The organism is Nitratidesulfovibrio termitidis HI1 (assembly GCF_000504305.1).
Classification (GTDB): Bacteria; Desulfobacterota; Desulfovibrionia; order Desulfovibrionales; family Desulfovibrionaceae; genus Cupidesulfovibrio; species Cupidesulfovibrio termitidis.
In genome coordinates, this window is sequence record NZ_KI632512.1 from 2542562 (window position 1) to 2657904 (window position 115343).

The window sequence follows — 115343 nt, forward strand, 5'->3', positions numbered from 1 at the left end:
GCTCCGCTCCAGTTCCCGCCCCATCCACCCCGTCAGGAGGACGATTGATGCGACGCCTGCTCAATACGCTCTACGTGACCACCCAGGGCGCCTACCTTGCCAAGGACGGCGAGGCCGTGGCCGTGCGGGTGGAACAGGAAACCCGCCTGCGGGTGCCGTTGCACGGGCTTGGCGGGGTGGTGTGCTTCGGACTGGTATCGGCAAGTCCGCCCCTGCTTGCGGCCTGCGCCGAACAGGACATCGGCGTCAGCTTTCTTTCCGAGCATGGGCGGTTTCTGGCCTCGGTGCGCGGGCCGGTTTCGGGCAACGTGCTGTTGCGGCGCGAGCAATACCGCCGTGCCGACCAGCCCGAGGCCCGCGTCCTGCTTTGCGGATACTTCGTACAGGGCAAGATCATCAACGCCCGGACGGTGCTGCGCCGTTTCCTGCGCGACCATGGCGACAGCGCGGACGCTCCGGCCATCGCATCGGCGGCATCGTCCATGGCCGACATGCTCGACAGGGTGGCGCGTGCCACCACGGAAGAGCAGATCAGGGGCATCGAGGGCGAGGCGGCATCGCTGTACTTCGGTGTATTCGACGGGCTCATCCTGACGCGGACCAGGGATTTCACCTTCACTACGCGCAGCCGTCGCCCCCCGCTGGACCCGGTCAACTGCCTGCTGTCCTTCGTGTATACCCTGCTTGCCCACGACGTGCGTTCGGCACTGGAAACCGTAGGGCTGGACCCGCAAGTGGGCTTTCTGCACCGCGACAGGCCGGGCAGGCCAAGCCTTGCCCTGGATGTCATGGAAGAATTCCGCCACTGGCTTGCGGACAGGCTGGTCCTTTCGCTCGTCAACAGGGGGCAACTGGGCCCCAAGGACTTCAAGCGCAGCGGCTCCGGCGGCGTGGTGCTGGCCGACGATGCACGCAAGGATGTGCTTGTGGCGTGGCAGAAACGCAAACAGGAAGAGGTGCTGCACCCCTTTCTGGATGAACGGATGCCCATAGGATTGCTGGCGCATACGCAAGCCATGCTGCTGGCGCGCCATCTGCGCGGCGAACTGGACGCCTATCCCCCGTTCTTGTGGAAATAGCCATGCTCATGCTCATTACCTACGACGTGAACACCGAAGACCGCGAAGGCAAAACCCGTCTGCGCCGGGTAGCCAAGCTCTGCCTGGACTACGGCCAGCGCGTGCAGCTTTCGGTATTCGAGTGCGAGGTGGACCCCGGCCAATGGGAAACCCTGCGCCACAAGCTTGTGTCCACCATCGCCCCGGAAAAGGACAGCCTGCGCTTCTACCGCCTTGGCCGCGACGGCAAGCGCCGGGTTGAACACGTGGGGTTCAAGGAACCCGTGGACCTTGAAGGCCCCCTTGTGGTGTAGCAGATAGTACCGCGCGAACCTCTGGCGTACGGGTATTTCCCGGCAGGTTCGCGCGGGATAAAACCTTAATGGGGAAGCATGTTACAGCGCCACACCATCTGAAAGGCATGGGCATTGACCAAATGGCGCGAGGTTCGCGGATGTCATCCCCGTGATCCCCGCCCCGCATACGTTTTCAGGATGGCAGTCGCCCCTCACGCGGGGGCGTGGATAGAAACTTGGCGATATGCACACGCGCCAGGAGCGAACGCTGGTCGCCCCTCACGCGGGGGCGTGGATAGAAACAGGTGCGGCGGTGGGCCATCAAGGTGGCCCTTCGTCGCCCCTCACGCGGGGGCGTGGATAGAAACTGGTTGTAGTTGCGTCTCATCGCGAGCCTCTCCCGTCGCCCCTCACGCGGGGGCGTGGATAGAAACGTCGGAAAGATTGGCGTTCTGCGGGGTGACGCATGTCGCCCCTCACGCGGGGGCGTGGATAGAAACAGGTTGCGCCACGGCGTGGGTATCGGCGGCAGGATGTCGCCCCTCACGCGGGGGCGTGGATAGAAACCCGTCGAGCAACGGAAGCTGCACCTGTACCTGCTCGTCGCCCCTCACGCGGGGGCGTGGATAGAAACAAGCGCCTGTGTGGCGCTCATGCGGTTGACGATGGTCGCCCCTCACGCGGGGGCGTGGATAGAAACCAGTCTCCCCTGCAGGTGACCGTGCTGGATTCCACGTCGCCCCTCACGCGGGGGCGTGGATAGAAACCGTAATGCCGGGCGCTCCCACTCCTCCCGGCCCTGTCGCCCCTCACGCGGGGGCGTGGATAGAAACACCAGGTCGGGCGTGCACAGCACGTCCACGCGGTTGTCGCCCCTCACGCGGGGGCGTGGATAGAAACCGGCACGGCAGAGGTGCACAACAAGGTGCGCCTGGTCGCCCCTCACGCGGGGGCGTGGATAGAAACTGGGACCGTTTGCTGTCCCGGCCCGACGTGCGCAAGTCGCCCCTCACGCGGGGGCGTGGATAGAAACAACTCCGCCGCCTCGTCCACCCTGGCCGACGTGGTCGCCCCTCACGCGGGGGCGTGGATAGAAACGCAGGGTGTCGGTCAGGTCCGTCAGGGCCAGCAGGTCGCCCCTCACGCGGGGGCGTGGATAGAAACTCGCTGAATACCGGCGCCGACATCCTGACGTTCCGTCGCCCCTCACGCGGGGGCGTGGATAGAAACCACGCGCCGCCGCGTGAGCGCCCACCCCTTTGACGTCGCCCCTCACGCGGGGGCGTGGATAGAAACGTACGACAGGTAGTGCAGGGCGGCAGGGGTACCCGTCGCCCCTCACGCGGGGGCGTGGATAGAAACACCGAACCGCACCACCCCAACGATCCCGCCCGTAGTCGCCCCTCACGCGGGGGCGTGGATAGAAACCTTGCCTCGCGGGATGGGGTGCGACGTGCCTTGGTCGCCCCTCACGCGGGGGCGTGGATAGAAACCGGTTCGATACCCGGCAGGCGGAAGACCTGGCGACGTCGCCCCTCACGCGGGGGCGTGGATAGAAACCGAGCCCCCGCCTGTTCCTCTCTCACGCCCGGTCGTCGCCCCTCACGCGGGGGCGTGGATAGAAACCGCCGGAGGGTCCAGCCCTTGCCGCTGGTATTCCAGTCGCCCCTCACGCGGGGGCGTGGATAGAAACGGCGCATCCGTATTGCGGGACATGGCCGTCAGGGGGTCGCCCCTCACGCGGGGGCGTGGATAGAAACCCGTTGTTGTTGTTGTTGCCATCCGGGCGGACGTGTCGCCCCTCACGCGGGGGCGTGGATAGAAACGGCGCATCCGTATTGCGGGACATGGCCGTCAGGGGGTCGCCCCTCACGCGGGGGCGTGGATAGAAACCCGTTGTTGTTGTTGTTGCCATCCGGGCGGACGTGTCGCCCCTCACGCGGGGGCGTGGATAGAAACACGGTTCACGGCGGAAGAAGAACAGGCGAGCAGGGTCGCCCCTCACGCGGGGGCGTGGATAGAAACCCGGACCAAGGGGGTCGTCGGATAGCTCCATACCTGTCGCCCCTCACGCGGGGGCGTGGATAGAAACCCGAACGACATCCGCCGCAGCCAGCCCGGCGCCGGTCGCCCCTCACGCGGGGGCGTGGATAGAAACGGGAACAGGATGCGCGCGGGAACGTTGGCTGCGCTGTCGCCCCTCACGCGGGGGCGTGGATAGAAACATGAAGAACATGGCGGCAGCGGCCATGCTGCCGGGTCGCCCCTCACGCGGGGGCGTGGATAGAAACTGGCGAAAGGCGCAGCGGACCCGGTTTTCCACGGTCGCCCCTCACGCGGGGGCGTGGATAGAAACCCTTGGTGCCGGGGGCGAGGAGAAAGGAGAACCTGTCGCCCCTCACGCGGGGGCGTGGATAGAAACTCTGCGCTGATGCACAAGCACGGGCTGTCGCAGGTCGCCCCTCACGCGGGGGCGTGGATAGAAACGTGGGTGACGTGCTGGAACTGGACGACGCAGAAGGTCGCCCCTCACGCGGGGGCGTGGATAGAAACCCGGTCACGCCCAGGCCCTGCTGGAAGTGCTGGAGTCGCCCCTCACGCGGGGGCGTGGATAGAAACCAAGGTGAGCCCGGCCTGCGACCACTGCTATGCAGGTCGCCCCTCACGCGGGGGCGTGGATAGAAACAGGCCCATGAGGTATTCAAGGCGCGGCGCGTCCATGTCGCCCCTCACGCGGGGGCGTGGATAGAAACAAGCCTCGTACCGGGGCTTGACGGCACCTACAGTCGCCCCTCACGCGGGGGCGTGGATAGAAACCGCTATGACGACCCGTTCTGGTCCACCCACTACCGTCGCCCCTCACGCGGGGGCGTGGATAGAAACTCCAAAAGGCTGGCGGACTATGCGCGTGTTGCTGCGTCGCCCCTCACGCGGGGGCGTGGATAGAAACTGGGGACCGTACCGGTGGTATCCCCTGCCCGCAGTCGCCCCTCACGCGGGGGCGTGGATAGAAACCGTTCACGGTCCCGTCATCCTGCACCGGGATGCGGTCGCCCCTCACGCGGGGGCGTGGATAGAAACTCCAGCAACTGCACGCCCGCCACGCCCGGCAGGGTCGCCCCTCACGCGGGGGCGTGGATAGAAACGCGCCCCCGGCGTGCTCGCACACGGGGTGGAGGGTCGCCCCTCACGCGGGGGCGTGGATAGAAACCTGCTGGCGCGGCGCGACGGCGGAAAGATCGTCTGTCGCCCCTCACGCGGGGGCGTGGATAGAAACGACCGCATCTCGCAGGACTTCTCCGGCCGCCTGGTCGCCCCTCACGCGGGGGCGTGGATAGAAACACTTTAAAGTTTGCAGAACTTGCGCCATTTCGTAGTCGCCCCTCACGCGGGGGCGTGGATAGAAACCAGGTCTTGCGCCCCCACGGTCGTGCACGTTGCGTCGCCCCTCACGCGGGGGCGTGGATAGAAACCGCTCCGGGGACGGTGAAGTCACGGACGTGGCTGGTCGCCCCTCACGCGGGGGCGTGGATAGAAACTTTTAAAGAAACAATGCCCGCCGAAGCGGGCATTGTCGCCCCTCACGCGGGGGCGTGGATAGAAACGGAAACCTGCACGTCGCAGACGGTGCAGGCATTGGTCGCCCCTCACGCGGGGGCGTGGATAGAAACCGCTTACCCGGCCACGACACTCGCGGGCGGGGTGGTCGCCCCTCACGCGGGGGCGTGGATAGAAACCTCATGAGGCGTGAGGTTTTGGCGGTTCGCATTTGTCGCCCCTCACGCGGGGGCGTGGATAGAAACAAGTCCTGGGGTGAGTGGGGCACGACACGCATTGGTCGCCCCTCACGCGGGGGCGTGGATAGAAACCGGCGAAACGGACGGCGTAAAAGGCGGCGCCACGTCGCCCCTCACGCGGGGGCGTGGATAGAAACAGCCTGCGCCTGTCCGACCGCTGGACGCAAGGGGGTCGCCCCTCACGCGGGGGCGTGGATAGAAACTCGCGGGTGGGGCACCGTGACCTTGCCGGGCCGGTCGCCCCTCACGCGGGGGCGTGGATAGAAACCGACACTACTGCGAACACGGAACAGGTCCGCAAGTCGCCCCTCACGCGGGGGCGTGGATAGAAACCCCACCGAGGCGCAACTGCTCAACGCCTCGTACACGTCGCCCCTCACGCGGGGGCGTGGATAGAAACGCATTCCTGCGGGTGCGGCACGTGCACGTTCCCGGGTCGCCCCTCACGCGGGGGCGTGGATAGAAACCTGTTTGTCGGGCGCGGCGCGGGCACCAACGAGGTCGCCCCTCACGCGGGGGCGTGGATAGAAACTGCAGCCCCTCAAGCCTCATGGCCTCGTCCAGCCTGTCGCCCCTCACGCGGGGGCGTGGATAGAAACATCGACGCCGTACACCGCCGGTATCCTGGCCCTGGTCGCCCCTCACGCGGGGGCGTGGATAGAAACAACAAAATGGAACGCGCCCTTATCGAAGGCCAGGGTCGCCCCTCACGCGGGGGCGTGGATAGAAACCCGAACGACATCCGCCGCAGCCAGCCCGGCGCCGGTCGCCCCTCACGCGGGGGCGTGGATAGAAACTAAACACCGACGCAACATCGTCCTCACCGCCCAGTCGCCCCTCACGCGGGGGCGTGGATAGAAACGGCTGCGGCGGGGTCAACGCCGCCCCGGCGTTGGTCGCCCCTCACGCGGGGGCGTGGATAGAAACAGTTTGTAGCCGCTTCGCGGCTGCACCACGTCCCGTCGCCCCTCACGCGGGGGCGTGGATAGAAACTTGTTGCCCTGCTGATGCCCCCTGCCGTTGCATGTCGCCCCTCACGCGGGGGCGTGGATAGAAACCTCGATGGTGGGCAGGGTGTAGCCGCCCTGCTCGTCGCCCCTCACGCGGGGGCGTGGATAGAAACTCCACGTCCAGCCGCAGCACGTCGGGCGGCGGCGTCGCCCCTCACGCGGGGGCGTGGATAGAAACGCCTTCGCCGGACACGATGCGGATGTCGTTGGTCGCGTCGCCCCTCACGCGGGGGCGTGGATAGAAACCGGATATGGGGGCTCGCGGGCACCCACCTGGGGGCGTCGCCCCTCACGCGGGGGCGTGGATAGAAACCATGCTGGACAGGGCGGCTGCGAGGGTAGATGTGTATACTGCCCCCCATTAACAAGGTGGCCCTGTTAAGGTAGTTTTCTTCCATCCTTGGAGGAAGCATGAAACGCCGAGTCTGGGACAGCAAAAGCAAGGCCCGCATTGTGCTTGAGGGATTGCAGGGTCGCTCTGTGGCAAGCATTTGCAGTGAGTATCAAATCACTCAGGGTATGTATTACCGCTGGCGCGACACGTTGTTGGCCAATGCCGCCCTGGCTTTTGAGGTGGGCGCCACTAACCGACGAGAAGAACGCCTTGCGACAGAGAACCAAAAACTCAAGCAAGCCGTTGGCGAACTGACGCTGGAGTTAAAAAAACGACTGGTAAGCGGCAAGCGCCGATCCGGCCAGGCCCAGCTTCAGCGCGATGCCGAACTCTTGCCGTTGATCGAGTCCCTGAAAATGGAACATCCCTTTTGGGGCTATCGCCGCGTATGGGCCACCCTTCGGTATAAAAACGGCCTGATCATCAACGTCAAACGAGTGGCGCGCCTGATGCGTCTGCATGGCCTTGGGGTGAAGCGCGCAGCCTTGCGGGCAAAGCGCACCCCTTCCGGAAGCAAGCCGCGCCCCGTCCGCCCGTGTCAGTGGTGGGGCATCGACATGACCAAGGTCATGACGGAAGGCGGCTGGGTGTATATCGTGCTGGTGGTGGACTGGTTTTCCAAGAAGATCGTGGGCCACCATGCCGACTACCGGAGCCGGAGCCATGAGTGGCTGCAAGCTCTGGATACGGCTATCCAGACGCACTTTCCCGGAGGCGTCCGGGGGCACGGCCTGAGCCTGATGAGCGACAACGGCTGCCAACCGACAGGAACGGCTTTTATGCGCGCCTGCGCGACTCTCGGCATCACGCAGGCGTTTACCAGCTACAACAATCCCAAAGGGAACGCGGATACCGAGCGGACAATGCGTACGATCAAGGAAGAGCTCTTCTGGCTGCACGAATGGCGTAGCCTGGAACACCTCAACCGCGCCCTCTCTGACTGGATAGAAAACTTCAACACCACATACCTGCATTCGGCGCTTGGCTGGAAGACTCCGCAAGGCGTCCATCAGCAGGCAAACAAAACCTGGCGGAATTCTCCCTTAAAGGCCGCTTGATTTAAGGGGGGCATTACATGTGTCGCCCCTCACGCGGGGGCGTGGATAGAAACTCGGCAAATTCCATCAGGTCGCGCTGGTACGCGTCGCCCCTCACGCGGGGGCGTGGATAGAAACCGACACCTCTCGGATATCGGCGGTATCCCCGTATCGTCGCCCCTCACGCGGGGGCGTGGATAGAAACAGGGTGGCCATCAGCGCCTCCGTGCCGGGGCATGTCGCCCCTCACGCGGGGGCGTGGATAGAAACCACGTGACCCCACCAGCGCCGGGGATCGAACCCGGTCGCCCCTCACGCGGGGGCGTGGATAGAAACGCGCGGGCGCGGGGATACGACAACGCGTTGTCCTGTCGCCCCTCACGCGGGGGCGTGGATAGAAACCGCTGGCCGTGGACCAGAAGCTGGTGCGCCGCGGTCGCCCCTCACGCGGGGGCGTGGATAGAAACGCAGCTGTTGCAGCGCACGCTGCGCCGGTTTGAGTCGCCCCTCACGCGGGGGCGTGGATAGAAACAAGCTGGTGCGCGGCGTGGGCAGGCTGCCCGACGCGTCGCCCCTCACGCGGGGGCGTGGATAGAAACGAGCACTACGGGTTCACCTCGTGCCCGCTGCCGGGTCGCCCCTCACGCGGGGGCGTGGATAGAAACCAGGCATTCCCATGCGGTTTCGCCCGGCTCCACGGTCGCCCCTCACGCGGGGGCGTGGATAGAAACACCAGACCCTGCCGCTGCCCGGCATCCTGGCCCCGGTCGCCCCTCACGCGGGGGCGTGGATAGAAACAGGATCTGGGCCCGCGCAAAGTAGAACTTTCGCGTCGCCCCTCACGCGGGGGCGTGGATAGAAACTGCCTGTGGTACGAGGGCGAGGCGAAGAGCGCCGTCGCCCCTCACGCGGGGGCGTGGATAGAAACGCCGCAGAACTGGCCGAAGCGTGGAACGCAGCCTGTCGCCCCTCACGCGGGGGCGTGGATAGAAACCGTTTCCCGATGGCCGGAGCCTGACGGATGAGATCGTCGCCCCTCACGCGGGGGCGTGGATAGAAACCCGCACGCGCAGGTCTGCATACAGACCCCACATGGTCGCCCCTCACGCGGGGGCGTGGATAGAAACTGTGCATGGATCAGGCCCTGCGCCTGGCCAGGGCGTCGCCCCTCACGCGGGGGCGTGGATAGAAACCCCTGCGTCACGCCGTCGTCTCTGACGGTCATGGCAGGTCGCCCCTCACGCGGGGGCGTGGATAGAAACCTCCGAGAAGTCCATGCAGGCGTGGGCGTGGGCCGTCGCCCCTCACGCGGGGGCGTGGATAGAAACCTCTCCCGCGCCGCGCAGCTTGGATATTTTGACGTGGTCGCCCCTCACGCGGGGGCGTGGATAGAAACTTTAATAGTCCTTGCTGGGACCAGCCGTGCCGCAGGTCGCCCCTCACGCGGGGGCGTGGATAGAAACGCCCTCGGCCCCGGCGCGGTCGATGCCGTCATCAGTCGCCCCTCACGCGGGGGCGTGGATAGAAACACGCCGTCACGGGCCGCGCGCCCACGGTGGCCTCGTCGCCCCTCACGCGGGGGCGTGGATAGAAACCCCTTCCGTAGGCGGCGGGGCATCTTCGACCTGCGTCGCCCCTCACGCGGGGGCGTGGATAGAAACTCCGCGATGATGAGGTCCACGTATTTGACGCGCGTCGCCCCTCACGCGGGGGCGTGGATAGAAACCTCCGGCGCGCGGAGGATGCGCTCGATGCCCACGTCGCCCCTCACGCGGGGGCGTGGATAGAAACTGCAGCATCATTGTCGTTTCGGACGAAAGGCCCGCGTCGCCCCTCACGCGGGGGCGTGGATAGAAACACCGTCTCGGGCGCGTTGGGCGCCCAGGGGCCAGGTCGCCCCTCACGCGGGGGCGTGGATAGAAACGCCGGGCACGGCGCGCGGGTGGCTGCGGAGTACTGGTCGCCCCTCACGCGGGGGCGTGGATAGAAACCCGCACAACGAGGGCATGACACGTCGTCCAGTGGGTCGCCCCTCACGCGGGGGCGTGGATAGAAACACGCCGTACAGGGTCTTTCAGTTCCAGCGGTGCGGGTCGCCCCGCGCAGGCGTCGCTCGGAACATGTACGATTGGTCCGCGGAAAGTAAGGCAAGGGTTGCGTCCTATGTAGGCAAATGCCCCAGAATGGAGTTGAGGCCCTCCGCCCCGTTGCCTGCCGTGCGCTTTCCGGTATGGTGAAGAAAACCCCCATTCAGGAGGCCGCCATGCCGCATGCCCGCCGCGCACACCACGAAGCGCTCCATGAAGTTCCCCTCCCCGAGCACCACGCCACGCATCAAGACTCTGATGCGCGCCGCAACCCGGCCCCACCCCGCATTGCCGGAAACACCATCGGCCACAGGTCGGCCTCCACTCACGGGTGCCGCGCCGCATCCCGCACCGTGCCCGGCGGCCTCATGTCCCACACCGGGCCAACCCAGGGGATCAGCGCCCTGCTCGGTCCGCTGGTTCTCACCGCCGGGCTGGTCATGACGTTGGCCACCCTGCTGGCTGGCTGCGGTGACAAGACTCCCCCCGGTGAGGTGGTGGTCATGCGGGCCTGCCGCATCTGCCACGGCGCGGACCGCATCTGCGCGGACATCGGCAAGCCGGACCGGGCGGGCTGGGAAAAGACCGTGGACCGGATGATTGCGGGCGGCGCCAACGTCACTCCCGAGGAGCGTACCGTCGTCATCGACTGGCTGTCCACGCGGAAGCCGGGCGACAAGCCCTTGTGCCCGTAAGGAGAATTCTGTCACTTTCCGGAAAGCACCCGATCAACCTCCGGACACTACGCACGTGTGCACCCATACCGCGCGCTTGCCGCACCCCTTGCCGGGCTGGCAATCGACTCTGCCATGGCAGGCCGCGCCCCGCCCACCTGTCGGGCGGCCCCCTCTTCCGCCCTCGACAGCGGGGACAAGCCCCCCGCGCGCCGAGCCGGTCAGTCGGCACGGTTGCTTCCGCTGAGCCTCCATCCGACACGGCCATGCCCTTTGCCGCATCATCCCGTTGCGTCCTGCGCACCCGCGTGTATACTCGCGGCAATTCCCCTCAACCAAGGAGTCGCTCATGCGCCGTACGCCCCCCCGCCGTGGCCGGATGCCGTCCTGTCTGACCGCCCTGGCCGTATCCGCCACCCTGGCAGCAGTTGCCGCCTTTTCCTCCGCCGTGCCCGCCACCGCGCAAGACCCGGCGGGCACCGTCATGTCCGCCTGCACCAGGTGCCACAACACCCAGCGCATCTGTGCCAACCTGGGCGCCAAGGACAAGGCCGCCTGGAACACCACCGTCACCCGCATGATGGGCAAGGGTGCGCAGGTCAGCGAAGCCGAAAAGCCCGCCGTGGTGGACTGGCTGGCCACGCAGCAGCCGGGCGCCAAGCCCGTCTGCCAGTAGCGGCCGCGCGGATCCCGCTCTCTACCCTCCTCTACCCCCCTGACGGAAGCGGCGCACCCCTTGCGGAGTGTGCCGTTTCTGCATTCGGGTTTTGCCCGGCAGACGGAAGAAACTGGCAATGACGTCATGGGCGCCGGCGCGGGCCGACCATCCGCGCCCGATTGTTCCGCGCGTGCCGCACGCTCCCCCGATACCGCCCCCTTGCCCACCGGCACGGCCCATAGTAGCAGGGGCCATGCCCCGCTCCGCCCCACCAGCCGTACCCGCCATTGCCGTCGCATCCGCCGTCGCTGCAACCCCACATTCCGGGCTGCCCCCGCGCACCCTGGCCGAAGGCGCCCTGTGCGCCCTGGGTGCCGGGCTGGCCTGGGGGCTGGTGTTCATCGTGCCGCTGCTGCTGGGCGACTACCCGCCCGCCGTGCTCTCGTTCGGGCGGTACACGGCCTTCGGGACCATCGCCGTGGTGCTGGGCCTGCGCGACACGACCCGGCTGCGCCTGCTGGACCGGGCCGACTGGCTGCGTGCCCTGGAACTGGCCCTGTCCGGCAACATCCTGTACTATTTGTGCCTTTCCGCGGCCATCCAGCTTGCGGACGCCCCCCTGCCCACGGTGATCATCGGCACCCTGCCCATCATCATCGCCATCATCTCCAACCTGCGCGACCGGCGGCTGCCGTGGGCGCGGCTGGTGCCGCCGCTTGCAGCCATCGCCACCGGGGTGCTGCTGGTGAACCGCCACGAAATCGCCCGACTCGGCTTCGACAGGCCCCTGTCGGACTACCTGACCGGCGTGGCTCTGGCCTGGGGGGCCGTGGCCTGCTGGACGTGGTATCCGTTGCGCAACTCCCAATGGCTGGCGCGGCGCCCGCATCTGGGCTCCGGCCTGTGGGCCACGGCGCAGGGGCTGGCCACCTTGCCGCTGGCCCTGCTGGGCATGGCTGGGGCCTGCGCGTGGTACGCTCTGGCGGGTGGCGGCAGTGGCGGCTTTGTCGCGCCGCTGGGCCCCCGCCCGTGGACCTTCGTGGGACTGATGTTCACCCTGGGGCTGCTGGCCTCGTGGCTGGGCACCACCCTGTGGAACCGCGCCAGCCGCCTGCTGCCCGCCGGGCTTGCGGGACAGCTGATGGTCTGCGAGACCCTGGCCGCCCTGACCTACGCCTATTGCTGGCGGGGTCAGGCCCCGGATGCCGGAAGCCTGGGCGGCGTGGCCCTGCTGATGGCCGGGCTGCTGCTGGGGCTGCGCGCGTTCCGGCGCGGGCGATAGCCCCGCCCGCACGCGCGCGCCCGGTCCCGCCCTTTCTCCCGCCGCTCCAACGGAAACGGCGGCACGTTACCGTGCCGCCGTATGCTGCAAACTCCGGAGTGTGCCGCCCCCCACTCGGGCAAGAGACAGCACGCCCGTTCCGTGGTGCCGCTGCGCCGGGGCTACCCCGCCGCGGCAGCGCCCTTGCTGATCAGGAAGCCCTTGGTGGAGGGGCCGGTGGAGGCCGAGGTGCCCGCGATCTTCGACAGGTAGGTGTCGCCCAGATTCTTCAGGTGCTCGCCCACGTTGTCGAAATGGTTGAAGTGCACCTGTTCCTCATCAATGATGGTCTCGAACAGTTTCATGCTGATGCTGTCGCCACAGTCGCGGCACACCTGCAGGAACTGGTTGTAGGCGTCGATGGTGTCGTCTTCGAGCCCGGCGTCGTAGGGGAAGATGGTCTGCACGTCCTGCCCCTTGACCAGATCGCCCTCGCGCTCGGTGGTGGGTTCTCCGCCCAGTTCCTTGATGCGCTCGGCGAACATTTCGGCGTGGCGCATTTCGTCGATGGCGATCAGCTTCATGTCCGCCGCCAGCGTCCCGTAGTCCATGTTGTCCAGCCCGTAGTGCTGGTTCATGTACTGGGTGATGGCATTCAGCTCCATGGCGCGCGCCTTGTTCAGCACCTCGATGACCTTGGCCTTGCGGGATTCACGCGGGGAGGGGGCCGCCGCTGCGGGCTTGGCCTTTGCCGGTTTCATCGCTTTGTTCATGCGTCCGCTCCTTTTGCAGGGAATTGGGGTGGGTGTTGGCCACCTGACCTTCCCCTTACCACAGGCACGGCGAAGGTGCATCAATTTCGTGCACGTGCGGGTCTGCCGGTGCCCCAATGGCGCGCTTTCGCAAAACCCGCTCCGCCCTGCCAGCCTCCCCATCCTGCAAACTCCCACGCATTTCCTGTGCTGCGCACTTCGCAATGCAATATTTTCATGTCGCACGGCGTACCCTTTCGCGTATAGTGTGCCCACTCATTCCCAATGCACACATTCCGCGCACCAGCCGATCACGGGGAACCGCCATGTCCAGCATGCACCATCCCGGTACCGCACCCGTTGCAGTCCGGCTTGCCACCCTTGTCCTGACGGCCATGCTGTGCGGTGCCACGGCATCAGGCATCCCACGGGCAACCGCGGCATCGGACGCCGCCCCGCTGTCCATCGTTCTCCCGCCCCAGGCGGGACAGGCACATGCCACCCCCTCCGTGGCTTCCGCCCTTCCTGCCATTGTATCCGCCATGTCGCCGTTCACGGCAAACATCGCCCTCGCCCAGGACGCCCCCAGCGGCGTACGGGCACCCTCGACGTGGCAGACGCGCCTCATCGACGATGCCCTGCTCATCCTCCCCGTCGCCGCCCTGCTGCTGTGGCTGGTCCTGCGCCTGCGGCGCACCCGCCGTGCGTTGGGACAGGCAGAGAACACCCTGCGCAGCATCGTGCAGGTCACTTCCCCACTGGTGGAGCAGGAATTCTTCCAGACGCTCGTGCAGCAGCTGGCCAGCGGCTTTGGCGCACATTACGCCATGCTGGGCGAACTGCGCGACGACGGCGGTTGTCTACGCGTGCTGGCCGCCTGGCTGGGCGACGAACCCGGTGACCCTTTCGACTATGTGCTGCACGGCACGCCCTGCGCGCGGGTGCTGAGCTCGCCAGACCTGTGCGTCTACCCCGACGGCGTGCAGGACATCTTTCCCGAGGCGGAACTGCATGCCTCGCTAGGTATCCGGTCGTACATGGGCCTGGCCCTGCGCGACGCGCAAGGCACCCCCCTGGGCGTGCTGACCGTATTCCACGATCTGCCCATGGCGCCACCCACCGATGAAAGCGTGGCGCTGATGCGCATCCTGGCCGGACGCGCCACGGCGGAACTGCTGCGTTTGCGCGCCGGACGGGCCCTGCGCGAAAGCGAGGCCCACTACCGGGGCCTGTTCGAAAACAACCATGTGGTGGCCCTGCTCATCGACCCGACCACCAAGGTCATCCGCGACGCCAGCCCCGCCGCCGCCGAATTCTACGGCTGGCCACGCGACGTGCTGCGCACCATGCACATCACGGACATCAACACCTTGCCCCCCACCAGACTCGGGGGCGAGCTTTCCTCTGCCGCGCGGGGCGACAAGCGGCGCTTCCGGTTCCGCCATCGCCTAGCCGACGGCACCATCCGCGACGTGGAATCCAACACCGGCACCCTCGTATTGTACGGCGAGCCGCTGCTGTACTCCATCATCACCGACGTCACCGAGCAGTGCCGGGCGGAAGAAGCCCTGCGGCACAGCGAACTGCGGCTGCGCATGCTGGTGGAAAGCGCGGGCGACGCCATCTACCTCGTGGACGGAAGCGGGCACATCCTGGATGCCAACCCCGAGGCGGAACACCAGACCGGCCACACCCGCGAACAACTGCTGCGCATGACCCTGTTCGACATCGACGAACGGCTCGATCGGCGCGGCTTTGCCCGGCTGCGCGCGGAGCTGGAATCCGCCCGCAAGGCCACCTTCGAAACCACCCACCGCACGCGCGGCGGCATCCCGCTGCCGGTGGAGGTTCGCATGGCCCTGGTGGAAGAAGCCGACGGCGACCCGCTGCTGCTGGCCATCGTGCGCGACAGTTCGGCCCGCAAGCAGGCGGAATGCGAACTGCGCTGCGCCAAGGAGGTTGCCGAGGCAGCCAGCCGCACCAAAAGCGAATTCCTGGCCAACATGAGTCACGAAATCCGCACCCCCCTCAACGGCATCATGGGCATGCTGCAACTGTTGCAGGCGGATCCGGCCAAGGCCATGCGCACGGTGTACGTAAGCGCGGCCACCCAGTCATGCCGCCGCCTGGGGCTGCTGCTGGGCGACATCCTGGACCTTTCGCGCATCGAGGCGGGCAAGCTGGAACTGCACGACGAACCCTTCGAGGTCCGGGCCGTGCTGGACGAGGTGCGTGGCCTGTTCGAAGGCCCCGCCGCCGAGCGCGGGCTGTCCCTGCGGGTAAGTGTAGACGAACGCATTCCCCGCCACATGCGCGGCGACGCCATGCGCCTGCGCCAGGTGCTGTTCAACCTGGTGGGCAACGCGGTGAAGTTCACCGACCAGGGCGAGGTGGTGGTGGAGGCGTGGCGGGTGCAGGCATCGCGCTCGCGCGGGTGCAGGGTGCTGTTCACCGTGCGCGACACCGGCATAGGCATTGCCGAGGACCGGCTGAAGGACATCTTCGAACCGTTCGTGCAGGCGGAAACGGCCAGCACCCGGCGCTACCAGGGCGCGGGGCTGGGGCTGCCCATCGTGCGGCGGCTGGTGCGGCTGATGCGCGGCACCGTCACCGTGGAAAGCACGCCGGGCGCGGGCACCGCCTTCAGCGTCAGCCTGCCCTTCCGTTTCGTGAACAAGGTGGAAGAGGCCGTGGCCGACCCGTCCGACGACGACGCCCTTACCCTGAGCGGCAGGGCCATCCTGCTGGCCGAGGACGACGCGGTGAACCGCCTGGCCGTGACGCGCCTGCTGGAGAACATGGGGGCGCGGGTGACCACCGCCGACAACGGCGAACGCGCCGTGCAGGCCCTGCTGGCCGCCGACTTCGACTGCGTGCTCATGGACATCCAGATGCCGGTCATGGACGGGATGGAGGCCACCCGTCGCCTGCGGGCCCTTGCATATGAAGGGACATCCGGGGGGATGGAAGACGCCCCGGCACCGGACGCGGCTGGCGGCGATCCGGCAGGGACCGGCCCCTTGCGGGCGGAGGGCGTCGAACCCGGCGCGGAGCCCGATACAATACACGACGCGTTACATGACGCGCTACATGACGCAATGCACGCCGGGGAAGATGACGTGGAGCCGGAGGGCATGCCTGATCGGCACATTGACCGGCACATTGACCGGCACATTGACCGGCACATCCTGCGCGCGCGTTCGGCAACGCCCATCATTGCCCTGACCGCCCACGCCATGCGCGGTGACCGCGAACAGTTCCTGGCCGCGGGCATGGATGGCTACCTGACCAAGCCCGTGGAGGCCGCAACGCTGGCCAGCGCCATCGTGCGGGCCATCCGCGAGCAGGGCCTGCGCGAACGCGAGCCGGGGGGCCTGCACTAGGCCCGTACGGGACCGGACACGCGGGACCGGTCAGGCGGGATCGGACTGGCGGAATCGGACAGGCAGAATCGGGAATCGAACGCAGCCGCACGGCGCACAAGGTGGCGCGCCACGTCCGGCTACAGGTGGTCCAGCAACTCCAACGGATGCGCCAGCAGGACGGACGCCCCGCTCTCGCGCAGTTCCGCCTCGCCCCGGAAGCCCCACAGGCAGCCCACGGCCAGCATGCCCGCGCCGTGCGCGGTGCGCATGTCCACGTTGCTGTCGCCCACGAAAGCCGCGTGTGCCGGGTCCACCCCCAGCGCACGGGCCGTGGCGATGGCCGCCGCCGGGTCCGGCTTGCGCGGCACGCCGGGTCGGGCCCCGGCCACCACGGCGAACGGCCCCAGCGGTCCGTCCCCGGCAGGCAAGTCACTGGTTACAGGCAAGTCACTGGTGACAGGCGAACCGGCAGAGACCGCCGAACCGGCCGGGGTTGCCCCCGCGCCGCCGCCCGCACCGTCGAAGAAGCTGCCCACCATCAACCGGGTGAAGGCGTGCGGCTTGTTGGACAGCACCCCCAGCGGCAGCCCGACGGGGACCAGTGCGGCCAGCAGTTCCCGGATGCCGGGATACGGAGCGCTCTTGGCCGACCAGCGCGCGCCGTATTCATCGCGCATGCGGGCCACCAGGGCGGCCACGGCCCGTTCGGTGGCATCGCCGGGCGGGGTGCCGGGCGGCAGCGCCCGGCGGAACAGGGTTTCCACCCCGTCGCCCACAAACTGGCGATAGGCGTCTACGGGGTGTGCGGAAAAGCCCTGGGCCAGCAGGCAGGCATTGGCCGCGTCGGCCAGGTCCTCCAGCGTGTCCAGCAGGGTACCGTCCAGATCAAAGATGATGGCGCGTATGGGCATGGTGTTCACCTAGCGCGCCCGGCCCGGACTGTACAGGCCGAAGGGCCTGACCTGGTGGGACTTGGGCGAGACTGGCCGGACGCGGCGGAAAGGGAAACGCGAACGGGGTGCCGCCCCTCGTGTGGCCGCCCCTCGTGTGGCAACCTGACGCCGGATTCCTTGCTGCCCTGTAAAAAAAGCTGACACCCCGCTTCGCCCCTGGGCGGCGGGAACGAACCGCAACCCGTGCGGAGCCTGCATGATGTCTGTATTCCCATGTAATCATGTCCTATCTTGTACGACACCCTGCACATGCACGCAAAAATCCTGCTCCGCATTGCGGTGTCCGCCCATGCGGGCGACGGCTGCCCGCACGGTACGGAGCAAAGCCCGTGGCCGTTTTGCGGGGCCGTGCAAAGATTCCGGACAGCACCAGGCGCGGAAAAGGCCAGCTTCCGCAACCCGGGCAGCCGCGCGCGGCACCGTCACGAATCATTCCTTTCATTTCCGGCATGATACACGACACGCGCCGCCATAGTTCCTTTTGGCACAACCGTTGCTAACCCCGGGGTGTCCCACTGTGCCGCAAGGGGTGCACGGGGCGGAGGCTGGGTAGAGGGTATGCATCACGCATCGCGTTTCACGGAGGAACCATGAGCTTTCCAAGACAAGTCTTCGAATTCCTGAAGGCGAGTTCCATCGCCCACGCACAGTGGGATATCGAGGTCTCCACGTCCATCATCAAGAACCGGAAGAAGCTGCTCTTCCTCGGCATCCTGCTGCTGCCGATCCTGATGTTCAGCTTTGCCGAAGCGGGTTCCATGCTGGGCAGCAAGACCGCCTACGCACCCGCGTTCTACTCCACCAAGATATTCCTGGTGTCCATCGCGGTGGGCCTGGCTGCCGGCCTGATCACCGGCTGCATCGGCGCGGGCGGCGGCTTCATCATCACCCCGGCGCTCATGGCTGCGGGGGTCAAGGGCATCCTGGCCGTGGGCACCGACCTGTTCCACATCTTCGCCAAGGCCATCATGGGCACCACGGTGCACAAGAAGCTGGGCAACGTGTCGGTCAAGCTGGCCATCGCCTTTCTGGTGGGGTCCGGCGCGGGCACGTTTGTCGGCGGGGCCATCAACAAGGGCCTGTACAACACCGACCCCCTGCTGTCCGAAATGTTCATCAGCTCCATCTACGCGGTGCTGCTGGGCTTTCTGGGCTTCTACGCCCTGTTCGACTACCTGAAGGCCAGCAAGTCCGGCGGCGGCGGTGACGCCCACGGCGGCAGCAGCGGCGCCACGGGCCTGTCCGTCAAGTTGCAGGCCATGAACGTGCCCCCCATGATCACCTTCGACGAAGACCTCGTGCCCGGCGGCCGTCGCATCTCCGGCTGGATCGTTGCCGCAGGCGGCATGGTGGTGGGCATCCTGGCGGCCATCATGGGCGTGGGCGGCGGCTTCGTCACCTTCCCCATGTTCGTGTACATCTTCGGCGTGTCGTCCATGACCACCGTGGGTACCGACATCCTGCAGATCATCTTCACCGCCGGTCTCGGCGCCATCGCCCAGTACGCCATCTACGGCTACGTGTTCTACACCCTGGCCATGGGCATGCTGATCGGTTCGCTCCTGGGCATCCAGGTGGGCGCGCTGACCACCAAGGTGGTCAAGGGCATCCACATCCGCGGCTTCTACGCCATGTCGATCATCGCGGGCTTCATCAACCGCGTGGCCACCCTGCCCAAGAAGATGGTGGAACTGGAAATGATCTCCATGCCCAAGGAACTGGTGAACAACATCGAATTCGTGGGCAACATCGTGTTCTGGGTGGTGGTTGCCATCTTTGGCGCCTGGGTGTTCGGCAAGTTCTTCGCCAACATCGGCAAGCTGAGAGCGGAGGCGTAACATGCTTATCCACAGCAAGAGCAGTTTCACGAAGGGCCTGCTGCTCATGGGTTCCTTCTGCGCGGTCTTCTTCTTGATCTTCATGCCGCTCTTTCCCGGTGACGGCGGCAAGGCCCTGACCGGCCTGGAATACTCGGATGACCTGTTCAACAAGCTGTCCAAGGGCTCGTCCTACTTCATTCCCGAGGCCGCAGCGCGCGTCGAGCCCCTGAAGGGCAAGGTTGTCGAGGTAGCCTACACCTCCAAGAAGGCCGCCGACGCCGCCAAGGTGTTTGCCGCCGTGGGCGTGACCGCCACCGCCGAAGGCAACACCCTGAAGGTGCAGGGCGACCTGGGTGCGCTGCTGGCCGCCGCCGTGGTCGATTCCGACGCCATGTACAAGAACGACGGCGCGTCCGTCTCCGCACGCTACGCGGGCATGGATCACATGACGGTCATGGAAGCCTGGTGGGAAGGCCTGAACCCCATGATCAAGGCGTTGCAGAAGAACAAGATGGTGGGCGAAGCCAGCGCCGTCGACACCGTGCTGAAGCGCGCCGTGGAAACCGGCTACAACTACTACGGCATCCCGGCCGCCAAGGTCATGGACAAGATGGGCGTGATGATCGGCCTGCTGGTCTTCTACGTGGTGTATACCATGTGGTACGGCTTCGCCATCTTCGAACTGTTCGACGGCATCGGCCTGACCATGAAGAAGTCCAAGATCAAGCAGGAAGCCTAGCGCTCGCCGCATCGGCGTCGCGGGCAACTGCCCGCTCTGCCTGACGATCATGCCGCATGACAACCATGGCCCCTCGCACCCTGTGCGGGGGGCCTTCCCTTTTCCGGGTGGCCCGCACAACCTTCGCCCGCACTCCCTGTCGTACGACACGTCCACCTGTTGCGCCATTGGCGCGTTGTGCTATGGTGACGGTAATCGCCCGCATCCCCGGCGCTGGCCGGGCTCTCCGCTCTCCCTACGGCACCTTGCGGGCTTCGGCATCCGGTATCCACGGGGCCCTCACGCGCCCCGTCCCGCCGCACCGCCCCGCGTCACATTCCGGGATACCCGGCGCGGCCCACCTACATCCGCAAGGAGAACGCCATGCCGTCCAGCTTCACCCGCCGCTGTTTCATGTCCCTGTGCGCCTCGGCCACCCTGGTTGCCGCCGGTTCCCGCCTGCTGGGCCCCACCGTGGCCCACGCCGCCGATGCCCCCGACGCCTTCCCCATGCCGCCGCTGCCCTACCCCGAAAACGGGCTGGAACCCGCCATCAGCGCCCGCACCATCTCGTTCCATTACGGCAAGCACACGGCCGCCTACTACGGCAACCTGAACAAGGCCGTGGCAGGCACCCCCATGGCCAGCATGAAACTGGAAGAGGTGTTCAAATCCGTGGCGGGCGATCCGGCCAAGGCCGGGCTGTTCAACAACGCCGCCCAGTCCTGGAACCACACCTTCTACTGGGCAGGCATGAAGCCCGGCGGCGGCGGCAAGCCCCCGGCCAAGGTTGCCGACGCCCTGTCCGCCGCCTTCGGCTCCGTGGACGCCTGCGTCACCCAGCTTTCCGACGCCGCCAAAACCCAGTTCGCCAGCGGCTGGGCCTGGCTGGTCAAGGGCCGCGAAGGCGGCAAGGATGTGCTGAAGGTGCTGAAGACCGGCAACGCCGAAAACCCCATCACCCAAGGCTATACCCCCATCCTCACCATCGACGTGTGGGAGCATGCCTACTACCTGGACTACCAGAACAAGCGCCCTGATTACGTCCAGGCCTTCTTCGACAAGCTGGTGAACTGGGACGAAGTGGCCAAGCGGTTGTAAGTGATCGGCTGTTCCAAGATTTTTTAAGAATGAATCGGGGAGGGGACCTTTTAAAAAAGGCTCCCTCCCCGAACCCCGCTCTGCTGTCGTCATCCGTAACACTCACGCGTTGCACTCGCTTAACGGCTGACGCTCCCCCCCAAACTTTTTATCGGGGGGATTGTTATAAGCGCGCCGCCGCAACGAAGCCTATGCCCTGTCGTCATCCTCCGACTTCGTCTGCAATACCCACCCAATTGAAAAGTTTTGGAAGATAGGGGTCCGGGGAAAGAAACCTTTTTCAAAAGGTTTCTTTCCCCGGTTATTCCCAGTTCAATCTCTTTAAAAAATCAGATGACTACCCGGCGACAGGGGCGATCCTGGCGAGGTCGGCGGCAATGCGGTCACGGATGGGGCCGAACACGCGTTCGTTGTGGGCCACCATATCGATCTGGCGGGTATGGATGAGCAGGTAGCCCACGCCGCGCACCAGGGTGAGGATGCGGTCCTTGGGCAGTCCTTCGAGGGAGGCGAACAGGGCGTCGTCCTTGACGTCGGCGCGGAAGCCGCGTGCTTCCAGCACTTCGCCCACGAACCGGGCACGCAGGGTGCGGCGGTCGGCGCTGGCGGCGCCGCCCTTGAACTGGAAGGTCACGTAGTTCTCGTGCGGGTTGTCGGTGGCCATGGCTTCCACGGTGCAGAAGTGGTAGCCGAAGCGCGCCTGAAGGTTGCAGTAGTCGCGCGAGATCATGAGAAAGTTGCGATTGGCCAGGGTGGTGGCGGCAGTGGGTTCCAGGTCCGGATTCACGGTGGATTCCAGCATGACGGACAGGAACCCGCGCGCGTCGGTAGCAGGCGGCCCGGCCCAGGGCACGGCGGTCATGCCATCCCACAGGGCCAGCATGGGCGCGGAAGCGATGTCGGCCAGGTCTACCACGGGGCCGGGCACGGGCTTGCGGAAGCCGCCGTCGATGTCCAGCAGCCAGTATTGCAGCTTGGTGCCATTGACCCGCAGCTGCTTGCCCAACCGCTGGGTGCCGGAGCCGGAGGAACCGGCGGGATCGGGCGCGCCGAACAGCACCTCCACGGACTTCTCGTGGCAGAAGCGGGTGATGTCGTGCAGGGTGCGGCAGTGAGCGGGGGCAAACTGCGGCGATTCCGGGTCCAGCAGATGCAGCGGCAGCACCAGCCGCGCGGCTTCGGCCAGCGCGGTGTGCACCGGGCTGCCCTCCATCAGGTTGCGACGCGGGGCGTGACCCAGAAGGTCTTCGATGCGACCGGGATGCACGCGGCGGTTATCCGCATCCACGGTGACGATGCCCGCCTGCTCCAAAAGCTCTGCGGCGCGGGGCAAACCAAACAGGGCGGGCACGCCGTACTCGCGGGCCACGCTGGCCAGATGCCCGGCGGCCCCGCCCGCCTCTGCCACCACGGCGGACGCGCGGGACAGCAACGGCGCCCAGCGCGGCAGGGCGCGCTCGATGACCAGCACGCCACCATCAGGGAAGGACAGCAGGTCCATGTCCTTGCGCACCACGTGGGCAAGGCCCGCGCCCGCGCCAGGGCTGACCGGGGTGCCGCCCAGCAGCAACACGGGCGGACCGGATTCGCCGCAGTTGTAGCCGCCCGGCAGAGGGCCGGATTCTGCGGCGGCATCATCGCCGGATCGGGTTGCTTCGATAACATCCGTTGCCGCCGCGCCCGCACCGTCCGCGCCATCATCCCCGGCCACTGGCGAACATTCGCCCTCGGGCAATTCGTCGTGACGCGCCTCGCGCAGGGGGCGGCTTTGCAGGATGGTCAGCACGCCTTCGGGGCACACGGCCCATTCGATGTCCTGCGGTTCGCCGTAGAACACCTCGAACCCTGCGGCCAGCGCGGCGATTTCCAGGGCGCGGGCATCGTCGATGCACGGGGCGTCCACCATGTCCGACGGCATGTCCTCCAGCCGCACCCCCTCGATGGGGTCGCGCACGAAGCGCTGGGGCTTGGCCGCTATCTGGCGCTGCGCCACTGCCATGGGCACCTCGCGCGAAACCACGAACACGTCGGGGCTGAAGCTGCCGTCCACCACTGCCTTGGGCAGGCCGGGCACGGCGTTGATGACCACGGTGTTGTCGCGCAGGTCGAGCGGGTTGCGGCTGTAGGCCACACCGCCCGCCACCGCATCCACCATGACCAGACAGCCCACGCACATGGGCACGTCCTCGTCGGGGATGCCGCGCGCCAGGCGGTAGGTCATGGCGGTGACGCCGTACTTGCTGGCCACGATGTCCTTGAAGGTGTCCAGCACGTCTTCGGGCGGCACGTTGAGTTCAGAGCGGTACTGCCCGGCGAAGGAGGCGTCCAGCGAATCCTCGCCCACGGCGCTGGAGCGCACGGCAAAACGCACCTCCGCCCCGATGCAGGCGACCGCGGAAGAATGGCCCGGATGCGGCTCCGTCCGTGCATCATGCGGGGGCCCCGCCAGGCGCTCCACCTGCGCGGTGATGGCCTCGGCCAGGTCGTCGGGCACGGGCGCTGCCAGAATGAGTTGCTGGATGGACGCAGACAGCGCGAACACCTCGTCCAGCCGGGTGGCGTCCGCCGCCTGCACCCGCCGGTCGATCTCTTCCTGCAACCCGCCTGCCTCCATGAAACGCTGGTAGCCCGTGGCCGTGACCACGAAGCCGTCGGGCACGGTGATGCCGAGGCTGCGGCGGATTTCGCCAAGGTTGGCCATCTTGCCGCCGGTCTGGTCGGCCAGGTCCACGCCGGTTTCGGCAATGGGCAGCACCAGCGGCCCGCCGCCCGCACGCACATGGGGGGCCACCACGGCCTCGATGCCCGCGCGGATTTCGTCGAACTTCGTTTCCAGCTCGGGCCAGCGGTCATCGGACAACGTGTTGAGGTGGCGCACGATCTGGAACACGCTGGCGCACGCACGGGTGCAGGCCCCGCGCACGTAGGTCATGCCGAAGGGACGCACCCCGCGCAGGGCCTCTTCCATGTCGGCCATGATTTCAAGGGCGCTTTTGTTGGCGGACAGCAGCAGCCGGAACCGCGAGCAGCGTTCGCGGTACAGCGCGCGCAGCCGTTCGGTTTCGGCGTCGGGCACGCCGCCGTCCTGCGCAGAGGGGTCCTGCCGCCGGAACAGCGCGCCGAGTGTATGGAAAAAGCCGCCCATGTCGCTTCCGCCGAGGTCTGCTTCGTGAAATCCGCCGTCAGCCGATAGGGCCGCCGGTCTTGCTGCCTGCCGCTTGCCCGTTGCCTGTTCTCCGCCCTGCCGCGCGCCGCTGCTCAGGCGTGACGCACGGCCTCGCCCAACTTGAAGATCAGCTCGTTGATGGCCACGGGTTTCAGCATGTAGTCGAACGCGCCCAGCTCCATGCCGGTCAGGGCCGCGCCCAGGCTGGCATGCCCGGTCAGCAGCACCACCGGCACCTCAGGCCGCAGGGCCTTGATGCGCCGCAAGGTCTCCAGACCGTCCATGCCCGGCATCTTCACGTCCAGCACCACGGCGTCGTAAACGCCCTGCTCCACGCGCGCCACCGCGTCCGTGCCGTTGTCCACCGTGTCCACCTCCATGCCGCGCCGTTCCAGCCGCTTGTGCATGAGGTCCAGGAATTCCGTCTCGTCATCCACGATGAGAATCTTCATGTCGTGGCCCTTTTTCGAAGATGTTCGGGGGAAGGGACCCTTTAAAAAGGGTCCCCTTCCCCCGGCCCCCATCCCCCCAAACTTTTCATTCGGGGTGTGGGAGGGGCCGAGGGCGCCGTGCCCCCTCCATACGGGGGTGCAGGGGGCAAGGCCCACTGCCCGCCGGAGGCGTACAAAAAGCAGCAGCCGCTACCGCAAGTTGAGCAGGGTATCCTGCGTGAAGGCGGGTGCTGCGGTGGGCAGGTACACGGTAAAGGTGGCCCCGTTGCCGGGGCTGCTTTCCGCCACGATGCGGCCGCCGAGTTTTTCCATGATCGAGTAGCAGATGGCGAGGCCAAGGCCGGTGCCTTCGCCTGCCTTCTTGGTGGTGTAGAACGGGTCGAAGATGTGTTCGAGCACGTCGGGGGTGATGCCGCCGCCGGTATCGGTAACGGCCACGAACACTTCCTGCCCGCCTTCGGTGGCCCCGGTGCGCACGGTAATGGCCCCGCCCTGGCCCACGGCATCGATGGCGTTGTCCAGCACGTTCAGGATCACCTGCTGCACCTGCGCGGTGTCGGTGGTGATGGCGGGCAGGTTGGCGTCGAAATCCTTGTGGATGGTGATGGAACGGTGCAGGGCCTCGCTTTCCAGAAACTTCACGGTCTGCTCGGTCAGCACGTTGAGGGGCACGTCTTCCTGCATGGGTTCCATGCGGCGGCCAAAGCCCAGCATGCGGTGGGTGATGCCCTTGGCCCGGTCCACGTGCTGCTCGATCTTGGCGGCGGCTTCCTCGATTTCGGCGTGGTGGCCCATGCGGGCGGCGTCCTCTTCGGACAGCAGGTCGCGGATCCACCCGGCGTTCTCGCGGATGAGCATGAGCGGGTTGTTCACCTCGTGCGCCACCCCGGCGGCCAGTTTGCCGAGGGCGGCCATCTTGCTGGACTGCATGAGCGAGGCGTCAAGCATGGCCTGCCTGCGGTCGGCCTCGATGACCTTGTCCACGATCACCCGGGTGGTGAAGAAGGTGCCCAGGCAGATGACCACGGCCCCGCCCAGCAGGAACAGCACCACGATGAGCTGGGTGTGCGCCAGGGGCGAAAGGGGCTCGCGCGGGTCGTCCATGACCACCAGCAGCCAGGGCATGTTCTCGAGCCAGGTCATGCCGGTGACCATGGGGCGGCCATCGGTATTGGCGATGGTGTCCACCACCACCCCGCGCTTGGCCTTGTCGGGCATGGTCATGCGCAGGGCGGGCCGGGTCATGATGGCGCCGTTGTTGCGCGAATCGGATTGCAGGGTGCCGTCTGCGGCCAGCAGGAAGGCGTCGCTGTTGGTGCCGGAATAGGCACGGTGCAGCATGGTGCTGACGGCGGCGGAATCGATGGTGGCCCGCAGTATCCAGGCCCGACCGTTCTCGCGGCGCATGACCGCGATGATGAAGTGCGGAAAACGGCGGAACCCGGTGAACACGTCGCTGACGTACTGACCCTTCAGCATCACCTCGTGGAACCACGGCTCGTCGCGGTAGTTGGCCGCCTCCAGCGAGTACGGCCCCACGTAGGCCACGTGTTCGCCCTGGTCGTTGATGACCCCGATGTCCACGTAGGAACGGGCGTTGGACTGGATGACCCCGAAGATGGCGCCCAACTGGGTGGAATCGGACAACTCGCGAAACGAGTGGGTCCAGGCCAGGCTTTTTATCTGCGAGACCCGCTCGGCCAGAAAGGTGTCCAGCGCGCGGCGCTTGCTTTCGGTCACCGCCTCGATGCCCGAAACCATGCGCTCGTGGTAGGTCTTGGAAAACTGGAGATGGATGAAGAAGCCCAGTGCAAACAGCGGCACGAGCGAAAAGGCGAGCATGGCGAGGGTGAGCCTGCGCCGCAGCCTGGTGTATCCGCCAATGTCCATCGTGCCTCCAAAAAACGGGGCAAGCCTTCGTGGAACGGGCCGCCGGGGCGAGGGGGGCTTGGGAGCGAAGAAAGGGTGCCGCATGCCGCTCGCGGCCACGACCATGGCACACAACCGTCGCAGATGCGGCACATTCGTTTCATCAGGGATACGCCGGAGCATTTGCCCGGCAATCCTTCTCCCCCTGCGGCGCAGTTGTGAAACACGGACCGCGCGAGGGACACCCCATGTGCTAGAATTACCCGATCATCCAGCATTTTACAATCGCCGGAAGCCCCCGGGACGGCGAAACAGGGAAACATCCGCTGCGCTGCCCGGCGGTTTTCGCACCGCCGCCAACGCCGTGCCCGCGACGGGGATCAGATGGGGGCTGCGGGGTCCACGGCCCGGCGCGGGCGGTCGTCACCCCCGGCCTGATCAGCCTCCGCCGACGCTGCCTGATCGGCCTCCTCCAGCAGGCGGCGGCAGTCGGCCAGCATGGCGGCGCGCCGCTCGGCCAGTTGCGGCCCGTCGTTCATGATCATGTCCAACTGGCGGGTGTGGATGGTCATGTACCCGGCCACCAGCAGCATGCGCAGTGCGTCCGCCTCGGGCAGGTTTTCGATGCGGGCCGACAGCGCGTCGCGCCGCACCGTGCAGGCAAAGCCGAATTCGCCCAGCAGCCCGGCCACGAACTCCACCCGGCGCACCCGGCGTTCGATGTTGGCGGCCCCGCCGCGCAACTGAAAAACCACGTAGTTCTCGGGGGTGCGTTCGCCCACCAACGATTCCACGGCCACGAAGTGGAACCCGAAGCGCGAGTGCAGGCTACAGTAATTGCGCGAGACCATGAAGTAATTGCGCTCGGTGAAGAACGCGCTCTGCGACGCCGGGTCCAGATGCGGGTTGGCCGTGGCCTCGAACATCACCGACAGAAAGCCCTTGGCGTCCACCGGCGGCGGCCCCTGCCACGGCACGGCGTTCATGCCGCGCCACAGGGTGCGCATGGGCACGGAGGCTATCCGCGCGATGGGCACCAGCGGGCCGTTGACCTCGCCGTCGAAGCCGTCGTCCAGGTTGACCACCCAGAACTGCTTGGGCACGTCGCACTGCAACTGCTTGACCCGCTGCGGCGCGTGGCGCTGCTGCGAGCCGAAGCGGAACATCTCCGCCACGGCCTTTTCATGGCAGAACCGCCCAAGATCATGAAAGGTCTTGCAGTTGGCGGACTTGAAATCGGGCGAATCCGGGTCCAGGGTCAGGGGCAGCATGTGGTGGGCGGCGGCGTCCAGCGCCTGCAACACCGGGCTGCCGGGCATGAAGTTGCATTCGCGCGGGCCCGATTCGATGAAGGCCTCGATGCGGCCCGGATAGACCACGCCCACGTCGCCGTGCACGGTGACCACGGCCCCCTGCTCCAGCAGGTCCAGCGGGTTGCCCTGCCGGAACGGGCCGAACACGGCGGGCTTGCCGAATTCGCGCGCCACGGCGGCCAACTGGCTGGAAACGCGCCCCCGCTCGGCCACCACGGCGGCGGCACGGTCCAGCAGCATGCCCCAGTCGGCCAGGTCGCGCGCCACCACCAGCACGGCTCCGTCAGGGAAAGAGCGCACGTCGTCCCGTTCGCGCACGATGTGCACCGGCCCGGCCACCACGCCCGGCCCGGCGGTAACCCCGCCGTCCAGCAGGGCCGGGGGCGGGCATTCAAGCTGGGCGGCGTCTTCGGCCTCGGATTCGGCGTAGCTTTCCGGCAGGTGGGCGCGCGGCGCGGGCAATGGCCGGGCATGCAGCAGCGAGACGGAACCGTCCGGCTCCAGCAGCCAGTCGATCTCCTGGGGCAGGCCGCAGTGCTCCTCCACGGCCAGGGCCAGTTCGGCAACGGCACGGGCCGCCGCGTCATCAAGGACCGGCGCCGCCGGGCCGGATGCCGCATCGACGCCGGGGGCGATGCTGCGCAGCCGCACCGAACCGCCCACGCGGCACACGTGGTAGGCGTCCACGTCGTGCGCGCCGTCCTCCACGGCCTCGGACAGGCCACGCGCGGCGTAGACGTGCACCGAGGTGTCGCGGGCGTGCAGGGGGTTGCCGGTGTAGGCGATGCCCCCGGCCACGGGGGCCTCCACGGCAAAACAGCCCACGCACACGCAGGTGCCCGCATCGCGCAGGCCCCGGTTGCGGCGGTAGGCGATGGCCTGGGGCGAATACTTCAGGGCCAGGGTGGCGCGCAGGGCGTCCAGCACCCGCTGCCGGTCGGATTGCCTGCCGTGCTGGGAGTCGGGGCCGATGCCATCTTCGAACAGGGGAATGGACGGACCCCACAGGGTCATGCCGCCCGCATCGTCGTCCGTGTTCTCGCCAACGCCCGTCGAACCCTGCGGCCAGACCCGCCCGCGCAGCAACAGGCGCATGTCGCGCCCCTGCGCGCCGGGCCGCGCGGCCACCCGCGTGCGCAGGGCGGACAGGGCGTCCATGAGCGCGCCGGCAACCTCGTCCGGCGCCTCCGCCGTCTGGATCAGCCCGACGATGGAGGGCGAAAGGTCCATCAGATTGTCCGGCCTGATGCCGCCCGAAGCCTGCACTCGCCGCCCGATTTCCTCTTGCAGCCCCTGATGGCGGAACAGCCGCTGGCAGGCGGCGGCGGTGACGATGAACCCGTCGGGTACCCCGCCACCCGGCACTCCGGATGTCTCAGATTGCGCGGATGTCGCGGAAGTCGCGGAAGTCGCGGGCGCGGCATCATCCGCCCCGCGCGGGGCCAACGCCGCACGCAGCCCCCCCAGCCGGGTCAGGGCAGGGTCGGCAAGGTCTGGCTGGGCAAGGTCCGGATGGCCGAACGGCAGGGCAAGCGGGCCGTCCATGGTGGCCGGGCGGCCATAGACAATGGCCGCCACCTCGGCCTGGATGGCGTCGAAGCGGGCGGAAAGTTCCGGGTAGCGGCCGGGGGCCAGTTCGTCCAACTGGCGGATGCACTGGAAGACCTGGGTGGTGATGCGGGTGCACAGCGAGCGCACCGTCTGCATGCCGAAGGGATGGACACAGCACAGGGCCAGTTCCATCTCGGTCATCACTTCCTGCAGCTTGGCCCAGGCGTTGAGCACCAGCTTGAAGCGGTGATACCGCGCCGCGAAGGCCTCTTCGGCGGCGGCGCGTTCCTCGTCCCGCCGCTTGCGGCGGAAGGGCAGCCAGCAGAACAGACCCATGGCGGTTTTCCGGATGGAAGCAGGTTTCGGACGCCTTTAGGAACCCTTGCGCGCCGCCGCCCTACGATCAAGCTGGCACTGGGTGTAGGCGTCCTCGATCTTGAACAGCAACTCGTCGAAATCGGTTGGCTTCATCAGGTAGCCGAAGGCGCCAAGGCGCATGCCCTCCACCGCCACCTCCATGTCGGCGTGGCCGGAAAGCATGATCACCTCCACCCCCGGGAATTCGGTGCGGATGCGCTCCAACGCGCGCATGCCGCCCATGCCCGGCATCTTCACGTCCATGACCACCACGTCGGCTCCCTGGCGGGCCAGGTGTTCCAACGCTTCTTCTCCGCTGGCCGCGCGCGCCGCCGGGAAACCGCGTTTGCCAAGGCGCAGGGCCAGCATCTCGGTGCTTTCCGGCTCGTCGTCCACCAGCAGGACGCGCGGCAATGGCTTGCCGGAGTCGGGCCCTGCACCGCCGGAGTGGGCGCCGCCGGAATGGGCATCTGATGTCGGCGTGTCGGTCATGGGGCCTCCCGGCGTCTGGATGGCGCGCCCGTGCCCCACCCCGGGAGAGGGAGATGTGGAGACAGGTCCGCCCTGCCTTCCTACCGCTCTTTGGGATGGGCCACAAGGTGGCTGGATGCACGACAGTGCCGCTCTCGCCACGATGCTGCGCAGGGGGCTGACGGGATACGCCGGGCGATGTCCCGCGCGTCCGCGTCATTCGGACCTGCTGGGCAGGCCGATTCAGCCGATTCAGCCGGTTCAGCCGGTTCAGCCGGAGCAGCCGGGCAGGCCGGGCCACCCGCTCCTCTCGTTGTTCCCGCGCGTGAATTGGGCTAGAACCACCCTGACCCACTGACATGCTGGCACCGCAACCTCACATTCGGCCCACGGATTCGCCATGGTGAACTGGAGACTGCCCCGGGTGGTGCGCTTTCGCCCCAGCCTGCGCGTACGCATCGGCCTGCTGCTGGCCGCGCTGGCGGCCACGTCCATGGCCGCCGCCGCGCTGCCGCTGCTCATGGCCAGCGGACGGCTGTCCCTGCCCACGCCCTTCGGCACCTGGACGGCGGACCCGGCCACCGACGCCCTGGGGCTGATGCTGGTGGTTCTGTTTCTGGCAGGGCTGCTGGCCGTGGTCGTGTTCCGCCAGGTGCTGGGCCCCATCCGCCGCCTGGCGCTGGAAGGGTTGGAGGATGCCGACGCCTACGGCAACGAGGTGGAGGTGCTGGACCGCCGCCTGCGCCACCTGCTGGACACCATGCACCGCACCCAGGTGCAGTTGGAAGAAAGCCACGAAACCCTGCGCCAGACCGAAAAACTGGCCCTGGTGGGCAAGCTGGCCGCCGGGGTGGCCCATTCCATCCGCAATCCGCTGACGTCGGTGAAGCTGCGCCTGTTCGCGCTGGAACGCAGCCTGAAGCTGGGGCCGGACCAGAAGGAACAGCAGGAAGACTTCGAGGTCATCGCCGCAGAAATCCGCCACCTGGACGCCATCGTCACCAATTTTCTGGAATTCTCGCGCCGCCCGCGCCTGCGCATGCAGCCGGTCAGCCCGTCCGACGTGGTGGACATGACCCTGCAACTGCTCAAACACCGCCTGGAATCGTTCAACGTGGCGGTTGCGGTACACCGGACAGAACGCCTGCCCCTGGTGGACGGCGATGCCGAACAGCTGAAGGAAGCGCTGGTCAACCTCATCCTGAACGCCTGCGAAGCCATGGGCTACAACGGCACGCTGGACATCACGGAAGAAAAGGGCATCATCAATCCGTTGGGCCGGGCCGTGGTCATCCGCATTGCGGACAGCGGCCCCGGCGTGCCCCAGCATATCCGCGACGAAGTGTTCCAGCCGTTCTTCAGCACCAAGGAAGAAGGCACCGGCCTTGGCCTGCCCATCGCCCGGCGTATCTTCGAGGAGCATGGCGGCTGGCTGCACCTGCATTCGGCGCACGGCAAGGGAGCCACCTTCGTCATCGTGCTGCCCGCCCGCAAGGACGACTCATGGCTAAGATCCTGATAGTCGACGACGAACTGCAACTGCGCCAAAGCTTCCAGCGTCTGCTGGCCGGGGAAGGCCACGACGTGCGCGCCGCCTCCACCGGCGAGCAGGGCATCAAGCTGGTGCGCGAAGAGTTGCCCGAACTGGTGATCATGGACGTGCGCATGCCCGGCATGGACGGCCTGACCGCCCTGCGTGCCATCCGTGAGATAGACGCCCGCCTGCCGGTGGTCATCATGACCGCCTATTCCACCACCGAGACCGCCATCGAGGCCACCAAGCTGGGGGCCTTCGACTACATCCTGAAGCCCTTCGAAATCCCGGACATTCTCGCGCTCATCGAGCAGGCCGTGGAGGCGGGCCGCCGCATGCGCGCCCGCGTGGACATGGTGGCCGACGGCGAGGACGGCGACGGCGCCGGGCAGGAACCGCTGGGCGAAGCCCTGGTGGGCACCAGCCGGGCCATGCACCAGGTGTACAAGGCCATCGGCCGGGCCGCGCCCACCGACGCCCTGGTGCTGGTGCGGGGCGAATCGGGCACCGGCAAGGAACTGGTGGCCCGCGCCGTGTACCAGCACAGCCTGCGCGGCGAAAAGCCGTTTCTGGTCATCAACTGCGTGGCCATTCCGGATACGCTGCTGGAAAGCGAGCTGTTCGGCTACGAGAAGGGGGCCTTCACCGGGGCCACCAACCGCCGGGTGGGCAAGATAGAACAGGCGGGCGGCGGCACCGTGTTCCTGGACGAAATAGGCGACATGCCCCTGGGCATTCAGGCCAAGCTGCTGCGCCTGTTGCAGGAAAAGCAGATCGAACGGCTGGGCGGCAGGCAGCCCATCCCCGTGGACGTGCGCATCATCGCCGCCACCAACACCGACCTGGAAGCCGCCGTGGCCGACGGGCGCTTCCGCGAGGACCTGTACTACCGGCTGAAGGTGGTCACCCTGTGGCTGCCCCCCCTGCGCGAACGTAGCGAGGACATCCCCCCGCTGGCCCGGTACTTTCTGGCCCGCTTCTCGCGCGAGATGGACATGCAGAACCCCGGCATCACCCCGGAGGCCCTGGCCTATCTGGAAGCACAGCCGTGGCCGGGCAACGTGCGCGAACTGGGCAACACCGTGCACAAGGCGCTGGTGTTCAGCCGGGGCGGGCCGCTGGGCGAACCGGACCTGAAGCAGGCGCTTGAAGCCAGCCGGGGCGTGCGCCCCGGCAGCGAAGGCCCGACCTGCGACCTTTCGCTGGCCGCCGACCAGACCATGCAGGAGCTCATCCGCCGCACCCTCAGCGAAAGCGACGGCGACAACGTGTTCGATTCGCTGATGGACCACGTGGGGCGGCTGGTGGTGCGCGAGGCGCTGCACCTTACCGGGGGCAACCGCACCCGCGCCGCGCGCCTGCTGGGGCTTTCGCGCCCCACCCTGCTGGCCAAGATCGAAAAATACGGCCTGCGCATAGAGACGCAGGTTTCCTGACGGCAACTGTCCGTCCGTACGCCCCCATTTCTCCACCAGTTCACCGCTCCCCCGCGCCACGTGCGGCATCTCTTGCGACTGCCCGTTCAACTAGCATCAACGAAAGGCCCGCCACACCGCGAGGCTGGCCGGTTTCATCCGTTATCACCCTCTTGTGTTGCGACCGTTTCTCGGATAGTTGCAAGGTACCAAATGGCAAGACTGCTATCATATATTTTTTGCAAGACCCGACCCGAACCAGGAAGCCCACGGTTTCCGGAACCACCCATAGATGCACATGCCCGTAAAGCCCGCCTTCAACCCCCTGTATCAGCAGGTCAAGGAATCGCTGCTCCGCCGCATCGCCGCTGGTGAATGGGCGCCGGGCAGCTTCCTGCCCAGCGAACCCGTGCTGGCCGAAGAATACGGCGTCAGCCACGGCACCCTGCGCAAGGCCCTGAACGAGCTGACCGCAGAGCGCCGCGTGGTGCGGTACCAGGGCAAGGGCACGGCGGTGGCCACCTTCGACGCGGACGAAGCGTTGTTCCGTTTCTTCCGCATCGTCAGCTGCGAGGACAGGCGTACCCTGCCTATTTCCGAAGTGCTCGGGGCTTCCCGCGGCAAGGCCGACGCCGAAGAGGCGGCGGCGCTGGACATTGCCCTGGGCTCGCCGGTGCTGCGCATAGACCGCGTGCGTTCGCTGGACGGCGTGCCGCTGCTGAACGAACGCATCGCCCTGAGTTGCGCGCGCATGCCGGGCATCGAGGCCATTCCCGTGGGGGCGCTGCCCAACACGCTGTACGATTTCTTCCAGAAGCGCTTCAACGTCACCATCGCCAAGGCGGACGAAAGCATCACCGCCGTGGCTGCCGACAAGAGCGACGCCGAGCGCCTTGGCGTACCGGTGGGGCACCCCCTGCTGGCCATCCGCCGCGTGGCCATGGACATAGAGGAAAACCCCGTGGAACTGCGCCACACCCGCTGCGTGACCACCAACTTTCACTACCGCACCAAGCTTTCCTGATTTTCCGCCCGGCTCTCGCCAAACGGACCATCACCAGCCAGGCATCACAGGTCGGGCATCACAGGTCGGGCATCACAGGTCGGGCATCACAGGTCGGGCCACACGCCCGCGCCCGGCACGCAAACAACGGAACGGGCCTTCCCTGTAGGGAAGGCCCGTTCTTGCGTTTGCGGCGGATTGGCGTTGCGTTCGGCCCCGTCACCCGACACCTGTCACCGCGGGAATTCAGGTTGCGGATGCCTTGCGGTCACGCACTCCCGGCGCGCCGCAAAAGATCCTGATGCAGCGACCACGGCAGGGCCACTCCTTCGCGAAGCGCCCGGCGTTGCAGTTCGAACCGCCGCGCGCCGGGCAGGCGGGTGGACGGCTGGTCCAGCACGTGGCCCAGAAGGGCAGCGGCGCGCCCGGCAAAATCTGCACCGAAGGCCTGCGGCGCCAGTAGCAGCATGCACTGCCCGGTGCGGGGCGGGCCGCCCTCCGCATCCAGAAACGACGTGGCCTCGTACGCGTGATTGCTGCCGGTGAGCGAAGCAGCCAGCAATTCCACCATCAGGGCCAGCGCAGCGCCCTTGGCCCCGCCAAAGGGCAGCAGCATGCCGCCAAGCGCGGCCCGCGCGTCGGTGGTGGGGCTGCCGTTCCCGTCCACGGCCCAGCCTTCGGGAATGGGCTTGCCCTCGCGCGCGGCGGCAACGATCTTGCCGCGCGCCACCGTGCTCAGCGAAAGGTCCATGACCAGCGGGTCGTGCTCCACCCCTTCAGCACCGGCAGCCTCTCCGACAGGCGCCGGGCAGGCAAAGGCCAGGGGGTTGGTGCCCAGCGAGGCGCGGTTGCCGCCCCACGGGGCCATGGCCGCCGGGGTGTTGGCGAACAGCAGCGCCACCAGCCCCTGCCGGGCGGCCCGCTCCACGTGCAGCCCGGCCACCCCGCAATGGTGCGAACCGGTCACCCCCAGCGCCGCGCAGCCCATGCGCTGCGCCAGCGGCACGGCCACGTCCAGCCCGGCCTCCAGCGCCGGGTAGGCAAAGCCGCATCCCGCATCCACGCGCACGGTGGCGGGCAACGGTGTTTCCACCCGGGGCACGGCATCGCCGCGCACCTTGCCTGTCGCCACCTGGTCGGCGTATTGCGGCAGGCGTGCCACCCCGTGCGAGGGGATGCCCATGCACTCGGCGGCCACCAGCGCCCCGGCCACGGAGGACGCGGCGGCGGGCAACACGCCCACCCGTTCCAGCACGGTGCGGCACAGCGCCGCAAGATCGTCGGGCCTGAGGACCACGGTCATGGTTGCTCCTGCAGCTGTTTGACTCCAAGACGCATGCGCCAGGTTGCCGTCCCCGCCAGTGGCAGGGTTCAAGGGGCGTCTTTACAGCAGGATGTACGTTCGCTGGCGACGCCAACGGCGAAAGGATCCGTTGAAAACACCTCTTACGCGCGCAGGCGGGTCAGGGCCTGTTCCAGTTGCGCGGCCATTTCCGACAGTTCGCGGATGGCCACGGCGGACTGCTGCATGCCGCCCGCCGTTTCCGCCGCGATGTCGCTGACCGACTGCACGGTGCGGCCGATCTGCTCGCTGGCGGCGGACTGCTGTTCCGCCGCCGTGGCGATGCCGTTGACCTGTGCGGCAGAGTCACCCACGATGCGCACGATGGCGTCCAGCGCCTGGCCCGATTCGCGGGCCGAGCGGGTGGCCTCGCCCACGGCGGTCACGGAATGCTCCACCGCATCCACGTTGCGTCGGGCCACGTCCTGGATGCCGCGCACGCTGCCGCCCACCTCCGCCGTGGCCTGCATGGTGCGCTCGGCCAGCTTGCGCACCTCATCCGCCACCACGGCAAAGCCGCGTCCGGCGTCACCGGCGCGGGCCGCCTCGATGGCGGCGTTGAGCGCCAGCAGGTTGGTCTGGTCGGCGATGTCGGCGATCATCTCCATGACCTTGCCGATGGCCTCCGCCTTCACGCCCAGTTCCTGCATGTTGCGGCGCACCGCATCCGAGCCTTCCGCCACCTTCTCGATGGCGGCGACGGTGCGGGCCACCACCTGCGCGCCGTCTTCGGCGTTGCGGCGCGAATCGTCGGAACTGCGGCTGGTGGCGGCGGCGCTGGCGGCCACCTCGGTCACGGCCGCGTTCATCTGGGTGATGGCGGCCAGGGTTTCGGCCATGCGCTGCTGCTGCACCTCTGCCCCTGCGCCCACCTGTTCGGCCTGGGCGGCCAGTTCTTCCGCCGCCGCGGCGATGCGCGCGGAAATGGCGTGGGCCTCGTCCGCCACCGACAGCATGGTCTTGTTGGCCGCTTCCACCCCCGAGCGGGCCTCGTCCGCCTGCTCCATGGCCAGGCGGGCCCGTTCCGATTCCTCGCGGGCGCGCCGCGATTCCTCTTCGGCGCTGGCAAGGTGGGTTTTCAACGAGGCCACCATGTCCACGATGCGGCCATACACACCCGTGTGCGGGGTGCCGTCGTCGATGTCGTAGTCGCCCTCGGTGACCCGCCGGGCGATATCGGCCAGTTCGCCGGGATCCTTGCCCAGCTGGCGCACGGTGCCGCGCGGCAGGGCCACGGCGATGCACGCCCCGATGACCATGGCGGCCAGGGCCACCCCGGCCAGCAGCCAGGTGGCGGTGCGCACCGAGGCGTCGGACGCCGCCGAGGCATGTTGCAGCGCCTCGGACGCGGCGGCCTGGGTTGCGGCCACCACTTCCTGCTGGCGGTCCAGGGCCTCGTACTTGGCCAGCATCTGGCGCGAAAAAATGCCGAACAGGCCGGAATAGTTGCCCACGTAGCCCATGAGTTCCTGCACGGCATCCTGGGACGGCTCGTCGGGCTGGGCGTCGCGCGCCGCCTGAAAGGCCTTGCGGGCCTGGGTCAGCCGGGCGCGGATGGCAGTGCGCAGTTCTTCGGTGGGGGTATCCAGAAACTGGCTGGTCAGCACGCGCACCTCGGCGAAGGCGGCGGCCCCGGCATGCAGCATCTGGTAGCCCTTCAGCCGCCCGGCGTCGTGGGTGGTCTCCAGAACCCCGGCAAGCCTGCCGTCCAGCGCGGCCACCGTCTCCACCACCTTGGCGGCGTTGGCGTCGATGCGCTGCTGCATGGCGATGGCCTCGTTCTGCGAATTGACCAGCTGGGCAAAGGCGGTCTTGAAGTTCTCCAGGTTTTCCAGCAGCCCCTTGCCGTCGGCCTGCATCCACTCAAGCGTCAGCCCCGCACCTGCCGCCTCGATGGTGGCACGGGCGTCATCCAGGCGTTTGTCCGTGGCGGCCGCGTGCGCCTGCTCGCCGCGCAGCATGAAGCGCCCCATGGAGGCTTCCGCCCCCGAAAGATGGCGCATGGCCGTTTCGATGGACGTGGAATAATTACCGTACACGACCATCTCGTGCATTCCCCGCCAGCCGATGCCGCCCACGATGGCCGTCAATGACAGCACGGCCATGAATCCGAGATACAGTTTGGTCTTCAGGAGCATGCCGCCCTCCGGAGCGTGTCTGGTGTTCTGCCTTGCGGACAGAGGAGCACGCCCGCGCGTTCCGGCGCGGCCCGCTCCTGCTTCGGACCCGTCCCCCCTTCGTCTCGCCGTCGCCCTTTTCCGGGCGCGGCACCAGGTTTGCCATCCCGATCGACTGCCGCGCTCCCCAATGGCGGGTGGCTCGGTTCCCCCAGTCGCGCCGGGATGCTCTGCATGGCCGTATGCCCCCCGGCAGTCCGGCCCCTGATTCCGTTACGTGTCGATTCCACTTCCGGCCTGCTGAGAGGCAGGCGGGGGTAGCCCGTGCACGGCCCCGCCCATGGCGAAACCGTACAGGCTCCCCGCCCGCCACGCCAGGAGGAAACGGGTAATCGATGCAGACTACTTCTTGTAGAAGAACGACGAGTTGGCGTTCTTCACCACGGCCACGCGCGGGTCCCGCAACCCTGCCAGCCAGGTGTTCACGGTTTCCTGCATGTCGCCGGGCGTCAACAGGCATTCGCGCAGCCGGGCCGGATCCAGGTCGGAATGCACCACCACCTCGAAGCTGGTGGTGGCCCGCGCGAACAGGAAGCCCTTGTGCGCGCCCATGCGGAACGCCCCGGACTCGAAGTCCTTCTTCAGCGAATGGGCGCAGGGAAAGCGCCGCACGTAGTCGTGATACACCTCGTCGCCGATGCCCTGGCCGCACTCGGCCACCAGCAGCACCTTCGCGCCGGGCGCGGCGCACTGCACCGCCGTGTTCAGCCCCTTCTGGGCCTGGTACAGGCAGAGATCCTTGGGGGTGCCCCCGCATGAGGCGATGACGACATCATAGGGCTTGTCGAAGGCCAGCCCGTACACCTGCGCCGTAACCTTGGCGGCGGCGCGCATGACCTGGGGCGGCCACCCGGCCAGTACGGTCACCGGGCGCTTGGCCGCGTCCAGCACCACGTTGATGGCCATGGCCACCCCGGCCAGTTCACCGGCCTCGTCCAGGTCAAGACGCACGGGGTTGGTCTCTATGGCCCCCACGGTGGCCGCCGGATCGCGCATCAGGCGGTGGTTGGCCTCGATCATGGCCGCCGAAGCGCAGCCGATGGCCACACCCTTGGCCCCGCCGGTGAAGCCCACGAACTGGTGCGCGTCCACCATGCCGATGACCAGCCGCAGTTCCGCCGCGCCGTAGGCGGCATTGACCTCCACCGGGGTGCCGCGCGTGGTGGCGCCAAAGCGCGCCAGCCTGGAGTGCTCGGCATCGTGGGCCACCACCCGGCAGCCGCGCAGATCTTCCGGCAGCACGCGGGCCAGTTGGGCCTCGTCCGCCGGGGGGTGCAGCCCGCCGCCCACCACGATCACCACGTCCTCCGGCTTCAGGGACGGATACGCGGCGAACAGCCGGTCCAGCACCGGCGGCAGCAACAGCCGCACCGGCACGGGGCGCGTCTCGTCCGGCACGGCGATGGCCACGGAACGGGGCGCCGGACGGTCTTCAAACCGGGGACAACCCAACGGTTCGTCCAGGGCGGCATGCAGGGCGGCCAGGGGGTCGGCCAGTGGTTCTACAGGGTTCGGTTCGAACACGTCCACATGGACGGAATCCGGCAACTCCAGGGGCACATAACCGTGCCCGTACTTCAGCTCGATGCGCATGGAACGAAACCTCTTGCAAATGGTATCTACAAAAAAAGGCCCCTCCGTCGTACGCAACTTATCCGGAAATGCACACGGCGGAGGGGCGGAACCGGCGATGCCGTGCAACAGCGGCGTCTAGAACAGCATGCCTTCCGGAGTGGGAACGCCCAACAGCATCGCGAACCCTATCCAGACGAACAGGCACAACACCACGGTGAACACGGCAGAAGCCACGGCCCTCTTGCGCGTGCTGCCGCCAGCATCGCTCAGCACCATGGACATGCCGAAAAGGTACAGGGCGGAGGCGGGATAGAAGCCCAGGAAAGGAATGATGGCGACATAGGCAATGGCTCCCGCAGAGATCATGACCACCCGGCCCACGGCCACGGGCTCGTCGTCCTGCGGTGCGTCCTCGCCCTTGCGGCGCTTCAGCAGGCCCTGGGCACACAAAAGGAAAGCGCCAAGGGTCATGAAGATGATGAGCATCCGGGGGAACAGCAGGCTGACCCCTTCAAGGTCGCCGCTCTGGGCGTGGAACACACCGGCAATGGCCAGCACGGCAAGGCCGGAGGTGATGTCGGCAACGCTGCTACGCATGGGTGGAATCCTCCTTGGACTGCGGCACGTCGCAGCCGCAGTCGCGCCGCTTGCGCTTCCAGTCCAGCAGGAAGGGCGTTGCCAGCGACAGCATGGTCATCAGGAAGAGCAGGATGGCGATGGGGCTTTCGAGGAACACGTTGATCACCGAGCCACCCGAGGCCTTGGACAGGTGCACGCACTTGCCCAGGTTTTCCTCGATCATGGGGCCAAGGATGATGCCGAGGGCCATGGCCCCCGTATCCAGGCCCACCCGGCCGGAGAAGTAGCCCAGGAAGCCGAAGACGATGACGATCCACACGTCCAGCATGCTGTTGCGGATGGCGTATGACCCGATGACCGACAGCACCACGATGGCGATGGCCACGAAGGTCAGGCGGATGCTGAGCAGCTTGGTCATGATGCGGGCCAGCAGCAGGCCGATGGGGATCATCAGCAGGTTCACCGCGAACTGGGACATGATGAAGGTGTAGGCCAGGTCGCCCGTGGCGGTGAACACCTTGAAGCCGGGCTGGATGCCCTTGGCCAGCAGTGCGCCCAGAATGACCGCCGCCACCGCGCTGCCCGGGATGCCCAGGGTCAGCATGGGGATCAGCGAGCCGCCGATGACCGCGTTGTTGGCGCTTTCGCTGGAAGCAAGGCCTTCGATCGCCCCCTTGCCGTACCGCTCGGGATGCTTGTCCCAGCGTTTGGACTCGTTGTAGGCGATGATGGAGGCAATCTCGCCGCCCGCGCCGGGCAGCATGCCCACCAGGCCACCAATGAGCGACGAACGCATCAGGATGACCTTGCAGCGGCTCGCCAGGGCGTTCATGACCTCACGGAGGGCGCCGGGCGTTGGCTGGTATTCCGCGATGAACGGCTTGTAGCTGCCGATCAGGTACAGCACCTGCGAGAAGGAAAACAGGCCGATCATGGCCGGGATGACTTCAATGCCCTGCACCAGCGGATAGTACCCGAAGGTGAAGCGGGGCACACCGGCGTTGGGGTCGATGCCCACGGTGGATACCAGCAGGCCCATGGCGCCCGACAACAGACCCTTGACCATGTTGCCCGACGACATGACCGCAATGGTGGACAGGCCGAAGATGCACAGCCAGAAATTCTCGGGGCCGCCAAACTGCAGGGCAAACCGGGCCAGCGGCGCGGCCAGGAACAGCAGCAGAACGGTACCGACGATACCGCCAAAGGCCGAAGACAGCAGAGAGGTGACCAGGCCGATGTCGGCGCGGCCAGCCTGACACAGCGGCCAACCATCAAAAGTGGTGGCCACGGACGACGGCGTGCCGGGGGTGCAGATGAGACAGGCGGAGTTGGCCCCGCCGTAGATGGCGCCTGCGTAGATCGCCCCCAGCATGACCAGGCCGCTGGTGGCGTCCATGGCGAAGGTGGCCGGCACCATGAGGGCTACGCCCATGGTGGCGGTAAGGCCCGGCAGGGCCCCCACGATGATGCCCCCCGTCAGGCCCACGACCATCAGCAGGATGTTCAGCGGTTCGAACAGATGCCCGATGGCCGGTCCGATAAATTCCATCATTACAAAGCTCCTTGGTACGGGCCGGGGAGGGATGGCACCCCTTCCAGCGGTATCAGGGTTGGCTACTTAAGCGGGCCAGCCTTTATGCATACGCGTTCCGGGTTCGCGCGTACGCCGCAAAGGCATCACCATCGATGTGCCCGATGGTCAGGCCCGGCACTTCATGTCGGCAGGGGAACAGTACGAGTTTCAGCACCTCTGCATGATACGGTTTGCACGCCGGTGAACCCGACCGCCGTGAAGCCGAAGGTCATTTTACGGGCTTTTCGGGATACCCGCATGGGTATCACCTGCGGCCGCCAGTCCGAGGACAGGCAACGCCCGAGGTCAGCCGCACAAGGAAGCATATGGTTGTGCAGGGCTCCTTTTTCAGCGTTCGAAGTTCAAGACACCTGTCGTCTCCCCTTCGGGGGAGCAAAATCCTGGCAGTGTCCGATTACGAACCGGCCCTGCAAACGGATGCTTTCGATCACAAACAGCCCCCCCCGCCGCACGCAACCCTTCGGAAAGGCGCACGACGGGGGGAACGGAGAAAGCGGCGCCGTGCGGCAGATGCGATCAGAACAGCATGCCTTCGGGAGTGGGAACGCCCAACAGCATCGCGAACCCTATCCAGACGAACAGGCACAGCACCACGGTGAACGCGGCAGAGGCCACGGCCTTTTTGCGCGTGCTGCCGCCAGCATCGCTCAACACCATGGACATGCCGAACAGGTACAGGGCGGAGGCAAGGTAGAAGCCCAGCAAGGGAATGATGGCGACATAGGCAATGGCCCCGGCGGAGATCATGACCACGCGGCCCACGGCCACGGGTTCGTCGTCCTGCGGTGCGGCATCACCCTTGCGCCCCTTCAGCAGGCCAAGGCCGCACAGGTAGATGCCGCCAAGGGCCATGAAGATGATGAGCATCCGGGGAAACAGCAGGCTGACCCCATCAAGATCGCCGCTCTGGGAATGGAACACACCGGCAATGACCAGGACGGCGAGACCGGAGGTGATGTCGGCAACGCTGCTACGCATGGGTGGAATCCTCCTTGGACTGCGGCACGTCGCAGCCGCAGTCGCGCCGCTTGCGCTTCCAGTCCAGCAGGAAGGGGGTGGCCAGCGAAAGCAGGGTGAGCGCGATGAGCAGGATGGCGATGGGGCTTTCAAGGAACACGTTGATCACCGAGCCGCCCGAGGCCCTGGACAGGTGCACGCACTTGCCCAGGTTCTCCTCGATCATGGGACCAAGGATGATGCCGAGGGCCATGGCCCCGGTATCCAGGCCCACCCGGCCGGAGAAGTAGCCCAGAAAGCCGAAGACGATGACGATCCACACGTCCAGCATGCTGTTGCGGATGGCGTACGAGCCGATGACCGACATTACCACGATGGCGATGGCCACGAAGGTCAGGCGGATGCTGAGCAGCTTGGTCATGATGCGGGCCAGCAGCAGGCCGATGGGAATCATCAGCAGGTTCACCGCGAACTGGGACATGATGAAGGTGTAAGCCAGGTCGCCCGTGGCGGTGAACACCTTGAAGCCGGGCTGGATGCCCTTGGCCAGCAGCGCGCCCAGGATGACCGCCGCCACCGCGCTGCCCGGAATGCCCAGGGTCAGCATGGGGATCAGCGAGCCGCCGATGACCGCGTTGTTGGCGCTTTCGCTGGCGGCAACGCCCTCGATGATGCCCGTGCCGTAGCGCTCGGGATTCTTGTCCCAGCGCTTGGCCTCGTTGTAGGAAATAATGGAGGCAATCTCGCCGCCCGCGCCGGGCAGCATGCCCACGAGGGTACCGATGATGGACGAGCGCATCAGGTTGACCTTGCACCGCCCCACCAAGGCGCGCGCCACCAGGCTCAGGGCGCCGGGCGCGGGGCGGTAATCGGCGATGAACGGCTTGTAACTGCCGATCAGGTACAGCACCTGCGAGAAGGAAAACAGGCCGATCATGGCGGGAATGACTTCAATGCCCTGCACCAGCGGATAGTACCCGAAGGTGAAGCGGGGCACACCGACGTTGGGGTCAATGCCCACGGTGGACACCAGAAGCCCCATGGCCCCGGACAACAGGCCCTTGACCATGTTGCCCGACGACATGACCGCGATGGTGGAAAGGCCGAAAATGCACAGCCAGAAATTTTCGGGGCCGCCGAACTGCAGGGCGAACCGGGCCAGCGGCGCGGCCAGGAACAGCAGGAACACGGTGCCGACGATGCCGCCGAACACGGAGGAAAGCAGCGAGGTGATCAGGCCGATGTCGGCTCGACCGGCCTGGCACAGCGGCCAGCCGTCGAAGGTGGTTGCCACGGACGAGGGCGTGCCGGGCGTGCAGATGAGACAGGCGGAGTTGGAACCGCCGTAGATGGCGCCTGCATAGATCGCTCCCAGCATGATCAGGCCGCTGGTGGCGTCCATGGCAAAGGTGGCCGGCACCATGAGGGCGACGCCCATGGTGGCGGTGAGGCCCGGCAGGGCCCCCACGATGATGCCCCCCGTCAGACCCGCGATCATCAGCAGAATGTTCAAAGGCTCGAACAGATGGCCGATGGCGGGCCCGATAAATTCCATCATTGGGATGCTCCTTGGTACAAGCCGGGGAGGGATGGCACCCCTCCCCGGCAGAATGGGCCTGCTACTTCAGCAGACCGGCCTTTTGCAGCATGGTCTTGGCGAACTCGTTCTGGGTGCGCACGTACGCGGCAAAGGCGTCGCCATCCATGTATTCGGTGGGCTGGCCCGCCTTCTTCATGTCAGAGACGTATTCCGGGTCGTCGCAGATCTTCTTGAAGGTTTCGCGCAGGTAGTCCAGTTGGGCCTTGTCGATGCCCTTGGGGGCAACGTAGGCACGGCGGATGTCGGATACCACGTCGAAGCCCTGTTCACGCAGGGTGGCCACGTCGGGCAGGAAGGCGTTGCGCTTTTCCGCCGCAAGGCCGAGCACGGTCATTTCTTCGAGGCTGCGCATGACGTCGTTCAGGTTGCCGAACATGACGTCGATTTCGCCGCCCAGCAGGGCCGCGTTCTGGTCGGCGGCGCCCTTGTAGAACACTTCGGTGACGGGGAAGTCGAACTTGCCCTTCACGTCAAGGAACATCAGGTGATGGCCGCTGTTGGGGCCCACCAGGCCCACCTTGAGCTTGCCGGGGTTGGCCTTGGCGAACTCGAAGATTTCCTTGACCGACTTGAACTTGCTGTCGTTGCGCACGACCACGGCCTGCGGATCGTTCACGACCTGGCAGATGTAGGCGTAGCTGTCGATGGAGAACATGGCCTTCTGGACCATGGGCTGCAGCACCAGGTGCGGAATGTTGATGCCGCCGATGGTGTAGCCGTCGGGACGGGCGTTGGCGATTTCGCCAAAGCCGATGGCGCCGCCGGCACCGGGCTTGTAGATGAACACCCACTGCTGGTCGGAGTACTTGTTCCAGTACTTCTGCATGATGCGGGCCTGCACGTCGCTGGACCCGCCCGCCGTGAAGGCGATGATCATGTTGATGGGCTTGTCGGGATACTTGGCGTAGGCATCACCGGCAACAGCAAGGCCGAGGACGAGCAGCGCCGCAAGGGCCAGCCGCGCAAGGAAACGCACTTTCATGTAGGGCTCCTTTTTCGGTCTTCGAAGTTCAAGGCACCTGTCGATGCCCCCCGCCGGGGGGAGCGAAATTCTGGCAGCGCCCGTACGAACCGGCCCTACGAAAGGCGGGAGTGGGGCGGCGATTCCCTTGCATGCCTGTGCGGCTGCTGCGCCGTCCCGCGGGATCACGCCCCTGGCGGTCCTGCCCCTTGCTGGTTCGCTGTCATGCAATGCATCTCATCACTACGCGCGCTACCTGTGATGGTCCATGGTCCCCCGGCCCCCCTGCGGTTTCCGGGGCTCCGCTGCCCCGCCCCGGCGTGCCACCGACCGGGGCGGGACGCCTCCTTCACGACCATCGTGAAGGAGGCGGCAGAGGATGATTAGGCGCTTTCGTACAGACGGGTAAGGACGAACTCGCGGTGGCCCAGCACTTCGGCGGCGGTGTTACGGCCGTTGGCGGTGCGGATGGCCATTTCCACCAGCTTGTCGCCGGCGCCGTCCATGGTCAGTTCCTTGCGCAGGATGCCCGACACGTCCACGTCGATGTGCTCGTTCATGGTGCGCACGGTGCGCGGGTTGGCGCACAGCTTCACCACGGGAAGGATGGGGTTGCCGATGACGTTGCCCTGCCCGGTGGGGAACAGGTGCACAACGTACCCGGCAGCGGCGCACAGGGTGACCATTTCCGCCGCGGCGGACGAGGAATCCATGAACCACAGGCCGGGGCCGGTGGGGGCTTCGGCCTTGTCCAGGCAGCCCACGACCGGAGCCTTGCGGCCGATCTTCTGGATGTTGCCGAGGGCCTTTTCCTCGATGGTGGTCAGGCCGCCTTCGATGTTGCCCTTGGTGGGCTGCGAGTCGGAAAGGTCGCTGGTCTTGTGGTCGTCCACGAGCTTCGCGTAGCGGTCGAAGAAGAACTGGAACTGCTTGCGCACTTCGTCGTTGGCACAGCGTTCCAGCACCAGGTGCTCGCCGCCGGTCAGTTCGGTGGTTTCACCGAACAGCAGGGTGCAGCCCTTTTCGTACAGCTTGTCGAAGGCGTTACCCACGGTGGGGTTGGAGGCGATGCCCGAGGTGGTGTCGGATTCACCGCACTTGGTGGACACCCACAGGTCGCTCACCGGGCATTCCACGCGCTGCAGCTCGGTGGCCCAGTGCATGAATTCCTTGGCCTTGCGCGAGGCGGCGCAAATGGTGTTGTGGTCGCCGTTCTGCTCGATGGAGAAGCCAGCCACCGGCTTGCCGGTCTTGGCGATGCCTTCCACGATGCGGTTGGTCCACTGGGGTTCGATGCCGATGACCACCACGGCGGCCACGTTGGGGTTGCTGCCCACGCCGATCAGGGTGCGGAAGTGCAGTTCCAGGTCTTCACCGAACTGCAGGCGGCCATAGGGGTGCGGCAGGGCCAGGGTGCCCTTGACGTTGTTGGCCACGGCTTCCGAGGCAGCATTGGAAAGATCGTCCAGGGGCAGGATGACCACGTGGTTGCGCACGCCCACGCGGCCGTTTTCGCGGCGGTAGCCGAGGAAGGTATTAGCGGTCATGTTCCTACCACCTCTTGGTCTTGACGTTGTGAACGTGCAGGTGTTCGCCCTGCTTGATGGGAGCGATGACCTTGCCGATGTCGGTGCCGTACTTCATCACGGTATCACCCACGGAAAGGTTCTTCAGGGCCAGCTTGTGACCGATCGGAATATCGTTGAGCACCTTGAAGGTAATGGTCCGGTCTTCGGCCATCACCCAACCGGTCAGTTCCTGACCGGCCTTGACGCCTTCAACAACCACGACGCCGACGGAATCGCCGTCTTCGTGCACCAGAAATTGGATCGACATGGAGTTCCTCCTTGGGGAGCGTTGTTGAGGCATGTGTATGATGTCTTATGCAAGACTGTCAACGCGAAACTTGAGCTTTTTTGCCCAAGCCTTTCAGTCGCGCTTTCAACGCTGTGTTATGTTTTGTTTTTTTCGATGCCCCCCGGAACCCCGTCGTATTCTTGCATACCCCCAACAGCCTTTCTGTTACGCCAACGTGGCGGCATTCCTACCTCTGCTCTCCATATTTGAGCGCTCAGTGAAATAAAGCACGAAGCATATCGGCATGCGATGGTATTGTTTGCTTGTTCAATCAATACAGTTCTCTTGCAGTGCAGGAACACGCGAATGCGTCTGGCAGCGCATGCCCATGTGCCTTTTGTGTCATGCCCTTTCTGCGTGTGCAATCACACACACCCGCTTCAACGACTATTCTTGCGCGTCCGCGCCTGCCCGCATCCGCGGGCCGCTCAGGGGGCGTCCGGGGTGGATCGCTCCGGTTGCCGGTCCCGGCGACGCAAGCGAATCGCCGGTTCCGTGCTGGCACGCCGTACAAAAGCACAGCGCGGGCCCCTGGCAGGGCCCGCGCTTGCGCAAGCTGGCGGCACTGCGTGCCGCGCGAAAAACGTGGAGGATGAAGGCGAAGAATCCGTGAGGCAGAAAGGCTCGTGCGCCGTTACGGCACGGTCCCGATTCCGTGCGTCAGGCGTTGCGAGGCATGCGGGGCCACAAGGCGGCCCAGGGTGCGGTGCTCTGCTGCACACGCAAGAGAAAGGCTGCGGCAAGCGTGCACGGATCAAGCCGGACGGGCGGGTCCGACTTGCGCTCCTCCGAGTATTCCCCGGGGGTATCCACTGGTGTGTGCCGAGAGTGCCGGACGCACACGCCTGCCGCAGAATATGCCCCCCTGCGGCGAGGTGCGCCGCAGGGGAGACCGAAGCGCCTGGGGACTAGGCGCTTTCGTACAGGCGGGTAAGGACGAACTCGCGGTGGCCCAGCACTTCGGCGGCGGTGTTACGGCCGTTGGCGGTGCGGATGGCCATTTCCAGCAGCTTGTCACCGGCGCCGTCCAGGGTCAGTTCCTTGCGCAGGATGCCCGACACGTCCACGTCGATGTGCTCGTTCATGGTGCGCACGGTGCGCGGGTTGGCGCACAGCTTCACCACGGGAAGGATGGGGTTGCCGATGACGTTGCCCTGCCCGGTGGGGAACAGGTGCACAACGTACCCGGCAGCGGCGCACAGGGTGACCATTTCCGCCGCGGCGGACGAGGAATCCATGAACCACAGGCCGGGGCCGGTGGGGGCTTCGGCCTTGTCCAGGCAGCCCACGACCGGAGCCTTGCGACCGATCTTCTGGATGTTGCCGAGGGCCTTTTCCTCGATGGTGGTCAGGCCGCCTTCGATGTTGCCCTTGGTGGGCTGCGAGTCGGAAAGGTCGCTGGTCTTGTGGTCGTCCACGAGCTTCGCGTAGCGGTCGAAGAAGAACTGGAACTGCTTGCGCACTTCGTCGTTGGCACAGCGTTCCAGCACCAGGTGCTCGCCGCCGGTCAGTTCGGGTGTTTTCACCGACAGCAGGGTGCAGCCCTTTTCGTACAGCTTGTCGAAGGCGTTACCACGGTGGGGGTTGGGAGGCGATGCCCGAAGTGGGTGTCGGATTCACCGCACTTGGTGGACACCCCACAGGGTCGCTCACCGGGCATTCCACGCGCTGCAGCTCGGTGGCCCAGTGCATGAATTCCTTGGCCTTGCGCGAGGCGGCGCAAATGGTGTTGTGGTCGCCGTTCTGCTCGATGGAGAAGCCAGCCACCGGCCTGCCGGGTCTTGGCGATGCCTTCCACGATGCGGTTGGTCCACTGGGGTTCGATGCCGATGACCACCACGGCGGCCACGTTGGGGTTGCTGCCCACGCCGATCAGGGTGCGGAAGTGCAGTTCCAGGTCTTCACCGAACTGCAGGCGGCCATAGGGGTGCGGCAGGGCCAGGGTGCCCTTGACGTTGTGGGCCACGGCTTCCGAGGCAGCATTGGAAAGATCGTCCAGGGGCAGGATGACCACGTGGTTGCGCACGCCCACGCGGCCGTTTTCGCGGCGGTAGCCGAGGAAGGTATTAGCGGTCATGTTCCTACCACCTCTTGGTCTTGACGTTGTGAACGTGCAGGTGTTCGCCCTGCTTGATGGGAGCGATGACCTTGCCGATGTCGGTGCCGTACTTCATCACGGTATCACCCACGGAAAGGTTCTTCAGGGCCAGCTTGTGACCGATCGGAATATCGTTGAGCACCTTGAAGGTAATGGTCCGGTCTTCGGCCATCACCCAACCGGTCAGTTCCTGACCGGCCTTGACGCCTTCAACAGCCACGACGCCGACGGAATCGCCGTCTTCGTGCACCAGAAATTGGATCGACATGGAGTTCCTCCTTGGGAGCGTTGGTGGAGACATGTGTATGATGTCTTATGCAAGACTGTCAACGACAATACGTACCCTTCTTTCCGGTTCACTTTCATTTTTCTCTTATTACATCGATATTGTTTAGTATTTTTTTATGAAACCGCGCGTCGAAAAACACAGCCCCCCACCGGATTCCGGTGGGGGGCTGTGTTGACGCCAGGGGCGGCTCCCGCGCCACCAGGGCGCGGGTCGCCACGGGGTAATTGGAAAAAACCGGCGGCGCAAAAAGCAGCCCTCGGAAACGCGGATGTGGTCGACCTACCCGACCTGGGCCAGGATCAGTTCCACTTCGTCCACCGACAGGCCGGTGGACCGGGCGATCTGTTCCAGGCTGCGGCCCTTGCGGTGGCCGTTCAGGATCACCTCGCGCAGGAACTGCGGCGAACGGCTGATGCCCTCGGCCTGTTCCAGCAGGCGGCGCAGGGCCTGAGCCCGCCCCTCCAGCCGCTGGTCCAGATGGCGCAGCTGCTCCTGGCGTTGGGCGAAGGTGGCCACCAGTTCCTGCTCAAGTTCCGCATTCTGGCGCAGCCGCTCCAGCAGCTGGGTCTGGTTGGCTTGCAGACGGTTGAGCAGCGCCTCCGACCTGCGCAACCGCAGAAAGAACATCAGCAGCACGCCGAGCAGGGCCACTTCCACCACGCTGACGAAAATGATGAGCCACAGGGATACGGTCATGGGGGCCTCTGAACGGCGGACAGCGAGTGCACCTGGCGGCACCGTGCCTGCCGGTATGTAGCCTGACGGCAGAGCGGACTCCCGGACCGGCAGGGCGGACCGGGCAACGCCACTGATCCTGCCGGATTCCGCCAAACTTTTCCAGTCGTAGCGTACGCTACAGGCCACACCCGCCGCGCCGGGCTACGCGGAATGCATGGTCACACCTCCAAACCACGGGAGGCCACATGCACCCCGCCGATTCCACGGACCCCATCTCCCCTGCCGCCGCGCCCGAAGCCGGTTCCGACCCCATCCGCCTGCTTGATGCCGCCGTCTGCCTCCAGCGGCTGCTGGCCGCCCCCCGCCCCGGCGCGGACCGGGTGCTGGCCTTCCACGACCACCGCGTGGGCGGCATCTGCACCGACCCGCGCCTGCTGCTGGTCCCGCTGGACGACCACCTGTGCCACCGGGGCGATGGGGTGTTCGAATCCATTCGCTATCGGCAGCGCCGCCTGTTCCAGCTGGACCTGCACCTGGCCCGGCTGCGCCGCTCGGCGGAAGCCATCCACCTTGCGCCGCCCTGCCCGTGGGACGATCTGCGGGGCCGCATCATCGCCGTGGCCCGCGCGGGCGGCCAGGACGAAGGCGGCATCCGCGTGCTGGTGGGCCGGGGACCGGGCGGCTTCGGCATTTCACCCGCCGAATGCCCGCAGTCCAGCCTGTACATCATCGCCTGGCGGCAGACCGCCCCGCCGGAGGCATGGTTCGCCGCCGGGCTGTCCGCCTTCCGCAGCGTGGTGCCCGCGCATCGGGGGCCGCTTACCGGCGTGAAGCACGCCAACTACCTGCTCAACGTACTGATGATGGACGAGGCCCGGCAGCGCGGCATGGACGTGCCGCTGACCTTCGACGCCGAAGGCCGCCTGTCCGAATCGGCCATCGCCAACGTGGCCCTGGTGGACGCCACGGGAACCCTGGCCGCCCCGGAGGGCGCGGGCGCCCTGCCAGGCACCACCCTGCACCGGGTCATGGACCTGGCTGCCGCGTTCATGCCCACGGCCCGCCGCGCCATCACCGAGGCGGACATCCTGTCCGCACGGGAATTCCTGATCCTGGGCACCGTGTACGAATGCGCCAGCCTGGTGCGCTACGAGGGCGCGCCCATCGGCACGGGCACGCCCGGCCCCATGGCCGCCAGGCTGCGCGAGGCGTTGCGGCGCAGCCTGCTGGCCGATGGAACCCCTTTCTAGGCCCTCTGCCGTTTGCGCGACAATTTTTCGCTTCTCGTGAAAAAATGCACCGCGTGTAGGCCAGACTACACTGCCGCTTTTCACGCATGGCGTATGACCACACTTACGGCGCGAAGAAACATGTTCTTGCAGCGTCATGCCGCAACAACCGGGGAATTCGCCCCCCATGCACGGCGAACGACCATCACGGACAACACAAAGGAGTGCATCATGGACGCCAGGTATCCCGCAGAACCGTTCAAGATCAAGGCTGTCGAACCCATTGCCGTGACCACCCGTCCGGAACGCGAGAAGCACATCGCCGAAGCCGGATACAACACCTTTCTGCTGAAGTCCGAAGACGTGGGCATAGACCTGCTGACCGACAGCGGCACTACCGCCATGAGCGACCGCCAGTGGGCGGCCATGATGATCGGCGATGAAGCCTATGCGGGCAGCCGCAACTTTCTGCATCTGCAGGAAGTGGTGCGCGAATACTACGGCTTCAGGCACATCGTGCCCACCCACCAGGGGCGCGGCGCGGAAAACCTGCTTTCGCAGATCTGCATCAAGCCCGGCGACTACGTGCCCGGCAACATGTACTTCACCACCACCCGCGCCCACCAGGAACTGAACGGGGCCACCTTCCGCGACATCATCCGCGACGAGGCGCACGACGCCCAACTGGAAATTCCCTTCAAGGGCAACGTGGACCTGAACAAGTTGCAGGCCCTCATCGACGAGGTGGGCGCGGATCGCATCCCCTACGTGTGCCTGGCCGTCACCGTGAACCTGGCGGGCGGCCAGCCGGTGAGCATGGGCAACATGCGCGCGGTGAAGGAACTGTGCGCCAGGCACAACATCAAGGTGATGTTCGACGCCACCCGCTGCGTGGAAAACGCCTACTACATCAAGGAAGGCGAGCCGGGCTACGCGGACAAGTCCATCCGCGCCATCCTGAAAGAGATGATGAGCTATGCCGACGGCTGCACCATGAGCGGCAAGAAGGACTGCATGGTCAACATCGGCGGCTTCCTGTGCATGAACGACGACGAACTGTTCATGAAGGCCACCGAACTGGTGGTGCTGTACGAAGGCATGCCCAGCTACGGCGGCATGGCCGGGCGCGACATGGAAGCCATGGCCCAGGGCATCCGCGAATCGGTGGACGAAGCCTACATCGCTCACCGCATTGCCCAGTGCCGCTACCTGGGTGACCGGTTGACCGAGGCGGGTGTGCCCATCGTGCGGCCCGTGGGCGGCCACGCCGTGTTCCTGGACGCCCGCGCCTTTCTGCCGCACATCCCGCAGGACGAATTCCCGGCCCAGATGCTGGCCGCCCAGTTGTACCTGGAAGCGGGCGTGCGCTCCATGGAACGGGGCATCGTTTCCGCCGGGCGCGACAAGAAGACCGGCGAGCACCACCGGCCCAAGCTGGAACTGGTCCGCCTGACCATTCCGCGTCGCGTGTACACGTATGCCCACCTGGACGTGGTTGCCGACGCCTGCATCGCACTGTACAAGCATCGCGACAATATCAAGGGTCTCAGGATGGTGCACGAGCCGAAGGTACTGCGCTTCTTCACGGCGCGCTTCGAGCCGCTGAAGTAACACTGCACCACAATGAAGGGGAACGCCTTTGGCGTTCCCCTTTTTCATAAGGAGCTGACCATGACGCATTGCGCACACCGCCCCAGCGTGCTGGGCGGCACCATGATCATCGCCGGTACATCCGTTGGCGCGGGCATGCTGGCACTGCCCACCATCTCCGCGGGCATGTGGTTTCAGTGGTCCGTACTCATCCTGCTGCTTTCGTGGGCCATGATGCTGCTCTCCAGCCAGGCGCTGCTGGAGGTGAACCTGCACTACGAACCGGGCGCCAGTTTTCATACCCTGGTCAAGGATACGCTGGGCCCGTCATGGAGCATCATCAACGGCGCGGCAGTGGCCTTCGTGCTGTACATCCTTGTCTACGCCTATGTCAGCGGTGGCGGGTCCATCGTGCGCCACACCCTGCAGGTGACCATTGGCCACGAGCCGTCCAAGCTGGTGGCCGGGCTGACCTTTGCGCTACTGCTGACCGCGTGCGTGTGGTGGAGCACCTGGATCGTGGACCGCATCTCCGTGCTCATGATGGGCGGCATGGTGCTCAGCTTCGCGTTGTCCATGTCGGGCATGCTGTCGGAAATCCGCGCCGGGGTGCTGTTCGACATGGGCGCGGGCGGCAGCGGCGGCGGCTCGGCCATCTTCATCTGGGGCGCGCTGTCCACCTACCTGACCTCGTTCTGTTTCCACGCCAGCGTGCCCAGCCTGGTCAAATACTTCGGCAAGGAACCGGGGCAGATCAACCGCTGCCTCGTGGGCGGCACGATCATCGCCCTGGTCTGCTACCTGTTGTGGATCGTGGCCTGCGACGGCACCATCCCCCGCGCCGGGTTCCGCGACGTCATCGCCGCGGGCGGCAACGTGGGCGACCTGGTCAAGGCCGCGGGGGCAAACCTGAACAGCAGCTTCATCCTGCGCATGCTGGAGGCGTTTTCGTCTCTGGCCGTGGCCACCTCGTTCCTGGGGGCGGGCCTGGGCCTGTTCGATTACATGGCCGACCTGTGCAAGTTCGACGATTCGCGCGCGGGCCGCACCAAGACCACCCTGATCACCTTCCTGCCGCCCACCCTGGGCGGACTGCTGTGGCCCGACGGCTTTCTGCTGGCCATCGGCTGGGCCGGGCTTGCCGCCACCATCTGGTCGGTGATCATTCCCGCCGTGATGCTGCGCGCCTGTCGTGCGCGCCGCCCCTCGAACGGCTACCGCGCCAGAGGGGGCAACGTCACCGTGCCCGCGCTGCTGCTGTTCGGCATCGTCACGGCCATTTGCCACACCCTGTTCGTGTTCGACGTCCTGCCCATGTACAAGTAGCCCTCCCGACAGGAGACGCCCCATGAAACATCAGATATCCAGCCCCGACGCCCCCGCCGCCATCGGCCCGTACAGCCAGGCCATCCGCACCGGCAACCTGCTGTTCGTTTCCGGTCAGTTGCCCGTGAACCCCGCCACCGGCGCCGTGGTGGAAGGCGACGCCAAGGCCCAGGCCGCGCAAAGCTGCGCCAACCTTGCCGCCATCCTGGCCGAGGCCGGGGCCAGCCTGGCCAGCGTGGTCAAGACCACGGTATTCATCACCGACATGGCCCACTTTCCGCTGGTGAACGACGCCTACGCGGCGGCCTTTGCCGCGCCCTTCCCCGCCCGCTCGTGCGTGGCCGTGCGCGCCCTGCCCTTGGGCTGCCTGGTGGAGATAGAGGCCGTGGCCGCGCTGTAGGGCCTGATATCCGACCCGTCACACCTGCATCCACAAAAGGCCCGCCGGGTTTCCGGCGGGCCTTTTCGTTGCCGCGCTACGCGCGCCGCGCGCTATTTCTCGGCGTGCAGGATATCCACCAGACCGTCCACGTCGCGCACGTCCAGATGGTCGGCATCGGGCGAAAGAATGCCCGCCCGCCGGAATCCGTTGATGACGTTGGTGGTGGTCACCCGGTGCAGGCCCAGCAATTCACCGATGGTCACCAGCGGCAGGCGGGCCAGGCGGTGGTACAGCGGGGTGGTACGCTGCTGCTCGCCCGCCAGGTGGTACAGGAAATGGGCGATCTTCTGCTCGCTGGTCATGAAGGTGGTGCATTCCAGCTGGGTGGACATGATGTACGACTTGGTGGCCATGTTGCGGCACAGGCAGATGGTCAGCGAGGGATATTTGCCGATGATCTCGCCGAATACCACGTCCTTGCCGAACACAAGGCCCGAACACGGCTCCACCACCTTGATGACGTGCTGGTTCTCCACCTCGCAGAACAGCGAGGACTCGCCCAGGATGCTGCCCGGGCCCAGGATGCCGATGGTGCGTTGCTCTCCGTTGTAGCCCAGGGCGATGATGCGCAGCAGCCCCTCGCGGATGAGCACGATTTCGGACGAGGGCGCGCCGATGTCGTAAACCACGCTTTTGCGCGCCCAGCGCATGGGTCGCCCCAGATGCGCGACCTTTTCCCAGTCTTCGTGCACCGGGGCCACCAGCCAGGGGGGAATGTAGGCACCGTCGAACAGGCGTTCGGCATTCGGCATGGCGCACCTCGCGTCACGGCGGCATTCCGCCGCCACCGGCACTGGTATCGTGCCTGCTGCATCGCCGCAAGAACCCGTCTGCCCTGCCTGTGCACCGCCACGGCACCGCCGTCTTCACCTTGCCGCTTCCATCCTTCATGGGCGTCCGGATTTCTCTCCAAGCATGCTCTTGTCGTACCTGCGTGACAATGGCGTTGCTGTAGTCTGGGCTACACGCAACGCCATGGCGGCGTTCGATGGCGAACGGTGTGGAGAACGGATGGCTTCGGGCGGGAAGGCGGACGGAAATCATGGCCGCCGGTACAGTGGCGATGCGTCGGGGGCGCCTGCCGCTACGCGCGACCAACCATGCGGCCAGCAGCCGACATGACGCCCGAATGGGCGGCGGGAAATCAGACCTTGATGTTCAGGATGTTGCCGGACCAGGGATCGTCGTCGGAGTCGGGCGTTTCGTCCTCGTCCCCCTCCGCCGCCGCAGCCTGGGCCTTGCGACGGGCCAGCAGCATGGCGCGCCGCCGCTGGCGGTTGCGTTCGCGCTCGTCCACCACCTCGGACTTGCCGCTTTCGTCGGTCTTCTGGACCTGCGAACGGTCGTGCTGCAACGCCTGGGCGGCAAGCTGCTGGGCGGCGGCCTGGGCCATTTCCGGGTGTGCCTGCGCCTCGTGGACCACGCGCTCGGCGTGGCCCATCTGGGCGATGACGACGGGAAGCGTCGGGTCGACGGACACGGCGGATCCTCCATCGCCGCATGGTGCCCCGCGCGACGCACCTGCAAGGGGTGGCGGCGGCTGACGACGAAACCCGCTGCCGGGCGGGTCGGCTGTCGGCGGGGGCGGCGGGCTTTGGCGCATCACCCGAAGATGGGGACGACGGGCGGCGCGCCAGGGGGGCCTTGGGGCTCCCCTACTTGACCAGATAGTTCTCTATCAACAAATCCTCCAGCTTACCGATGCTGAGGTATTCGTTCATGATGGCCAGGATGTCCTTTTTCAGCGTTTCGGCATTGGCCGCATCGGTGAGGTAGGTCAGCGACTTGTTCTTCAGATAGTAATACACGGCATCGCGGATGACCACCTTCTTGGCCTGCGCCTCGAACACCAGCTTCTGGTTTTCCGTGGGCGCCGAGAATTTGACGACCAGGAAACGGATGGCACCCTTGGTGTCCTTCTGTTCCACCCAGAACGGCTCCCAGCTCAGGATGGTCTGGGCGGGTTTGGCCGGTTCCGGCGGGGGCGGCGGGGCCTGCTGGGGCACCACGATCTTCTGGACCGCGGCCTCGGGGGACGGCGGCGGGGCTTCCTTCTTGCGCAGCAGGAACCACGCGGCACCGCCGCCTGCCAGCAGCAGCACCAACACGGCCACCACGATGATCAGCAGCTTCTTGTTGGCCAGCAACCCGGCAAGGTTGAGGCTGAATTTCTTCTTGGGGGCATCGCCCTCGGGCGACAGCGCAAGGGTCTGGGCGGCTTGGGGCGGCGGGGGAGGAGCCTTTTCCTCTTCCGGCAGCAGGAAGGGGGCGTCCTCGAGGTCCAGTTCAACCTTGTCTTCCACCGGGGGACCCAGCGAATCGACATCCAGCTGCCCGGCGTCCAGTTCCGCCTTGCCCTCCTCGTCGGACAACAGGCCGTCCACCCCCGGCGTTGCGGGGGAATCGGGAACGGCGGCGGTGACGATGGGCATGAGCAGCATGGTCTGGTCCCTCGCACGGCCCGCGCTGGGGCGTCGGGGTAACGGGCGTCCGGATCAGACCCGGCCGGGAAACGCCGGCATGGGGAGACGCCGTGTCGGCTGGCGTACTGGCCGCCGGGTGCTCCGGAGCGGCAGGGCCTGCCTGCGGAAAGGGGGCATGCGGCGCGGCGCGCGTGCGGCCCTGCACGGCAAACGGGCGCAAGCCCGCCCCATGGCGGCCCGGCGCCCGCAGAAAATGGCGACCTACGGGAAGATCTTGTCGATCTTCTGCTTCATGGTCTCTGCGGTGAAGGGCTTGACGATGTAGTTGGACACCCTGGCCTGCACCGCTTCGATGACGTTTTCCTGCTGGGCTTCGGCCGTCACCATCAGGAAGGGCATGTCGGCGAATTCCTCGCTGGCGCGCACCTTGCGCAGCAGTTCGATGCCGGTCATCTTGGGCATGTTCCAGTCGGAGATGACGAACTCGATGCGGTCCTTGTTCAGGATCTCCCACGCGGTGGTGCCGTCGTCGGCCTCGACCACGTTGGTGAACCCCAGCTGGCGCAGGATGTTCTTGATGATGCGACGCATGGTGGAAAAGTCGTCCACCACGAGGACACGCATATTGGTGTCGTAGGGCATTGTGCGTACTCCTGGCCAACGGACGCCGCAATCACACGGTGCCGTGTTCTCCGTAGTGGTTCCTGAATTCCTTGCGCAGCCTGTTGAGCGCCTGGGAGTGCAGTTGCGAGACGCGCCCCTCGGTGATGCCCATGACCTCGGCTGTTTCGCGCATGTTCAGCTCGTCGCTATAATATAACGACAATACCAGCTTCTCTCGGGGTGTCAATTCGTCGATCAGCCCCGCCACTCGCTCTATGAGCTCCTGCGTTGCCGTGGTCTGGAACGGTTCACCCTCTCCCTGCACGCCTGCATCTGGCGCCAGCGAGTCCTGTATGGCGTCGAGCGAGAGGCACAACTGGTTCTGCAACGCCTCCAGCCCCAGCCGTACATCCTTCTGGTCCAGTCCCGTGGCGTCCTGCAATTCCGCCTCGGTGGGGTGGCGTCCCTTTTCGTGCTCGATGCGCTGGATTGCCTCGTCCAGTTGCCGCACCCGCTGTCGCAGACTGCGCGGAAACCAGTCCAGCCGCCGCAACTCGTCCAGCATGGCGCCCCGGATGCGGCTTTCGGCATACGTCTCGAAGCGGATGCCAAGCTGCGGCCGGAACTTGCCCAGCGCCTCCATGAGGCCCAGGGTGCCCGCGCTGATCAGTTCGTTCAGCTCCACGTTGCGGGGCAGCTTGGCCTTCAGGCGCAAGGCCAGAAACCGCACCTTAGGCGCGTAGTGCCGGACTATCCGTTCCTGGTCGGCGCGCGGGAAGTCGCCCCAGGCGACGGCTCCCGATTCCAGCGCCTCCCAGGGGTTAGTGCCGGAAGAGGAGCTTTTTCCAGAAGAACTTGATGTTTCCATCGAGGCTCGCCGCCACGTCCCACGTTTGTACCGTCCGGGCCACCTCGCGCACCGCCGCGCAGGCCGGGCTGTCCGGCGCCATGACGCAGAAGGGTCGCTGGTTCACCACTGCCTTGCGCACCGCCGGGTCGCGCGGGACAAAGCCCGCGAGATCCAGGGACACGCCGGAAAGAAAATGATCGCAGGCCTTGTACAGCCGGGTGAACATGTCGCGCGCGGTCTGCGCGTCGGGCACCATGTTCACCAGCACCTTGAAATGCTCCACCCCGTGGTTGAGCTTCATCACCTTGATCAGGGCGTAGGCGTCGGTGAGCGACGTGGGCTCGGGGGTCAGCACCACCAGCCGCTCCTGGGCCGCCAGGTTGAAATACAGCACATTATCGTTGATGCCCGCGCCGGTGTCCACGATCAGATAGTCCACCGCGCCTTCCAGCGCGTCCATGGCCTCCAGCAGTTCCAGCTTCTGGCCGGTGGAAAGCGACAGCATTTCGCTCATGCCCGACGAGGCGGGCAGGATGCGGAAGCCGTAGGGCGTATCGCAGAGTATCTCGGAAAGGTCGACGCCTTCGTGGAACAGGTGGAACAGGTTCAACTGCGGGGTCAGGCCCAGCACCACGTCCACGTTGGCAAGGCCAAGGTCCGCGTCCAGCAGGACCACGCGCTTGCCTTCCTGCGCGAGGCAGCAGGCCAGGTTGGCGGCGATGTTGGTCTTGCCGACGCCACCCTTGCCGGAGGTGACGGAGAATACCAGGGGAAGATCGGGGCTCATGCGATGCAAGCTCCAGTGAGTGCGTGCGGTGCCGGGCGCGCCTGGCGCGGTCGCCCGTGGATGCCGTGTGCCGTCGGTGCTGCCGTCAGTTCTTCCGTTAGCTCTGCCGTCAGATCTGCCGTCCGGCGCGCCGTCGGGACCGGGACCATGGTTCAGGCCCTTGCGCCAGCCAGGGATCGGGCGTTCGCCGAAATGCCGTCAGCCTTCATTCCGTCTGGCCGGCCCCCTTCTGGCCGAACACTGTCTGGCCGAACACCGCCGGGCCTGATGGCCGTCTGGCCGCCGGTCTGGGCCTTGGTCTGGGCCGCCACCCTTGCCTGGGGCCGGGACTCGGCCTGCTCCGCAGCATGTCCCGGAGCCTCGCCGGGCAGTTGCCGCTTGAACAGCAGGCGCCACAGTGCCGCATCGCTTGCGGCTACCAGCGAATTGCGCATGCCGGGGCCGTAGGAAAGGGCCGACACGGGCAGGCCGCAGGCCGCCGCCACGTTCACCAATGCCCCGAAGGTACAGGCTTCGTCCAGCTTCGTCCAGACAAGGCTGCCCGCCCCCTCGAAGGCATAGCGCGCCAGCAGCGCGGCCATCTGGGCCGGTCCGTGATGCGGCGGCAGCACCAGGTGCACGGCAACGCCGTTGCCCGTACCCGTGCCCGCCGCCGCTCCCGAAAGTCCAAGAATCGCCAGTTGGCGGGCCAGGCTGCCGTCGCGCGCCACGCCGGGCAGATCCACCAGAATGCGGCCCGCATCGGGGTTTTCGCGCAGGATGGCCGCGAATTCGGCGGCGGTGGAGGCCTCTCGGTACACCAGGTTGGAAAGTTCGGCGTAATGTTGCAGCAGCAGGCGGCCATGGCCACGCCCGCAGTCGGCGTTGACCATCACGACCTTCAGGCCCGGCTTTTCGCGGCGCAGGGCCAGCGCCATGCGCAGCATGGCCGTGGTCTTGCCCGCGCCGAACGGCCCGGCGAACACGTGGGCCCGCTGCGGCCACGCCGCAAGGCCCCAGCCGCGCACGGGCACGATGTCGGCCAGGGCTTCCAGCACGGATGCGCCGGAATCGGCCGCCAGCCTGCGGTGCAGGGTCATGGCCACGCCGTCGTCCACGCCTTCGCGCGTCAGGTATTCCAGGGCCACGCGCTGGCGGGGGGTCAGGTCTTCCATGCGCAGGGCGGGCTTCATCAGCGCGAACAGGTGCTCCTTCATCTGGCCCCATTCGCGGTGCCATTCCTCCCAGCCGGGGGGGACGGGACCACCGGGGCCACCAGGCGCGGCGGAACCCGCAAAACCAGGGGCAAAACCAGGGGCAAAACCACCGGCAACGCCGGGCGCGGCGGCATGCTCGATGCCCACGCTCATCTCGTGCCACGTGCGGTCGCCTTCGCGGCATTCGCGCGAGGACAGAATGACCGCGTCCGACCCGAGTTCGGCCTTGATCTTCGCCAGTACCGCCGTCGCGTTCCGGCCTGTGTACGTCTTGATCTGCATCAGAGCATTTCGACCTTGAAGTTGTAACCGTTGCAGAAAAATGCTCTCGGCGCGGACGGCGCCGCCCGCCTCGCGGATCTGGCGAAACCCCGTTTCGCCGCTGCCGCCGGGGGTTCCCCCTCTTTGGGGCTGTTGTCGCCATGAGGGTTTTTGTTCTCTGCCAAGGAAGAATGGTTTTTTATGGAGGGCGTATACTCTTATCGTATTCAACCGGAATAAAAAACCATTCTGACGAAGGCAGAGGGCAAAAGGACCATGGCGTCAACAGCCCCTAATCAAAGGCCACGCTGCCCACGGATTGCAGCCGGATGTCCGAAGGAATCTCGGCCTGCGAAATCACGGCCACGTTGGGAAGGAAGCGCATCAGCAACTGGGCCAGATGAGGCCGGGCCACGGGCGAGGCCAGGATGACCGGCTGCCCGTCGGTATTCACGGCGCGCTCCACCGCGTTGTTCACCCGCTGGATGAGCCGCTGGGCAATGCCGGGGTTGAGCGCCAGGTAGTTGCCGCCATCGGTCTGGCGGATGGCTTCCTGCACGGTCTTTTCCACGGCCTGGTCCAGGGTGACGATGGGCAGTCCGCCCTCGCTGTCCATGTATTGCTTGACGATGGAGCGGGCCAGGCGCTCGCGCACGTACTCGGTCAGGGTGTCGGCGTTCTTCACCGCCGGGCCGTAGTCGGCCAGGGTTTCCGCGATGGTCAGCAGGTCGCGGATGGAAACGTTTTCGCGCACCAGGTTCTGCAACACCTTCTGCACCGTACCCAGCGGCAGGATGCCGGGCACCAGTTCTTCCACGGCTTTCGGCGCATGCTTGGCCAGGTTGTCCAGCAGGCCCTGCACTTCCTGACGGCCCAGGAAGTCGCCCAGATGGCGCTTGAACACCTCGGTGAGGTGGGTGGCGATGACCGTGGAGGGATCGACCACGGTGTAGCCGGCCAGCATGGCTTCTTCCTTCTGCGATTCGGGTATCCACAGCGCGGGCAGGTTGAAGGCCGGTTCGCGCGTTTCGATGCCCCGGATGCGGTGCTTGGCGTTGCCCGGGTCCATGGCCAAGTAGTGGTCCACGAGGATTTCCGCAGAGGCAACCTGGTTGCCCTTGACCAGCACGCAGTACTGGCCGGGCTTCAACTGCAGGTTGTCACGCAGGTGCAGCGAGGGCACCACCACGCCCATGTCCAGGGCGAACTGGCGGCGGATGGAGCGGATGCGCGACAGCAGGTTGCCGTTCTGGTCCTCGTCCACCAGGGGAATCAGGCCGTAGCCCACTTCCAGTTCCAGGGTGTCGAGGGGCAGCAGGGTCTGCACTTCTTCCGGCGTGTCCAGCGAACCGTCCTTCTTCTTGCCCTTGGCGCCCTTGCCGCCCTTGGCTTCAGCGGCGGCCTCCGCATCCTGCTTGTCGCCCACCAGGCGCGACACGCCGAACAGGCCCGCGCCAAAGACGAGGAACGGCAGCGTGGGCAGGCCGGGCACCAGAGAGAACAGCACCAGCACGCCGGACACCAGCTTGAGCGCGCGCGAGTTGTACGACAACTGGCCCACGAATTCCTCGCCCATCTTGGCTTCCGCCGCCGCGCGCGACACGATGAGGCCCGCCGCCGTGGAAACGATGATGGAAGGAATGGTGGCCACCAGACCGTCGCCGATGGACAGCAGGGTGTAGGTGGTCAGCGCGTCGCGCCACTCCATGTCCTTCTGGAACACGCCAAGCAGGATGCCGCCGATGACGTTGATCATCGTGATGAACATGCCTGCGTTCACGTCCCCCTGCACGAACTTGCCCGCGCCGTCCATGGCGCCGTAGAAGTCGGCTTCCTTGCGGATGTTGGTACGGCGGGCGGTGGCTTCTTCCTCGTCGATGAGCCCGGCGTTCAGGTCGGCCTCGATGGCCATCTGCTTGCCGGGCATGGCGTCCAGGGTGAAGCGCGCGGCCACTTCGGCGATGCGCGTGGTGCCCGCGGTGATGACGATCTTGTTCAGGATGAACAGGATCATGAAGATGACCGCACCGATGACGTAGTTGCCGCCCACCACGAACTCGCCGAAGGCCTGGATGACCTGGCCCGCCGCGTCGGTGCCTTCGTCGCCGTGCAGCAGGATGAGGCGGGTGGAGGCCACGTTGAGCGCGAGGCGCAACAGGGTGGTGACCAGCAGCAACGACGGAAAGATGGAAAATTCCAGCGGCGAGAGCATGAACATGGAGGTGACCAGGATCACCAGCGACAACGAGATGCTGAGCGAAAGCAGCATGTCCAGGAAGAACGTGGGCAGCGGCACCAGCATCACGAACAGGATCGTGACGACGCCACCCGCCAGCAGCAGGTCGCCCTGCCTGGCGAAGCGCTGGTAGTCGATCTTGGGGGCGTATCCTGGTTTGGCAGCCATGTTCTTGACACCTTCCGGAATGGACCGGGTTTCGCTTCAGGTTCTCAGCGCGGGGGCTACGATGCGCGGCCCGCCTTGAATTTCCACAGGCTGGCCAGCACGGTGGCAACGGCCTGGAACAGTTCGGCGGGAATCATGTCGCCGACCTCCACCGCTTTATACAAAGCCTGTGCCAGCGGCTTGTTCTCGCGGATGGGCACGCCGTGTTCGCGGGCCACTTCCTTGATCTTCTGGGCCAGGTTGTCCGCGCCCTTGGCCAGCACGATGGGGGCCGGGGCCTCGGTGGCGTCGTAACGCAGGGCGATGGCGAAGTGGGTGGGGTTGGTGATGACCACGTCGGCCTTGGGCACGTCCTGCAGCATGCGCTTGGCCATCATCTGCATCATCTTGCGGCGCTGCTGGGCGCGGATCACGGGGTCGCCTTCGGCCTGCTTGCGCTCGTCCTTGGTTTCGTCCTTGGTCATCTTCAGGTTTTCCTCATAGCTCCAGCGGGTGTACCAGAAGTCCGCTATGGCTATGATGAACATGGGCACCAGGGCGTAGCGCACCATGTCCCACCCGGTTTTCAGCATGTACGCGCTGATCCCCTGGGCATCGGCGTAGTACAGGGGCAGAAAGTTGTGCATCTCGCGCCGGATGATGATGTACGGCGCAACGCCGATGAACACGGCCTGCAACAGGCTCTTGCCCAGGCGCACGAATGTTTCGGGCGAGGCGAACATGCGCTTGAGTGCCGCAATGATGTTGAAGCGCGACCAGTTGAACTTGAAGACCTCGGTGGTCCACAGCTTGCCCACCTGCAACCGCAGCACCAGCCATGCGGTGAACCCGATGAACAGCATGATGGGCAGCAGCATGGCCGCCAGTTCTCCGGCCAGCCACATGAGCAGCTTGATGACGTTCTGCTGGTTGGGATTGAACCCGAAGGCGTTGCCCAGGAAATGCCGGAAGATGGTCTGCATGTCCTTGGCCAGGAAGTCTATGTAGAACAGAAGGCCCACCGAGCCTGCCAGGATGGTCAGGGCCTTGGTGAGTTCTTGCGATTTCGGGACGTTGCCCTTGCCGCGGGCCTTTTTGCGACGTTTCGGCGTCGCTTTTTCGGTCTTGCTCGGATCGCGCTGCGCCATGGCAGCCCTCCGTCAGGGTTCCGTCCGCGCCCGCCCGGGCGGGGGACGCGTGGCGGGTGGTCAGCGGTTCATCTCGGCAGCGGTTCAGCGGTTCAGCAGGGGGCTGGCCGCCTGCAACAGGTGCAGCATCATGGGGTCCATGCCCACGATGAATTCGCGGATCTTGTCGGCCATGATGGTGAACAGCATGCCGATGAAGAAAAAGCCCACGGCGATCTTGAGCGGAAAGCCGATCATCAGCAGGTTCATCTGCGGGGCGGCGCGGGCCATCAGCGCCAGCGCCAGTTCCACCAGAAACAGCGAAACCAGCACCGGCGCGGCGATCTTGACGGCCAGCACGAACATGGAGCCGGACAGGGCCAGGACTTCCTTCACCAGCGGGGGGGTAAGCAGCAGGCCGCCCGCGGGCACCAGTTCGAAGGTGCGCACGAAGGCCCGCAGCATGTACAGGTGCCCGTCCAGCGCCAGAAAGCTGAGCATGGCCACCATGTACAGCAGGTGCGAGGTGATGCTGACGCTGGCCCCGGTCAGCGGGTCGGCCAGGGTGATCATGGTGAAGCCCATCTGGGTGGCCAGCATCTGGCCGCCGGTCTGGATGCCCGCGAACAGGAAGTGCACGGTCATGCCCAGCATCAGGCCCATGACCAGTTCGCCCGCCAGCAGCACGATGAGCGAAAAGGGGTGCGTGGGCATCAACCCGCCCGGCAGGGACACGTGCGGCCACAGCGCCAGGGTGAACACCATGCACAGGGCCACCTTGACCTGCATGGGCGCCGCGTCGCCCCCGAAGAAAGGCAGCAGGAACAGCACCAGGCTCACCCGCATGAAGGTAAGCAGAAAGCTGAGCATGGCGGCGGCGTCGAACGCGAAGATATCCATGCGCGCGGCACAGCAAGATGCGGGCCATGCCGCCGGATCGGGCGGCTGAGGACATTGGGCCGCAAGGCCCCGACGGCATCCCGTAGGTCTGATGAGGATCGCGGCGGCATGTACGGCGCGGTGACGGAGCGGCCGCGGAACCGGCCATGGCCAAAAACCCGTCACGGGCGGAACCGGCCGCCACACCCCCCACCCATCCCCCTGGCCCGGCAACCGCGCTGGACACAAGCCCCCTTCGAAGGCATCTTGGGGGCATGCTCGGCACCCCCATGCATTCCGGCGGGGGCGCCCCCACTCTCTACGGTGAGATCATGCCCGACACACCCGCGCCCGATACACGAAATACGCCCCACGCCACCGGCGGCCCGGCAGATGCGGACGCCCCCGGCACCCCCAGTTCCCCAGGCCCCGGCTCCCCCACCCCACCGCCACCGCCGCCTGGCCAATCTGGACATTCTGGGCAATCTGGCCCGACGCCCCCTCCCGGCGGCCCGGCCTGCCCGGTGCCCCCGCGCGGCCTGGGCGACAAGCTGCTGTGCGCCGCCCTGCCCTTCGTGGAAAGCCTGCGCGGCTATTCCATGCAGGCCTTGCGGGCCGACGTGCTGGCCGCGCTGACCGTGGCCGTGGTGGCCCTGCCCCAGTCCATGGCCTATGCGGTCATTGCCGGGGTGCATCCCAAATACGGGCTGTACGCGGCCATCGTGCCGGTGATCGTGGCCGCCCTGTGGGGGGCCTCGCGCTACCTCATCGCGGGCCCCACCAACGCCATCGCCATGCTGCTCTTCGCCACCATGGCCGAAACCGTGGTCAACGGCGCACCCCTGTCAGCCCTGCCGGAAGAAACGCGCATGGCCTACGTGTTCGGCGTGGCCATCCTGGCCGGGCTGCTGCAGGTGGTCATGGGACTCGCCCGGCTGGGCGAACTGGTGCACTTCATCTCCCATTCGGTGATGGTGGGCTTTACCGCCGGGGCGGCGGTGCTCATTGCCGTGGGGCAGCTCAAGAACCTGCTGGGCGTCAGCATCGGCAACGCGCCCTCGTTCGTGGAACTGGTGCTGTCCACCCTGCGCCACCTGCCCCAGACCAACCTGTGGGCCTTGGGCACGGGATTGTTCGCCATGGCCGTGGCGCTGGGCATCGGGCGGGTGCATCGTCGCCTGCCCGCCGCGTTCCTGGCCGTGACGGCGTCAGGCCTGGCCGCGTGGGCGCTGGACCTTGGCGCGCACGGGGTGAAGGTGGTGGGGGCCATCCCCGCCGGTCTGCCGCCTTTTTCGCTGCCGCCCGCGCCCGACGCGCAGGTGATGCGCGACCTGTTCATGCCCGCCCTGGCCATTGCCCTGCTGGGCGTGGTGGAAGCGCTGTCCATCGCCAAGACCCTGGCGGGCGCGCGGGGCGAACAGGTGGACGGCAGCCGCGAATTCGTGGCCCAGGGGCTGGCCAACATTGCCGCGGGGTTCTTTTCCGGCATTCCGGGCAGCGGTTCGTTCACCCGCAGCGCCGTCAATTTCGTGGCCGGGGCGCGCACCCGCTTCGCCGGGGCGCTTTCCGGGGTGATCACCCTGCTGGCGGTACTGCTGCTGGCCCCGCTGGCCTCGTACATCCCCATCGCCGCGCTGGCGGGCATCCTGATGATCATCGCCTGGGGCATGATCGACCGGCACGGCATCGCCCTGGCGCTGCGCGCAACCCGCGCCGACCGCATGGTGCTGCTGACCACCTTTGCCGCCACCCTGCTGCTGGACCTGGAAAAGGCCGTGTTCGTGGGGGTGCTGCTTTCGCTGGTGCTGTTCCTGCGCAAGGTGTCGCACCCGCTGGTGACCCGCATGGACACCTGCGACAGCCCGGAATTGCAGGGGCTGCCCGTGGGACCGTGCTGCCCCAACCTGGCCGTGTATTCCATAGAAGGCACGCTGTTCTTCGGGGCCGTGGATGAACTGGAACAGCGCCTTTACGAGTACGAGGACTTCGGCCACCGCGCGGTGATCCTGCACCTGCGGCAGGTGCACTGGGTGGACGCCACCGGGGTGCACGCCTTCCAGCAGTTTCTGCACAAATGCCAGCGGCGCGGGGTTGCCCTGGTGCTGAGCGGGGTGAAACCCGCCGTGCGCACGGTGTTCGAACGCTCCGGCCTTGTGCCGCAACTGGGCGCGGACAACATGGCGGAAACCCTGACCGACGCGCTGGCCCTGTGCTACCGCCGCTACCTCAAGGGCGCGGTATGCGACGCCTGCAAGGCGTCCAACCTGGGGCGCTGCCGCCGCGAACATCACGCCGGGGGCGGGGCGAATGGCGCGGAGGGCGCGACAGGGGGCCCGGATGCCCCTGCGTCCCTGCCGGATGCCGCTACTGATGGAGAGCCCCGGACATGAGCGAGCGCATCCGCCACTCTCCCGGCACCGGTTCCGCCGGACTGTCCGGCGGCTTTGGCGACCGGCAAGGGGCCGGGCACGACCCGGAACGCGCGGCCCGCTTCCGGCGTGCGCACCGCCCCGGCGACACGGTGCGCGGCACCTTCCTGCGCCCGGCGGCGCAGTCTGCGGCCTTTGCCGGGCCGGGGGCCCACAGTGGCGGACTGGGCTGGGCCGACATCGATGGACAGACCCTGCTGGCCTCCATGCCCGCCTTTCCCCAGCCCGGCACGGAACTGCTGTTCCGGGTGGAACGCACGGAACCGGACATCGTGCTGCGCCTGCTGGCGGAAGGCGAAGGCGCTGCCGTGGCGCCCCCGTCACCCGCCCGGCTGGCGGCGGAGTATGCCGCCGCGCGTGACCGGCTGGATGCCCGGCTTGCCGACACGCTGTTCGCGGAGTGGACGGCATGGACGGCGACGACCGCGCCGGATATGGGGACCGAACCCGCCGCGGCTGCATCCGTGAAACGGAGCAGTTCCCCTGCCCTGGCCACCGCCGCCGCCCGTCACGCAGCCTTTGCCGCCCACGTGGCCCCCGTACGCGACGACACGGAAACCACCGCGCTGTTCCTGGCCTGCCAGCGTGCCCGGCTGGCCCTGCTGCCCGTGCTGCGCGCGGCGCACCCCGGCGTTGCGCTGCTGCACCTGCCATGGCTGTGTCCCCCGGCCCGCGCGCTTGATTGCGCGGTGCTGCCGCCGTCACCGGACGCCACGGGCGGCGGGCTGGTCAAAATCCTGCTGGGCGGGATGATTGACCCGGCCTGTTCCGTCGGCACGCCAGACAGCCCCACTGGCGGCGCACCGCCCCTTTCCTCGTCCCTTGCTCCGTCCCTTGCTCCGTCCCTTGATGCTCCGGGGCGCTTCCTGCTGCACGGCCTGCTGCGGCCCGCCACCCCGCAGGCTCCGGCCCGTCTGGCCTTCCGGATGATGTCGGAGCATCCCGACGGGCTTGATGCGTTGTTGGCCCCGTTGGCTGAGGGCCTGTCCGGTAACGGCACCATCGAAATCGCCCTGCTGTCCACCGGCCCACTGCCCGCCGGGCCGTCCGACCCGCTGGGGCTGCTGCTGGCCGCGCTGCACGGCGGGTCCGGCCTGCTGGCCTGACACGGGGGGTACCGGCAACGCCCTTCCGGGAAGGCTCCGCCTCCCCGAACCCCACCGGCAAAAGGGCCGCGCCCCTTTGCAAACCCTTTCATGGGAATGCCCCGTATCCGGCATGCGTCCGCCCTGGCCCACAAATCCCCTGACACGGGGGGGGTGCGGGGGCGTTGCCGCCCGCCCGCCGGAGGCGTACAAAACCCCTTCCCGCCCCGTTCATCACAAACCGACCACCCCAACCCGCCCGCCATCCGGCGCGCCGCCGCACCCCGCATGACCGACACCGCCTCCGCCGCCCCCCACCTGGCCCTCCACCTTTCCGGGGCCCCGCCCCTGCGGCCCGACGCCCCGTGGCTGGCCCCTCTGGCCGGGTATTCCGACCTGCCCTTCCGCCTGCTGTGCCGCGAGCACGGCGCAGCCGCCTGCTGCACCGAAATGGTCAGCGCCAAGGGCTTGCTGTACCACAGCCCCGGCACCCGCGACCTGCTGGCCACCACGCCAGAAGACGCCCCCCGCAAGGATGCGCCCCTGATCCTGCAGCTGTTCGGGGCCGACGCGGACATCATGCGCACGGCCATGCCGGGGCTTATGGAACAGGGCTTTCGCTGGTTCGACCTGAACATGGGTTGTTCGGTGCCCAAGGTGGTCAAGACGGGCTGCGGATCGGCCATGTCCCGCGACAAGGACAACGCCCTGGCCGTGGCGCGGGCCATGGTCGAGGTGGCCGGAGAAGGTCGGGTGGGCTTCAAGATGCGGCTGGGCTGGCAGACGGGCGAGGAAACCTGGCGTGAAATGGCCCTGCGCCTGCAAGACGCGGGCGCGGGCTGGATCACCCTGCACCCCCGCTTCGCGCGGCAGGGCTTTGGCGGCGAGGCGCGCTGGAGCGCCCTGCGCGAGCTTGCGGCCACGCTGACCATACCGGTCATCGCCAGCGGCGACCTGTTCACGGCGGCGGACGCGGTACGCTGCGTGCGCGAGACCGGCGTTGCCACGGTGATGTTCGCGCGCGGGGCCATGAACAACCCCGCCATTTTCGAGGAATACCGGACGCTGCTGGCCGGGGGCCAGCCCCCGCCGCCCGACGCGGACCGGCTGAAGGCGCTCATCCGCCGCCATCTGGAACTGGCCCTGGCCCATTCCGGCGAACGCACCGCCCTGCTCAAAATGCGCACCTTCGTGCCGCGCTACGTGCGCCACATTCCCGGCGTGCGGGCGCTGCGCAACCGGCTGGCCTCGTGCCTGGACCGCGACCTGCTGGAAGAACTGCTAGAAACCCACCTGACGCCGCAGGCGTTCGCGGAAAACGGCGACGGTGCCGACCCTGCCGACGCGACCACCACGCAACCCGATGGAGATGTCCGGCCATGAAGATCATTCGCGCCCGCACGGCGGGCTTCTGCATGGGGGTCAGCCTGGCCCTGCGCAAGCTGGACCGGGAAGTGACCGAAAACAACGCCCCCATCGCCACCCTGGGCCCCATCATCCACAACCCGCAGGTCATGGCCCACTACGAGCAGCGTGGGGTGCGCTGCCTGCGCGACACCGCGCAGGTGATCCCCGGCCAGCGGGTGGTCATCCGCGCGCACGGCATTCCCGTGGCCGAGGAAGCCGCCCTGAAGGCCACCGGGGCCACGGTGGTGGACGCCACCTGCCCCAAGGTCAAGCGGGCCCAGCTGGGCATTGCCGAGGAGCGCGCCCGGGGCGGCACCCTGCTGCTGTTCGGCGAGGCCGACCACCCGGAGGTGCGCGGCCTTTTGTCCTACGCCGGGGAAGGGGCCATGGTCTTCGGCTCGCTGGACGAATTGAAGGGGCTGGCCCTGTGCGACGGCACGGACTATTTCCTGGCCGCCCAGACCACCCAGGACCGCGCGGCCTTCGAAGACGTGGTGGCCTGGCTGCGGCAGCGCCTGGGCCGCGAGATCCCCGTGTTGCAAACCATCTGCGACGCCACCCGCAAACGCCAGCAGGAGGCCGTGGACATTGCCCGGCGGGTGCAGGCCATGGTGGTGGTGGGCGGCTTCGACAGCGGCAACACCCGGCGACTGGCCGACGTGGCCCGCGCGCAGGGGGTGTTTACCGTGCACGTGGAAACCGTGGACCAGCTTCCTGTCGACGAGTTGCGAAAAAAATCAGTCATCGGACTAACGGCCGGGGCCTCCACGCCGAAAAGTCTTATTGACGCCGTGCAGCGATTCCTTGAATCTCTGTAGATACGTTTCCATCGACGCGCCGCACCAACGGAGGGGGCCATGTCCCAGACCAACATCCTGCTCGAAGCCGGAACCAACGAACTCGAAATCGTGGAATTCCACCTCGAGGAAAGCTCCACCGACCCCGCAACGCCCAATTACCGGGGCTACTACGGGGTCAACGTGGCCAAGGTTCTGGAAATCATCCGCATGCCCAAGGTCACGGGCCTGCCCGAGGTGCAGCATCCCTCGGTGCTGGGAGCGTTCAACCTGCGCTCGCACATCATCCCGCTGGTGGACCTCAGCCAGTGGCTGGGCAAGCAGCGCACCGAAAGCGAACCGCCCAAGGTCATCGTCACCGAATTCAACAACGTGACCACGGCGTTCATGGTGTCCGGCGTCAACCGCATCCACCGCATCAGCTGGGAGGAAGTGGAACCGCCGAACAGGTACGTGGCGGCGCTGTCCAACAACTCCATCACCGGCGTGGTCAAGCTGGAAGGGCGGATCATCTTCATCCTGGACCTGGAGAAGATCGTGGCCGACCTGAACCCCCAGCTGGGCCTGCGCCTGGACGAGGCCGTGGACTGGTCGGCCAACACCCGCTACCGCGCCCTCATCGCCGACGACTCGGGCCTGATCCGCGAAATGCTGAAGGACCTGATGCAGAAGGCCAACTTCGAGGTGGAGGCCGTGAACAACGGCCGCGAGGCGTGGGAACGGCTGGTGGAACTGAAGCGCAAGGCCGAACAGGAAGCGCGGCGCGTTACCGATTACGTGCAGGTGCTGGTTTCGGACATCGAAATGCCCAGCATGGACGGCCACAACCTGTGCAAGCAGGTCAAGGAAGATCCCGCGCTGAAGGATCTGCCCGTGGTGCTGTTCTCGTCGCTGATCACCGACAAGCTGCGCCACAAGGGCGAGTCTGTCGGGGCCGACGACCAGATTTCCAAGCCCGAGGTCACGGCGCTGGCCAAGCGCTGTCTGGCGCTCATCGAGGCCGCCAAGTAGCCGACGGGACACGGACCGGCATGAACCTTCGGGGGCGGTGCGCCATGCGGCGTGCCGCCCTTTCTTGTGGGGCGCGGATCGTCAGCCCTGTTCGCCCGACGCTGTTCGCTGTACACTGGCGCGGATGCCGCCGGGACGATAGCCAAGGCGAAGGCGGTGCTTCGGACCATCAGCAGGACAGGCCGAGGCGAGCCGGGTCAGGACAAACCAGGCCAGATCAGGGCAAGCTCAGGGCCAGCTCAGGGCAAAATCAGGACGAAGCCGGCGCGGGCTACCGCACCCGCCAACGCCTTCTCCCGCACCGGGAAACGAGCGCACCATGTTCATTCTGAACCACGACGACAGCGTCCCGCTGTACGTACAGTTGTACACCCAGATCAGGGACCGCGTGCTGACGGGTGAACTGCCCGCCGGAACCCGCCTGCCCTCCGTCCGGCATCTGGCCGACGAGCTTGGCGTCAGCCGCAACACGGTGGATACCGCCTATCTGGAACTGATCGCCGAAGGGTTTCTGCTCACCCGCCCCAGAAGCGGCTTTTTCGTCGCGCCCGTGGAGCGGCACCAGGCCTTGCGCGCGGACCCGAACGGAGTGCCGGAAACACGTTCCGGGCCCGCCGGAATCGTCCCGCGCAAGGAATGGCCCCATGCACACAGCGAGGCCAGTGACAGGTTGCATGACGGGGCATCGCCATCTCCGTACCGGTTCGACTTCCACCCCGCCCGGCTGGACCCCGCATGCTTTCCCCTGCCCCTGTGGCGCACCTATACCCTGGAATGCCTGCGCGAAGCCCCCCGCGACCTTGCCGAATACAACCACCCGCAAGGCGATCCGGAACTGCGCCGGGCCATTGGCGATTATCTGCAACGCTCGCGCGGGGTGGTCTGCACCCCGGACCGCGTGATCGTCTGCGCCGGGTTGCAGCACAGCCTGGAGATCGTGGCGGACATCATGACTGCCATCGCCGCCACCGCGGCGCCTGCTCAAACCGCCCAGACCGCCCAGACCGCCCGGGGTGCCGCAAGGCCGCTGGTGGTTGGCGTGGAGAACCCCGGTTACCCCCTGCCGCAGGCCGTGTTCCGCAACCGGGGCATTGCGGTGGTTCCCATTCCCGTGGGGCCGGAGGGCATGGACGTGGACGCCCTGGCGCAAAGCCCCTGCACGCTGGCCTACGTCACGCCGTCGCACCAGTTCCCCCTGGGGCCGTGATGCCCGTGCGCAACAGGCTGCGGCTCCTCCACTGGGCCAGGACGAACGGCAATGTCATCATCGAGGACGACTACGACAGCGAACTGCGCTACGCGGGCACGCCCGTTCCTTCCATGCAGGGGCTGCATCCGGATCGAACGGATGGACCAGACAGGCCGAATGGGCCGGGCATATCAGAGGGGCCAGACAGGTCGGACGGGGTCGTGGTCTACACGGGCACCTTCTCCAATATCCTCTCCCCCGCCTTGCGCATAAGCTACATGGTGCTGCCGCCCGCATTGCTGAAGGTTTACCGGCAACGCCACCGCCACCACCACGCCATGGTCCCCCTGCTGGAGCAGCGGGTACTGGCCCGGTTCATGACGCACGGCCACTGGGACCGCCACGTGCGGCGCATGCGCACCGTGTACCGGCAACGCCACGACGCCATGTTGCGCGCCATCGCCTCCCATTTCGGCGAACGTGCCACCGTGATCGGGCATGGGGCGGGGTTGCACGTGGTGGTCCGGCTGCACGGCTGCGATGCCGACGAACGGGAACTGGCCATCCGGGCCGGGCGCGCGGGCATTTACCTGCTGCCCTTCTCCGAAACCCGGCTGGCGGCCGGCCCCGAAGCGGTCCGGGGCGACGGCCCTGCCCATTCCCCAGCCTGTTCCAATGACGGTCCCCTGCTGCTGCTCGGCTTCGGCGGCATGGCTCCCGACGACTTGGAGCAGGGCGTCGCGCAACTGCACCACGCCTGCTTTCCCCCGTCCCGATGAAACGGCACGGGGCCGGGCGATACACGCCCGGCCCCGCCGGAATTTCGCAACTGTCTGGTCGCACCGTCCGGCGCAGGCAATCGCAGATGCAGGCCAGCCCCTTCAGGCAGGCTCACCCGGCTACAGGGTCTGCTCCACCGATGCCACGGTGATCACCAGGGCCGCGCGTGCCCACTTGAACCGGGCGATGGACTCGAAATCCGGGCCATCGGTGCGGAACGCCGCGGTGCCCCGGATCAGGAAACCCGTGCCAGGGCCGTTGCGCCCCGCCACCTTGCGGCTGCCCAGGGTCATCAGCACCCGCTCGTCGCGGGCAACGTTGGCTTCGGTCTTGCGCATGCCGCCCACGGGCGCCACGATGCGGTTGCCGTCCAGCACCTTCAGGTAGCTGTTCCAGGTGTTGACGAGGTGCGGTCCGTCCTCCCCCTGCGTGGCGATGGCCACGACGCCTTCGTTCTTCAGCACTTCGAAAAAAGTATCCGGCAGCATGTTGCTATCCTCCCGTGCGGTGGTTGTGCGCCATGCAGCGCGGCCCGACGCAGTCCCGGCGGAAGACTCCGGCAACTGCCCCGCCGGGCGCATTCGCGTGGCATGCCCACCGTTGTACGGGGAAACGAAAGAGGCAACAGGTGCAGTTTTCAAAAATCCGGCGGGGGCAGATGCCCGGCGCCATGGATGCCCATGGGTGCTGCTTCGTCGGCCTGCGTTAGAGCAATTCTCCCTCATCCACCCGCCAGCGGTCCGCCCAGTCCGGCAGGGCCGTGAAGGATTCGCCGTCAGGCAGGGTCAGCCGCACGGCGTGCAGCAGCATGCCCTGACCGCAGGCGGGGCCGCCGTACTTGCGGTCACCCATGATGGGATGGCCGCGTTCCGCAAGCTGCACCCGGATCTGATGGGTGCGGCCGGTGTGCAGGCGAACCAGCAGCAGCGATGCCGCATCGCCGCGCCGCAGGGGGGTTACGGTGCAGGCAGCGTGGCGGCCCAGGTCATTACGAGACGCCGCGTGATCCGCGTCATTACGAGACGCCGCGTGATCCGCGTCTTGGCCGGATGCCGCGCGGAGCGCATCTCCACCGGCGGGTGCCGCAGCCCCCCCGCCCATCCGGCTCACCCGGCGCACCTTCTGACGGCCCGGGGCGCCCTGCTTCTCCAACTGATCGTGCAGGGTCAGTTCCCCCTCGTGGGCCCAGCGCCCCGCCACCCAGGCCAGATATTCCTTCACCAGCCCCTCCCGTGCCGCAAAGGCGTCGGACAGCGCCCGCAGCCGGGCATAGCTGGTGGCCACCAGCAGCAGGCCCGAGGTGTCGCGGTCCAGCCGGTGCGCGGGCGTGGGCAGAAAGTCCGCCCCGGCGTACTGCGCGGCAAGTCGGGCGGTGACGCAATCCGTATGGCCGGTGCCCGGCTGCACCGCAAGCCCTGCAGGCTTCAGCAGCACCAGCAGCCCTTCGGCGCGGCCCACGACGGGCAAGGGCGATGCCAGAATTTCCGGGCGCGAGGAGTATCCCCGTTCCAGGCTGTTGACGACGTCTGATTTTTGGACGCCTCCGGCGGCCAAGGGGCTGCCGCCCCTTGGAGCCCCATGCCTTGCATTCGCGCAATGCGCAGGGGACACGGATAAACATTTTGGGGCGAAGGGCCCCCCCCCTCGAAAGAATTCGGACTCGTCCGCAGGCTGGCGGGGGGCGGAGCCCCGCTCCTTTGCCCCGCCCGCATCTGCCGACGTATCCAGCATCGCACCCTCTCCGCCCGCCATGGCAAAGGGCGGCACGCGCACCACGTCACCCTCGGCCACGCGATCAAAGGGCTTGCAGCGCCCCCCGTTGATGCGCACCTGCCCGGTGCGCACCCAGCGCTGGATGGCCGACTGCGGCGCGCCGCAGCGCCGTTGCAGGTACTGCACCAGCTTCTGTCCGGCCTCTGCGGCGGTGACCACGAGTGGTTCTGCCATGGATGGATTCCGTAGGTTGAAAATTGCGGCGGCGTGCCCACACCGGGTGGCGGCGGCGAAATCGGGGGCTCCGCTGACCTCCAGCGACCGGGCAGCACAGGCCGACACGATACGGGGCGGCAGCGTCACGCGGGCAGCCCTTGGCGCGCTGCTACGAAAACGCCCGGCGGGTGCTTGGGCATCCCGCCGGGCGTGGTCATCGGGCAACTGGGCGCAACCGGGGGCAACCGGGGGCAACCGGGGGCGAACTGGGGGCGAACTGGAAACGAGCCGGGGCAGGAGGCGCTCCCGCCGTGGGAAGCCCAGCCCGAAACCGGGTTACTGCTGTTCGCTCTCGGTCTTGTCCGGCGCCGTGTTGGGGTCGGCCTTGGACAGGTCGAGGGGATAGGCCAGCAGCATGGTCTTGCGGCTTTCCAGGCCCAGGGCGCCGGGGTGGGTGTTCACGCACAGCACGACGTCGGTCACGCCGTCGTTGTTGAAGTCGCCCACGGTGAAGTCGGCCACGGAACCCTTGATGCGGCGGGTCTTCCACTGCAGGTTCAGGCCCACGCCGTCCCAGTACAGGGCGTGGATTTCGCCCTGCGGGAAGAAGCGGTACCGCTCGAAGAACTGCGCCGCGGTGGAGATGGGCCGGTTGACCAGCAGTTCCCAGTTGTCGTCGCGGTCCAGGTTCACGGCGTACATGCGCAGCGGCACGAAGTAGATGTTCTTCAGCTGCACGCGGTCCTTGCCGAGGCCCGGCATGGAGGGTTCCTCGGGGATGCCCTTGGACGAACCGGAGTAATTCTCGTCGGTTTCGGACAGACGGGCGCCGCGGTCGGTGTGCACGCGCAGACGCTCGTTTTCGGTCAGGATCACGCACTTGTCGCCTTCACCCTTGCTGCCGGGCAGGTAGGTGAAGTTGAACACGTTGGCGCCTTCGGGCAGGTCCAGGCGCTTGCCCGTGACCAACTGGTCGCCGGACTTCAGCAGTTCGTGCACGCCGGGCTTGAACAGGCGGGGGTTGTCGCCGCGCTGGCCGATGAGCGTGGGAATGTAGTCCGGGGGCAGCTTTTCCACGTTCAGGTAGAAGCGCACCCGGCGCATCACTTCGGTGAACTGGCCGCCCTTCCAGTTGAGGATGAACGATTCCGGCTCGCCGTCGTTGTTGTACGCGCTGACGACGATTTCCTTCACGCCGTCGCGGTTCCAGTCCAGGGTGCGGATGTTCAGGCATTCGACCAGGCCCGGCGAACGGTATTCGCCCATGGGCACCAGGCGGCCGTTGTCCCAGCGGTAGGCGTAGACGGCGTGGTCGTCCAGCATGAGGATCTCGTTCTTGCCGTCGCCGTCAAGATCGTCCACCACCATGCCGATGGCCGAATAGTTCAGCGACTGGCTGCGGATGCGGCTGTCGCCTTCGGGTGCGCCCGCGTAGCGGAACTGCGGGTTCAGATAGACCTGCTGGGGCTGCGTCTCGTTGTGCACCAGCTCTGGGTTCATCTGGTTGACCGCCTTGGGCGCGGCATTGGCGCCACCTTCGCCGGGGCGCTTGAACACCTCGGCGTTGATGGAATCGGCCACGCCCTTCAGGGCGGGGATGAGCCCGGCCACCTTGGCGTTGGCCGACTTGGGCCATTCCTTGCCGTCACGGTCGCGCACGCGCACGTCCAGGCTGCAATCCTCGCCCACCACGGTCACGCTGCCCCACACGGCATAGTCCGCACCCAGCGAGGCCTGGGCGGCCCTGGCCTGGGTTTCGGTTTCCGGGGGGGTGATCTTGGCGGAAGCTTCCTTGGAAACGGGATGGAAGTTGTCCTTCCAGTACAGACGCGAAGTGAGCATCTCGGGGATGGCCCGTTCGAGATACTTGTAGCCGGCAGGGCCGTTGACCTTGAACGGCAGCACGGCGAAGCTCTTGGGGGCCGGTGCGGCCATGGCGGTGGCGGCGGAAAGCAGCAGGGCAAGCACGAGCGCCGCCGAGCGCATGAGCAGTTGCATCAGGTTCTCCTTGGTTCAAGGGCGCATCCCCGCGCGCATCCCGGAAGGGGAAGGGGGATTGCCTTGGCGCTGAACGCTCTCATAATATCTCTTGATGGCCGAAGCAACCATAAGGTAGGAGCGGCGCTGGGCCGTCCGCCTCTGGTCGCGTTTGCGGGAAAGGGACGAAGCAGCCCCGCGCCCGGGGGTGGGTTGCGGGCCGCGCCACCGCCAGACCGCGCGGGCGGCGCGCCCTTTGCCGCCGTGGCTCCGCCCAAACGGCGCTGCCCCCATGTTGCCCCCAGATTGCCCCCAGCCAGGTTGCCCCAGATTGCCTCAGGTGCCGTCGGGCAAAACGCATCGGCCCCAGTATCGGGCACCGTGCACCAGCTTCGTTGCCCCCGTGTGTCCGTCCCGTTTCCGCGTGTATCACGGCATGCGCCACGCAGCCTTCATCAATCACATTTCCCCCAACGCCATGACCGCACCCGCCGCCCGTTCCTTCCGCATCGTGTGCCCGCCCGGCCAGGCGCCCCTGGTAGAGGCCCTGCTCCGCGCCCAGGGCTACGGCTTCGAACCGGAGCCGTTCTCCCCCTGGTGCCGCCGCCTCACCGAGGAACCGCGCCCCCTGGGCGGCAGCCTGGCCGCGTTCTTCGGGCTGATCTACATCCAGGACCGCTCGTCCATGCTGCCCCCGCTGGCGCTGGCCCCGGAAGCCGGGGCCGCCGTGCTGGACATGTGCGCCAGCCCCGGCAGCAAGACGGGGTTCCTGGCCCAGCTGGTGGGGCCGCACGGCTTGGTGGTGGGCAACGAACCCAACCACACCCGCCTCGCCACCCTGCGCCAGAATCTTTTCACGCTGAACCTGCTCAACGCGGTGACCTGCTCGCACCCCGGCGAAGCACTGCCCCTGCCCGACGGTTCGTGGACGCGCATCCAGCTTGACCCGCCGTGCTCCGGCTGGGGCACGGTGGAGCGCAACCCCTCGGTGCTCAAGCTGTGGCAGGGCGACAAGGTCAAGCCGCTCATCGGCATCCAGCGGCTGCTGCTGGCCGAGGCCGCGCGGCTGCTGGCCCCCGGCGGACGGGTGGTGTTTTCCACCTGCACCACCAACGTGCACGAGAACGAAGCGCAAGTGCTGCACGCCCGCGACGAACTGGGGCTGGAAGTCGTGCCGCTGGCCCCGCCGCCGGGCTTCGTGTTTGCCGATCCGGAACTGCCCGGCTGCGAGGGCACCCTGCGGGTGGACCCGGAACGTTCGGGTGCGCAGGGATTTTTCATCGCCTGCCTGCGCAAGCCCGGCGGACACGGTGACGCGGGCCCCCTTGCCCACTGCCCCTCCCTGCCCGACGCCGACCGGGTACGCGCCGACGCCCTGCCCGCCTCGGACTGGCCCGACACCGGGCTGGACCCGGCCCTGCTGCCCGATGGCGTGGTGGCGCCCTTTGGCGACACCGCCTACTTCCTGCCCCGTCCAGCGCTGGAGCGGCTGCCCGCCGCATTGCGGTGGCGCGGCTACCCGGTGGGCAAATGGGGTAAGGACGGCATTCGCCCCTCGCCCCGGCTGCGCACCCTGATGCCCCTGCCGCGCCCTGCGGATGCGGAACGCCACGCTGACGGTGACATCGCCCTGCTGCACATGGACGACCCGGCGGACATCGCCGGGCTGCTCAGCGGGCGCAGCATCGACGCCCCCCGCAACGCCACCGCCGCCCTGCTGTACTGGCGCGGCCTGCCGCTGGCGCGGCTGCGCGTGAAGGGGGGGCGGGCCTTGTGGGCCGAGCGTTAAGGCCGCCCCGGTTCAGTAGCACCCCCCGGACGCAGCACGCGAAAAAGGGCGCACCTTGCGCCCGTTCACTTCACATGCGTTCCCCACGCACGGCGGCTCAGCCCGCCCGGCTCCGCAAATTCAAACCGCAATGCCGCACTACGCTCAATCCCGCGCGTTCCGTCCTTCATCGCAAGCGGCAGGTCCGGCATTGCAGGCGCCCGGCGCGCAGGCGGAAGGCCCCACCGCAAGAATGAACTCGTTGCGCAAGTCCGGCTTGTTGTAGGCCAGCGGCGTGCCGTCCAGCAGGGTGACCGTGCCGCCCGCCCCTTCCAGCAACGCCTGGCCCGGCGCGGTATCCCACTCCCAGGTAGGGTGCATGCACGGAAAGACGTGCGCCACTCCCTCCGCCACCAGGCAGAATTTCAGCGGCCCGCCCGCCTGCATGCGCCGGTGCGGAAACAGCCCGGCGCGCAGCCTGTCCTGCGTCGCCGTGTCGGACGGCACGGGCACGGGCGCGGGCGCGCCGGGACGTCCCGGAAACGCCGCAGAGCAAATGTCCGCATGCGCGGCCAGATAGGCGTCCAGCCGGGGGGTGCGGCGCACCCGGCCCTGCATCACCGTGGCCCGTTGCGGAAACACCCGCGCGGCGCGCACCGGCTCCGGCGGGGCGTCGTGTTCCAGCCGCCACGCGCCGCAGGCGCGCCCGCCGAACCATGTCACCCCCAGGGCGGGAAAATGCAGGATGCCCGCCGTGGGGCGCCCCCGCTCCACCAGGGCCATGCACACCGCAAAGTCCCCTTCGCCGTTCAGGAAGCCGCGCGTACCGTCCAGCGGGTCCACCAGCAGAAAGCGCGGCCAGCCCGCACGCTCGGCATGCGGTGGGATGCGCCCTTCCTCGGACAGCACGGGCAGGCCGGGCCGCAGCCGGGCCAGTCCTTGGGCCAGCACGGCCTGCGAAGCTTCGTCCGCCTCGGTGACCGGAGAATCGTCGGCCTTGCGGCGGGTGCGCGGGGCGGCCCCGCCGCACCAGTGCAGGATGGTCCGGCCCGCCTCGATCACCAGGGGCAGCAGGTCGCGCAGGGGAAAGGACACGACGGAGGGCTGAACGCCTGGGGACGTGGCGGGCGCGCCCTCGGGCTGGGCCGCGTTGTCGGCGAGATCAATACGGCATGGACGGGCTGGGGGACGGGCTGGGGCGTCGGCGCAAGTGTCCGCAGGCACGGCCAGCACATCCGGCATCGCGCCCGGACATCCGTGCCCCGCCGCACAATTTCGTGCGCCCGCGCCATCGCGGCACTTATCGCGTTCTCTCCGCTTCCCGTCGGCCATCACGCCTCCGCATGCATGGGCATTTGCAGGATTTCGTGCTACATGGCGGCCATGCGCCCCGCACACTCCGCCGGTCTGAACCGGCGCGCGCACCCTGCCATCCTCGCCACCGCCGCTCCGCACCATGCCGGAATGCGCGGCGCATCCCATTGCGCCCGTCGCACCGGCCACGCCCCTGCCGGTCAACAGCCCGCCAATCGGATCGCCAACCGGGCCGCCGCCAGAAGCACGGCACGGCTGGCCGCGCTGACCGTCCTGCTGTTGTCCGTTGTGGCACTTGCGGGCTGCGCGGGCAAGCAGCAGATCGCCATCCCCCAGGAAACACCGCAGCAAATCCGCCAGCAAGCCCCTGCCGCGCCGTCGCAGGCGCTGGTGCGCACCGCCCGCTCCGCCCTGGGCGTGCCCTACCGCAACGGTGGCCGCACCCCGGCGGAAGGGTTCGACTGTTCGGGCTTCGTGTGGTGGACGTTCTACCAGCACGGGGTGAACCTGCCGCGCACCACCGAGGAGCAGGCCGCCTGCGGCAGCCCGGTCCCCCCCGGCAACGAACTGCGCCCCGCCGACATCATCGTGTTCCGTACCGGGTCAGGCCCGCTGGGGCTGCACACGGCCATCTACACCGGCGGCGGGCAGTTCGTGCACAGCCCCAAGCCCGGTGGCGCCGTGCGCGAGGAAAGCCTGACCGTGCATTACTGGCAGCGCGCCTTCATTGCCGCCCGGCGCATCTTCCGCCCGGCGGACCAGCCTGCAGCCAGCCAGCCCTGAATTCCGTCTGTCCCGCCCCAGCCCGGCCCGACGCAAACCCGGCTCCCCCCCCCCCGAATCCGCGTATCCTGCCCCCGTTCACCCTGCGCCGCCCGCCGTCACCGACGCAACCCGCAGAACCATGACGCCACACGCCAGGCATCCCCAACACGCCAGGCATCCCCAAAGAAAACGGCCGCACCCCGAAGGATGCGGCCGTTCGCGTCCGGACGCGTGAATGCTACGTGTTCAGGCCTTCGACCAGGGTCTTGGCGGCCATGAACTTCACGGCCTTGCGGGCCGGAATGGAAATGCTCTGACCGGTCTGGGGGTTCCGGCCCGTGCGGGCGGCCCGCTCGGTGACCGAGAACGCGCCCACGCCGGGCAGACGCACGCCAGCGCCGTTGGCAACGCCATCGGCGAGCACGCGGCAGAACGCGTCATACGCCTTTTCGGCGCTCACCTTGGTCACGAACACATCGGGCAGCGCCTCTTTGAGGGCGGCAACAAATTCAGCCTTGGTCAACATCAGGATGTCCTCCTTGCGCTATGCGGATTTCCCCCCGTAACCAAACCACGGTCAGCATGTCCCACCCTATGCAGTGACCTCGTTTTCTTGTCAATCGTTTCACGGCCCGCAAACCAAGGATTCACGCGGTTTTCCCCTGCCGCCCCCCGTTCTGTTGCGCTTGGTTCGCATTGCGTATAGGAGAAATGATGCACACGGCCCCAGAGCAACAGGCATTGCGCACCCCCAGGACTGCGCATCCGCCACAACGCCACGGGAGCGCACCATGCCAAGCCCCCTGCCGCGCGATTCCGCACAGTCCGCGCAACCGTCCGACGACGGCCTGCTGACCATCGCCGACATCGCCCGCCGCCTTGCCCTGCCGGAATCCACCGCGCGCTACTACTGCAAGCGCTTCGCGGCATTCATGCCCACTGTGGGCGATGGGCGCCGCCGCCGTTACCGCGCGGATACCCTGACCATCATCGAAGCCATCATCGAGGCCATGCACACCGCCCGCACCGCCAGCGCGGTGGAGGCCATCCTGGCGCGACGCTTTCCCCGCAATGCCGCCGCCCAGCCCGCACCGCCCCGTGGCAACGCTGCGGACGGCACTTCCGCAACAGCCCGCACCGCAAGCGCCGCGCCCCAGCAGGTACAGCCGATACCCGTACCGGACGGCGCCCCTGCGGTTCCGCCGGTGCCCATGGGCGGCGTGGAACCGGGGCATGCGTTGTACGCGCTCATCGAACACCAGACCCGCGCCCTGGACACCATCGCCGCCGCACTGTCCACCCTGGCGGCCCGGCAGTCGGCCATCGACCTGCTGGCCGACCTGGCCCGCACCGCCGAAGGCGAGGTGGGCACCATCCGCAAGGATGTGGAAACCCTGCGCCTGCTGCTGGATTCTTCCGAAAAGATTCACCAGCAGGACCTGGACCAGTTGCGCGACTGGCTGGGCCGGGTCATCGCCGACCGGCGGCAGCGGGTACGCGACCAGGTGTAGTAGATATAGCCGGGCGCGGCGGCACGGCCCCCACCGCCCGCGGTCGGCATTCCCTCCGTGCGGTGCCGCACGGAGACGGGTGCGCGGCACCACCCCATGGGGTCCGGGCCAATGACCGCGCCCAGGCCCCCCCGTCCGCCATGCGCGTCAGTCCGCCACGCCCGGCGGGGCGCCTGCACCGCATGCAGGCCGCACGGGGGGGGGGGTGCAGCGGCGCTCCTCATCCCCCCGAAGGTTCCGGACACCGCTCCTCCGTTCCCCCCGCCCCCACATTTCGCTGCCTTGCCAACCTCCTGTTTTCCCCACCCGCCCCTTTCGCGCATCTTTTTTTCCGCCCGATATTCCGGCGCATTATGTCGTATTACGAAATGCCAGCAAATTGTCATATCGTACGTCCGCCCTGTAGCCGCGCCACCTTGCCGCCCCCGCGCAGTGATTGTGGAAAAATTCTAGAGTCTGGATTTTCCCGTTCCGGCGGGTTACACCCCTGTGTGGTCACAACTGCACCCACGAAAAATTTCCCATTCCAATTCAACGAATTACAAAAACATCATCGGAAAACAGCCACATGACAGCGCCAGCGAACCAGCCCCTGCCCACCCCGCCCGCCATGCCCGAAGCCCTGCCCGACGTGGCCCTGAACCCCAACGCCAAGGTCGTGCTGGCCAAGCGGTACTACCGCAAGGGCCCCGACGGCACCCCGCAGGAAGACGCCCGCACGCTGTTCTGGCGCATTGCCGGGGCCATTGCCGCCGAGGAAGGCAAGTACAAGAAGTCGCCCTACAAGGCCGACGCGCTGGCCCGCGAATTCTACGACCTGATGACCGGCTGGAAATTCCTGCCCAACTCGCCCACCCTGATGAACGCCGGCACGGAGCTTGGCCAGCTTTCCGCCTGCTTCGTGCTGCCCGTGGGCGACTCCATCGAGGAAATCTTCGACGCCGTGAAGCACGCCGCCATGATCCACAAGTCCGGCGGCGGCACCGGCTTTTCCTTTTCGCGCCTGCGGCCCAAGGAGGCCCGCGTGGGCTCCACCGGCGGGGTGGCCTCCGGCCCGGTGTCCTTCCTGCGCATCTTCAACACCGCCACCGAGCAGATCAAGCAGGGCGGCACCCGGCGCGGGGCCAACATGGGCATCCTGCGCATCGACCACCCGGACATCATCGAATTCATCCGCGCCAAAGAGCGCGACGGCGAATTCAACAACTTCAACCTGTCCGTGGGGCTGACCGAAGCCTTCATGAAGGCCGTGGAGGCCGACGAGGAATACGACCTTGTCGCCCCGCACTCCGGCCAGGTGCGCGAACGGCTGAAGGCCCGCAAGGTCTTCGAGATGCTGGTGCAGAAGGCCTGGGAAAGCGGCGACCCGGGCATCGTGTTCCTGGACCGTATCAACCGCGACAACCCCACCCCCAAGCAGGGCGAGATCGAATCCACCAACCCCTGCGGCGAACAGCCGCTGCTGCCCTACGAGGCCTGCAACCTGGGGTCCATCAACCTTTCCGCGTTCTTCGTGCCCGGCACCCCCTCTGCCCCCACGGCGGCCACGGCCAAGGACGGCAGCCTGCCGCATCCCTCGCCGGAAAAGGCCGTCGACTGGGCGGAACTGAAGCGGGTCATCCACCTTGGCGTGCGCTTTCTGGACAACGTCATCGACGCCTCGCGCTTTCCGCTGGAGCGCATTACCGAAACCGTGCACCGCAACCGCAAGATCGGCCTTGGCGTCATGGGCTGGGCCGACCTGCTGTACCAGTTGGGCATTCCCTACGACAGCCAGGAAGCCATCGGCCTTGGCGAACGCGTCATGCAGTTCGTGCTGGACGAGGGCCGCGCCGCCTCCAAGGTGCTGGCCAAGGAACGCGGGCCCTTCCCGGCCTATGCGGAATCGACCTTTGCCGAACGCGACATGGGCCCCTACCGCAACGCCACGGTGACCACCATTGCGCCTACCGGCACCCTGTCCATCATTGCCGGGTGCTCGTCGGGCATCGAACCGCTGTTCGCGCTGTGCTTCTCGCGCAACGTCATGGACGGCGAACGCCTGGTGGAGGTGAACCCCCACTTCGAGGCGGCCCTGCAGGACACCGGCAGCCACAGCAAGAAGCTGATGGAAGCCGTGGCCGAAAAGGGCACCATCCAAGCCATGGACCACCTGCCCGAAGACCTGCGCCGGGTATACGTGACCGCCATGGACATCGCCCCGGTGTGGCACCTGCGCATGCAGGCCGCCTTCCAGAAGTACACCGACAACGCCGTGTCCAAGACCGTGAACCTGCCCAACTCCGCCAGCATCGACGACATTCGCGCCATCTACTGGATGGCCTACGAGCAGGGCTGCAAGGGCGTCACCGTGTACCGCGACGGCTGCAAGTCCGTGCAGGTGCTGTGCACCGGCGAGGGCGAAAAGAAGGACGAGGGCAAGGACGACGGCGACCACAAGAGCGCCGTGCGCCAGCGCCCGGACATCGTCTACGGCTTCACCCAGAAGGTGCCCACCGGCCTTGGGGCCATGTACCTGACCGTCAACGAGGCCAACGGCAAGCCCTTCGAGGTGTTCGCCACCATCGGCAAGTCGGGCCGGTCCATCACCGCCAAGGCCGAGGCCATAGGCCGTCTGGTGTCGCTGGCCCTGCGCTCCGGCGTGGAAGTGCGCGACATCGTCCAGCAGCTCAAGGGCATTGGCGGCGAACACCCGGTGTTCCAGAAGAAGGGCCTCTTGCTGTCCATCCCCGACGCCATCTCGTGGGTGCTGGAAAACCGCTACCTGAGGGGCGAACTGCCCCCCCACGGCCCGGTGAACGAACTGGACAAGCAGCGCTGCCCCGATTGCGGCGAGGACCTGGTATTCCAGGAAGGCTGCTACATCTGCCCCGGCTGTGGCTTTACCAAGTGCGGGTAGGAAAAATCAGGCAAGAATAACCGGAGGAAGAAACCTTTTGGAAAAGGTTTCTTCCTCCGGACCTCCATCTTCCAAAACTTTTCATTTGGGCTCTCCCCCCATATTTTTCATCCGGTCACGCCCCACGCCTCTCCTGTCCCTTGCCCCTTGCAAAGTCGCGCGGGCTTTGCTTTGATGCGGCCAGCATGCTCAAGGTCAGCCACCTGTCCCATTCCTTCGGCACCCACTGGGCGCTGAAGAACGTGTCCTTTTCGCTGGAAAAGGGCGAATTCCTGTTTCTTTCCGGGCCTTCCGGCGCGGGCAAGACCACGTTGCTGCGCCTTCTGCACGGGGCCTTGCCGGTACAGCGCGGCGCGGCGTCCGTCGCGGGCTTCGACCTGACGCGCCTTTCCGGGCGCACCGTGCCGCTGTTGCGGCGGCAGGTGAGCGTGGTGTTTCAGGATTTCAAGATCCTGCCGGAGCGCAGCGTGTACGCCAACGTGGCCCTGCCGCTGGAAGTGCGCGGCCTTGCGCCGCAGCACATCGGGCGGCGGGTGCGCGCCGTGGTGCGTGCGCTGGGGCTGGAAAACCGGCTGGACACGCCCGGCGGCGAACTTTCCGGCGGCGAGCAGCAGCGGGTGGCCGTGGCCCGGTCCATCGTGGTCAACCCGCAGGTGCTGCTGGCCGACGAACCCACCGGCAACCTGGACCCGGAACTGTCGCTGCGGCTCATGGACATCTTCATGCAGTTCCACGCCTACGGCACCACCGTGGTGCTGGCCACGCACAGCCCGGAACTGATCCGCCGCCACCCGGACGCGCGCCTGCTGCGGCTGGACGACGGCATGATCACCCACGCCAACTGGCCGGGGGGCGAGGTGTTTCGCTGCGCCGACGGCGGCCTGCATCTGGGCGACGGGGGCGGCGGGGACTACGGGCGCGGGGGCATGGACCCTTGCGGGCTGGACGCGCCGGGCATTCCCGGAACATCCCGAAATTCGGGCGCTTCGGGCGACGACACCGGCTCCGATGGCCCCGGCAATCCCGACGGCAGGCTGTCACTCTGATGCGCACCTTCTTCCGCCTGCTGGGCCGTGGCGTGGCCGACCTGTTCCTGCACCCGTGGGCGCAACTGCTGTCCATGGCGGCGGTAACGCTGGTGGTCTTCCTGTCCGGACTGCTGCTGATGGCGCTGGCCACGGTGGACGCCGAACTCAGTGCCTCGCGCGGGGAAACGGTGTACCAGGTGTACTGGCGCCCCGGCACGGACATGACCCACGTGCGCGGCCAATGGGAAGAACTGCGCCACATGCCCTGGCTGGCCAGTCTGGAAACCTACAGCCCCGACGAAGCGCTGACGGCGCTGGCCCGCCGCATGGGCGAGACGGGTGGCCAGGCCACCGGGCTGGACATGGGTTTTCTGTCCGGCAAAAGCCCCTTGCCGCCTACGGCCCTGCTGACCTTTGCCCCGCGCGAGGCCGACCCCGAAAAGTGGACCGCCGAAACCCAGGGTTTTCTCAAGGCCATGCCCGGCGTAGAGCGCGTGGCCGCATCGCCCCTGCGCGACGAACTGGGCAAGGCGTGGCGTTCGGCCAGCCGCTTCGTGATCTGGCCCACCGTGGGCTTTCTGGGCGTGGTGCTGGCGCTGGTGGTGGGCAACACCGTGCGGCTCACCCTGTCCACCCGACGGGAAGAAATCGAAATCCTGCAACTGGTGGGGGCGCGCAACGGGTACATCCGTCTGCCCCTGATGGTGGCCGGTGCGCTGCAAGGCCTGCTGGGCAGTGGCCTGGCCTGCCTGCTGCTGCTTGTTGTCCACTGGCGCTACCGCACCGCGCTCAACGTGCCGCCCCTGCTGCTGGAACTGCGCCTGCCCCCGCCGGAACAGGCCGCCCTGCTGCTGGCCGTGCCCGTGCTCATGGGCATTCTGGGCAGCTGGATTGCCGTCCGCAGCCGCTAGGGGTACATGTTTTTCAGAACCCAAGGCACTTTCGGGGGAAGGGGAGAAGGCCCTTTTGGAAAAGGGCCTTCTCCCCTTCCCCCGGTCCCCCATCCCCTCATCCCCAAAACTTTTTATTTGGGTTTACGCCGTTCGTTCACAGCTGCCTCAAAATCTTCATCACCCCGCCAACACTTCATACTTTGACCAAATAAAAGTTTTGCGGGGTGGAGAGGGGGTGCGGGGGAGAGGAGGGGAGCTTTTCGCTATGCGATCGCCATCCGTAAGGTTCGCGCCAAGCGCTCACCTAACGGCTGCCGTAAAAGCTCCCCTCCTCTCCCCCGCAAAAACAGCACTCTCGGCAAACAAGAGGACGCAGACAATGCGCAGCAAGAAGATGACCCATGGATTGGAGAAGGCCCCGCACCGTTCGCTGCTGCATGCCCTGGGGCTGACGCGCGAGGAAATCAAGCGCCCGCTGGTGGGCGTGGTGAACTCTGCCAACGAGGTGGTGCCCGGCCACGTGCATTTGCACACCATTGCCGAGGCGGTGAAGGCCGGGGTACGCGCGGCGGGCGGCACGCCCATGGAATTTCCGGCCATTGCGGTCTGTGATGGTTTGGCCATGAACCACGAGGGCATGCATTTTTCGCTGCCGTCGCGCGAGATCATTGCCGATTCCATCGAGATCATGGCCACGGCGCACCCCTTCGACGCGCTGGTGTTCATCCCCAACTGTGACAAGTCGGTGCCCGGCATGCTGATGGCCATGCTGCGGCTGGACATTCCGTCCATCATGGTCAGCGGCGGCCCCATGCTGGCGGGCGGCACCCTGGCGGGCCGCACCGACCTGATCAGCGTGTTCGAGGCCGTGGGCCGCGTGCAGCGCGGCGACATGACCATGGCCGAACTGGACGAGATGACCGAAACGGCCTGCCCCGGCTGCGGTTCGTGCGCGGGCATGTTCACGGCCAACACCATGAACTGCATGGCCGAGACCATGGGCCTTGCCCTGCCCGGCAACGGCACCATCCCGGCGGTGACGGCGGCGCGCGTGCGTCTTGCCAAGCACGCGGGCATGAAGGTGATGGAACTGCTGGAAAAGAACATCACCCCGCGCTCCATCGTCACCCCGCGCGCGGTGGCCAATGCCGTGGCCGTGGACATGGCCCTGGGCGGCTCCACCAACACGGTGCTGCACCTGCCCGCCGTGTTCGGCGAGGCCGGGCTGGACCTGACGCTGGACATCTTCGACGAGGTCAGCCGCAAGACCCCCAACCTGTGCAAGCTTTCCCCGGCCGGGCACCACCACATCCAGGACCTGCACGCCGCAGGCGGCATCCCGGCGGTGATGGCGGAACTGACCAGGAAGGGGCTGGTGGATACCTCGGTCATGACCGTCACTGGCAAGACCCTGGCCGAAAACCTGGCCGAGCTGAACGCGCGCGTGCTCAATCAGGATGTAATACATTCCGTAGACGCTCCGTATTCGGCACAGGGCGGCATCGCCATCCTGAAGGGTTCGCTGGCCCCGCAGGGCGCGGTGGTCAAGCAGTCTGCCGTGGCGCCGGAAATGATGGTGCGCGAAGCCGTGGCCCGAGTGTTCGATTCCGAGGGCGAAGCCCACGCCGCCATCATGGGCGGCAAGATCAGCAAAGGCGACGCCATCATTATCCGCTACGAAGGCCCGCGCGGCGGCCCCGGCATGCGCGAGATGCTGTCGCCCACCGCCGCCATTGCTGGCATGGGCCTGGGGGCGGACGTGGCGCTGATCACCGATGGCCGCTTCAGCGGCGGCACGCGTGGCGCGGCCATCGGGCACGTTTCGCCGGAGGCTGCCGACGGCGGCAACATCGGGCTGGTCAAGGAAGGCGACCGCATCCTCATCGACATTCCGGCCCGCAGGCTGGACCTGCTGGTGGACGAGGCGGAACTGGCAGCCCGGCGCGAAACCTTTGTGCCGCTGGAAAAGCCGGTCACTTCGCCCCTGCTGCGCCGCTATGCCCGCCAGGTGACCAGCGCGGCCACCGGGGCCATGTTCCGCAAGTAGCCCGCAGAAACGCCCGCACTCCGCTGCATTCATTGACGGCCCGTCGCACCATCCGGTGCGGCGGGCCGTTTTGCATGGCGGCAGTGTGTGGGCTGCAAAATTCCTGTTCTCGCGCTTGACACTCCATCACTATATCAGTATTTGCTGATTTAGTGATGTTATCATCCCCGAGCAACGCAGACCGCTGCATGCTCGAACGTGGAAGGGAAACGGAAACCGGTGCGAATCCGGTACAGGCGCGCTGCCGTGTTCGGGCATGCCGCCCGCGTCCACCGCTACCGCCATCCGGCGATCCCCTGCCCGCACGGGCAACGGGGCTGTCGGAGCGGCTCGGCGGGAAGGGCGCGGGCCACGGCTTTGGACCACGCGATGCCCCTCGCAAGGGCGTTCGCGTGGGTACGAAGCCTTTCACCCACCGCCCGTCAGTCGGAAGACGTCCCCTCCGCACCGCCCAAGGCCGCGCGAACCGGACCCCGGCATGCGCCCGCCCGCTGCATTGCGGCGCGGCGCGCTCGCGAATCGCACTCACCTGTCTTCACGCATTCCGGAGGTGGCAATGCGTACCCACACCCTTGGTTTTCCGCGCATCGGCGGCAACCGTGAACTGAAAAAGGCCGTCGAGGACTACTGGAAAGGCGCCGTCACGCGGCAGCAACTGGAGGACGCCGCGCGCGCCATCCGCCTGCGCAACTGGACCCTCCAGCGCAAGGCGGGCATCGACGTGGTGCCCGTGGGCGACTTCGCCCTGTACGACCACATCCTGGACGCTGCCCTGCTGCTTGGCGTGGTGCCCCCGCGCTTCCGCAACGGCGACGCCCCCCGCGACATCGACCTGATGTTCCGCATGGCGCGCGGCCAGGGCGGCGACCACCCCGTGGCCCCGCTGGAAATGACCAAGTGGTTCGACACCAACTACCATTACCTGGTCCCGGAACTGGACGCGGCTACCACCTTCGCGCCAGAGGCCGCCCCCCTGCTGGCCCAGATCGACGAGGCGCTGGCGGCTGGCTTCACCCCCAAGGCGGTGCTGCCCGGCCCCATGACCTTTCTGTGGTTGTCCAAACGCGTGGACGGCGGCACCCGCTGGTCGCTGCTGCCCGCCCTGCTCGACGCCTACGGCGCGCTGCTGCGCGATGTGGCCGCCCGCTGCCCGTTGATCCAGCTGGATGAACCCATCCTGTCGCTGGATCTGGCCGACGACATCCGCTCGCGCTTCGTGCCCGCCTATGCCCGACTGCGCGTGGCCGTGCCGGACGCCACCCTGCTGCTGGCCAGTTACTTCGCTCCGGTGGGCGACAACCTGGCAACGGCACTGTCCCTCCCTGTGGACGTGCTGCACCTGGACCTGGTGCGCGGGCCGGAAGATCTGGCCCCGGCACTGGACATCCTGACCCGCGCGCCCCAGAAACAGACGGGCGACCCGGCGTTGCCGCAATCCGGCATTGCGCTTTCCCTGGGGGTCATCAATGGCCGCAATGTCTGGCGCGTGGACGCGGACAAGGCCGCCGCGCCGGTGCGTGACGCCGTGGCCGCCCTTGGTCCGGACCGGGTGTGGGTGGCCCCGTCCTGTTCGCTGCTGCACAGCCCCGTGGACCTTGATGCCGAAACCGGGCTGGACCCGGAAGTGGCGCAGTGGCTGGCCTTTGCCAGACAGAAGTGCGCCGAGGTGCGTCTGGTGGCCGACATGTGCGACCTGAATGGCCGCGCCGACGCGCCGGAAACCGCCGCCGCCCTTGCCCGCAACCGGGCCGCGCTGGCCGCGCGCGCCGCAAGCCCGGTCATCCACGACCCCGCCGTTGCGGTCCGCGTTGGCACCGTCACCCCGGAAATGGGCTGGCGCGCCACGCCCTACACCGCCCGCATCACCTCCCAGCGCGCCGCGTTGCGCCTGCCCGTGCTGCCCACCACCACCATCGGCTCGTTCCCCCAGACCGCCGACATCCGCGCCCAGCGCCGCAAGCTGCGCACCGGCCAGATCACCGAGGCCCAGTATGACGCCGCCATGCGCGAGGCCATCGCCACCGCCATCCGCGAGCAGGAGGCCCTTGGGCTGGACGTGCTGGTGCACGGCGAGCCGGAGCGCAATGACATGGTCGAATACTTCGGCGAGCAGTTGCGCGGGTTCTGCATCACCGCCAACGGCTGGGTGCAGAGTTACGGCACCCGCTGCGTCAAACCGCCCCTGCTCTACGGCGACGTCTCGCGTCCCGGCCCCATGACCGTACGCTGGATCACCCATGCCCAGTCGCTTACCGACAAGCCGGTCAAGGGCATGCTCACCGGCCCGGTCACCATCGCCTGCTGGAGTTTTGTCCGTGATGACGTGCCCCGGCCCGTTGTCTTCCGCCAACTCGCTCTCGCCATCCGCGACGAGGTGGCCGACCTCGAGTCCGCCGGCATCGGCGTCATCCAGATCGACGAACCCGCCCTGCGCGAGGGGCTGCCCCTGCGCCGCGCCGCCCACGCCGCCTACCTGGACGCCGCCGTGGGCGCGTTCCGCCTGGCCTCGTCCGGCGTGCAGGACGCCACCCAGATCCATACCCACATGTGCTACTGCGACTTCCACGACATCATCGACCACGTGGCCGCCCTGGACGCCGACGTCATCAGCCTGGAAGCCAGCCGCAGCCGCATGGAACTGCTGGATATCTTTGCCACCCACGCCTACCTCAACGAGGTCGGCCCCGGCGTGTACGACATCCACAGCCCGCGCGTGCCCTCCATCGACGAAATGGAAACCCTGCTCCGCGCCGCCACCCGCGTCCTGCCCCTGGACCGCCTGTGGGCCAACCCCGACTGCGGCCTGAAAACTCGCGACTGGCCCGAAACCCGCGCCAGCCTCGCCCACCTCGTGGCCGCCGCCGCACGGGTGCGTGACGGGGTGTAGCGAATAGAATAATTCAAGACCAACCGGGGGAAGGAACCTTTTGAAAAAGGTTCCTTCCCCCGGACCCCCTACCTCCCAAACTTTTTAATTGGGGCGGGATACGCATTGCGGATAAGTCTTGCGAAATCCCATGGAGTCCCCAATTGAAACGTTTTGTGGGAAGGGGTGGGGGTCCGGGGGCGGGGAAACCCACTTTTGGAAAAGTGGGTTTCCCCGCCCCCGGTTCTTTCTTCCTCTCCTCCTTCCTGTAGCTCCACACCCTTTTCGCGCGGGGGGTCTTGGCGTATGCTGCGCCCAAACCGGATGCCGGAGACAATGGGGAGGCGCATGAATCAGCGGTGGGACGCGGACACGGTGCGGGGCTACATGCAGTGGCTGGAGACGCCCAAGGGGGCGTTTGCGGTACGGCACGAGCAGCGGCTGCTGCACCACATGGTGTCTGGCTGGCCCCGGCGCGGGCACACCCTGCTGGAGGTGGGCTGCGGCCCGGGGGTGTTTCTGGAATCGTTCTGGGAGGCGGGGTTCGACGTCACGGGGCTGGACAGCAGCGAGGCCATGCTGGAGGCCGCGCGCGAGCGCATGAACTGCCGGGCGGACTTTCACCTGGGCGTGGCGGACCACCTGCCATTCGACGACGATGCGTTCGATTATGTGGCCCTGCTGACCAGCCTGGAGTTCATGCCCGACCCTGCGGCGGCGCTGGCCGAAGCGTTCCGGGTGGCCTCGCGCGGGGTGCTGGTGGGCTTTCTGAACCGGGTATCGCCCTACTACCCCACCCATGGCCTGCCGGTGCCGGGGCTGCGCGGCTCCTTGCTGCGGCAGGCGCACTGGTTCAGCATCCCTTCCATGTATGCGCTGGTGCGCGGCACGGGGGTGTCCTCCTCCATCACCATGCGCTCGGTGCTGCACGGACCGGCCTGCACCTGGCGCGAATCGCGCCTGTTCGAGATGCTGAACGGCTGGATCAGCCTTTGGCCGTTCGGCGCGTACGTGGCCATGCGCATGGACTTTGGCCCCCGCATGCCGGTCACCCCGCTGGTGCTGCGCACGGGCAAGGCCGCCGTGTCACGCATGGCGCCCGGTCGCCAGACAGCAACGGACGGGTTTTCCTGCCGCGACAAGCACGGGGAATAGCCGGGCGCGGTTACGGCCCCGCGCAGACTCATCCCTGGCTCTCCCGCCAGGATTTTCCCGTGTCATATCGCGTGGCCGGTACCGCCGCGCGGCACACTATCCGCGCCCGCCAGCGGCATCCTACCCCAGCCCCGCGCATGATATTCTACGATTTTGACAATACCCGCCCATTGGACTATCCATGGCTGTTTCCGCACCGGCGGGGTGCGGCGTGCCGTGCGCATGCCCCCTGCCGCGCAAGCCTGCATCCGGAAGCGAGCCATGAGCACCAACAATTCCGACAAGACCGCCGCCGACAAGACCACGCAAAAGGTTACGGGCGACAAGGTGGGCACCATCAAGGGGTTCGCCGACATGTTCAGCCCCGACAGCGACGTGTTCACCTTCATGGAGAACACCGCGCGCGAGGTGTTTGGCCGTTACGGCTACACCGAGCTGCGCACCCCGCTGCTGGAGCGCACCGAACTGTTCTGCCGCTCCATCGGCACCGAGACCGACGTGGTGCAGAAGGAAATGTACACCTTCCCCGACCGCAAGGGCCGTTCGCTGACCCTGCGCCCGGAAGCCACGGCGGGCGTCATGCGCGCCTTCATCGATGCGGGCCGCCACGCGCAGGAGCCGGTCTCCAAGCTGTTCACCACCGGCCCCATGTTCCGCTACGAGCGCCCGCAAAAGGGCCGCATGCGCCAGTTCCACCAGATCAACTGCGAATGCCTTGGCCCGCAGGAGCCGCAGGCCGACGCCGAGCTGGTGCTGATGCTCATGACCTTTCTGCGCGCGCTCGGGCTGACCGACCTTTCGTTGCAGGTGAACTCGCTGGGTTGCCGCGAATGCCGCCCGGTGTACCGGGCCGCGCTGCGCGACTTTCTGGAGTCCATCGACCGCGAAGCCCTGTGCGAGGACTGCCGCCGCCGCATCGACACCAACCCGCTGCGGGTGCTGGACTGCAAGGTGCCCACCTGCCGCGAGCTGACCGCCGACGCTCCGCGCATCATCGACCACAACTGCCCGGAATGCCGCACCCACTTCGACACGGTGCTGCGCGTGTTCGACGCCGCGCAACTGGACTACGTGCTCACCCCGCGCCTGGTGCGCGGGCTGGACTATTACAACCGCACCACCTTCGAGGTGGTTTCCGGCTCCATCGGCGCGCAATCGTCGGTGGCGGGCGGCGGGCGGTATGACGGCCTGGTGGCCCAACTGGGCGGCCCGGACGTGCCCGGCGTGGGCTTTGCCTGCGGCATGGAACGCCTGGCCCTGATGCTGCCCGCGCTGGAGAAGAAGCGGCCCGATTTCTACATTGCCGTACTGGACCCGGCTGCCGCGGACGCGGCCATGCTGCTGGCGCAGGAACTGCGCGCAGCGGGCAAGGCGGGCGAGGTGTCCTTTGCCGCACGCGGCATCAAGGGCCAGATGCGCCAGGCCGGTCGCACCGGTGCGCGCAAGGCCCTGCTGCTGGGCGGCGACGAGATGACCAACGGCACCGTGGTCATCAAGGACATGGACAGCGGCGAGCAGTGCAGCGTGCCGCAGGGTGATGCCGTGAACCACGTCTAGCGAGGGTGCCGACCGCATTTGTCGCTACCCTTTTGAAAAGTTTGGGGGGGAGGGGTCCGGTGAGGGAGACCCTTTCCGCGTTGCGGTCGCCATCCGTAAGGTTCGCGCAAGCGCTCACCTAACGGCTGCCGCAAAGGGTCCCCTCACCGGTACTCTTCCTACCCCGTTTCCGTCCCTTTCCGACTTGTCATCCTCGGGAAACATCCAAAGGAACCGTTCATGAGCGATCAGAAACTTGACGTCCAACAGGAACACCAGCAGTACATCGAACCCCTGGGCGACTGGGTGCGCAGCCACGATTGCTGCACGCTGACCGCCGCCGACACCGGGGCCGAAGTCTGCCTGATGGGCTGGGTGCAGTACCGCCGCGACCACGGCGGCCTCATTTTCGTGGACCTGCGCGACCGCCAGGGCCTTACCCAGATCGTGTTCAGCCCCGACGTCAATCCCGCCGCGCATGAGCGCGCGCACGTCATCCGCTCTGAATACGTGCTGGCCATTCGCGGCACCGTGCGTCCCCGGCCCGAGGGCATGACCAACCCCGGCATGAAGACCGGCGAGATCGAGGTGTACGTTTCCGAATGGAAGCTGCTGAACACCTCCAAGACGCCCGCCTTCGTCATCGAGGACCGCACCGAGGCCAGCGAAAACCTGCGCCTGCAGTACCGCTACCTCGACCTGCGCCGCCCGCGCATGGCCAACAACTTCATCGTGCGCCACAAGGCCGCGCAGGCCACCCGCCGCTACCTGGACGAGCTGGGCTTTCTGGAAATCGAAACGCCCTACCTCACCAAGTCCACGCCGGAAGGCGCACGCGACTTCCTGGTGCCCAGCCGCCTGAACCAGGGTCAGTTCTACGCCCTGCCGCAGTCGCCCCAGTTGTTCAAACAGCTGCTGATGATGTCCGGCATGGAGCGCTACTACCAGATCGTGCGCTGCTTCCGCGACGAGGATATGCGCGCCGACCGCCAGCTGGAGTTCACCCAGATCGATATCGAGATGAGCTTCGTGGACGAGGAACAGGTGATGGCCATGGCCGAAGGCCTGATGGCCCGCGTGTTCCGCGACGCGCTGGACCGCGAGGTCGCCACCCCCTTCCCGCGCATGAGCTATGACGACGCCATGGCCCGCTACGGCGTGGACAAGCCGGACACCCGCTTCGGGCTGGAGTTGCAGGACGTGACGCACATTGTGCGCGGTTCCAACTTCAAGCTGTTCGCCACGGCGGAACTGGTCAAGGCCATGCGCGTGCCCGGCGGCGAAACCATGACCCGCAAGGAAATCGACGAATTCACCGAGTTCGTGAAGATCTACGGCGCGCAGGGTCTGGCCTGGATCAAGATCCGCCCCGAGGAATGGCAGTCGCCCATCGCCAAGTTCCTGTCCGACCAGGAACGCGCCGGGCTGAAGGAAGCCCTTGGCCTTGAAACCGGCGACATCGTGTTCTTCCAGGCGGGCGCGCCGGGCATGGTCAACGCCGCGCTGGGCAACCTGCGCGTGCGCCTTGGCGAGCATCTGGGCCTCATCGACGAGAACGCCTTCAACTTCCTGTGGGTTACCGACTTCCCGCTGTTCGAATATGACGAGGAAGAAAAGCGCTACGTGGCCTGCCACCATCCGTTCACCTCGCCCAAGGACGGCCACATGGACGTCATGGTCGAGAACCCGGCGGCGGCCCGCGCCCGCGCCTACGACATGGTGCTGAACGGCTACGAACTTGGCGGCGGCTCCATCCGCAACCACACTGCGGAAAAGCAGCGCCGCATGTTCGCGGCTCTCGGCTTCTCGCCGGAAGACGCGGAAGCGCAGTTCGGCTTCCTGAACCAGGCGCTGGAAATGGGCGCACCGCCGCACGGCGGCATCGCCTTCGGCATGGACCGTCTGGCCATGCTGCTGACCGGCTCTTCGTCCATCCGCGACGTCATCGCCTTCCCCAAGACGCAGAAGGCCACTTGCCTGCTTACCCAGGCCCCGGACACCGTGTCCGCCCGCCAGCTGCGCGACCTGGGCCTGCGCCTGCGCGAGACGGGCAAGGAAGCCGCCAAGGACGCGACCCCCACGGACGCCGCGCAAGGCTAGCCCGCCATATCGGATTGATCACGGGGGAGGAAGGGAACACTCTTCCTCCCCCGCTGTTTCCCCGCTGGCTTCGTAGCCCCTGCCGCCCGTATCACCCACCAGCGCCCATTGCCTCGCTTAGCCCGGCATCGCCCGGTGGACGGGGCACGCGCCTTTGCCCTTTCCTTGCCCGCACGGCGTGCTTACCGTAGGGTGACCGCATCAAACGCCCCCATCACAGGACCGCCCATGATCCGAGAAGTGCTGCAATATCCCGATCCGCGCCTTGCCGTCGAATGCGAGGACCTCACCGAGATCACCGACGAAATCCGCCAACTCGCCGCCGACATGGCCGAAACCATGTACCGGCAGGACGGCATTGGTCTTGCCGCGCCCCAGGTGGGCGAGCACTGCCGCCTGATCGTGGTGGACGTGTCCGGCCCGGAAAAACGCGAGGCGCTGATGACCTTCGTGAATCCCCGGCTGGAGCTGACCGGCGACAAGGTCGACTCGGAAGAAGGCTGCCTGTCCGTGCCCGGCGGCTACCGCGCCACGGTCACCCGCAGCGACACCGTGCGCCTTACCGCGCGCGACCTGGACGGCAACGAGGTGTGCATGGACGCAGACGGCCTGCTGGCCGTGTGCCTGCAACACGAGGTGGACCACCTGAAGGGCACCCTGTTCATCGACCACATCAGCAGGCTGAAGCGCACCCTGTACGATTCGCGCGTCAAGAAGATGCAGAAGAACGCGCCCCGGCCCATGCCCACGGCGGCGGCCAGGTCGCGCACGGGAGCGCGCTAGCATGGCCGGGCAGGACGCAGTGCAGGACATCATGCAGGGCGGCAACGCCACCACCGAAGGCGAACACGTGGCGACGGCCCCTGCCGCCCCGCGTGAGCCCCTGCGCATCGTGTTCATGGGCACGCCGGGCTTTGCCGCCGTGACCCTGCGCCACCTGCTGGAATGGGACGGTTGCGAGGTGATCGCCGCGTACACCCAGCCGGACCGCCCCTGCGGGCGCGGCCAGCAGTGCCGCCCGCCCGAGGTCAAGATGCTGGCCATCGAGCACGGCGTGCCGGTGTACCAGCCCCTGAATTTCAAGACCGAGGAAGCCGTTGCGGAATTGCGTTCCCTGCGACCCGACGTGCTGGTGGTGGCTGCCTACGGGCTTATCCTGCCGCAATCTGTGCTGGACATCCCGCGCCTTGGCCCCATCAACGTGCATGCCTCGCTGCTGCCGCGCCTGCGCGGGGCCGCGCCCATCCAGCGCGCCGTGATGGCCGGGGACGCCGTGACCGGCGTGACCATCATGCGCATGGAGGCCAGCCTTGATACCGGTCCCATGCTGCTGCAAAAGGCCATGGGCATCGACATCAACGACACTGCGGGCGACCTGCACGACCAGCTGGCCGACCTTGGCGGCAGGCTGCTGACCGTGGCCCTGGGCAAGCTGGCCGACGGCACCGCCATTGCCATTCCGCAGGACCATGACCGGGCCACCTACGCCGCCAAGCTGACCAAGGCAGACGGCCTCATTGACTGGAACCACCCCGCCGCGCAGGTGCACGCGCACATTCGCGGGGTAACCCCGTGGCCCGGCGCGTACTGCACCATCCAGCGACAGAGCCAGGGGCTCCAGAGCGGTACGGTCCAGAAGGAACTGCGCGTGGCCCTTGGCCCCGGCCGCATCGGCCCGTTGCTTTCGGATGCCCCGGAATACGAGGGGGCTGCCGCAGGCACGATAGTCGGGCTGGTGGACGAGCAACTGGCCATCGCCTGCGCCGACCGGCTGTACCTTGTGGATTCCATCCGCCCGGCAGACCGTAAGCCCATGGATGCCCGCGCCTTTCTGTGCGGCTACCTGAACGCCTGCGAGTGCGACGGCGGCCTTGCCGTGTGCGTGTAGGCCGCTGACGCTGGCATAGCCCCCGTCCAAGGATACAACCTTGCCGGCGTGGCCGGACCTGACGCGCATTCGGCGGCATCTGGCGGCATCTGGCGGCATTCGGCATCTGTCCGGAAACTGCCTGACCACGCAACGGCCATGACCGGCCCCGGAGCATATCCGAACCGTCACCGGCCATCGCGTTTCCACCCCTTTCCGCATTCCGCAAGCACGAAAACCATGTCCATGCCCATCCGCAAGAACCCGGATTCCCTCCCGCGAGAGGACTACCACGGCGCCCGCAAGCGGCTGTTCATCGGGCTCATCAGCCTGACGTCCGGCGCCCTGTGCCTGGTGCTGCTGGTGGGGTGGGTCATCCCGTACATCGGGCTGGGCAACATCCATCCGCTGGTGCCGGACATCACCGGCGCCCTGCTGGTGGCCTGCATCGCGCTTATCGTGTGGGCCACGCTGGGCCTTGTGCTGCACATCTACACCGGGCGGCCCTGGTTCGGCTCGCAGCGGGTGCGCGGGGTGGCGGTAAAGCTGTTCCTGCCGCTCATGGAACTGCTGGGGCGGCTGTTCGGCATCTCGCGCGAAGAGGTGCGTCACTCGTTCATCAAGGTCAACAACGAGCTTGTGCGCGGCGAGACGGGCAGCTTTGCCCCGTCCGACGTGCTGATCCTGCTGCCGCACTGCCTGCAATCCAGCAACTGCGCGGTTCGCCTGACCTACGGCGTGGACCACTGCAAACGTTGCGGCCAGTGCCCCATAGAGCAACTGCTGGCCCTGCGCGACCGCTACGGGGTCAAGCTGGCCATCGCCACCGGCGGCACCATCGCCCGGCGCATCGTGGTCAAGGAGCGCCCCCGGCTGATCATTGCCGTGGCCTGCGAACGCGACCTTGCCAGCGGCATTCAGGACACCCACCCCATTCCCGTGTACGGCGTGCTTAACGAGCGGCCCAACGGTCCCTGCCTGGATACGCTGGTCAGCCTGACCAACGTGGAAAAGGCCCTGCGCCACTTCCTGAACGTGCTGCCGCCTGAAACTGCGAAGGCGGATATGGCCTGTGCGGGCGCATCCGCCCCCGGTGCCGTTGCGGAGGCCACCTTTGGGCCGGATAACGGACAGGACGGGGACAACCGGGAGGATGGTTGTGCCAGCGCCGCCAGCGTCGCCAACCGTCGCACTTCCGGCGACGCGCCTGCGGCATCCCCCACCGTCTCGGACCCCGCCGCCTCCTCGGACCCGCAATGAGCACCCGACGTTCCCAGCCTCACGCAAAGGGTTCGCCCCTGCCCCCTGCCCGTGCCGCAGCCCTGGCGGCGTTGGACAAGGTGCTCCGCAAGGGACAGGAAGTTCAGGCAGCGCTGGATGGCGTGCTTGCCGATGTTGCCCCACACAGTGGGGCAGGCACACGCGCGACAGCAAGTGACACGTCTGCCAAAAAGAGTGCACCATCTGCGCCAAAGGCCACTGCCGCCACTCTGGCTGACTCCGCAATGCGGCATGCCCGAATTTCGCGCCAGGACGCCGCCCTGGCCACGGAACTCGTCTACGGATACCTGCGGTCGGAAATCCGCATTTCGTGGCTCCTGCGCCGCTTCCTGACAGCCCCGGACAAGCTGCCGCCAGAGGCCTTGCTGACCCTGGGCGTGGCCGCGCACGAAATCGTGCACCTGGATCGCATCCCCGACTACGCGGCGGTGGACTGGGCCGTCACGCACATCCGCCAGCGTTTCGGCCTCGGCCTCGGCAAGCTGGCCAACGCGGTGCTGCGCAATGTGGCCCGGCTGGGTGACGACGCCCGCAACGCGGAACTATACCGCGAAGGCCAGTCGGACTCGCGGGATTTCCTGTCCGTGTGCCATGCCGCCCCGCGCTGGCTGGTGGACCTGTGGTGTGAGGCATACGGCATGGACCGAACCGCCGATCTGCTGGCATCCAGCGCTCAGGCTCCGGCCCCGGCGGTGCGCGTCAATGCCGCCCGACCCGGCTGGCAGGCATTGCGTGACCGGTTGATTGCCGATCACGGCGGCACCGCCTGCGGCCATGCCGGGGTGATGTTTCCCGTGGGCGGCTTTCCGGCGGAAGTGGCCGCGCTCGAACGCGAGGGATTGGTGTCGCGCCAGGGAGCCGCATCGCAGGAAGTGCTGGACGCGTTGCGCCCGGCAACCTGGGAAGGCCCGGTGTGGGATGCCTGCTGCGGACGCGGCGGCAAGGCGCTGGCCCTGCTTGAGCGCGGGGTGGACGTGCGTCTGTGCAGCGACCCCAATGCGGGACGCCTGCGCGGTCTGCGCGCGGACGCCGGGCGGCTGGGGCTTGCGGAACCCGCCATTGCCCGGGCATCTGCAACGCAGCCGCCATGCACGGAGGTCGCCTCCAGCGCAGCAGCCGGTCCGGAAGGGTCGGCCATGCCAATCCTGTCAGCCACGCCAGACACCAAAGACGCAACGGCCAGACCGGGCACCTTCCGCACCATCCTCATCGATGCGCCGTGTTCCGGCCTGGGCACCCTTTCCCGCCGCCCGGACATCAAGCTGCGCCGCACGCCAGCCGACCTTGATGCGCTTGCCGCGCTGCAAGGCAGGATAGTGGATGCCGCGCTGTCCGTGCTGCCGTCGGGCGGTCGGCTGGTGTACATCACCTGCACCCTGAACCCGGCGGAAAACGAGGCCCAGGTGGAACGCCTGCTGTCCGTCGCCGGGTCCGGAGGCATCCCTCTTTCTGTCGAGGTGCAATACACCACGCCCGCCGATACCCCGGCCCGGGAATTCTTTTTCGGCGTGGTGCTGCGCAAGGGGTAACCGCGCGCGTCCCTCCTGCCTGCGCAAAGGGCGCCCGGAGATGTCTGCTCCGGGCGCCCTTTGCGTGTGCCGGCATGCGGAGGGCGACCATCCGCCGCCCTCCGGTTACACTTCGTCAGTGTCATTACCGGCAGATTGCCCCGCTACGCGCATCCGATTGACCATGTTTCGGTAATACGCTTCGTACTCCTCGAAGTTCAGCGGTCGATTCCGGCTGGCTCCCACCTTGCGCAGCAGCAGGTTCAGCTTCTGCATCTGGCGGTACTTCTCGCGCTCGTCCGAACAATTTTCCAGCAGGTCCATCACCGTCTGAATCTCGCGGGCCGTATCCAACTGCGGAGGCAGGTAGCCCGCGTTGCGGAGCACCTTGCAGGCCATGCGCAAGTCTTCGGGCACCATGGAGTCGTCGTCCAGGTCCAGCGGGCGTCCTGCACCCGGCAGGTTGTCGAACGCGCCCTCTTCCTGCGCCTCGGCTATGCGCCGCTCGGCAATGAGCGTTATGGCGTCCATTGTACCTCCGGCATACTGATGAAGACAGGCTCGGGCGCGCTGCGCGCGCCATGGAAAAAACACAAACACCCGGACGCGCGGACACCCGGCGCTGCCGAGAGTTTTTCTGCGCATACCCCTCTGGCGTTCAATCGGCAATGCCCTGGCTCTCGCCGCGCGTGACTTGCCTTAGCGGGCCATAGCGGCCCGCGCACCACCGCCGCCCTGCATGCAGGCGTTGCGCGCCTTACGGCACGCCCCTCTGCCTTACCATCGAATCGTATTACGATTTGGCTTGCGTTTACACTTCGTGTTTCACGTGAAATCGCACATTGTCACTAAAACAAGCAGGGCTCCCTTTCGGAAGCCCTGCTGAAAACCCAAAAGAAACGACTGCTCAGGCCCAGCGGTCCACATGCGGCACCGGCAGGGTGGCAATGGCCTCGCGCAGTTCATCCGGCAGCACCGATGCCGCCCCAACCTGCCCTACCACAATGCCCGCAGCGTAGTTGGCCAGCACGCAGCTTTCCAACAAATCCACCCCTGCGGCCAGGGCAAGTGCCACCGTGGCAATCACCGTATCCCCGGCGCCGGTCACGTCGAACACGCTGCGCGCGGTGGTGGGGATGTGCCAGACCTTGTCTGCCGCCTCGAACAGGGCCATGCCCTTGGGGCCAAGGGTTGTCAGCAGATGCTGGCAGTGCAGCGTGTCGAAAATGGCGCGCCCGGCAGCCAGGATTTCCTCGCGCGTGCCAGTGGGCAGGTGTGCGCCTTCGCTGGTTTCCTTGGCGTTGGGCGTGGGCATGAACACGTTGCGGTACAGGTGGAAATTGGGAGTCTTGGGGTCCACCAACACGGCGGGGCGCGTCCCGCGCCGCTCCCACAGCGCTTCCAGGCCGTCCATGAACGCACCGGTCACCACGCCCTTGCCATAGTCGGACACGATGACAACGTTGCAATCGGCGCTTGCAGCATCCACCAGCCGCAGCAATTCTTCCAGATGCTGCCCGCCGATGGGGCTGGTTTCCTCGCGGTCGATGCGCAACATCTGCTGCTGCCGGGCTATGACACGAGTCTTGAGCGTCGTGGGTCGCCCCGGAATTTCCACGAACGCGGCGTGCACTCCCTCGTCACGCAGCACCCGACGCAGCAGCGCGGATCGCGGCCCGTTGCCGCATACGCTGACCAGGCGCGGCACGCCGCCCAGGGTACGGATGTTCTTGGCAACGTTGCCCGCACCGCCCACCAGATGCCGGTCCTCGGACACGCTGATGACGGGCACGGGGGCTTCGGGCGAAATGCGTTGCGCGTCGCCCACCAGGTATTCGTCGATCATCACGTCGCCCACCACGCACACGCGGGCGCCCGCAAGCCGGGACACCAGCGCGCCGAGGGCAGCGCCATTGATGCTGTAGTTGACCATCAATACATCCTGCAAAATGTAATACGAACACCAAAGGCAGACTCAAGGGCAGTGACGCCCTACTGCTGCTCCAGACCAAGCCGCGACAGCAGCTGCGCAAGCTGCTCGGGCGATTCGAAATTGAGGGTGATCTTGCCCTTGTCTTCCGTGCCGCTTACCGATACGCGCAGGCTCAACGCCTCGTGCAGGCGGCCTTGCAGGCTGCGCATGGCCGGGGCTACGCGATGCGACGGACGAACGGGGCGAGGCTCCTCACGCTTGGGAGGCACGGCCAGCGGCTCTGGCAGGGCGCCGCGGTCCCGCCAATGGGCGGCAGCTGCTTCAGCCTCGCGCACCGAAAGCCTGTCCGACAGGATGCGGCGACGCAGGGTGTCCTGCGGCTCCGGGTCGGTAACCGTCAACAGGGCACGGGCATGCCCGGCGGAAAGACGCGCCTCGCGCAGGTCTTCGCGGGCGGCTTCCGGCAGGTGCAGCAAGCGCAAGGTGTTGGCCACGGCAGGACGGCTCTTGCCCAGCTTCTGGGCCAGATCTTCCTGGCTCAGGCCGAACTGCTCGCGCAGTTCCTGCATGGCCAGCGCCTCTTCCATGGGGTTCAGGTCCTCGCGCTGCAAGTTTTCGATAAGCGCGACGGCAAGCGTTTCCTGGTCGGTCAGTTCGCGGATGAGCACGGGCACTTCGCGCAGCCCGGCCATCTGGCTGGCCCGCCAGCGGCGCTCGCCCGCCACGATCTCGTAGGCCTGGGGGGCACCCTCGGCCTGCCCTTCCGTACCCGGGATGGGCCGAACCAGCAGGGGCTGCAACACGCCCTGGCTGCGGATGGAGGCGGCCAGCTCTTCCAGCGCCGCTTCCGTGAACATCTTGCGGGGCTGGCCGGGGTTGGGGCGCAGCGCGCGCAGGGGCAGCGTGCGGATGTCCGAGGGCTTGGGCTGTTCCTGATATCCCTTGAACAGGGCATCGAGTCCCCTGCCTAATCCGCGCGAAGGTCCTGCCATCGTGTTCTCCTTGACTTTGGTCCGCATTGACCCGAATCTTTATCTAAATCTGTGGACTGATGAACAAACACCCTTACGGAGTGGCAACCGGATGACCGAACGTGAAGCGCATGTGGTGCACCTGCACGACCGCCATGGCGAACTCTACGGCGTACTGCTGAGCCCGCAGGTGTGGGCCGCCGTGCAGCACAAGGTGGCGCCGTTGCTGGAGCAGGCCCTGGAAAAAATGTACCCCACTGCCAGGCCGGAACCCATGGACGACTGGCAGACCTTCAAGGACTACTGGGATTTCAAGTATCCTTTCTGCGCCGACGTGCACTGCGACTGCTGCGGCGCCGCCACGGAAGACTGGGAGCACGACCCTTTTCACCCGTTCCGGCTGCGCAACGCAACCCTGAGCGGCATGCTGGTCTTCGACTGCGTGAAGTGTGGCGCCGCCGTGCGCAAGAAGCACTTCAAGGACCACATCTGTTTCGAATTCACGCCCGCCAGCCCCAAATAGACACGGTTCGCCGCGCATCCGCGCGGCGAACCGCCTTCAAATCTACCCGCCCTGCCCTTCGCGTCGCTGCGGCCTGCGCAGCACCACTTCCTTGGCCAGCGCCAGATACGATTCCGCCCCCTTGGACTTGATGTCGTAGTGGATGATGGACTTGCCGTGGCTGGGCGCCTCCGACAGGCGCACGTTGCGCGGAATGACCGTTTCGAACAGGTGATCCGGGAAGCACTTGCGCACCTCGTTCTTCACCTGGCGCGACAGCTTGTTGCGCACGTCATACATGGTCAGCACCACCCCCAGCAGCGACAGGCCGGGGTTCAGCCGCTTCTTCACCTGCTCGTACGTCTGCAGCAGCTTGACGATGCCTTCCAGCGCGAAGAATTCGCACTGCAGAGGTATCAGCAACTCGCGCGCGGCGCACAGTGCGTTCAGGGTGATCAGCCCCAGCGACGGCGGGCAGTCAAGTATGATGTAGTCGAACCGGGAGTCCAGCGGCTTCAGCAGGTCGGCCAGGTAGTATTCCCGCGCCATCTTGTCCACCAGTTCCAGCTCCAGCGCCACCAGGTCGGTAGTGGAAGGCAGGATGGAAAGGTACGGCGTCTGGGTGGGGTAGATGGCCTCTACCACCTCATCGGGCTGGAAGAACACCGAGTAGAGGTTGTGACGCACTTCCTCCTGGTCGATGCCGAGACCGCTGGTGGAGTTGGCCTGCGGGTCGCAGTCGACCAGCAGCACCTTTTTTTCCATGATGGCGAGAGATGCGGCAAGGTTGAGCGAAGAGGTGGTCTTGCCCACGCCGCCCTTCTGGTTGGCGACTGCGATGATTCGTGCCACGGCTGCCTATCCTGTTGGGGTAAGAGGCAAAATTCATGTTTCACATGAAACGTGCGCGCGCCGGAGGGGGAAAACGGCGGGAAAAAGGACCGCCGGGCTCGCCAAGCACAGCGCTATAGCTAGTTGAGGCACGACACCCTGTCAACACGCAAAACGTTAACGCAAAAGTTGAACGTCATGGCCTGGCGAGCCTTGATTCGTCAACATAGACTGACATATCGATAGAATACAGAACCAGGAATGACCACACGCGCGAAACCACTCAGCCTGGCCGCACAGGCCACGAACATTGCGCGCAGAACAGGCAGAGCAGGCAGAACGGGCACGAGTGGAGACATTCCCGATCAGAGATGCCGACAGCCAAAAGCATTCGCCAACAAGCCTGCCCTACCTTTTCACCGCGCCGCGCGGCCAGAAAAAAGAGCCAAAGGCGTAACGGCATTGCGGAACCGAACAGCCGCAGACATCAACTGGAAACAACAAAGAACCATTCCAGCAAGATGTGAAGTTTCACATGAAACAACGGGTGCCATCCTTGCGGAAGGCGCCCGTTACGCATGCATGGCAATGCGGCCTGAACAAAGAAGAAAAACGCCGGACGCACCCCTCACGCAGCGAGATGGGAGACAGACGGCCGCACGACAGGGCTACATCTTGTAGTAGTCGCGGAACCAGCGCACGAAGGCTTCTATGCCCTGCTCCAGGGGCGTATGCGGCTTGAAGCCCGTATCGCGGATCAGGTCGTCCACATCGGCGTAGGTGGCCTCCACGTCGCCGGGCTGCATGGGCATCAGGTTGCGCACGGCCGTGCGGCCAAGGCAGTCTTCCAGAATCTCTATGAACCGGCCAAGCTCGACGGCATTGTTGTTGCCGATGTTGTAGATGCGGTACGGGGCCGGGCTGGTGGAGGGGTCCGGCGCGTCGCCCCGCCATTCCGGGTTGGGCTGCGGGGTGCGTTCCGTCACGCGCACAACACCTTCCACGATGTCGTCGATGTAGGTGAAGTCCCGGCGCATGCGCCCTTCGTTGAACACGTTGATGGGCTTGCCTTCCAGAATGGCCCTGGTGAACAGGTACAGGGCCATGTCCGGCCTGCCCCACGGCCCGTAAACCGTAAAGAAACGCAACCCGGTGGTGGGCAGGCGGTACAGGTGGCTGTACGTGTGGGCCATCAGCTCGTTGGCTTTCTTGGAGGCGGCGTACAGGCTGATGGGATGGTCCACGTTGTGGTGCACGCTGAACGGCATGGCCGTGTTCAGCCCGTAGACGGAACTGGAAGAGGCATACACAAGGTGCTGCACGCCATTGTGGCGGCAGCCTTCCAGAATGTTGCCGAAGCCCACCAGGTTGGACTGCACGTACGAACGAGGATTCTTGAGCGAATAGCGCACACCGGCCTGAGCCGCCAGATTGACCACATGGGTGAACTTCTGTTCGGCAAACAGGGCATCCATGCCCGCATCATCGGCCATATCCAGCTGGGCGAAGACAAAGCCCGGATACGGTTCCAACTGCTTCAGGCGGTCTTTCTTCAGCTGCACGTCGTAGTAGTCGTTCAGGCAGTCCAGGCCCACCACGGTGTGCCCGGCCTCCAGAAAACGGCGGGAAAGATGATACCCGATGAACCCGGCAGCGCCGGTAACGAGAATATGCATGATGGCGTCCTGTGATGGTGTTGCGTGGGCTGGCGCGGCACACGCCTGATACGGGGCGGTCGCGCTCACCGTAAGAAGAAGGTGGTGACGGCGTGACGACAGGGCGAGAGTAGCGAAAGACGGCCACAAGGGAAAGGCGGTTTGGCCTGCGGCGTCACCGCATACCGAACCGCCCTGCCCTTACCTGGTCTGGCCTGCTCTGGCCTGCTCTGGCCTGCTCTGGCCATATCTGGCCTGCTCTGGCCTGCTCTGGCCATATCTGGCCTGCGGAAACCTGCTCCTGACGCCGTCCATGCCAATGGCGCAGACGAACGCGCGGCATGCCTACCCCTTGGGCAACAGCCCGCGCAGCAGGTCGAGCGGAATGGGCAACACCGTGGAGGAGCTTTCCGAAGCCATCTCGCGGATGGTTTGCAGATAGCGCAGTTGCAGCGCCTCGGGGTGCAACGCGATGATGGACGCCGCCTGGGCCAGCTTGTCCGCGGCCTGGAATTCGCCCTCTGCGCTGATGACCTTGGCCCGGCGCTCGCGCTCGGCCTCTGCCTGCTTGGCCATGGCCCGCTGCATTTCCTGCGGCAGGTCGATGTGCTTCAATTCCACCGACTGCACGGCTATGCCCCACTCTTCGGTCTGGGTGTCCAGCAGCGCCTTGATGTCCTGATTGACCTTGTCGCGGTGGGCCAGCAGGTCGTCCAGTTCCACGCCGCCGCACACGCTGCGCAAGGTGGTCTGGGCCAGTTGCGAGGTGGCGTACAGATAGTCTTCCACCTCGTTGATGGCCTTCACCGGGTCCACAACCCGAAAGTAGACCACGGCGTTGACCTGGATGGACACGTTATCGCGGGTGATAACGTCCTGATTGGGCACGTCCATGGTCAGCACGCGCATGCCCACCCGCACCATGCGGTCGATGACCGGGATGACGATGATCAGCCCGGGGCCCTTGGGCCGGATGAGCCGCCCCAGACGGAAAAGCACGGCCCGCTCATACTCGTTGAGCACCTTCAGCGACGCCACCAGCACCAACACGGCCAGCGCGGCGACAGGGGCAAGAAAGGAAGTGAACTCGAACATGGTTACCTCCAGCAGGGAGTCTGCGCGTAGCGTTGTGCCGAGACCCGGCGAATCTGGCGCGCAAATGGACCTGTATGACCATCATAACCACGTGATGGCGTATGCGCCACGGATTTGCGCGAAATGGGCGAAGGAAAGGAGCCGGGATAACAGCGGGAGGGAGGGCGCGCACGTGAAGCAACAGCAAAACACGGTGTGACCGGAAGGCCGACTTGCACTGCGTGAAGACAATCAGGCAGGGAAAATCAACAGGAGGGCAGGAACGGGGGGACAGCGCTGACGCGGCACCCGTAAGACGCTACCGGGTGGCGGGCTTCAGCGCCGTGCGCAGGTAGGCGATGACCGCCTCCACCGTGGCCGGTGCGGCGATCAGATTGTCCATGTCCGGAAGGACGATGAGCAACCGGCCACGCCACGGTATCTGCTGGTACGGACGGGCACGCAGATCTGGCGCGAACGCGCGCAAGGCCTTGGAGCCCATGACCACCACCAGGCGCGGCGCAATACGCTCCACCCCGGCCAGGAACAAGCCGGAATCGCACACGGGTTCCGTGGCCGATGCGGTGGATCCATCGGCAGCGGGGGAAGGCGTGGCTTCAGCGCCTGATTCAGGCATGGCCACGGGCCAGAACGCATTGCTGCCCTTGGGCTGCTGCAACGCACCCAGGATGCGGCGCAGGGTGTCGCGCCGGGCCGCATCGGCACAGCCGGAAAGATCAAGGCCCAGCGCCCAGTAGGTCCACAGCACGGGTGCGGGTTGGGGGGTCTTGCCCAGCAGCGCGCGCCATGGTCCGGGCCATTGTTCAGGCGGCAAGGTGCTGGCGGCAGGGCCGCTGCCAACGGGCGGCAAGGTTTCGGCAAGGCCTGCCCCAGGTGCAGGCTGCGCGGCCTGGCTGGAGGGGTGAGCGGGATTGACGGATTGCGCGTTGCGGGGGGGCGGCTGACGGTAGCCTTGCGCAGGTCCGGCAGCACGACTCATGCCTGCCCCACCATCGGAGTACGAGCCGCGCCTCGTGCCCGTGGACACGCCGCCATGGGCGTACGGAGAATCCATGGAATCAGAGGGGTCCGGAGGAATGCCGTAGGCGTCGGGATCAAAGGAAGGGTCGCCCTGCATGGACCGGGGAGCTTCGCAGGCAGCGGGAAAGGCACGCATGTCCGGGGCATCGGCATCTGGGGTACCGGCATCTGGGGCATCGCCACCGCGGCGGCCAGCCTGCGCTGCGCTGCCTGCTGCATCCCCGCCGGGCGCATCACCAGATGCCGCACCCTGCCCTTCGGGCAGCAGCACATGCAGCAGTCCCGCGCCGTGCCATGGGCGCAGGGTTTCCAGCAGGCCTAGCGGCGGACGAGCCAATCCACGATCCTCCATGCCACATCGGGCTTGGGCAGCACCGGCCATTCCTCCGGCTGGGCGCCCTGCGCCAGCACGGTGACGCGGTTGGTTGCGGAACCGAACCCGGCATCCGCGCCGCCCACAAGGTTACCCACGATCATGTCCGCGTTCTTGGATGCCAGCTTGCGGGCCATGCTTTCCGCAAGGCCGGACGTTTCGGCGGCAAAGCCCACAACAGTCTGCCCGGCACGCTTGCGCTTGCCAAGGGTTGCCAGAATGTCCGGGTTGGGCGTGAAGGCCACGCTGAAGCCGTCCTGCGCGTCGGCCTTCTTGAATTTTTCCGCACCTAGCGGCACGGGGCTGAAATCGGCCACGGCAGCGGTGAACACGCCTGCGTGCATGGCATCCCACGCCGCGTCGGCAGCGTCGAACATCTGCCGCGCGCCGGTCACATCATGCCTGTGGATGCCCGCAGGCAGCCACGGCGTGCCGGGGCCGCACACGGCCTGCACCTCTGCCCCGCGCAGCCACAGGGCCACGGCCACGGCCGCGCCCATGGCGCCGCTGGAAGGATTGGTCCAGTAGCGCACGCCGTCCCACTGTTCGCGCGTGGGGCCAAGGGTGACCAGCACGTGCTTGCCGTGCATGTCCTGCGGGGATGCGGCGCGCAAACCGTGCAGGTACACATCGCGCGGGTCGGCCAGCCTGCCCTGCCCTTCTTCCATGCACGCGGTGCGCCCGCAGCCGGGTTCCACCACCACATGACCCCGGCGGCGCAGGGTGGCCACATTTTCCTGCGTGGCGGCATTGGCCCACATTTTGGGGTTCATTGCCGGTGCGATGACCAGCGGGCCGGGAAAGGCCAACGCCTGTGCCGAAAGCATGTCGTCCGCAAGGCCGTGCGCAAGGCGGGCCATGGTGGATGCGCTGGCCGGGGCAATGACGAAGGCATGCGCCGACTGGCCGGGCATGAGGTGCCCGAACACGTCGTCGTCTGGTGAAAGGGGTGACGCGGCGGTTTCACCTCCGGGCTGCCCGCCCGCGAACATGGTGGTGAACACCGGCGAGGCCCCCAGCGCCGCGAAGGTCAGCGGCGCGATGAAGCGCCGGGCGGCATCGGTAAGGGTGACGCCAACGTCCATGCCCGCATCGCGCCACATGCGCACGAAGTCGGGAGCCTTGTAGGCCGCAATGGAACCGCAGACCCCAAGATGGAGCCTGCGGCCTGTGAAGCGGGTAAAGGCGAGATGCGCGTCCATGTTCCCCCTGGCACGTCATGGCGTGCTGGGCTTGTCCGATGGAAATGGGTCGATACGCCACGCTGGTACGAAGGGGGCAGGCCCAATGCGCCGGCCCCCATTACCGGCAGCCTACACGGCTGTACGACATGCGCTGTCAGGACCGCACCATGCCGCCGCACCGGTCGGCAGCGGCACGTCAGCATACTGGACAGCCGCCGCCGGACGGACTACTGCGAAAGCCCCTGTTCCTTCACGCCGCCGCCCGAGGGCACCGGCGCGTTGGGCGCCACCGAGAAGTTGCCGGTGGGGTACGTGCCTTCCGACGCGGTGTTCGCGCCAGCGGACACGCCCGCGCCTTCCGGCAGGCGCTGGGCCACCCACACTTCCAGCGTGGAGTAGGCCTGGCCGTCGGTGATGCCGAGGATGGCGTTGCGGTCGCCCTTTTCGAACAGCAGCACGCTGCGCTGCCCACGGAACACCGAGCGCAGCGCCCAACCCTGGCGGGTCATGTTGTGGATCATGGCGTTGACCAGCGACTGCCGGTCGATGCGCCCGTCGAACACCTGGGTGCCGGTCTTGGAACCGTCGGAATTCTGCGAAACCGCCGTGTACTTGGTCTGCTCGGTCATGTCGCTGGGGATGGGCACGTCGCGGAACTCGCCGTAGTACACCTCGTTGACATTGGCGGGCGGGGCGGGTTCGAACGGGTTCGGGATGGACGTGGAAGAGCAGCCCTGCACGGTGAGCAGGGTGGCGGAAAGGGCGGCGGCTATGACGAGCTTGCGCATGGGGTTCTCCTGTGCTTGATGATGCGGACGGCCAGGGTCTTTCGGCGGCATCCGCAACCGGCTGGCAGTGGCTGGCCGGGGTTCCGGTACGGCCCGCGCGCGGGCCATGCGGGGGGCAACGCCCACCGCGAAAACTGCGCCGACACTAGCGGATGTCGTGCCGGACTGCAAACGGCACGCGCCACGCGGGGCAAGCCCCGCGAGGAATATATGGATACGGATGACACGATGGGCAACACCGGAAACAAACAGATGCGCACCACGACGGAACCCGCTGCCGACACGGACACCATGACCGGGAACGACAAGGGCATCGTGCCCGAGGACGACCGGCTGGAATCGTACCGCTTCCACCTGCCGGAAGACCAGATAGCCCAGCACCCCGCGCCGGAGCGGGGCGGTTCGCGCCTGCTGGTGCTGGATCGCAGGGCGTCTGGCCCGGGCACGCTGACCCACGCCCGTTTCGCGGACCTGTGCGATCATCTGCCGGAAGGCTGTCTGCTGGTGGCCAACAACTCCAAGGTACTGCCCGCCCGACTGCTGGGGGTGCGCCCCACCGGCGGCAAGGTGGAATTTCTGCTGCTGACTCCCCTGCCCTTGCTGGAGGAACTGGCCGGTGGCGACAGCGGGATGGGTGATGCCGCCCGCAAGTCCGACGGCCTGCGCGATGAAGGGGCTGGCTGGCGCTCCGTCCCTGCCGAAGGGCTGCTGCGCGCCTCCAAGAAGATCCGCCCCGGCGATGTCATGGATTTCGGCCCGCACCTGCGCGTGGAGGTCATCCAGCCCGGCGACTTCGGGCGCAGCACGGTGCGCCTGCACTGGCGGGGCGAGTTGCGCCAGTTGTTCCTGCAACAGGGCCACCTGCCCCTGCCCCCGTACATCCGACGCGAAACCGGCGCAGCCACGCCCGACGCGCCGGAAGACCGAGACCGCTACCAGACCGTGTACGCCGACGACAGCCGCCTTGGCTCCGTGGCGGCACCCACCGCAGGCCTGCACTTTACCGACGGCCTGCGGGCCCGCCTTGCCGCAACCGACAGGCAGTGGGCGGAAGTGACCCTGTACGTGGGCTACGGCACCTTCAGCCCGGTGCGCTGTGCGGACATCCGCCAGCACGCCATGCACCGCGAATACATCGAGGTCAGCGAGGCCACCGCCGCCGCCATCCGCGCTGCCAAGGCGGAAGGCAGGCCGGTGGTCACCGTGGGCACCACCTCCACCCGCACCCTGGAAGGCACGGTGCGTGCCTGCGGCGAGGTGCGCGCCTTCACCGGCTGGACGGACATCTTCATCAAGCCCGGCTACCGGTTCACGGTGGCGGACCACATCATCACCAATTTCCACTTGCCGGAATCGTCGCTGCTGATGCTGGTTTCCGCCTTTGCCGGGCGCACGCGGGTGCTGTCCGCCTATGCAGAGGCGGTGGCGCGCGGATACCGGTTTTTCTCATACGGCGACGCAATGCTGCTGTTGTGACGCATCGTTGCGGACCACAGTGCCCCGGCTGTGGAGGCCGTGCGGCCCCGCACGCCGGACGCACGAGCAGGCTTTGAAAAGCTGCGAAACTTGTCCTATAGGTAAAAGCCGCCGCGCGGCATCCCCACGCCCTTTGCGGTCAGCGCGGGGCGCCGCCGGGCGGACACGCCGCCACCGGCATGCAGGTCCGGTTGCGCGGGCACCCGGTTGCCGCCGGGTGCGCAACACATCCACCAGCCTTTCGAACCTCCACCCCAAAGGACGGTTTCATGTCACGGGTCGTATTTCTGGACGAGCGCTGCAAGGGGTGCCTGCTGTGCACCACGGTGTGCCCAAAGGGCATCATCGTGCAGTCCTCGCGCTTCAACAGGCAGGGCTACAAGGTCGCCGAGGTTCCGGCGGATGCCATGAAGGACTGTACCGGCTGCGCCTCGTGCGCGCTGATCTGCCCGGACGTCGCCATCCGCGTCATCAAGTCGCGCAAGGCCAAGAAGGCCGGGAAGGAGTAGCCCCATGCCGCACAACACAACCGACACGGGCACGCCGGAACGCATCTTCATCAAGGGCAACGAGGCCATCGCCCACGGCGCGCTGGCTGCTGGCTGCCGCTGCTACTTCGGCTACCCCATCACCCCGCAGAACGACATTCCGGAAATGATGTCCTACGCCCTGCCCGACGCAGGCGGCGAATTCGTGCAGGCGGAAAGCGAAGTGGCCTCGGCCAACATGCTGCTGGGCGCGGCCGCCGCGGGCATCCGCGCGCTGACCTCGTCGTCCAGCCCCGGCATCTCGCTGATGCAGGAAGCCATTTCGTACATGGCGGGCAGCGAACTGCCCGGCGTCATCGTGAACATGAACCGCGGCGGCCCCGGCCTTGGCGACATCGGCCCCTCGCAGGGCGACTACTTTCAGTCGGTGAAGGGCGGCGGCCACGGCGACTACAAGCTGCTGGTGCTGGCCCCGGCCACCTGCCAGGAATGCTACGACATGATGGTGCAGGCCTTCGACCTGGCCTTCAAGTACCGCAACCCGGTCATGGTGCTGGGCGACGCCATCGTGGGCCAGATGAAGGAACCGGTCACCCCGTGGAAGCCTGCCGCCGTGCCGCCCACCGAAGCAGCCGACTGGCGGCTGGAAGGGGCCAGGGGGCGCAAGCCGCGCCTGCTGAAGTCGCTGTTCCTTGAAGACGGCGCGCTGGCAGGCCAGAACCGCCACTTGCAGGCCAAGTACGCCGACATGCAGGCCGAGGCCAGGGCAGAAAGCTTTCTGACCGACGATGCGGAACTGATCGTGGTGGCCTACGGGTCCATCGGGCGCATCGCAAAGTCCGCCATCCGCAAGCTGCGCGCCCAGGGCCACAAGGTGGGCCTGGTGCGGCCGCAGACGCTGTTCCCCTTCCCCGGTGCGCTGCTGCGCGGCCTGGCGGAGCAGGGAAAGCGCTTCCTGACCATCGAG

General features: G+C 66.8%; 86 protein-coding genes, 2 pseudogenes and 2 CRISPR repeat arrays (2 of these 90 running past the window's edge). Of the genes and pseudogenes, 44 read left to right on the plus strand and 44 right to left on the minus strand.

The genetic code is table 11. The features are described 5' to 3' along the window. The 7 genes from cas4 to DESTE_RS10360 all read left to right on the plus strand — a co-directional run. Positions 1-48, plus strand: partial view of a CRISPR-associated protein Cas4 gene (cas4, locus tag DESTE_RS10330; RefSeq protein ID WP_035067441.1) — the end only. It extends 738 nt beyond the left edge of the window; 48 of the gene's 786 nt are visible here — the last part of the coding sequence; its start codon lies beyond the left edge, outside the window; the stop codon is at positions 46-48. Next, the gene (gene cas1c / locus DESTE_RS10335; RefSeq protein ID WP_035067443.1) at positions 48-1079 is read left to right on the plus strand and encodes a type I-C CRISPR-associated endonuclease Cas1c; all 1032 of its coding nucleotides are present in this window, start codon (positions 48-50) and stop codon (positions 1077-1079) included. The genes cas4 and cas1c overlap by 1 nt, the downstream gene beginning before the upstream one ends. 2 nt (positions 1080-1081) lie before the next feature. Further along, positions 1082-1372: a CRISPR-associated endonuclease Cas2 gene (cas2, locus tag DESTE_RS10340; RefSeq protein WP_035067445.1), complete on the plus strand. Its 291-nt coding sequence runs from the start codon at positions 1082-1084 to the stop codon at positions 1370-1372. Between the two features lie 186 nt (positions 1373-1558). After that, positions 1559-6475: a CRISPR direct-repeat array (repeat unit 32 nt; unit sequence GTCGCCCCTCACGCGGGGGCGTGGATAGAAAC). 97 nt (positions 6476-6572) lie between these two features. Continuing rightward, complete coding sequence (locus DESTE_RS10345) at positions 6573-7613, plus strand: IS3 family transposase (RefSeq protein ID WP_084559427.1); 1041 nt, start codon at positions 6573-6575, stop codon at positions 7611-7613. A gap of 21 nt (positions 7614-7634) precedes the next feature. Then, positions 7635-9649: a CRISPR direct-repeat array (repeat unit 32 nt; unit sequence GTCGCCCCTCACGCGGGGGCGTGGATAGAAAC). Positions 9650-10047: 398 nt separating this feature from the next. Beyond that, positions 10048-10374, plus strand: coding sequence for a hypothetical protein (locus DESTE_RS17995; protein WP_035070135.1), 327 nt, complete (start codon positions 10048-10050; stop codon positions 10372-10374). 328 nt (positions 10375-10702) lie between these two features. Beyond that, positions 10703-11029 carry a hypothetical protein gene (locus tag DESTE_RS10355; RefSeq protein ID WP_035067448.1) on the plus strand — a complete coding sequence of 109 codons (327 nt, stop codon included), beginning with the start codon at positions 10703-10705 and terminating at the stop codon, positions 11027-11029. Positions 11030-11264: 235 nt separating this feature from the next. Further along, complete coding sequence (locus tag DESTE_RS10360) at positions 11265-12293, plus strand: DMT family transporter (RefSeq protein WP_084559428.1); 1029 nt, start codon at positions 11265-11267, stop codon at positions 12291-12293. Between the two features lie 161 nt (positions 12294-12454). Here the strand turns inward: DESTE_RS10360 and DESTE_RS10365 are convergent, their stop codons facing one another. Beyond that, positions 12455-13045: a ferritin-like domain-containing protein gene (locus DESTE_RS10365; protein WP_035067450.1), complete on the minus strand. Its 591-nt coding sequence runs from the start codon at positions 13043-13045 to the stop codon at positions 12455-12457. A gap of 305 nt (positions 13046-13350) precedes the next feature. Between DESTE_RS10365 and DESTE_RS10370 the strand changes: the two genes are divergently transcribed. Further along, a complete protein-coding gene (locus DESTE_RS10370) occupies positions 13351-16407 on the plus strand; it encodes an ATP-binding protein (RefSeq protein WP_035067452.1) in 3057 nt (1018 codons plus the stop codon). A 119-nt stretch (positions 16408-16526) separates the two neighbouring features. Here the strand turns inward: DESTE_RS10370 and DESTE_RS10375 are convergent, their stop codons facing one another. Beyond that, a complete protein-coding gene (locus tag DESTE_RS10375) occupies positions 16527-17300 on the minus strand; it encodes an HAD family hydrolase (protein ID WP_035070137.1) in 774 nt (257 codons plus the stop codon). Between the two features lie 632 nt (positions 17301-17932). Here DESTE_RS10375 and DESTE_RS10380 point away from each other — a divergent pair. From DESTE_RS10380 to DESTE_RS10390, 3 genes are all read left to right on the plus strand, one after another. After that, entirely contained in the window at positions 17933-19180 is a 1248-nt protein-coding gene (locus DESTE_RS10380; protein WP_035067454.1) for a sulfite exporter TauE/SafE family protein, read from the plus strand. A 1-nt stretch (position 19181) separates the two neighbouring features. Beyond that, the gene (locus DESTE_RS10385; protein ID WP_035067455.1) at positions 19182-19901 is read left to right on the plus strand and encodes a hypothetical protein; all 720 of its coding nucleotides are present in this window, start codon (positions 19182-19184) and stop codon (positions 19899-19901) included. 363 nt (positions 19902-20264) lie between these two features. Continuing rightward, the gene (locus DESTE_RS10390) at positions 20265-20981 is read left to right on the plus strand and encodes a superoxide dismutase (protein ID WP_035067456.1); all 717 of its coding nucleotides are present in this window, start codon (positions 20265-20267) and stop codon (positions 20979-20981) included. 337 nt (positions 20982-21318) lie between these two features. Here the strand turns inward: DESTE_RS10390 and DESTE_RS10395 are convergent, their stop codons facing one another. The 5 genes from DESTE_RS10395 to DESTE_RS10415 all read right to left on the minus strand — a co-directional run bounded on the left by DESTE_RS10395 (position 21319) and on the right by DESTE_RS10415 (position 30181). Further along, a complete protein-coding gene (locus tag DESTE_RS10395) occupies positions 21319-24126 on the minus strand; it encodes a PEP/pyruvate-binding domain-containing protein (RefSeq protein WP_035067457.1) in 2808 nt (935 codons plus the stop codon). A 113-nt stretch (positions 24127-24239) separates the two neighbouring features. Further along, positions 24240-24599 carry a response regulator gene (locus DESTE_RS10400; RefSeq protein WP_035067458.1) on the minus strand — a complete coding sequence of 120 codons (360 nt, stop codon included), beginning with the start codon at positions 24597-24599 and terminating at the stop codon, positions 24240-24242. Between the two features lie 189 nt (positions 24600-24788). Next, the gene (locus tag DESTE_RS10405) at positions 24789-26489 is read right to left on the minus strand and encodes a sensor histidine kinase (protein ID WP_035067459.1); all 1701 of its coding nucleotides are present in this window, start codon (positions 26487-26489) and stop codon (positions 24789-24791) included. Positions 26490-26848: 359 nt separating this feature from the next. Beyond that, positions 26849-29668: a PEP/pyruvate-binding domain-containing protein gene (locus DESTE_RS10410; protein ID WP_035067460.1), complete on the minus strand. Its 2820-nt coding sequence runs from the start codon at positions 29666-29668 to the stop codon at positions 26849-26851. Positions 29669-29704: 36 nt separating this feature from the next. Next, complete coding sequence (locus tag DESTE_RS10415) at positions 29705-30181, minus strand: response regulator (protein WP_084559429.1); 477 nt, start codon at positions 30179-30181, stop codon at positions 29705-29707. Positions 30182-30560: 379 nt separating this feature from the next. Between DESTE_RS10415 and DESTE_RS10425 the strand changes: the two genes are divergently transcribed. The 3 genes from DESTE_RS10425 (at position 30561) to DESTE_RS10435 (ending at position 34133) form a co-directional block, all read left to right on the plus strand. Further along, positions 30561-31679: a sensor histidine kinase gene (locus DESTE_RS10425; RefSeq protein WP_051384628.1), complete on the plus strand. Its 1119-nt coding sequence runs from the start codon at positions 30561-30563 to the stop codon at positions 31677-31679. After that, positions 31664-33130, plus strand: coding sequence for a sigma-54-dependent transcriptional regulator (locus DESTE_RS10430; RefSeq protein WP_035067463.1), 1467 nt, complete (start codon positions 31664-31666; stop codon positions 33128-33130). Before DESTE_RS10425 ends, DESTE_RS10430 begins: the two co-directional genes overlap by 16 nt. A gap of 271 nt (positions 33131-33401) precedes the next feature. Then, positions 33402-34133 carry a GntR family transcriptional regulator gene (locus DESTE_RS10435; RefSeq protein WP_035067464.1) on the plus strand — a complete coding sequence of 244 codons (732 nt, stop codon included), beginning with the start codon at positions 33402-33404 and terminating at the stop codon, positions 34131-34133. A 247-nt stretch (positions 34134-34380) separates the two neighbouring features. Here DESTE_RS10435 and DESTE_RS10440 read toward each other — a convergent pair whose 3' ends face one another. From DESTE_RS10440 to DESTE_RS10500, 13 genes and pseudogenes are all read right to left on the minus strand, one after another. After that, positions 34381-35415, minus strand: coding sequence for an Ldh family oxidoreductase (locus DESTE_RS10440; protein WP_051384420.1), 1035 nt, complete (start codon positions 35413-35415; stop codon positions 34381-34383). Between the two features lie 143 nt (positions 35416-35558). Continuing rightward, entirely contained in the window at positions 35559-37592 is a 2034-nt protein-coding gene (locus DESTE_RS10445) for a methyl-accepting chemotaxis protein (protein WP_035067465.1), read from the minus strand. 381 nt (positions 37593-37973) lie between these two features. Beyond that, positions 37974-39224, minus strand: a complete 1251-nt coding sequence (gene larAH5 / locus DESTE_RS10450) for a nickel-dependent malate racemase, LarAH5 family (protein ID WP_035067466.1) — start codon at positions 39222-39224, stop codon at positions 37974-37976. Positions 39225-39341: 117 nt separating this feature from the next. Then, a complete protein-coding gene (locus DESTE_RS10455) occupies positions 39342-39803 on the minus strand; it encodes a tripartite tricarboxylate transporter TctB family protein (protein ID WP_035067468.1) in 462 nt (153 codons plus the stop codon). Then, entirely contained in the window at positions 39796-41340 is a 1545-nt protein-coding gene (locus DESTE_RS10460; protein ID WP_035067471.1) for a tripartite tricarboxylate transporter permease, read from the minus strand. The genes DESTE_RS10455 and DESTE_RS10460 overlap by 8 nt, the downstream gene beginning before the upstream one ends. Before the next feature lie 558 nt (positions 41341-41898). Next, complete coding sequence (locus tag DESTE_RS10465) at positions 41899-42360, minus strand: tripartite tricarboxylate transporter TctB family protein (protein ID WP_035067473.1); 462 nt, start codon at positions 42358-42360, stop codon at positions 41899-41901. Next, entirely contained in the window at positions 42353-43897 is a 1545-nt protein-coding gene (locus tag DESTE_RS10470; RefSeq protein WP_035067475.1) for a tripartite tricarboxylate transporter permease, read from the minus strand. Before DESTE_RS10470 ends, DESTE_RS10465 begins: the two co-directional genes overlap by 8 nt. A gap of 61 nt (positions 43898-43958) precedes the next feature. Next, positions 43959-44921 carry a tripartite tricarboxylate transporter substrate binding protein gene (locus DESTE_RS10475; RefSeq protein ID WP_035067477.1) on the minus strand — a complete coding sequence of 321 codons (963 nt, stop codon included), beginning with the start codon at positions 44919-44921 and terminating at the stop codon, positions 43959-43961. 362 nt (positions 44922-45283) lie between these two features. Then, the gene (locus DESTE_RS10480; protein WP_035067479.1) at positions 45284-46447 is read right to left on the minus strand and encodes a UxaA family hydrolase; all 1164 of its coding nucleotides are present in this window, start codon (positions 46445-46447) and stop codon (positions 45284-45286) included. Between the two features lie 4 nt (positions 46448-46451). Then, positions 46452-46736, minus strand: a complete 285-nt coding sequence (locus tag DESTE_RS10485) for a UxaA family hydrolase (protein ID WP_035067480.1) — start codon at positions 46734-46736, stop codon at positions 46452-46454. A 929-nt stretch (positions 46737-47665) separates the two neighbouring features. Then, a pseudogene (locus tag DESTE_RS18620) lies at positions 47666-48834 on the minus strand (UxaA family hydrolase). A gap of 4 nt (positions 48835-48838) precedes the next feature. After that, the gene (locus DESTE_RS10495) at positions 48839-49123 is read right to left on the minus strand and encodes a UxaA family hydrolase (RefSeq protein WP_035067482.1); all 285 of its coding nucleotides are present in this window, start codon (positions 49121-49123) and stop codon (positions 48839-48841) included. A gap of 300 nt (positions 49124-49423) precedes the next feature. Next, the gene (locus DESTE_RS10500; RefSeq protein WP_035067484.1) at positions 49424-49840 is read right to left on the minus strand and encodes a hypothetical protein; all 417 of its coding nucleotides are present in this window, start codon (positions 49838-49840) and stop codon (positions 49424-49426) included. 227 nt (positions 49841-50067) lie between these two features. Between DESTE_RS10500 and DESTE_RS10505 the strand changes: the two genes are divergently transcribed. The 4 genes from DESTE_RS10505 to DESTE_RS10520 all read left to right on the plus strand — a co-directional run bounded on the left by DESTE_RS10505 (position 50068) and on the right by DESTE_RS10520 (position 54367). Next, positions 50068-51072 (plus strand): aminotransferase class IV, encoded by a 1005-nt coding sequence (locus DESTE_RS10505; RefSeq protein ID WP_156925325.1) that lies wholly within the window; start codon positions 50068-50070, stop codon positions 51070-51072. Between the two features lie 210 nt (positions 51073-51282). After that, positions 51283-52662, plus strand: coding sequence for a tyrosine phenol-lyase (locus DESTE_RS10510; RefSeq protein ID WP_035067486.1), 1380 nt, complete (start codon positions 51283-51285; stop codon positions 52660-52662). A 60-nt stretch (positions 52663-52722) separates the two neighbouring features. Then, positions 52723-53967, plus strand: a complete 1245-nt coding sequence (locus tag DESTE_RS10515) for an aromatic amino acid transporter (RefSeq protein ID WP_035067487.1) — start codon at positions 52723-52725, stop codon at positions 53965-53967. A gap of 22 nt (positions 53968-53989) precedes the next feature. After that, positions 53990-54367 (plus strand): Rid family detoxifying hydrolase, encoded by a 378-nt coding sequence (locus DESTE_RS10520; RefSeq protein WP_035067488.1) that lies wholly within the window; start codon positions 53990-53992, stop codon positions 54365-54367. 92 nt (positions 54368-54459) lie between these two features. Here the strand turns inward: DESTE_RS10520 and DESTE_RS10525 are convergent, their stop codons facing one another. The 10 genes from DESTE_RS10525 to fliR all read right to left on the minus strand — a co-directional run bounded on the left by DESTE_RS10525 (position 54460) and on the right by fliR (position 64939). Continuing rightward, entirely contained in the window at positions 54460-55161 is a 702-nt protein-coding gene (locus tag DESTE_RS10525) for a Crp/Fnr family transcriptional regulator (RefSeq protein WP_035067490.1), read from the minus strand. A gap of 392 nt (positions 55162-55553) precedes the next feature. After that, positions 55554-55889, minus strand: coding sequence for a hypothetical protein (locus DESTE_RS10530; protein ID WP_035067492.1), 336 nt, complete (start codon positions 55887-55889; stop codon positions 55554-55556). A gap of 175 nt (positions 55890-56064) precedes the next feature. After that, positions 56065-56850 (minus strand): flagellar basal body-associated FliL family protein, encoded by a 786-nt coding sequence (locus DESTE_RS10535; protein ID WP_035067494.1) that lies wholly within the window; start codon positions 56848-56850, stop codon positions 56065-56067. Between the two features lie 243 nt (positions 56851-57093). Continuing rightward, positions 57094-57474, minus strand: a complete 381-nt coding sequence (locus DESTE_RS10540; RefSeq protein WP_035067496.1) for a chemotaxis response regulator CheY — start codon at positions 57472-57474, stop codon at positions 57094-57096. Positions 57475-57505: 31 nt separating this feature from the next. Further along, the gene (locus DESTE_RS10545; protein WP_035067499.1) at positions 57506-58303 is read right to left on the minus strand and encodes a FliA/WhiG family RNA polymerase sigma factor; all 798 of its coding nucleotides are present in this window, start codon (positions 58301-58303) and stop codon (positions 57506-57508) included. Beyond that, positions 58257-59072: a MinD/ParA family protein gene (locus tag DESTE_RS10550; RefSeq protein WP_035067501.1), complete on the minus strand. Its 816-nt coding sequence runs from the start codon at positions 59070-59072 to the stop codon at positions 58257-58259. Before DESTE_RS10550 ends, DESTE_RS10545 begins: the two co-directional genes overlap by 47 nt. Positions 59073-59224: 152 nt before the next feature. Next, a complete protein-coding gene (locus tag DESTE_RS10555; protein ID WP_035067503.1) occupies positions 59225-60550 on the minus strand; it encodes a flagellar biosynthesis protein FlhF in 1326 nt (441 codons plus the stop codon). 271 nt (positions 60551-60821) lie between these two features. Beyond that, positions 60822-62933, minus strand: a complete 2112-nt coding sequence (flhA, locus tag DESTE_RS10560) for a flagellar biosynthesis protein FlhA (RefSeq protein WP_035067505.1) — start codon at positions 62931-62933, stop codon at positions 60822-60824. A 56-nt stretch (positions 62934-62989) separates the two neighbouring features. Further along, the gene (gene flhB / locus DESTE_RS10565) at positions 62990-64060 is read right to left on the minus strand and encodes a flagellar biosynthesis protein FlhB (RefSeq protein WP_035067507.1); all 1071 of its coding nucleotides are present in this window, start codon (positions 64058-64060) and stop codon (positions 62990-62992) included. An 84-nt stretch (positions 64061-64144) separates the two neighbouring features. Further along, the gene (fliR, locus tag DESTE_RS10570) at positions 64145-64939 is read right to left on the minus strand and encodes a flagellar biosynthetic protein FliR (protein ID WP_035070146.1); all 795 of its coding nucleotides are present in this window, start codon (positions 64937-64939) and stop codon (positions 64145-64147) included. Positions 64940-65442: 503 nt separating this feature from the next. Between fliR and DESTE_RS10575 the strand changes: the two genes are divergently transcribed. From DESTE_RS10575 to DESTE_RS18435, 7 genes are all read left to right on the plus strand, one after another. Further along, entirely contained in the window at positions 65443-67308 is a 1866-nt protein-coding gene (locus DESTE_RS10575; protein WP_245590806.1) for a SulP family inorganic anion transporter, read from the plus strand. Then, the gene (locus DESTE_RS17240; RefSeq protein WP_051384421.1) at positions 67305-68453 is read left to right on the plus strand and encodes a hypothetical protein; all 1149 of its coding nucleotides are present in this window, start codon (positions 67305-67307) and stop codon (positions 68451-68453) included. The genes DESTE_RS10575 and DESTE_RS17240 overlap by 4 nt, the downstream gene beginning before the upstream one ends. A 267-nt stretch (positions 68454-68720) precedes the next feature. Next, on the plus strand, positions 68721-69815 hold the full coding sequence (locus tag DESTE_RS10585; protein WP_035067509.1) for a tRNA dihydrouridine synthase: 1095 nt from the start codon (positions 68721-68723) through the stop codon (positions 69813-69815). After that, on the plus strand, positions 69812-70657 hold the full coding sequence (ispH, locus tag DESTE_RS10590) for a 4-hydroxy-3-methylbut-2-enyl diphosphate reductase (protein ID WP_035067511.1): 846 nt from the start codon (positions 69812-69814) through the stop codon (positions 70655-70657). The genes DESTE_RS10585 and ispH overlap by 4 nt, the downstream gene beginning before the upstream one ends. Before the next feature lie 39 nt (positions 70658-70696). Beyond that, positions 70697-71647: a chemotaxis protein gene (locus DESTE_RS10595; RefSeq protein ID WP_035067513.1), complete on the plus strand. Its 951-nt coding sequence runs from the start codon at positions 70697-70699 to the stop codon at positions 71645-71647. 319 nt (positions 71648-71966) lie between these two features. Continuing rightward, positions 71967-72854: an aminotransferase-like domain-containing protein gene (locus tag DESTE_RS18430; protein ID WP_245590807.1), complete on the plus strand. Its 888-nt coding sequence runs from the start codon at positions 71967-71969 to the stop codon at positions 72852-72854. After that, positions 72854-73615 (plus strand): aminotransferase-like domain-containing protein, encoded by a 762-nt coding sequence (locus DESTE_RS18435; protein WP_245590808.1) that lies wholly within the window; start codon positions 72854-72856, stop codon positions 73613-73615. Before DESTE_RS18430 ends, DESTE_RS18435 begins: the two co-directional genes overlap by 1 nt. Before the next feature lie 120 nt (positions 73616-73735). On the opposite strand, the gene DESTE_RS10605 is transcribed toward DESTE_RS18435, so the two are convergent. The 3 genes from DESTE_RS10605 to DESTE_RS10615 all read right to left on the minus strand — a co-directional run bounded on the left by DESTE_RS10605 (position 73736) and on the right by DESTE_RS10615 (position 77543). After that, the gene (locus tag DESTE_RS10605) at positions 73736-74104 is read right to left on the minus strand and encodes a pyridoxamine 5'-phosphate oxidase family protein (RefSeq protein ID WP_035067515.1); all 369 of its coding nucleotides are present in this window, start codon (positions 74102-74104) and stop codon (positions 73736-73738) included. Positions 74105-74321: 217 nt separating this feature from the next. Then, the gene (locus tag DESTE_RS10610) at positions 74322-75563 is read right to left on the minus strand and encodes an RluA family pseudouridine synthase (protein ID WP_035067517.1); all 1242 of its coding nucleotides are present in this window, start codon (positions 75561-75563) and stop codon (positions 74322-74324) included. 318 nt (positions 75564-75881) lie between these two features. Continuing rightward, the gene (locus DESTE_RS10615) at positions 75882-77543 is read right to left on the minus strand and encodes an FG-GAP repeat domain-containing protein (protein ID WP_035067519.1); all 1662 of its coding nucleotides are present in this window, start codon (positions 77541-77543) and stop codon (positions 75882-75884) included. A gap of 457 nt (positions 77544-78000) precedes the next feature. Between DESTE_RS10615 and DESTE_RS10620 the strand changes: the two genes are divergently transcribed. Next, positions 78001-79311: an NOL1/NOP2/SUN domain family protein gene (locus tag DESTE_RS10620; RefSeq protein ID WP_035070153.1), complete on the plus strand. Its 1311-nt coding sequence runs from the start codon at positions 78001-78003 to the stop codon at positions 79309-79311. 144 nt (positions 79312-79455) lie between these two features. Here the strand turns inward: DESTE_RS10620 and DESTE_RS10625 are convergent, their stop codons facing one another. Continuing rightward, positions 79456-80385: a 3'(2'),5'-bisphosphate nucleotidase CysQ family protein gene (locus DESTE_RS10625; protein ID WP_245590809.1), complete on the minus strand. Its 930-nt coding sequence runs from the start codon at positions 80383-80385 to the stop codon at positions 79456-79458. Between the two features lie 279 nt (positions 80386-80664). On the opposite strand from DESTE_RS10625, the gene DESTE_RS10630 reads away from it, so the two are divergent. Further along, on the plus strand, positions 80665-81387 hold the full coding sequence (locus DESTE_RS10630) for a C40 family peptidase (protein ID WP_245590810.1): 723 nt from the start codon (positions 80665-80667) through the stop codon (positions 81385-81387). A gap of 220 nt (positions 81388-81607) precedes the next feature. Here the strand turns inward: DESTE_RS10630 and DESTE_RS10635 are convergent, their stop codons facing one another. Then, on the minus strand, positions 81608-81895 hold the full coding sequence (locus tag DESTE_RS10635; protein ID WP_035067521.1) for an HU family DNA-binding protein: 288 nt from the start codon (positions 81893-81895) through the stop codon (positions 81608-81610). A 265-nt stretch (positions 81896-82160) separates the two neighbouring features. On the opposite strand from DESTE_RS10635, the gene DESTE_RS10640 reads away from it, so the two are divergent. The 13 genes and pseudogenes from DESTE_RS10640 (at position 82161) to DESTE_RS10700 (ending at position 102081) form a co-directional block, all read left to right on the plus strand. Beyond that, positions 82161-82880, plus strand: coding sequence for a MerR family transcriptional regulator (locus DESTE_RS10640; protein ID WP_051384422.1), 720 nt, complete (start codon positions 82161-82163; stop codon positions 82878-82880). Positions 82881-83490: 610 nt separating this feature from the next. Next, positions 83491-85779 carry a vitamin B12-dependent ribonucleotide reductase gene (locus tag DESTE_RS10645; protein WP_035070161.1) on the plus strand — a complete coding sequence of 763 codons (2289 nt, stop codon included), beginning with the start codon at positions 83491-83493 and terminating at the stop codon, positions 85777-85779. 185 nt (positions 85780-85964) lie between these two features. Next, positions 85965-86654 (plus strand): annotated as a pseudogene (gene ftsE, locus DESTE_RS10650) (cell division ATP-binding protein FtsE); the annotation flags it as partial. Between the two features lie 170 nt (positions 86655-86824). Beyond that, a complete protein-coding gene (locus tag DESTE_RS10655; protein ID WP_035067525.1) occupies positions 86825-87718 on the plus strand; it encodes a cell division protein FtsX in 894 nt (297 codons plus the stop codon). Between the two features lie 361 nt (positions 87719-88079). Then, a complete protein-coding gene (gene ilvD, locus DESTE_RS10660; RefSeq protein WP_035067527.1) occupies positions 88080-89747 on the plus strand; it encodes a dihydroxy-acid dehydratase in 1668 nt (555 codons plus the stop codon). A gap of 556 nt (positions 89748-90303) precedes the next feature. Further along, the gene (metE, locus tag DESTE_RS10665) at positions 90304-92634 is read left to right on the plus strand and encodes a 5-methyltetrahydropteroyltriglutamate--homocysteine S-methyltransferase (RefSeq protein WP_035067529.1); all 2331 of its coding nucleotides are present in this window, start codon (positions 90304-90306) and stop codon (positions 92632-92634) included. Between the two features lie 327 nt (positions 92635-92961). Next, positions 92962-93768 carry a class I SAM-dependent methyltransferase gene (locus tag DESTE_RS10670; RefSeq protein ID WP_035067531.1) on the plus strand — a complete coding sequence of 269 codons (807 nt, stop codon included), beginning with the start codon at positions 92962-92964 and terminating at the stop codon, positions 93766-93768. A gap of 261 nt (positions 93769-94029) precedes the next feature. Then, the gene (gene hisS, locus DESTE_RS10675; RefSeq protein ID WP_084559431.1) at positions 94030-95325 is read left to right on the plus strand and encodes a histidine--tRNA ligase; all 1296 of its coding nucleotides are present in this window, start codon (positions 94030-94032) and stop codon (positions 95323-95325) included. A 219-nt stretch (positions 95326-95544) separates the two neighbouring features. After that, complete coding sequence (aspS, locus tag DESTE_RS10680; protein ID WP_035067534.1) at positions 95545-97404, plus strand: aspartate--tRNA ligase; 1860 nt, start codon at positions 95545-95547, stop codon at positions 97402-97404. Positions 97405-97632: 228 nt separating this feature from the next. Next, on the plus strand, positions 97633-98187 hold the full coding sequence (gene def / locus DESTE_RS10685; protein ID WP_035067535.1) for a peptide deformylase: 555 nt from the start codon (positions 97633-97635) through the stop codon (positions 98185-98187). A gap of 31 nt (positions 98188-98218) precedes the next feature. Further along, positions 98219-99292: a methionyl-tRNA formyltransferase gene (fmt, locus tag DESTE_RS10690; RefSeq protein ID WP_281172071.1), complete on the plus strand. Its 1074-nt coding sequence runs from the start codon at positions 98219-98221 to the stop codon at positions 99290-99292. A 219-nt stretch (positions 99293-99511) separates the two neighbouring features. Further along, the gene (locus tag DESTE_RS10695) at positions 99512-100531 is read left to right on the plus strand and encodes a DUF116 domain-containing protein (protein WP_035067537.1); all 1020 of its coding nucleotides are present in this window, start codon (positions 99512-99514) and stop codon (positions 100529-100531) included. Beyond that, on the plus strand, positions 100528-102081 hold the full coding sequence (locus DESTE_RS10700; protein WP_035067539.1) for a transcription antitermination factor NusB: 1554 nt from the start codon (positions 100528-100530) through the stop codon (positions 102079-102081). Before DESTE_RS10695 ends, DESTE_RS10700 begins: the two co-directional genes overlap by 4 nt. 105 nt (positions 102082-102186) lie before the next feature. Here the strand turns inward: DESTE_RS10700 and DESTE_RS10705 are convergent, their stop codons facing one another. From DESTE_RS10705 to DESTE_RS10715, 3 genes are all read right to left on the minus strand, one after another. Further along, on the minus strand, positions 102187-102591 hold the full coding sequence (locus DESTE_RS10705; protein ID WP_035067541.1) for a DnaJ family domain-containing protein: 405 nt from the start codon (positions 102589-102591) through the stop codon (positions 102187-102189). Positions 102592-102967: 376 nt separating this feature from the next. Next, positions 102968-103993, minus strand: coding sequence for a bifunctional heptose 7-phosphate kinase/heptose 1-phosphate adenyltransferase (locus DESTE_RS10710; RefSeq protein WP_035067543.1), 1026 nt, complete (start codon positions 103991-103993; stop codon positions 102968-102970). A gap of 59 nt (positions 103994-104052) precedes the next feature. Next, positions 104053-104985 (minus strand): ParB/RepB/Spo0J family partition protein, encoded by a 933-nt coding sequence (locus DESTE_RS10715; RefSeq protein ID WP_035067545.1) that lies wholly within the window; start codon positions 104983-104985, stop codon positions 104053-104055. Between the two features lie 91 nt (positions 104986-105076). Here DESTE_RS10715 and DESTE_RS10720 point away from each other — a divergent pair, with 91 nt between their 5' ends. Further along, entirely contained in the window at positions 105077-105487 is a 411-nt protein-coding gene (locus DESTE_RS10720) for a hypothetical protein (protein WP_035067547.1), read from the plus strand. Between the two features lie 42 nt (positions 105488-105529). On the opposite strand, the gene DESTE_RS10725 is transcribed toward DESTE_RS10720, so the two are convergent. The 6 genes from DESTE_RS10725 to DESTE_RS10755 form a co-directional block, all read right to left on the minus strand. Continuing rightward, positions 105530-106318 carry a ParA family protein gene (locus tag DESTE_RS10725; protein WP_012613163.1) on the minus strand — a complete coding sequence of 263 codons (789 nt, stop codon included), beginning with the start codon at positions 106316-106318 and terminating at the stop codon, positions 105530-105532. Positions 106319-106965: 647 nt separating this feature from the next. After that, positions 106966-107973: an NAD-dependent epimerase gene (locus tag DESTE_RS10730; RefSeq protein WP_035067549.1), complete on the minus strand. Its 1008-nt coding sequence runs from the start codon at positions 107971-107973 to the stop codon at positions 106966-106968. 324 nt (positions 107974-108297) lie between these two features. Continuing rightward, positions 108298-109047, minus strand: coding sequence for a slipin family protein (locus DESTE_RS10735; RefSeq protein WP_035067552.1), 750 nt, complete (start codon positions 109045-109047; stop codon positions 108298-108300). A 298-nt stretch (positions 109048-109345) separates the two neighbouring features. After that, positions 109346-110404, minus strand: a complete 1059-nt coding sequence (locus DESTE_RS10745) for a hypothetical protein (RefSeq protein WP_035067556.1) — start codon at positions 110402-110404, stop codon at positions 109346-109348. Further along, positions 110386-111642, minus strand: coding sequence for a bifunctional phosphopantothenoylcysteine decarboxylase/phosphopantothenate--cysteine ligase CoaBC (gene coaBC, locus DESTE_RS10750; RefSeq protein ID WP_035067557.1), 1257 nt, complete (start codon positions 111640-111642; stop codon positions 110386-110388). The genes DESTE_RS10745 and coaBC overlap by 19 nt, the downstream gene beginning before the upstream one ends. Positions 111643-111851: 209 nt before the next feature. Next, positions 111852-112412 (minus strand): hypothetical protein, encoded by a 561-nt coding sequence (locus tag DESTE_RS10755; protein ID WP_035067558.1) that lies wholly within the window; start codon positions 112410-112412, stop codon positions 111852-111854. 291 nt (positions 112413-112703) lie between these two features. Between DESTE_RS10755 and queA the strand changes: the two genes are divergently transcribed. From queA to DESTE_RS10770, 3 genes are all read left to right on the plus strand, one after another. Further along, positions 112704-113888 carry a tRNA preQ1(34) S-adenosylmethionine ribosyltransferase-isomerase QueA gene (gene queA, locus DESTE_RS10760; RefSeq protein ID WP_051384632.1) on the plus strand — a complete coding sequence of 395 codons (1185 nt, stop codon included), beginning with the start codon at positions 112704-112706 and terminating at the stop codon, positions 113886-113888. 269 nt (positions 113889-114157) lie between these two features. Continuing rightward, positions 114158-114397 carry a 4Fe-4S binding protein gene (locus DESTE_RS10765; protein ID WP_007525344.1) on the plus strand — a complete coding sequence of 80 codons (240 nt, stop codon included), beginning with the start codon at positions 114158-114160 and terminating at the stop codon, positions 114395-114397. A 4-nt stretch (positions 114398-114401) separates the two neighbouring features. Further along, positions 114402-115343, plus strand: the 5' portion of a protein-coding gene (locus DESTE_RS10770) for a 3-methyl-2-oxobutanoate dehydrogenase subunit VorB (protein WP_035067560.1). It continues 144 nt past the right edge of the window; 942 of the gene's 1086 nt are visible here — the first part of the coding sequence; the start codon lies at positions 114402-114404; its stop codon lies off the right edge, out of view.

What these genes read in the sequence shown, in the direction of transcription:
- DESTE_RS17995 (WP_035070135.1), top strand. Translation starts at nt 10,048, where the DNA reads ATGTCCCACACCGGGCCAACCCAGGGGATCAGCGCCCTGCTCGGTCCG.
- fliR (WP_035070146.1), bottom strand. Translation starts at nt 64,939, where the DNA reads ATGGATATCTTCGCGTTCGACGCCGCCGCCATGCTCAGCTTTCTGCTT.
- DESTE_RS10520 (WP_035067488.1), top strand. Translation starts at nt 53,990, where the DNA reads ATGAAACATCAGATATCCAGCCCCGACGCCCCCGCCGCCATCGGCCCG.
- DESTE_RS10550 (WP_035067501.1), bottom strand. Translation starts at nt 59,072, where the DNA reads ATGAGCCCCGATCTTCCCCTGGTATTCTCCGTCACCTCCGGCAAGGGT.
- DESTE_RS10485 (WP_035067480.1), bottom strand. Translation starts at nt 46,736, where the DNA reads ATGTCGATCCAATTTCTGGTGCACGAAGACGGCGATTCCGTCGGCGTC.
- DESTE_RS10605 (WP_035067515.1), bottom strand. Translation starts at nt 74,104, where the DNA reads ATGCTGCCGGATACTTTTTTCGAAGTGCTGAAGAACGAAGGCGTCGTG.
- DESTE_RS10615 (WP_035067519.1), bottom strand. Translation starts at nt 77,543, where the DNA reads ATGCAACTGCTCATGCGCTCGGCGGCGCTCGTGCTTGCCCTGCTGCTT.
- DESTE_RS10445 (WP_035067465.1), bottom strand. Translation starts at nt 37,592, where the DNA reads ATGCTCCTGAAGACCAAACTGTATCTCGGATTCATGGCCGTGCTGTCA.
- larAH5 (WP_035067466.1), bottom strand. Translation starts at nt 39,224, where the DNA reads ATGCGCATCGAGCTGAAGTACGGGCACGGTTATGTGCCCCTGGAGTTG.
- DESTE_RS10620 (WP_035070153.1), top strand. Translation starts at nt 78,001, where the DNA reads ATGACCGCACCCGCCGCCCGTTCCTTCCGCATCGTGTGCCCGCCCGGC.
- DESTE_RS10515 (WP_035067487.1), top strand. Translation starts at nt 52,723, where the DNA reads ATGACGCATTGCGCACACCGCCCCAGCGTGCTGGGCGGCACCATGATC.
- DESTE_RS10640 (WP_051384422.1), top strand. Translation starts at nt 82,161, where the DNA reads ATGCCAAGCCCCCTGCCGCGCGATTCCGCACAGTCCGCGCAACCGTCC.
- DESTE_RS10610 (WP_035067517.1), bottom strand. Translation starts at nt 75,563, where the DNA reads ATGGCAGAACCACTCGTGGTCACCGCCGCAGAGGCCGGACAGAAGCTG.
- DESTE_RS10415 (WP_084559429.1), bottom strand. Translation starts at nt 30,181, where the DNA reads ATGACCGACACGCCGACATCAGATGCCCATTCCGGCGGCGCCCACTCC.
- flhA (WP_035067505.1), bottom strand. Translation starts at nt 62,933, where the DNA reads ATGGCTGCCAAACCAGGATACGCCCCCAAGATCGACTACCAGCGCTTC.
- DESTE_RS10525 (WP_035067490.1), bottom strand. Translation starts at nt 55,161, where the DNA reads ATGCCGAATGCCGAACGCCTGTTCGACGGTGCCTACATTCCCCCCTGG.
- DESTE_RS10410 (WP_035067460.1), bottom strand. Translation starts at nt 29,668, where the DNA reads ATGGGTCTGTTCTGCTGGCTGCCCTTCCGCCGCAAGCGGCGGGACGAG.
- DESTE_RS10545 (WP_035067499.1), bottom strand. Translation starts at nt 58,303, where the DNA reads ATGGAAACATCAAGTTCTTCTGGAAAAAGCTCCTCTTCCGGCACTAAC.
- DESTE_RS10405 (WP_035067459.1), bottom strand. Translation starts at nt 26,489, where the DNA reads ATGGACATTGGCGGATACACCAGGCTGCGGCGCAGGCTCACCCTCGCC.
- DESTE_RS10365 (WP_035067450.1), bottom strand. Translation starts at nt 13,045, where the DNA reads ATGAACAAAGCGATGAAACCGGCAAAGGCCAAGCCCGCAGCGGCGGCC.
- DESTE_RS10380 (WP_035067454.1), top strand. Translation starts at nt 17,933, where the DNA reads ATGAGCTTTCCAAGACAAGTCTTCGAATTCCTGAAGGCGAGTTCCATC.
- DESTE_RS10710 (WP_035067543.1), bottom strand. Translation starts at nt 103,993, where the DNA reads ATGGTCAACTACAGCATCAATGGCGCTGCCCTCGGCGCGCTGGTGTCC.
- DESTE_RS10390 (WP_035067456.1), top strand. Translation starts at nt 20,265, where the DNA reads ATGCCGTCCAGCTTCACCCGCCGCTGTTTCATGTCCCTGTGCGCCTCG.
- cas2 (WP_035067445.1), top strand. Translation starts at nt 1,082, where the DNA reads ATGCTCATGCTCATTACCTACGACGTGAACACCGAAGACCGCGAAGGC.
- DESTE_RS10460 (WP_035067471.1), bottom strand. Translation starts at nt 41,340, where the DNA reads ATGATGGAATTTATCGGACCGGCCATCGGGCATCTGTTCGAACCGCTG.
- DESTE_RS10695 (WP_035067537.1), top strand. Translation starts at nt 99,512, where the DNA reads ATGTCCATGCCCATCCGCAAGAACCCGGATTCCCTCCCGCGAGAGGAC.
- fmt (WP_281172071.1), top strand. Translation starts at nt 98,219, where the DNA reads ATGCAGGGCGGCAACGCCACCACCGAAGGCGAACACGTGGCGACGGCC.
- DESTE_RS10630 (WP_245590810.1), top strand. Translation starts at nt 80,665, where the DNA reads ATGGCGGCCATGCGCCCCGCACACTCCGCCGGTCTGAACCGGCGCGCG.
- DESTE_RS10635 (WP_035067521.1), bottom strand. Translation starts at nt 81,895, where the DNA reads ATGTTGACCAAGGCTGAATTTGTTGCCGCCCTCAAAGAGGCGCTGCCC.
- DESTE_RS10755 (WP_035067558.1), bottom strand. Translation starts at nt 112,412, where the DNA reads ATGCGCAAGCTCGTCATAGCCGCCGCCCTTTCCGCCACCCTGCTCACC.
- hisS (WP_084559431.1), top strand. Translation starts at nt 94,030, where the DNA reads ATGAGCACCAACAATTCCGACAAGACCGCCGCCGACAAGACCACGCAA.
- DESTE_RS10730 (WP_035067549.1), bottom strand. Translation starts at nt 107,973, where the DNA reads ATGCATATTCTCGTTACCGGCGCTGCCGGGTTCATCGGGTATCATCTT.
- DESTE_RS10645 (WP_035070161.1), top strand. Translation starts at nt 83,491, where the DNA reads ATGCCCGAAGCCCTGCCCGACGTGGCCCTGAACCCCAACGCCAAGGTC.
- DESTE_RS18435 (WP_245590808.1), top strand. Translation starts at nt 72,854, where the DNA reads ATGCCCGTGCGCAACAGGCTGCGGCTCCTCCACTGGGCCAGGACGAAC.
- DESTE_RS10440 (WP_051384420.1), bottom strand. Translation starts at nt 35,415, where the DNA reads ATGACCGTGGTCCTCAGGCCCGACGATCTTGCGGCGCTGTGCCGCACC.
- DESTE_RS10395 (WP_035067457.1), bottom strand. Translation starts at nt 24,126, where the DNA reads ATGGGCGGCTTTTTCCATACACTCGGCGCGCTGTTCCGGCGGCAGGAC.
- DESTE_RS10375 (WP_035070137.1), bottom strand. Translation starts at nt 17,300, where the DNA reads ATGCCCATACGCGCCATCATCTTTGATCTGGACGGTACCCTGCTGGAC.
- DESTE_RS10510 (WP_035067486.1), top strand. Translation starts at nt 51,283, where the DNA reads ATGGACGCCAGGTATCCCGCAGAACCGTTCAAGATCAAGGCTGTCGAA.
- DESTE_RS10595 (WP_035067513.1), top strand. Translation starts at nt 70,697, where the DNA reads ATGTCCCAGACCAACATCCTGCTCGAAGCCGGAACCAACGAACTCGAA.
- DESTE_RS10360 (WP_084559428.1), top strand. Translation starts at nt 11,265, where the DNA reads ATGCCCCGCTCCGCCCCACCAGCCGTACCCGCCATTGCCGTCGCATCC.
- metE (WP_035067529.1), top strand. Translation starts at nt 90,304, where the DNA reads ATGCGTACCCACACCCTTGGTTTTCCGCGCATCGGCGGCAACCGTGAA.
- DESTE_RS10385 (WP_035067455.1), top strand. Translation starts at nt 19,182, where the DNA reads ATGCTTATCCACAGCAAGAGCAGTTTCACGAAGGGCCTGCTGCTCATG.
- flhB (WP_035067507.1), bottom strand. Translation starts at nt 64,060, where the DNA reads ATGGCGCAGCGCGATCCGAGCAAGACCGAAAAAGCGACGCCGAAACGT.
- queA (WP_051384632.1), top strand. Translation starts at nt 112,704, where the DNA reads ATGACCGGGAACGACAAGGGCATCGTGCCCGAGGACGACCGGCTGGAA.
- DESTE_RS10370 (WP_035067452.1), top strand. Translation starts at nt 13,351, where the DNA reads ATGTCCAGCATGCACCATCCCGGTACCGCACCCGTTGCAGTCCGGCTT.
- DESTE_RS10585 (WP_035067509.1), top strand. Translation starts at nt 68,721, where the DNA reads ATGACCGACACCGCCTCCGCCGCCCCCCACCTGGCCCTCCACCTTTCC.
- def (WP_035067535.1), top strand. Translation starts at nt 97,633, where the DNA reads ATGATCCGAGAAGTGCTGCAATATCCCGATCCGCGCCTTGCCGTCGAA.
- DESTE_RS10765 (WP_007525344.1), top strand. Translation starts at nt 114,158, where the DNA reads ATGTCACGGGTCGTATTTCTGGACGAGCGCTGCAAGGGGTGCCTGCTG.
- DESTE_RS10400 (WP_035067458.1), bottom strand. Translation starts at nt 24,599, where the DNA reads ATGAAGATTCTCATCGTGGATGACGAGACGGAATTCCTGGACCTCATG.
- DESTE_RS10700 (WP_035067539.1), top strand. Translation starts at nt 100,528, where the DNA reads ATGAGCACCCGACGTTCCCAGCCTCACGCAAAGGGTTCGCCCCTGCCC.
- DESTE_RS10505 (WP_156925325.1), top strand. Translation starts at nt 50,068, where the DNA reads ATGCACCCCGCCGATTCCACGGACCCCATCTCCCCTGCCGCCGCGCCC.
- aspS (WP_035067534.1), top strand. Translation starts at nt 95,545, where the DNA reads ATGAGCGATCAGAAACTTGACGTCCAACAGGAACACCAGCAGTACATC.
- DESTE_RS10535 (WP_035067494.1), bottom strand. Translation starts at nt 56,850, where the DNA reads ATGCTGCTCATGCCCATCGTCACCGCCGCCGTTCCCGATTCCCCCGCA.
- DESTE_RS10355 (WP_035067448.1), top strand. Translation starts at nt 10,703, where the DNA reads ATGCGCCGTACGCCCCCCCGCCGTGGCCGGATGCCGTCCTGTCTGACC.
- DESTE_RS10435 (WP_035067464.1), top strand. Translation starts at nt 33,402, where the DNA reads ATGCACATGCCCGTAAAGCCCGCCTTCAACCCCCTGTATCAGCAGGTC.
- DESTE_RS10500 (WP_035067484.1), bottom strand. Translation starts at nt 49,840, where the DNA reads ATGACCGTATCCCTGTGGCTCATCATTTTCGTCAGCGTGGTGGAAGTG.
- DESTE_RS10475 (WP_035067477.1), bottom strand. Translation starts at nt 44,921, where the DNA reads ATGAAAGTGCGTTTCCTTGCGCGGCTGGCCCTTGCGGCGCTGCTCGTC.
- DESTE_RS10705 (WP_035067541.1), bottom strand. Translation starts at nt 102,591, where the DNA reads ATGGACGCCATAACGCTCATTGCCGAGCGGCGCATAGCCGAGGCGCAG.
- DESTE_RS10345 (WP_084559427.1), top strand. Translation starts at nt 6,573, where the DNA reads ATGAAACGCCGAGTCTGGGACAGCAAAAGCAAGGCCCGCATTGTGCTT.
- ispH (WP_035067511.1), top strand. Translation starts at nt 69,812, where the DNA reads ATGAAGATCATTCGCGCCCGCACGGCGGGCTTCTGCATGGGGGTCAGC.
- DESTE_RS10425 (WP_051384628.1), top strand. Translation starts at nt 30,561, where the DNA reads ATGGTGAACTGGAGACTGCCCCGGGTGGTGCGCTTTCGCCCCAGCCTG.
- coaBC (WP_035067557.1), bottom strand. Translation starts at nt 111,642, where the DNA reads ATGGACGCGCATCTCGCCTTTACCCGCTTCACAGGCCGCAGGCTCCAT.
- DESTE_RS10430 (WP_035067463.1), top strand. Translation starts at nt 31,664, where the DNA reads ATGGCTAAGATCCTGATAGTCGACGACGAACTGCAACTGCGCCAAAGC.
- DESTE_RS10480 (WP_035067479.1), bottom strand. Translation starts at nt 46,447, where the DNA reads ATGACCGCTAATACCTTCCTCGGCTACCGCCGCGAAAACGGCCGCGTG.
- DESTE_RS10670 (WP_035067531.1), top strand. Translation starts at nt 92,962, where the DNA reads ATGAATCAGCGGTGGGACGCGGACACGGTGCGGGGCTACATGCAGTGG.
- DESTE_RS17240 (WP_051384421.1), top strand. Translation starts at nt 67,305, where the DNA reads ATGAGCGAGCGCATCCGCCACTCTCCCGGCACCGGTTCCGCCGGACTG.
- DESTE_RS10555 (WP_035067503.1), bottom strand. Translation starts at nt 60,550, where the DNA reads ATGCAGATCAAGACGTACACAGGCCGGAACGCGACGGCGGTACTGGCG.
- DESTE_RS10455 (WP_035067468.1), bottom strand. Translation starts at nt 39,803, where the DNA reads ATGCGTAGCAGCGTTGCCGACATCACCTCCGGCCTTGCCGTGCTGGCC.
- DESTE_RS10715 (WP_035067545.1), bottom strand. Translation starts at nt 104,985, where the DNA reads ATGGCAGGACCTTCGCGCGGATTAGGCAGGGGACTCGATGCCCTGTTC.
- DESTE_RS18430 (WP_245590807.1), top strand. Translation starts at nt 71,967, where the DNA reads ATGTTCATTCTGAACCACGACGACAGCGTCCCGCTGTACGTACAGTTG.
- DESTE_RS10540 (WP_035067496.1), bottom strand. Translation starts at nt 57,474, where the DNA reads ATGCCCTACGACACCAATATGCGTGTCCTCGTGGTGGACGACTTTTCC.
- cas1c (WP_035067443.1), top strand. Translation starts at nt 48, where the DNA reads ATGCGACGCCTGCTCAATACGCTCTACGTGACCACCCAGGGCGCCTAC.
- DESTE_RS10465 (WP_035067473.1), bottom strand. Translation starts at nt 42,360, where the DNA reads ATGCGTAGCAGCGTTGCCGACATCACCTCCGGTCTCGCCGTCCTGGTC.
- DESTE_RS10655 (WP_035067525.1), top strand. Translation starts at nt 86,825, where the DNA reads ATGCGCACCTTCTTCCGCCTGCTGGGCCGTGGCGTGGCCGACCTGTTC.
- DESTE_RS10495 (WP_035067482.1), bottom strand. Translation starts at nt 49,123, where the DNA reads ATGTCGATCCAATTTCTGGTGCACGAAGACGGCGATTCCGTCGGCGTC.
- DESTE_RS10720 (WP_035067547.1), top strand. Translation starts at nt 105,077, where the DNA reads ATGACCGAACGTGAAGCGCATGTGGTGCACCTGCACGACCGCCATGGC.
- DESTE_RS10735 (WP_035067552.1), bottom strand. Translation starts at nt 109,047, where the DNA reads ATGTTCGAGTTCACTTCCTTTCTTGCCCCTGTCGCCGCGCTGGCCGTG.
- ilvD (WP_035067527.1), top strand. Translation starts at nt 88,080, where the DNA reads ATGCGCAGCAAGAAGATGACCCATGGATTGGAGAAGGCCCCGCACCGT.
- DESTE_RS10470 (WP_035067475.1), bottom strand. Translation starts at nt 43,897, where the DNA reads ATGATGGAATTTATCGGGCCCGCCATCGGCCATCTGTTCGAGCCTTTG.